The sequence below is a fragment of the Amycolatopsis sp. NPDC051716 genome (assembly GCF_040681595.1).
Classification (GTDB): Bacteria; Actinomycetota; Actinomycetes; order Mycobacteriales; family Pseudonocardiaceae; genus Amycolatopsis.
In genome coordinates, this window is sequence record NZ_JBFAZA010000022.1 from 36,029 (window position 1) to 125,322 (window position 89,294).

General features: G+C 71.0%; 89 protein-coding genes, 3 tRNA genes and 1 pseudogene. 55 read left to right on the forward strand and 38 right to left on the reverse strand.

Features of this window, described 5'->3' with window-relative positions:
• Positions 1 to 630 precede the first annotated feature (630 nt).
• Genes AB0M30_RS28275 through AB0M30_RS28285 form a run of 3 tightly spaced genes read left to right on the forward strand, consistent with a single transcriptional unit; the run spans position 631 to position 3,698 of the window.
• Positions 631 to 1,413, forward strand: a complete 783-nt coding sequence (locus AB0M30_RS28275) for an IclR family transcriptional regulator (protein ID WP_364589441.1) — start codon at positions 631 to 633, stop codon at positions 1,411 to 1,413.
• A gap of 26 nt (positions 1,414 to 1,439) precedes the next feature.
• The gene (locus tag AB0M30_RS28280) at positions 1,440 to 3,131 is read left to right on the forward strand and encodes a lactate permease LctP family transporter (protein ID WP_364589443.1); all 1,692 of its coding nucleotides are present in this window, start codon (positions 1,440 to 1,442) and stop codon (positions 3,129 to 3,131) included.
• Between the two features lie 9 nt (positions 3,132 to 3,140).
• Positions 3,141 to 3,698: an HD domain-containing protein gene (locus AB0M30_RS28285; protein ID WP_364589446.1), complete on the forward strand. Its 558-nt coding sequence runs from the start codon at positions 3,141 to 3,143 to the stop codon at positions 3,696 to 3,698.
• On the opposite strand, the gene AB0M30_RS28290 is transcribed toward AB0M30_RS28285, so the two are convergent.
• From AB0M30_RS28290 to AB0M30_RS28300, 3 genes are all read right to left on the reverse strand, one after another.
• Positions 3,688 to 4,953 (reverse strand): RNA polymerase sigma factor, encoded by a 1,266-nt coding sequence (locus tag AB0M30_RS28290; protein ID WP_364589449.1) that lies wholly within the window; start codon positions 4,951 to 4,953, stop codon positions 3,688 to 3,690. The genes AB0M30_RS28285 and AB0M30_RS28290 overlap by 11 nt on opposite strands.
• 64 nt (positions 4,954 to 5,017) lie before the next feature.
• Positions 5,018 to 5,368, reverse strand: coding sequence for a YciI family protein (locus AB0M30_RS28295; RefSeq protein WP_360164130.1), 351 nt, complete (start codon positions 5,366 to 5,368; stop codon positions 5,018 to 5,020).
• A gap of 4 nt (positions 5,369 to 5,372) precedes the next feature.
• The gene (locus tag AB0M30_RS28300; protein ID WP_364589453.1) at positions 5,373 to 5,798 is read right to left on the reverse strand and encodes a YciI family protein; all 426 of its coding nucleotides are present in this window, start codon (positions 5,796 to 5,798) and stop codon (positions 5,373 to 5,375) included.
• A 264-nt stretch (positions 5,799 to 6,062) separates the two neighbouring features.
• Between AB0M30_RS28300 and AB0M30_RS28305 the strand changes: the two genes are divergently transcribed.
• From AB0M30_RS28305 to AB0M30_RS28315, 3 genes are read left to right on the forward strand one after another with little or no spacing between them, the layout of a single operon-like run.
• Complete coding sequence (locus AB0M30_RS28305; RefSeq protein WP_364589456.1) at positions 6,063 to 6,242, forward strand: hypothetical protein; 180 nt, start codon at positions 6,063 to 6,065, stop codon at positions 6,240 to 6,242.
• 28 nt (positions 6,243 to 6,270) lie between these two features.
• Entirely contained in the window at positions 6,271 to 7,257 is a 987-nt protein-coding gene (locus AB0M30_RS28310) for a small ribosomal subunit Rsm22 family protein (RefSeq protein ID WP_364589459.1), read from the forward strand.
• Between the two features lie 21 nt (positions 7,258 to 7,278).
• Entirely contained in the window at positions 7,279 to 7,854 is a 576-nt protein-coding gene (locus AB0M30_RS28315; RefSeq protein ID WP_364589462.1) for a dihydrofolate reductase family protein, read from the forward strand.
• An 11-nt stretch (positions 7,855 to 7,865) separates the two neighbouring features.
• Here the strand turns inward: AB0M30_RS28315 and AB0M30_RS28320 are convergent, their stop codons facing one another.
• Complete coding sequence (locus tag AB0M30_RS28320) at positions 7,866 to 8,435, reverse strand: TetR/AcrR family transcriptional regulator (RefSeq protein ID WP_364589465.1); 570 nt, start codon at positions 8,433 to 8,435, stop codon at positions 7,866 to 7,868.
• Between the two features lie 116 nt (positions 8,436 to 8,551).
• Between AB0M30_RS28320 and AB0M30_RS28325 the strand changes: the two genes are divergently transcribed.
• Entirely contained in the window at positions 8,552 to 9,574 is a 1,023-nt protein-coding gene (locus AB0M30_RS28325) for an aldo/keto reductase (RefSeq protein WP_364589468.1), read from the forward strand.
• A 76-nt stretch (positions 9,575 to 9,650) separates the two neighbouring features.
• Here AB0M30_RS28325 and AB0M30_RS28330 read toward each other — a convergent pair whose 3' ends face one another.
• Positions 9,651 to 10,487, reverse strand: a complete 837-nt coding sequence (locus tag AB0M30_RS28330; RefSeq protein ID WP_364589470.1) for a maleylpyruvate isomerase family mycothiol-dependent enzyme — start codon at positions 10,485 to 10,487, stop codon at positions 9,651 to 9,653.
• A gap of 65 nt (positions 10,488 to 10,552) precedes the next feature.
• On the opposite strand from AB0M30_RS28330, the gene AB0M30_RS28335 reads away from it, so the two are divergent.
• Both AB0M30_RS28335 and AB0M30_RS28340 read left to right on the forward strand, forming a co-directional pair.
• Entirely contained in the window at positions 10,553 to 11,884 is a 1,332-nt protein-coding gene (locus tag AB0M30_RS28335; RefSeq protein WP_364589472.1) for a HAMP domain-containing sensor histidine kinase, read from the forward strand.
• Between the two features lie 56 nt (positions 11,885 to 11,940).
• A complete protein-coding gene (locus AB0M30_RS28340) occupies positions 11,941 to 13,266 on the forward strand; it encodes a DUF2079 domain-containing protein (RefSeq protein ID WP_364589474.1) in 1,326 nt (441 codons plus the stop codon).
• Between the two features lie 234 nt (positions 13,267 to 13,500).
• Here the strand turns inward: AB0M30_RS28340 and AB0M30_RS28345 are convergent, their stop codons facing one another.
• The gene (locus AB0M30_RS28345) at positions 13,501 to 16,047 is read right to left on the reverse strand and encodes a CHAT domain-containing tetratricopeptide repeat protein (RefSeq protein ID WP_364589477.1); all 2,547 of its coding nucleotides are present in this window, start codon (positions 16,045 to 16,047) and stop codon (positions 13,501 to 13,503) included.
• A gap of 96 nt (positions 16,048 to 16,143) precedes the next feature.
• Here AB0M30_RS28345 and AB0M30_RS28350 point away from each other — a divergent pair, with 96 nt between their 5' ends.
• Positions 16,144 to 16,425 carry a hypothetical protein gene (locus AB0M30_RS28350; RefSeq protein ID WP_364589480.1) on the forward strand — a complete coding sequence of 94 codons (282 nt, stop codon included), beginning with the start codon at positions 16,144 to 16,146 and terminating at the stop codon, positions 16,423 to 16,425.
• A 20-nt stretch (positions 16,426 to 16,445) separates the two neighbouring features.
• Here AB0M30_RS28350 and AB0M30_RS28355 read toward each other — a convergent pair whose 3' ends face one another.
• From AB0M30_RS28355 to AB0M30_RS28365, 3 genes are read right to left on the reverse strand one after another with little or no spacing between them, the layout of a single operon-like run.
• Positions 16,446 to 16,931, reverse strand: coding sequence for a hypothetical protein (locus AB0M30_RS28355; RefSeq protein ID WP_360164151.1), 486 nt, complete (start codon positions 16,929 to 16,931; stop codon positions 16,446 to 16,448).
• The gene (locus AB0M30_RS28360) at positions 16,928 to 17,503 is read right to left on the reverse strand and encodes a sigma-70 family RNA polymerase sigma factor (RefSeq protein ID WP_013230377.1); all 576 of its coding nucleotides are present in this window, start codon (positions 17,501 to 17,503) and stop codon (positions 16,928 to 16,930) included. The genes AB0M30_RS28355 and AB0M30_RS28360 overlap by 4 nt, the downstream gene beginning before the upstream one ends.
• A complete protein-coding gene (locus tag AB0M30_RS28365) occupies positions 17,500 to 19,128 on the reverse strand; it encodes a S8 family serine peptidase (RefSeq protein WP_364589483.1) in 1,629 nt (542 codons plus the stop codon). Before AB0M30_RS28365 ends, AB0M30_RS28360 begins: the two co-directional genes overlap by 4 nt.
• Positions 19,129 to 19,327: 199 nt before the next feature.
• Between AB0M30_RS28365 and AB0M30_RS28370 the strand changes: the two genes are divergently transcribed.
• Positions 19,328 to 22,429, forward strand: coding sequence for a SpvB/TcaC N-terminal domain-containing protein (locus AB0M30_RS28370; RefSeq protein ID WP_364589486.1), 3,102 nt, complete (start codon positions 19,328 to 19,330; stop codon positions 22,427 to 22,429).
• Here AB0M30_RS28370 and sigJ read toward each other — a convergent pair.
• Entirely contained in the window at positions 22,398 to 23,279 is an 882-nt protein-coding gene (sigJ, locus tag AB0M30_RS28375) for an RNA polymerase sigma factor SigJ (protein ID WP_364589489.1), read from the reverse strand. The two genes, AB0M30_RS28370 and sigJ, sit on opposite strands and share 32 nt — an antisense overlap.
• 143 nt (positions 23,280 to 23,422) lie before the next feature.
• Here sigJ and AB0M30_RS28380 point away from each other — a divergent pair, with 143 nt between their 5' ends.
• The 3 genes and pseudogenes from AB0M30_RS28380 to AB0M30_RS28390 all read left to right on the forward strand — a co-directional run bounded on the left by AB0M30_RS28380 (position 23,423) and on the right by AB0M30_RS28390 (position 27,032).
• Positions 23,423 to 23,821, forward strand: a complete 399-nt coding sequence (locus tag AB0M30_RS28380) for a carboxymuconolactone decarboxylase family protein (RefSeq protein ID WP_360164161.1) — start codon at positions 23,423 to 23,425, stop codon at positions 23,819 to 23,821.
• A gap of 83 nt (positions 23,822 to 23,904) precedes the next feature.
• A pseudogene (locus AB0M30_RS28385) lies at positions 23,905 to 24,047 on the forward strand (3-oxoacyl-ACP reductase); the annotation flags it as partial.
• A 174-nt stretch (positions 24,048 to 24,221) separates the two neighbouring features.
• The gene (locus AB0M30_RS28390) at positions 24,222 to 27,032 is read left to right on the forward strand and encodes an alpha-L-fucosidase (protein ID WP_364589492.1); all 2,811 of its coding nucleotides are present in this window, start codon (positions 24,222 to 24,224) and stop codon (positions 27,030 to 27,032) included.
• Here the strand turns inward: AB0M30_RS28390 and AB0M30_RS28395 are convergent.
• Complete coding sequence (locus tag AB0M30_RS28395) at positions 27,021 to 27,644, reverse strand: hypothetical protein (RefSeq protein WP_103343639.1); 624 nt, start codon at positions 27,642 to 27,644, stop codon at positions 27,021 to 27,023. The genes AB0M30_RS28390 and AB0M30_RS28395 overlap by 12 nt on opposite strands.
• A 77-nt stretch (positions 27,645 to 27,721) precedes the next feature.
• Here AB0M30_RS28395 and AB0M30_RS28400 point away from each other — a divergent pair, with 77 nt between their 5' ends.
• Entirely contained in the window at positions 27,722 to 28,885 is a 1,164-nt protein-coding gene (locus AB0M30_RS28400; protein WP_364589495.1) for a DUF2716 domain-containing protein, read from the forward strand.
• Here AB0M30_RS28400 and AB0M30_RS28405 read toward each other — a convergent pair.
• Positions 28,874 to 30,103: a peptidase S8 gene (locus AB0M30_RS28405; RefSeq protein ID WP_364589498.1), complete on the reverse strand. Its 1,230-nt coding sequence runs from the start codon at positions 30,101 to 30,103 to the stop codon at positions 28,874 to 28,876. The genes AB0M30_RS28400 and AB0M30_RS28405 overlap by 12 nt on opposite strands.
• 267 nt (positions 30,104 to 30,370) lie before the next feature.
• Between AB0M30_RS28405 and AB0M30_RS28410 the strand changes: the two genes are divergently transcribed.
• Positions 30,371 to 32,698 (forward strand): chitobiase/beta-hexosaminidase C-terminal domain-containing protein, encoded by a 2,328-nt coding sequence (locus AB0M30_RS28410; RefSeq protein ID WP_364589501.1) that lies wholly within the window; start codon positions 30,371 to 30,373, stop codon positions 32,696 to 32,698.
• A 57-nt stretch (positions 32,699 to 32,755) separates the two neighbouring features.
• Here the strand turns inward: AB0M30_RS28410 and AB0M30_RS28415 are convergent, their stop codons facing one another.
• Complete coding sequence (locus AB0M30_RS28415; protein WP_364589504.1) at positions 32,756 to 33,733, reverse strand: erythromycin esterase family protein; 978 nt, start codon at positions 33,731 to 33,733, stop codon at positions 32,756 to 32,758.
• 17 nt (positions 33,734 to 33,750) lie between these two features.
• On the opposite strand from AB0M30_RS28415, the gene AB0M30_RS28420 reads away from it, so the two are divergent.
• Entirely contained in the window at positions 33,751 to 34,452 is a 702-nt protein-coding gene (locus AB0M30_RS28420; protein ID WP_364589507.1) for a TioE family transcriptional regulator, read from the forward strand.
• Here the strand turns inward: AB0M30_RS28420 and AB0M30_RS28425 are convergent.
• Together AB0M30_RS28425 and AB0M30_RS28430 are read right to left on the reverse strand one after the other, a co-directional pair.
• Positions 34,441 to 35,283, reverse strand: a complete 843-nt coding sequence (locus AB0M30_RS28425) for an ion transporter (protein WP_364589510.1) — start codon at positions 35,281 to 35,283, stop codon at positions 34,441 to 34,443. The two genes, AB0M30_RS28420 and AB0M30_RS28425, sit on opposite strands and share 12 nt — an antisense overlap.
• 190 nt (positions 35,284 to 35,473) lie before the next feature.
• Positions 35,474 to 36,454 carry a hypothetical protein gene (locus AB0M30_RS28430; RefSeq protein ID WP_364589513.1) on the reverse strand — a complete coding sequence of 327 codons (981 nt, stop codon included), beginning with the start codon at positions 36,452 to 36,454 and terminating at the stop codon, positions 35,474 to 35,476.
• A 226-nt stretch (positions 36,455 to 36,680) separates the two neighbouring features.
• On the opposite strand from AB0M30_RS28430, the gene AB0M30_RS28435 reads away from it, so the two are divergent.
• Together AB0M30_RS28435 and AB0M30_RS28440 are read left to right on the forward strand one after the other, a co-directional pair.
• On the forward strand, positions 36,681 to 37,262 hold the full coding sequence (locus AB0M30_RS28435) for a helix-turn-helix transcriptional regulator (RefSeq protein ID WP_364589516.1): 582 nt from the start codon (positions 36,681 to 36,683) through the stop codon (positions 37,260 to 37,262).
• Positions 37,263 to 37,681: 419 nt separating this feature from the next.
• Complete coding sequence (locus AB0M30_RS28440; protein WP_364589518.1) at positions 37,682 to 37,846, forward strand: hypothetical protein; 165 nt, start codon at positions 37,682 to 37,684, stop codon at positions 37,844 to 37,846.
• A gap of 6 nt (positions 37,847 to 37,852) precedes the next feature.
• Here AB0M30_RS28440 and AB0M30_RS28445 read toward each other — a convergent pair whose 3' ends face one another.
• The 5 genes from AB0M30_RS28445 to AB0M30_RS28465 form a co-directional block, all read right to left on the reverse strand.
• The gene (locus AB0M30_RS28445; protein ID WP_364589521.1) at positions 37,853 to 38,476 is read right to left on the reverse strand and encodes a TetR/AcrR family transcriptional regulator; all 624 of its coding nucleotides are present in this window, start codon (positions 38,474 to 38,476) and stop codon (positions 37,853 to 37,855) included.
• Positions 38,477 to 38,490: 14 nt separating this feature from the next.
• Positions 38,491 to 39,936, reverse strand: a complete 1,446-nt coding sequence (locus tag AB0M30_RS28450; RefSeq protein ID WP_364589524.1) for an MFS transporter — start codon at positions 39,934 to 39,936, stop codon at positions 38,491 to 38,493.
• A 60-nt stretch (positions 39,937 to 39,996) separates the two neighbouring features.
• Positions 39,997 to 40,863, reverse strand: a complete 867-nt coding sequence (locus tag AB0M30_RS28455; RefSeq protein WP_364589527.1) for an alpha/beta hydrolase — start codon at positions 40,861 to 40,863, stop codon at positions 39,997 to 39,999.
• Between the two features lie 314 nt (positions 40,864 to 41,177).
• Positions 41,178 to 41,250, reverse strand: a tRNA-Arg gene (locus AB0M30_RS28460).
• A 52-nt stretch (positions 41,251 to 41,302) separates the two neighbouring features.
• Positions 41,303 to 41,371 (reverse strand) — tRNA-Trp (locus AB0M30_RS28465).
• Positions 41,372 to 41,784: 413 nt separating this feature from the next.
• On the opposite strand from AB0M30_RS28465, the gene AB0M30_RS28470 reads away from it, so the two are divergent.
• From AB0M30_RS28470 to AB0M30_RS28480, 3 genes are all read left to right on the forward strand, one after another.
• Positions 41,785 to 43,098 (forward strand): tachylectin-related carbohydrate-binding protein, encoded by a 1,314-nt coding sequence (locus AB0M30_RS28470; RefSeq protein ID WP_364589530.1) that lies wholly within the window; start codon positions 41,785 to 41,787, stop codon positions 43,096 to 43,098.
• A 66-nt stretch (positions 43,099 to 43,164) separates the two neighbouring features.
• A complete protein-coding gene (locus AB0M30_RS28475) occupies positions 43,165 to 44,490 on the forward strand; it encodes a tachylectin-related carbohydrate-binding protein (protein WP_364589533.1) in 1,326 nt (441 codons plus the stop codon).
• 280 nt (positions 44,491 to 44,770) lie between these two features.
• Positions 44,771 to 44,929, forward strand: coding sequence for a hypothetical protein (locus tag AB0M30_RS28480; protein WP_364589536.1), 159 nt, complete (start codon positions 44,771 to 44,773; stop codon positions 44,927 to 44,929).
• A gap of 2 nt (positions 44,930 to 44,931) precedes the next feature.
• Here the strand turns inward: AB0M30_RS28480 and AB0M30_RS28485 are convergent, their stop codons facing one another.
• On the reverse strand, positions 44,932 to 45,888 hold the full coding sequence (locus AB0M30_RS28485; protein ID WP_103343620.1) for a LuxR C-terminal-related transcriptional regulator: 957 nt from the start codon (positions 45,886 to 45,888) through the stop codon (positions 44,932 to 44,934).
• A gap of 295 nt (positions 45,889 to 46,183) precedes the next feature.
• Positions 46,184 to 46,423 carry a hypothetical protein gene (locus tag AB0M30_RS28490; RefSeq protein ID WP_364589539.1) on the reverse strand — a complete coding sequence of 80 codons (240 nt, stop codon included), beginning with the start codon at positions 46,421 to 46,423 and terminating at the stop codon, positions 46,184 to 46,186.
• A gap of 270 nt (positions 46,424 to 46,693) precedes the next feature.
• On the opposite strand from AB0M30_RS28490, the gene AB0M30_RS28495 reads away from it, so the two are divergent.
• From AB0M30_RS28495 to AB0M30_RS28530, 8 genes are all read left to right on the forward strand, one after another.
• Positions 46,694 to 47,086 (forward strand): hypothetical protein, encoded by a 393-nt coding sequence (locus tag AB0M30_RS28495; protein ID WP_364589542.1) that lies wholly within the window; start codon positions 46,694 to 46,696, stop codon positions 47,084 to 47,086.
• Positions 47,083 to 47,733, forward strand: a complete 651-nt coding sequence (locus AB0M30_RS28500; protein ID WP_364589545.1) for a hypothetical protein — start codon at positions 47,083 to 47,085, stop codon at positions 47,731 to 47,733. Before AB0M30_RS28495 ends, AB0M30_RS28500 begins: the two co-directional genes overlap by 4 nt.
• Positions 47,730 to 49,820 carry an FtsK/SpoIIIE domain-containing protein gene (locus tag AB0M30_RS28505; RefSeq protein WP_364589548.1) on the forward strand — a complete coding sequence of 697 codons (2,091 nt, stop codon included), beginning with the start codon at positions 47,730 to 47,732 and terminating at the stop codon, positions 49,818 to 49,820. The genes AB0M30_RS28500 and AB0M30_RS28505 overlap by 4 nt, the downstream gene beginning before the upstream one ends.
• A gap of 102 nt (positions 49,821 to 49,922) precedes the next feature.
• Complete coding sequence (locus tag AB0M30_RS28510; protein WP_364589551.1) at positions 49,923 to 50,132, forward strand: hypothetical protein; 210 nt, start codon at positions 49,923 to 49,925, stop codon at positions 50,130 to 50,132.
• A gap of 177 nt (positions 50,133 to 50,309) precedes the next feature.
• Positions 50,310 to 51,302, forward strand: coding sequence for a helix-turn-helix transcriptional regulator (locus AB0M30_RS28515; RefSeq protein ID WP_364589554.1), 993 nt, complete (start codon positions 50,310 to 50,312; stop codon positions 51,300 to 51,302).
• A 71-nt stretch (positions 51,303 to 51,373) separates the two neighbouring features.
• Complete coding sequence (locus AB0M30_RS28520; RefSeq protein ID WP_364589557.1) at positions 51,374 to 51,640, forward strand: hypothetical protein; 267 nt, start codon at positions 51,374 to 51,376, stop codon at positions 51,638 to 51,640.
• A gap of 136 nt (positions 51,641 to 51,776) precedes the next feature.
• Complete coding sequence (locus AB0M30_RS28525; RefSeq protein WP_364589559.1) at positions 51,777 to 52,028, forward strand: hypothetical protein; 252 nt, start codon at positions 51,777 to 51,779, stop codon at positions 52,026 to 52,028.
• Positions 52,029 to 52,502: 474 nt separating this feature from the next.
• Entirely contained in the window at positions 52,503 to 52,847 is a 345-nt protein-coding gene (locus AB0M30_RS28530) for a hypothetical protein (RefSeq protein WP_364589562.1), read from the forward strand.
• A gap of 13 nt (positions 52,848 to 52,860) precedes the next feature.
• Here AB0M30_RS28530 and AB0M30_RS28535 read toward each other — a convergent pair whose 3' ends face one another.
• The 11 genes from AB0M30_RS28535 to AB0M30_RS28585 all read right to left on the reverse strand — a co-directional run bounded on the left by AB0M30_RS28535 (position 52,861) and on the right by AB0M30_RS28585 (position 60,323).
• Complete coding sequence (locus AB0M30_RS28535; RefSeq protein ID WP_364589565.1) at positions 52,861 to 53,157, reverse strand: hypothetical protein; 297 nt, start codon at positions 53,155 to 53,157, stop codon at positions 52,861 to 52,863.
• Complete coding sequence (locus AB0M30_RS28540) at positions 53,157 to 55,949, reverse strand: phage tail tape measure protein (protein ID WP_364589567.1); 2,793 nt, start codon at positions 55,947 to 55,949, stop codon at positions 53,157 to 53,159. The genes AB0M30_RS28535 and AB0M30_RS28540 overlap by 1 nt, the downstream gene beginning before the upstream one ends.
• A gap of 119 nt (positions 55,950 to 56,068) precedes the next feature.
• Positions 56,069 to 56,332 carry a hypothetical protein gene (locus tag AB0M30_RS28545; protein ID WP_364589570.1) on the reverse strand — a complete coding sequence of 88 codons (264 nt, stop codon included), beginning with the start codon at positions 56,330 to 56,332 and terminating at the stop codon, positions 56,069 to 56,071.
• 99 nt (positions 56,333 to 56,431) lie between these two features.
• Positions 56,432 to 57,124, reverse strand: coding sequence for a hypothetical protein (locus AB0M30_RS28550; protein WP_364589572.1), 693 nt, complete (start codon positions 57,122 to 57,124; stop codon positions 56,432 to 56,434).
• Complete coding sequence (locus AB0M30_RS28555; RefSeq protein ID WP_364589575.1) at positions 57,121 to 57,807, reverse strand: hypothetical protein; 687 nt, start codon at positions 57,805 to 57,807, stop codon at positions 57,121 to 57,123. The genes AB0M30_RS28550 and AB0M30_RS28555 overlap by 4 nt, the downstream gene beginning before the upstream one ends.
• Positions 57,808 to 57,820: 13 nt before the next feature.
• Positions 57,821 to 58,258 carry a helix-turn-helix domain-containing protein gene (locus AB0M30_RS28560; RefSeq protein WP_364589578.1) on the reverse strand — a complete coding sequence of 146 codons (438 nt, stop codon included), beginning with the start codon at positions 58,256 to 58,258 and terminating at the stop codon, positions 57,821 to 57,823.
• Entirely contained in the window at positions 58,255 to 58,497 is a 243-nt protein-coding gene (locus AB0M30_RS28565) for a hypothetical protein (RefSeq protein ID WP_364589581.1), read from the reverse strand. Before AB0M30_RS28565 ends, AB0M30_RS28560 begins: the two co-directional genes overlap by 4 nt.
• A 117-nt stretch (positions 58,498 to 58,614) precedes the next feature.
• Positions 58,615 to 58,962, reverse strand: a complete 348-nt coding sequence (locus AB0M30_RS28570) for a hypothetical protein (RefSeq protein ID WP_364589584.1) — start codon at positions 58,960 to 58,962, stop codon at positions 58,615 to 58,617.
• Entirely contained in the window at positions 58,962 to 59,798 is an 837-nt protein-coding gene (locus AB0M30_RS28575; protein WP_364589587.1) for a helix-turn-helix domain-containing protein, read from the reverse strand. Before AB0M30_RS28575 ends, AB0M30_RS28570 begins: the two co-directional genes overlap by 1 nt.
• A gap of 4 nt (positions 59,799 to 59,802) precedes the next feature.
• Positions 59,803 to 60,072 carry a hypothetical protein gene (locus AB0M30_RS28580; protein WP_364589590.1) on the reverse strand — a complete coding sequence of 90 codons (270 nt, stop codon included), beginning with the start codon at positions 60,070 to 60,072 and terminating at the stop codon, positions 59,803 to 59,805.
• The gene (locus AB0M30_RS28585; RefSeq protein ID WP_364589593.1) at positions 60,069 to 60,323 is read right to left on the reverse strand and encodes a helix-turn-helix transcriptional regulator; all 255 of its coding nucleotides are present in this window, start codon (positions 60,321 to 60,323) and stop codon (positions 60,069 to 60,071) included. The genes AB0M30_RS28580 and AB0M30_RS28585 overlap by 4 nt, the downstream gene beginning before the upstream one ends.
• Positions 60,324 to 60,510: 187 nt before the next feature.
• On the opposite strand from AB0M30_RS28585, the gene AB0M30_RS28590 reads away from it, so the two are divergent.
• Positions 60,511 to 61,053, forward strand: a complete 543-nt coding sequence (locus AB0M30_RS28590) for a hypothetical protein (RefSeq protein ID WP_364589596.1) — start codon at positions 60,511 to 60,513, stop codon at positions 61,051 to 61,053.
• Positions 61,054 to 61,075: 22 nt separating this feature from the next.
• On the forward strand, positions 61,076 to 62,518 hold the full coding sequence (locus tag AB0M30_RS28595; RefSeq protein ID WP_364589599.1) for a tyrosine-type recombinase/integrase: 1,443 nt from the start codon (positions 61,076 to 61,078) through the stop codon (positions 62,516 to 62,518).
• A 112-nt stretch (positions 62,519 to 62,630) separates the two neighbouring features.
• Here the strand turns inward: AB0M30_RS28595 and AB0M30_RS28600 are convergent.
• Positions 62,631 to 62,706 (reverse strand) — tRNA-Thr (locus AB0M30_RS28600).
• Between the two features lie 180 nt (positions 62,707 to 62,886).
• Between AB0M30_RS28600 and AB0M30_RS28605 the strand changes: the two genes are divergently transcribed.
• From AB0M30_RS28605 to AB0M30_RS28630, 6 genes are all read left to right on the forward strand, one after another.
• Positions 62,887 to 64,392, forward strand: coding sequence for a threonine/serine exporter family protein (locus AB0M30_RS28605; protein ID WP_360164231.1), 1,506 nt, complete (start codon positions 62,887 to 62,889; stop codon positions 64,390 to 64,392).
• An 81-nt stretch (positions 64,393 to 64,473) separates the two neighbouring features.
• The gene (locus AB0M30_RS28610; RefSeq protein ID WP_364589602.1) at positions 64,474 to 65,916 is read left to right on the forward strand and encodes a trehalose-6-phosphate synthase; all 1,443 of its coding nucleotides are present in this window, start codon (positions 64,474 to 64,476) and stop codon (positions 65,914 to 65,916) included.
• Between the two features lie 34 nt (positions 65,917 to 65,950).
• Positions 65,951 to 68,485 (forward strand): trehalose-phosphatase, encoded by a 2,535-nt coding sequence (otsB, locus tag AB0M30_RS28615; protein WP_364589605.1) that lies wholly within the window; start codon positions 65,951 to 65,953, stop codon positions 68,483 to 68,485.
• Between the two features lie 87 nt (positions 68,486 to 68,572).
• Positions 68,573 to 69,100 (forward strand): hypothetical protein, encoded by a 528-nt coding sequence (locus AB0M30_RS28620; protein WP_364589608.1) that lies wholly within the window; start codon positions 68,573 to 68,575, stop codon positions 69,098 to 69,100.
• A gap of 238 nt (positions 69,101 to 69,338) precedes the next feature.
• On the forward strand, positions 69,339 to 69,917 hold the full coding sequence (locus AB0M30_RS28625; protein WP_364589611.1) for a helix-turn-helix domain-containing protein: 579 nt from the start codon (positions 69,339 to 69,341) through the stop codon (positions 69,915 to 69,917).
• Between the two features lie 47 nt (positions 69,918 to 69,964).
• Positions 69,965 to 71,239 carry an alpha/beta hydrolase gene (locus AB0M30_RS28630; protein WP_364589743.1) on the forward strand — a complete coding sequence of 425 codons (1,275 nt, stop codon included), beginning with the start codon at positions 69,965 to 69,967 and terminating at the stop codon, positions 71,237 to 71,239.
• A 210-nt stretch (positions 71,240 to 71,449) separates the two neighbouring features.
• Here AB0M30_RS28630 and AB0M30_RS28635 read toward each other — a convergent pair whose 3' ends face one another.
• Positions 71,450 to 72,124, reverse strand: coding sequence for a contact-dependent growth inhibition system immunity protein (locus AB0M30_RS28635; protein ID WP_364589614.1), 675 nt, complete (start codon positions 72,122 to 72,124; stop codon positions 71,450 to 71,452).
• Positions 72,125 to 72,184: 60 nt separating this feature from the next.
• Between AB0M30_RS28635 and AB0M30_RS28640 the strand changes: the two genes are divergently transcribed.
• Together AB0M30_RS28640 and AB0M30_RS28645 are read left to right on the forward strand one after the other, a co-directional pair.
• Positions 72,185 to 72,778 carry a sigma-70 family RNA polymerase sigma factor gene (locus AB0M30_RS28640; RefSeq protein WP_364589617.1) on the forward strand — a complete coding sequence of 198 codons (594 nt, stop codon included), beginning with the start codon at positions 72,185 to 72,187 and terminating at the stop codon, positions 72,776 to 72,778.
• A complete protein-coding gene (locus AB0M30_RS28645) occupies positions 72,771 to 73,829 on the forward strand; it encodes a CU044_5270 family protein (protein WP_364589620.1) in 1,059 nt (352 codons plus the stop codon). The genes AB0M30_RS28640 and AB0M30_RS28645 overlap by 8 nt, the downstream gene beginning before the upstream one ends.
• Here the strand turns inward: AB0M30_RS28645 and radA are convergent, their stop codons facing one another.
• Together radA and AB0M30_RS28655 are read right to left on the reverse strand one after the other, a co-directional pair.
• Positions 73,830 to 75,188, reverse strand: a complete 1,359-nt coding sequence (gene radA, locus AB0M30_RS28650) for a DNA repair protein RadA (protein ID WP_364589623.1) — start codon at positions 75,186 to 75,188, stop codon at positions 73,830 to 73,832. It abuts the gene before it with no gap.
• Positions 75,189 to 75,227: 39 nt separating this feature from the next.
• The gene (locus AB0M30_RS28655) at positions 75,228 to 75,917 is read right to left on the reverse strand and encodes a hypothetical protein (RefSeq protein WP_364589626.1); all 690 of its coding nucleotides are present in this window, start codon (positions 75,915 to 75,917) and stop codon (positions 75,228 to 75,230) included.
• Positions 75,918 to 76,203: 286 nt separating this feature from the next.
• Here AB0M30_RS28655 and AB0M30_RS28660 point away from each other — a divergent pair, with 286 nt between their 5' ends.
• From AB0M30_RS28660 to AB0M30_RS28730, 15 genes are all read left to right on the forward strand, one after another.
• Positions 76,204 to 76,695 (forward strand): CarD family transcriptional regulator, encoded by a 492-nt coding sequence (locus tag AB0M30_RS28660; protein WP_004559016.1) that lies wholly within the window; start codon positions 76,204 to 76,206, stop codon positions 76,693 to 76,695.
• A 56-nt stretch (positions 76,696 to 76,751) separates the two neighbouring features.
• Entirely contained in the window at positions 76,752 to 77,366 is a 615-nt protein-coding gene (locus tag AB0M30_RS28665; protein ID WP_364589629.1) for a 2-C-methyl-D-erythritol 4-phosphate cytidylyltransferase, read from the forward strand.
• Positions 77,363 to 77,830: a 2-C-methyl-D-erythritol 2,4-cyclodiphosphate synthase gene (gene ispF, locus AB0M30_RS28670; RefSeq protein WP_364589632.1), complete on the forward strand. Its 468-nt coding sequence runs from the start codon at positions 77,363 to 77,365 to the stop codon at positions 77,828 to 77,830. Before AB0M30_RS28665 ends, ispF begins: the two co-directional genes overlap by 4 nt.
• 347 nt (positions 77,831 to 78,177) lie before the next feature.
• A complete protein-coding gene (locus AB0M30_RS28675) occupies positions 78,178 to 78,573 on the forward strand; it encodes a PPOX class F420-dependent oxidoreductase (protein WP_364589635.1) in 396 nt (131 codons plus the stop codon).
• 10 nt (positions 78,574 to 78,583) lie between these two features.
• Positions 78,584 to 78,970, forward strand: a complete 387-nt coding sequence (locus tag AB0M30_RS28680) for a PPOX class F420-dependent oxidoreductase (RefSeq protein WP_364589638.1) — start codon at positions 78,584 to 78,586, stop codon at positions 78,968 to 78,970.
• A gap of 21 nt (positions 78,971 to 78,991) precedes the next feature.
• The gene (locus tag AB0M30_RS28685) at positions 78,992 to 79,678 is read left to right on the forward strand and encodes an HAD family hydrolase (RefSeq protein WP_364589641.1); all 687 of its coding nucleotides are present in this window, start codon (positions 78,992 to 78,994) and stop codon (positions 79,676 to 79,678) included.
• Positions 79,679 to 79,720: 42 nt separating this feature from the next.
• Positions 79,721 to 81,109, forward strand: a complete 1,389-nt coding sequence (cysS, locus tag AB0M30_RS28690) for a cysteine--tRNA ligase (protein ID WP_364589644.1) — start codon at positions 79,721 to 79,723, stop codon at positions 81,107 to 81,109.
• Positions 81,110 to 81,138: 29 nt separating this feature from the next.
• The gene (rlmB, locus tag AB0M30_RS28695; protein WP_013230407.1) at positions 81,139 to 82,095 is read left to right on the forward strand and encodes a 23S rRNA (guanosine(2251)-2'-O)-methyltransferase RlmB; all 957 of its coding nucleotides are present in this window, start codon (positions 81,139 to 81,141) and stop codon (positions 82,093 to 82,095) included.
• A gap of 52 nt (positions 82,096 to 82,147) precedes the next feature.
• Positions 82,148 to 83,581 carry an MBOAT family protein gene (locus AB0M30_RS28700; protein ID WP_364589646.1) on the forward strand — a complete coding sequence of 478 codons (1,434 nt, stop codon included), beginning with the start codon at positions 82,148 to 82,150 and terminating at the stop codon, positions 83,579 to 83,581.
• 68 nt (positions 83,582 to 83,649) lie between these two features.
• A complete protein-coding gene (locus AB0M30_RS28705; RefSeq protein ID WP_364589649.1) occupies positions 83,650 to 83,964 on the forward strand; it encodes a hypothetical protein in 315 nt (104 codons plus the stop codon).
• 81 nt (positions 83,965 to 84,045) lie between these two features.
• Entirely contained in the window at positions 84,046 to 84,651 is a 606-nt protein-coding gene (locus tag AB0M30_RS28710; RefSeq protein ID WP_364589652.1) for a histidine phosphatase family protein, read from the forward strand.
• 73 nt (positions 84,652 to 84,724) lie between these two features.
• Complete coding sequence (locus tag AB0M30_RS28715; protein WP_364589655.1) at positions 84,725 to 85,306, forward strand: transglutaminase family protein; 582 nt, start codon at positions 84,725 to 84,727, stop codon at positions 85,304 to 85,306.
• A 183-nt stretch (positions 85,307 to 85,489) separates the two neighbouring features.
• Positions 85,490 to 86,503, forward strand: a complete 1,014-nt coding sequence (locus tag AB0M30_RS28720) for a hypothetical protein (protein ID WP_285986922.1) — start codon at positions 85,490 to 85,492, stop codon at positions 86,501 to 86,503.
• A gap of 2 nt (positions 86,504 to 86,505) precedes the next feature.
• Positions 86,506 to 87,144 carry a hypothetical protein gene (locus tag AB0M30_RS28725; RefSeq protein WP_364589658.1) on the forward strand — a complete coding sequence of 213 codons (639 nt, stop codon included), beginning with the start codon at positions 86,506 to 86,508 and terminating at the stop codon, positions 87,142 to 87,144.
• A gap of 73 nt (positions 87,145 to 87,217) precedes the next feature.
• On the forward strand, positions 87,218 to 87,883 hold the full coding sequence (locus tag AB0M30_RS28730) for an HD domain-containing protein (RefSeq protein WP_364589661.1): 666 nt from the start codon (positions 87,218 to 87,220) through the stop codon (positions 87,881 to 87,883).
• Here AB0M30_RS28730 and AB0M30_RS28735 read toward each other — a convergent pair.
• Positions 87,880 to 88,530, reverse strand: coding sequence for a class II aldolase/adducin family protein (locus tag AB0M30_RS28735; protein ID WP_103343598.1), 651 nt, complete (start codon positions 88,528 to 88,530; stop codon positions 87,880 to 87,882). The two genes, AB0M30_RS28730 and AB0M30_RS28735, sit on opposite strands and share 4 nt — an antisense overlap.
• Positions 88,531 to 89,294: the final 764 nt, after the last annotated feature.

The following is an 89,294-nucleotide window of genomic DNA, read 5'->3' on the forward strand; positions in this document are numbered from 1 at the left end:
GCACCGCACCGCACCGCACCGCACCGCACCGCACCGCACCGCACCGCACCGCACCGCACCGCACCGCACCGCACCGCACCGCACCGCACCGCACCGCACCGAGGGGAGCATCCCTCGTCCGCGCCGGCGACCGCCAGCTCAATCGCGGGTACTTCCTCGCCGCGTTCGCGTCGCCATCCGGCCCGCGGACCGGTCCCGAGTGGATCCCGGCCTCGGGCGAACCTCGGCCACCCGGCAACGGCACCCGCCCGCCCGCCGCCATTTCGGACCAGCTCCCGCGGGGGCGCCCCCCGGGTCCAGCGTATCGACGCCGACCGACAAGAACGGCGAAAGAACGCGGCCCCGAGCCGGTTTGTCCACATTGCGTCTCGCCTGTTGATGCCCGTTCAACCATTCACACCTCTGAACAAAACGCCCCTCGAACCCGTCGAACGCGCCCGCTGACAGCCGCGCAACCGCCATAGGTAGGAAACTTAACCATCGGATGTTGAACCAATTAGCATCCACAACTACTCGCATTGTTGCGAGTCATTCCAAGATCTTCCCCAGATACATCGGAGGTGTTACCGTCCAAGCCCAGCCAGCGGAAAGGCGTACCGCTGAGCGGGAATCTGTCCAACGGAGGGCAACGTGGGACCGGAGCGCGGGCTTGAACAAAGCGGAACTCTCGAACGCGGGCTCGCCGTGCTGGAGCACGTCGGGCGGCACCAGGAGATTTCCACCAATGCGATCGCGCGGCAACTGGGGCTTTCCCGCAGCGCCGCCTACCGCATCGTCGGCACCCTGAAGAACCTCGAGTACCTCGAAGCCGACCAGGTCACCGGGCGGGTGCGGCTCGGCACCCGGCTCGTCGAACTCGGCGCGCGGGCGATGGCCGCGACCGATCTGCACCGGTGTGCGCCGCGGTACCTCGCGTCGCTCGCCGAACGGTCCGGCGAAACCACCTACCTCGCCGTCCCCGACAACGACACCATGGTCTACGTCGCCACCGAACGCAGTGCCAGCGCCGTCACCCTCGCGTGCCGGCTCGGGACGCGGCGGCCGCAGCACGCGACGTCGCTCGGGAAGGCCTGGCTCGCCGCGCTGCCCGAAGCCGACCGGCTCGACCGCATCCGGCGGATGAAGCTCGATTCCCTCACCCTCAAGACCATCATCGACCCGCACCGGCTGCTCGACGAGCTCGCGAAGACCAGCCGCCGCGGCTGGGCGATCGACGAGGTCGAGAACGAGCCGGACGTCGGCTGCGTCGCCGCCGCCGTGCGGGACCACTCGGGCCGGCCGATCGCCGCCATCAGCATCGCCGGGCCCGCTCCGCGCGTGCTGCGCCGCCTCGACGAACTCGGCGCCTCCGTGGCCGGGACCGCCGCCGCCCTGTCCCTGCGGCTCGGGTACGTCCGGAGCCGGCCGGCCTGAGCACCCACCCCGGCGAAGGAGCCGACGTGACCTGGATCCAGGACTACCAGCCGGCGGGCGGGCTGTGGGTTTCCGCGCTGCTCGCCGCGCTCCCGATCATCGTGCTGCTCGTTGCGCTCGGGGTGATCCGCTTCTCCGCGCACCTCTCCGCGGCGCTGGCGCTGGTCACCGCGCTCGGCGTCGCCCTGCTGCTCTACCGGATGCCCGCCGCGCTGGCGTTCGACTCCGCGGCGATGGGCGTGGTGTTCGGCGTGTGGTCGGTGGCCTGGATCGCCTTCCACGCCGTGTACTTCCACAACGTCACCGTCGCCACCGGCCGGTTCGACGCGATCAAGCGGGTGCTCGCCGGGTTCAGCGAGGACCGGCGGCTGCAGGCGCTGCTCATCGCGTTCAGCTTCGGCGCGCTGCTCGAAGGCGTCGCGGGCGGCGGGTCGCCGATCGCGATCACCGCGGCGATGATGGCCGCGCTCGGGTTCCCGCCGGTCAAGGCCGTCGTGCTGGCGCTGCTGGCGAACACCGCCCCGGTCGCGTTCGGCGGGCTGGGCAACCCGCTGATCGTGCTCGGCCGGCTGACCGCGCCGATCATGCACCTCAAACAGGACCAGGCGACCGAGCTGTTCTCGGCGGCGGTCGGCCGTCAGGTGCCGGTACTGGCGTTGATCATCCCCGCGTTCCTGGTCGTCGTCCTGGCCGGCTGGAAACGCATGCTCGAAGTGTGGCCGGCGGTGCTGACCGCCGGGCTCGCCTTCGCGGCCATGCAGTTCGTCGCGTCCAACTACATCAGCGCCAGCCTCGTCGACGTCCTCGCCGCGCTCACCGCGATGGCCGCGCTGTGGATCCTGACCCGGTTCTGGCAACCCGCGACGGTCTGGCGCTTCGACGGCGAGGAAGCCCCCGCGGCCGCCAAGAGCCTCGGCGCCGCCCAGGCCGAGCGCGGCGCGCTGTACGCGTGGATGCCCTACATCATCCTGATCCTGGCCATCTTCCTGTCGCGGATCGGCACGATCTTCAAGAATCTCCCGGTCTGGCTCGACCTGACCAAGCTCCTGCACAAGGCCGACTGGATCTTCGCCTGGCCGGGGCTGCACAACCACGTCGTCCAGCACCCGCCGATCACCGCGAAGAACGCGCCGTACGCGGCGACCCTGACCGTCGACTTCCTGTTCTCGCCGGGCACGGTCGCCCTGCTCGCGGCGGTGATCGCCGGGTTCGCGATGGGCGGCCGGCCGAAACTGCTGCTGACGACGTACCGGAAGACGCTGCACCAGATGCGCTGGGCGCTGGCGACGATCTTCATGATCCTGGCGATCGCGTTCGTGATGAACTACTCGGGCGCGACGCAGACGCTGGGCCTGGCCCTGGCGACGACCGGCGCGGTCTTCCCGTTGTTCTCGGCGTACATCGGCTGGCTGGGCGTGTTCCTCACCGGCTCGGACGCGTCGACGAACAGCCTGTTCGGCCCGATGCAGGTGATTTCGGCGCAGCAGCTGAACCTCAACCCGATCCTGGCCGGCGCGACGAACACCTCGGGCGGCGTGATGGGCAAGATGATCTCGCCGCAGAACCTGTCGATCGGCGCGACGGCGATCGGCCAGAGCGGCAAGGAGGGCTCGCTGCTGCGGCAGACGTTCCTCTGGTCGCTGCTGCTGACCGCGGTGGTCGGGGTGATTTCCCTGCTCCAGGCGACGATCCTGACGGCGATGATCCCGTCGCCCTAGGCTGGGCGGATGAGTGAGTCACTGGCGTCCTTCGGCTACGAGCTCGGGCTCTTGAAGCGCGTGCGGCGCTCGGGCTGGTGGCACGCGGGCGTCCGCGACCCGGAATCGGTCGGCGAGCACAGCCTGCGCGCGGCCCAGCTCGCGGCGCTGATCGCGGCGGAGGAAGGCGCGTCCCCGGAGCGAGCGGCGTTCCTGGCGCTGTGGCACGACACGCAGGAGACCCGCACGGGCGACCTGCCGCTGACGGCGAACGACTACCTGCGCAAGCCGCAGCCGCGGCAGATCACCGCCGACCAGACGGCCGCGCTGCCCGAGCGTTCGCGGGAGCTTGTCCGCGCGGCGGTCGACGAGTACGAGACGCGGGAATCGCCGGAAGCGTGGTGCGCCAAGGACGCGGACAAGCTGGAGATGCTGCTGCAGGCCCTGGAGTACCGGGACATCGGCGTGCGGCCGGTCGACGAATGGATCGAGTCGGCCCGGCAGGGCCTCAAGACGGAGACCGCCCGGAAGGTCGCGGCGGCGGCAATGACCCTGTCGCCGCTTTCGTGGCGGGGCGCTAGCGGCTGACGGTCTTCGCGCGGTTCAACAGCAGCTCCCGCTCCCGGGAGTTCTCGGTCATCTCCGCCGCCCGCCGGTACTCCTGCTCGGCTTCCTCGAACCGGCCGAGCTTCTCCAGCAGGTCGCCGCGGACGCTCGGCAGCAGGTGGTAATCCTTCAACGCCGCTTCCCCGGCGACGGCGTCGACGACCGCCAGACCCGCCTCGGGTCCGTACGCCATCGCCACCGCGACGCCGCGGTTCAGCTCGATCACCGGGGACGGCTGGAGCTTGCCGAGGCCTTCGTAGAGCGCCGCGATGCGGGCCCAGTCCGTCTCCTCGGCCGTCCGCGCCCGCGCGTGGCAGGCCGCGATCGCCGCCTGGGCGGAGTACGGGCCGTACGCGCCCTCGGCGATCTGCTCGGACAACGTCAGCGCCGCGAGGCCGTGCTGGATCAGGAAGCGGTCCCAGCGGGAGCGGTCCTGGTCCAGCAGGAGCACCGGTTCGCCGTTCGGGCCGGTCCGGGCCTTCGCGCGGGACGCCTGCAGCTCCATCAGCGCGACCAGGCCGTGGACCTCCGACTCGCCCGGCATCAGCCCGGCGAGCACGCGGCCGAGCCGCATCGCCTCTTCGCAGAGCGCCGGCCGCATCCAGTCGTCGCCCCGGGTGGCCGAGTAGCCCTCGTTGAACACGAGGTACAGGACTTCGAGCACGGACGAAAGCCGCGCGACGCGCTCGTCTCCTTCCGGCACCTCGAACGGCACCTTCGCCGCGGTGAGGGCCTTCTTGGCCCGGACGATCCGCTGGGCGATCGTCGATTCGCGGACCAGGAACGCGCGCGCGATCTCGTCGGTGGTGAGGCCGCCGACCATGCGCAGCGTCAACGCGACCCGCGCCTGCGTGTTCAGCACCGGGTGGCAGGCGACGAACAGCAGGCGCAGGACGTCGTCCTCGATGTGGTCGTCGAGCGCGGCGTCGAAGTCGGGCAGGACGCCGTCGCCGAGCCGCTGGTCGCGGCCGACTTCCTCGAGCTTCTCGGCGTACCGCTCGTTGCGGCGGAACTGGTCGACCGCGCGGCGCTTGGCGATGGTCATCAGCCACGCGCCGGGGTTGCGGGGGACGCCCGAGTCCGGCCACTGCTCCAGCGCCGCGACCAGCGCGTCCTGCGCCAGTTCTTCGGCGAGACCGACGTCACCGCGGGCCATCCGGGCCAAGCCCGCGATGAGCCGCGGCGACTCGATCCGCCAGACCGTTTCGACCGTTCTCCGGGCGTCCGCAACCGTCACCCGGCCATCAGACAGGGTGATCTTCCGCGGTGCAACCCACTACTCGCTGATCGGGCGGATCTCACTACTCGCTGATCGGGCGGATCTCCAGCACTCCTTCGCCAGGGCCGAGGTTCGGGACCTGCTTCATGAGCTCGACGATCTCGGCGAGGGACTCGCCCTTGAGCACCCAGAACCCCGCGATCAGCTCCTTCGTCTCGGCGAACGGGCCGTCGATGACCTTGGGCTCGGCGTCACCTTCGAACAGGACGCGCGAGCCGTCCGCGCTGGACGTGAGCCCTTCGGCGAGTTCGATCCGGCCCTCGGCGGCCAGCCGCTCGTTGAACTTCGTCATCTCGGTCAGCTCTTCGGCGCTGGGCTCGAACCCGGCCGCCTCCGATTCGGGGCTGGCCTTCACGATCACCAGGAACCGCACGGCGTCACGCCTGCCCGGCGGCCTGCGCCCGCAGCCGGCTTTCCATTTCGACGACTTCCGGCGTCATGTTCTCGAAGTCGGCTGCCTCGGCGACGCGGCGGATCTCGACCGCACCGGCGTGGCCGTCGGGGTTGGGCATCCGCTTGACCCACTCGATGCACTCTTCGCGGTCGCGGCACTGCAGGATCCAGAAGCCGCCGACGAGCTCCTTGGTCTCGGCGAACGGACCGTCGACGACCTTGGGCTCTTCGGTACCGGAGAAGACGACCCGCGCGCCCTGCGAACTCGGCGTGAGTCCTTCACCGGCGAGCAGCACTCCGGCCTTGACCAGCTCTTCGTTGAACTTCCCCATCTGCTCCAGCAGCTCGGCACTGGGGCCCTGGCCCGCCTCGGAGTCCTCGTTCGACTTGACGATCACCATGAACCGCATCGCGGTCTCCCTTCGTTCGCTTTGCCTACGCGTCGAACGGCCGGGCGCCGGATCGACAGCTTCCGAGAAAAAGTTTTGGCGCGGGAAAAGTAGCAGCTCAGGGCCGGGTCGGGGGGACAATCCGGACAGGGGCCGCCGGCCGTGCCGGTACGCTGCCGCCCTGCGGCAGAGCGGGGAGGGTGACGTGGCGGAGCGCGCACGGCACGGGAAGCGCCGGTACATCGTCCGCCTGCCGGGGGACCAGGGCGCAAGCTGAGCTTCCCGGTGTGGGACACCTCCCGGCGGCGGGTCCGGAGGCGCTACCCCCGCGCCCTCGAAATCCGGCGGGCCCCCGAAGACCGGCCGCGGCTGCGGCCCCGGTTGGCGCGGGCCGGCCGGCTGGTGCGGCAGGGGGCGGCGGCCGCGTGGCGCTGGACCCGCAACCGCGACGCCAAGCCCTGGTGAGGGGCGGGCCCCGGCTAATCTGCCCGTCGTGGCCGTACTCCCCGACGATCTCTCCTCCGCGCTCGACGACGAACTGGCCCGGCACCCGGTGGCCCGGCTGACCCAGGCCGTCGACCGGCTCAGCGCGCGCTACCGCCAAGGTGACGCGGCCACTTCGCCGATCCTCGGCTCCGAAGCCGACGTCGCCGCGTACGCGGGCTATCGCATGCCCGCCACCTACGCCGCCGTGCACGCTGTGCTCGCCGAAGCCGCGTTGCGCGCTCCCGGCTTCGAGCCGCGTACGCAGGTCGACGTCGGTGGGGGTACCGGGGCCGCCGTGTGGGCTGCCGCGGCCGTGTGGCCTTCACTCACCCGGTGCACCGTGCTCGAGCAGGTGGCCGGGGCCATCGGGCTCGGCAAGCGGCTCGCCTCGGGCGCCGGGCGGGCCGCCGTCCGGGATGCCGAGTGGCGGCGCGGGTTCGTCGATCCCGCCGCGCCGGCTCCGGAAGCCGACCTCGTCACGCTGTCCTATGTGCTCGGTGAGCTGCCGGAGGCCACCCGGGCCGACGTCGTGCGCTGGCTGGCCGCCAAGGCCGATACGGTCGCGCTGATCGAGCCCGGCACGCCAGCGGGTTACGAGCGGATCCGCGCCGCCCGCGCGCAGCTGATCGAACTCGGCCGGCACGTCGTCGCGCCGTGCCCGCACGATGCCGCCTGCCCGATCGTGCCCGGCAAGGACTGGTGCCACTTCGCCGCGCGGCTCCCCCGGTCGGGACTGCACCGGAAGCTCAAGGCGGGGACGCTCGGGTTCGAGGACGAGAAGTTCGCCTACGTCGTCGCGTCGCGGAGCCCGGCCGTGCCCGAGCGGCCCGACGCGCGGATCATCCGGCACCCGAAGAAGCACAAGGGCTGGGTGGCGCTCGACCTGTGCACGCCGGACGGCCTGAAGCCCGGCGTCGCCGTCTCGAAGAAGCAAGGCCCGCGGTACCGCGCGGCTCGGGACGCCGAGTGGGGCGACGGCTGGTCTTCCACCTGATCCCCTGGCAGGGTGACGGCCATGGGGAAAGTCATCGCGGAGATCAGCATGTCGGCGGACGGCATCGTGGCCGGGCCGGACACCAGCACCGAGCACCGCCTCGGCAAGGACGGCGACCTGCTGCACGGGTGGTTGTTCGAGGGCACGGACGCCGACGCCGAGGTCGGGCGCCGGTTGTTCGACGGCGCCGGCGCGTTCGTCGTGGGCCGCTCGATGTTCGACGTCGGCGTCGATCCCTGGGGTGACGACGGCACGTTCAAGAAGCCGGTCTTCGTCGTGACGAACCGGCCGCACGAGCCGGTCGTCAAGGGCCCGACGACGTTCACGTTCGTCACCGACGGCCTCGAAAGCACGCTGCGGCAAGCGAAAGCGGCTGCCGGCGACGACAACGTCATGCTGATGGGCGGCGGCACGACCCTGCGGCAGTTCCTGCTGGCCGGGCTGGTCGACGAGTTGCGGCTGCACGTCGTCCCGTTGCTGTTCGGCGCCGGCGTCCGGCTGTTCGACGCCGAGACCGGCCGGCACGTGCGGCTGGAACGCACCGCCGTGCACGAGACGCCGAACGCGACGCACCTGACCTTCCGCGTGCGGAACTAGCCCGCCGCCCGTCAGCCGGCGCGGTAGCGGAGGCCGTCGACGAGGACGGCGACCATGCGCCTGCCGTGCCCCGGCTCGCGGCCGGGTGCGGGCCCGCACAGCAACGCGATCGCGTACAGGAGGTCCTCGGCGCCGAGGTCGCCGCGGATCGCGCCGTCGGCGGCCGCCGCGTCGAGCAGGGCCGTGAGCGTGGGCCCCAGCCGCTCCATGAAGTAGCCGGGCAGCCCTTCGAACGCCGGATCGCCCGAGTGCAGGGCCGAGGCGAGCCCGCGTTTGGTCCCGAGGAGCTCGACGAACCGGTCGATCCAGAGCGAAAGCGCCCGCTCCGGCGGGTGGGCGGCGCTCAGCGCCGGGCCGGCGTCGGCGACGGCGTCGATCCCGGTCCGCACGACGGCCTTGACCAGGTCCGAGCGCTGCGGGAAGTGCCGGTACAGCGTGCCGACGCCGACTCCGGCGAGGTCGGTGATCTCCTTGGCCGGGGCATCCACGCCGGAGGTGTCGAAAACCGTCCGCGCCGCCTCGATCAAGGCCTCGACGTTGCGCTGGGCGTCGGCGCGCCGCCGTCGGGTCTCCTGGGCCACTTCGCCCCTCTCGGTTGCATAACCGGAAACCTTTTCCGTATAGTTCCGGAATAGGTTTCCACTTACGGCCAGCGTACGGCACCCGCGCCGGCCGGCACCTCGGCGGGAGAGAACCCATGCACTACCGCACCCTCGGCCGGACCGGGATCAAGGTCAGCCCGTACGCGCTCGGCGCGATGATGTTCGCGACGTCCTTCGGCAACCCCGACCCGGACGACTCCGCCCGCATGATCCACAAGGCACTGGACGCGGGCATCAACTTCATCGACACCGCCGACGCCTACGGCGACTCCGAAGAGGTCGTCGGCAAAGCGTTGCGGGGCCGCCGCGACGACGTCGTGCTCGCCACCAAGTTCGGCCGCCAGGTCGGCGACGACCCGCACCACCAAGGCGCGTCCCGGCGCTGGATCGCCACCGCCGTCGAGAACTCGCTGCGGCGCCTGCAGGTCGACCACATCGACCTCTACCAGCTGCACCGCACCGATCCCGCGACGGACGTCGAGGAAACGCTTTCCGCGCTGACCGACCTGCTTCGTGCCGGCAAGATCCGCGCGATCGGCACGTCCCAGAGCCTCGCCTCCGACATCGTCGAGGCCCAGTGGATCGCCGAACACCGCGGCCTGGCGCGGTTCCGCGCCGAGCAGGCGGCCTACTCCCTCCTCAACCGCGGTGTCGAGCGCGAGGTGCTGCCGCTGGCCCAGCGCTTCGGCATGGGCACGCTGATCTGGGGCCCGCTCGGCCAGGGCCTGCTCACCGGACGCGTCCGCAAGGGCGAGCGCAACGACCTGCGCCGGGCCCACCTGCTCAAGCACCTCAGCGACGAACGCCGGCTCGACGTCGTCGAGCAGCTCGTCCCGCTGGCCGCCGAAGCCGGCCTGCCGATGACCCACCTCGCGATGGCCTTCGTCATCGCCCACCCCGGCGTCACCAGCGCGCTGCTCGGTCCGCGGACCATGCCCCAGCTCGACGACCTGCTGGCCGGCGTCGAGGTCCGGCTCACCGACGACGTCCTCGACCGCATCGACGAAATCGTGCCGCCGGGCACCAACATCGGCGCGCTCGACCAGAACTACCAGCCGCCGGCCGTGCACAACCCGGGCCTGCGCCGCCGCCCGCTCGCGGAGCGCGCCGCAGCCTGAACGAATGTTGCGCAACCGGGTCAGTGGCCGAGCAAGGCCCGGCTCCGTCCACCAGCCCGGACTTACGCCTTGCTCGTCAGGGCATCCGGACCGTCCGCAGGAAGGCGGGCAGCAGCCACGGCCGCGGGCCGCCGATTCGCACGCCGCCGAGCAAAGCCGCGCGGAGGCGGGAAATCCGGCCGAACATCATCGGGACCAGCACCGCCGGGTCGAACCGCAGGCGGACGTCCGCGGTGCCGTCCGGTTCCTCGTAGCGCAGCTTTCCGTGCTGGAGCGCCAGCACCGCCGGTCTCGTGTACGCCGACCGGAACTCCACCGCGATGCGACGCGGCGACGGCTTCGCGTCGTCGAGGAGGTGGCCCATGTCGTTGCGGACCATGCCGAACAGGAACAGCTCCAGGAACAGCGCCTCGAGCCGCGCGGGGACGCGCCACGGCCGCCCGAGGGCGTGGGCGATGTCGAGGCCGTGGATCAGCATTTCGTTGACCAGGTGCGCGAGGACACCCGCCACCGGCACGCGGGAGCCACCCAGCCACCACACCGGCTTCTCCGGGTCGAGGTCCGCGCTGACCAGCAGCACCTCGGCGATGTCGGCGCGCAGCCGCGCGGCCAGCCGGACCGGGTCGCGCTCCGGGTAGAGCTCCAGCGCGAGCGCGTTCATCCGGGAGATCGTGTCGACGCTCGCCGCGTCGATCGGCTCTTCGAGACCCGGCAGCGGCAGCGGGCCGCCGTCGCCGCGGACCATCGCCGTGTACATCAGCGCGATCATCCCCACGTGCGACGCCGCTTCGGCGATCGACCACTCGCCGAGCGCTCGCTCGTGCGGGTCACCGACCCCGGTCAGCAGGTCCGCGAACCGGCCGCCGACCTCGGGCAAGGCCGCGCGCACCTGGTGCCACTGTTCGACCGTCACGGTTTCCGACGTTAACCCGCGGGCACACCGGCCCGAGTCTCCGAAGGTGCGGTTATCTTCGGGGCATGACCCGGCTCCTGCCCCGGTCGACCCGGTGGCGGGTCGCCCTCTTCGCCGCCCTCGCGTCGGCAGTCGTGCTCGGCCTCGGGTCGTACTGGTTCGTGCACACCCTGCAAAGCGGCCTCGAAAACAACGCCCGTGCCCGCGCGAGCGACAAGGTCGACACGCTGCTTGCGCTTCTGAACTCAGGGGTTACCCCGGCCGACGTGCCGACCCGGTACCCCAAGGGCGGCGGGTACATGATCAGCCTGCAGGCGGCCGACTGCTCGCTCGGCAGCACGAAGAAGTTCTCCGACGACCAATCGGTCCGGATCTACGGGCCGGACTGCGTCATCGTCCAGCCGTTCGGCCTCGACGACCAGCTGTACAGCACTGCGCGGACGAAGAACCGCCGCTACGCGGTCTTGTCCGCGGAGAAGCTCGACCCCGTCGGCCTCGAGACCGTGGCCAATGCGCAGCAGCTCCTCTGGGGCGCGGTGCCCGCGGCTTCGCTGCTCATCGGCGCCGTCGCCTGGTTCGCCGTCCGCCGGTCGCTGCGCGCGGTCGGCGCCATCCGCGCGGAGGTCGACGGCGTCCGCGCGCGGGACCTCGGCCGCCGGGTGCCGGTGCCCGACTCCGGCGACGAGATCACCGAACTCGCCGTCACGATGAACGAGATGCTGGCGCGGCTCGACCGGTCCGTGCAGCGGCAAAGCCAGTTCACCGCGGACGCGTCGCACGAGCTGCGCACGCCGCTGGCGTCGATGCGCACCCAGCTCGAGGTCCAGCTCGCCCACCCCGACCGGCTCGACTGGCGCCGCAGCTGCGAAAACGCCGTGCTGGACGTCTCGCGGATGGAGACGCTCACCGGCGACCTGCTGCTGCTCAGCAAATTGGACGCCGGCCAGCCGGCCGGGGTCACCCGGATCGCGCTGGCGGAGCTCGTCACCGGGCACGTCGCCGCGCGGCTCCCGCGTGACGGCGTCGAGGTGCGCACCGAAATCCACGCCGGCCCGGTGGTCCAGGGGCACCGGGGACGCCTGGAACGCGTGCTGCGCAACCTCGCCGACAACGCCGAGCGGCACGCGGCGAGCCGCGTGACGATCACGCTCACCGAGGCCGGCGGCCACGCGGTGCTGGCCGTCCGGGACGACGGCCCCGGCATCCCGGCCGAAGACCGCGAGCGCGTCTTCGACCGGTTCGTCCGCCTCGACGACGACCGTGCGCGCGAAGCCGACGGCGGCTCGGGGCTGGGGCTGGCGATCGCCGCGGAGATCGCGCGGACGCACGGCGGCACGCTGCGCGTCGCCGAGAGCACGTCCGGTGCCTGCCTGGAGCTGCGCCTGCCGCTGGCCTGAAGTCTTCTTCAGGCAGCTTCAGCGTCGGTTCAGCGTGGCCGCACGAGCATCCCGCCATGCTGATCGACTTCGCGCCGGCTCCGGCGCGCACCCGCGAACGCCGCGCGGTCCCCTACGTCGTCGCCGCGGTCGCTTTCGCCGGGTACGCCGCCTGGTCGCTGCAGCGGCTGCGGACGTTCGACGCGAGCGGCTTCGACCTGGGGATCTTCGAACAGGCGGTGCGGTCCTACGCGCACGGGCACTGGCCGGTCTCGGACCTGCTCGGCGCGGGTTACCCGACGCTGGGCGACCACTTCCACCCGATCCTGGCGCTGCTGGCGCCGTTCTACCTGCTGTGGCCGTCGCCGGGCTGCCTGCTGGTCGCGCAGGCGTTGCTGTTCGCGCTGTCCGCGGTGCCGGTGACGCGGTGCGCGAGCCGGCTGCTCGGCGTCCGCCGGGGTGCGCTCGCGGGCGTCGGGTACGTGCTGTCGTGGGGGCTGCTGTCGGCGGTGAACTTCGACTTCCACGAGGTCTGCTTCGCCGTCCCGATGCTGGCTTTCACCGCCGAGCACCTGTTGCACGAGCGGTGGCGGGCCGCGGTCTGGTGCGCGCTGCCGCTGGTGCTGGTCAAGGAGGACCTGCCGCTGACGCTCGCGGCCGTCGGCGTGGTGCTGGTGCTCAACCGGCAGCGGCGGCTCGGCTGGACGGTGCTCGTCTTCGGCGTCGTCACGTCGGCGCTGCTGTTCCTGGTCGTGCTGCCGGCGTTGAACCCGGGAGGCGCATACGCGCACGGCAGCGGCCTCGACCCGTTCGGCGGCGCGATCGTCAAGGTTTCGATGCTGCTGGCCCTGCTGGCGCCGACGGCCTTCGCGGCCCTGCGATCGCCGTTGCTCGTCCTGACGGTGCCGACGCTGCTGTGGCGGCTGGTCTCGGCGAACGACCGCTACTGGGGCACGGGCTACCACTACAGCGCGGTGCTGATGCCGATCGTGTTCATCGCCGGCGTGCACGGCGCCCGCCGGTTCGGCGGGTTCAAGCGGTACCTGCCGGTGTGCGCGGTGGTCGCCGGGCTGGCGTCGTCCGGCCTGCAAGCGGCCCATCTGACCGACGGCGTCTGGACGCCGGCGCAGCGGACCGGGATCGACGCGGTCCTGGCGCGGATCCCGGACGGCGCGACGGTGCTGGCGTCCAACCGGCTGGCACCGCGGCTGACGTCCCGCTGCACGGTGCTGTTCTTCGACGGCGTGACCGGCGCGCGGCCGGAGTGGGTGGCCGTCGCGCAGCCGGAACAGTCCTGGCCGACCACGCTGGCGTCGAAGGCCGCGGCGCTGACGGAACTGGAGGACACGGGGTACCGGCGCGTCGACGGAACGGACTCCGTCGTGCTGCTCCACCGTGAGTAGGGAACTCGCAGCGGTAACCGGCCAGTCGGGGGGCGTGCCGGCCGGTTACCGCCGCACCGAGGAAGAGGGAACCCTGCTTGAGGAATGACGCTTGGGTCCGCGCTTCACTCGATCGAGTGAAGCGTCGGGCCGGACTCAAGCGCCCCAATGTGGCCTTCGGTGCGTTGAACGCACCGAAGGGCCCCTTGGGTGCGTTCAACGCAACCAAGGCCACATTGGGGCGCTGGGGGCTGGTCAGCTGCGGCCGAAGCAGACGAACGGCATCAACGGCTCCGCCCGGGCCGCGTCCGCCAACGCCCGCGCCGGGGGCGTGCCCACCGCGAGTGCCTGGTGAAACGCCAGCATCACCCCGCCCGCCGTGCGGTCGTCGACGCGGGCCACGCTCGAGACCACCGTGCGGCTGCCGCCGTAGAGCAGCGCCGCCGTGAAGCCCAAGACCTCGTCGCCCGCGCGGACCACCGCCTGGCCGACGTCGCACGACGAGAGCACCACCTGCTCCGGTGCCGTCGCCAGCTGCTGGACGTCGTAGGCCATCAACGGCCCGTCGGCCAGGTTGAGCCGGGAAAACAGCACGTTCTCCTGCTCGTGGTGGCCGTGCGCGGCGAAGTGGGCCAGGCGGCAGCCGTCGAACGCCTTGAGCGTGGCCGCGACCGTCGCGTCCGGGCCGATCAGGACCTCGGCGTCCGGGTAGAGCGGCGCCAGCCGGGTCACCTCCGCCTCCGCGTGGGTCAGGTCGGAACCCGCGACGAGCAGCGGCGCTCCGGTCGCCCGGCCGGAGCGGGGGCCCGCGTCGAACCAGGCCGACGACGACGGCGTGACCGTCACCGGGCGGCCGTGCAGCGTCGGCAGCAGTCCCCACGGGATCGCCGAAAGCGCGCCGGTCGGCACGACGACGACGTCGAGGTCGCCGAGCCGGGACGCCAGCGGGGCCAGCAGGACCGCGTCCAGCGCGGTGACCTGCGTCCGCACCGACCGGCGGATGACCCGGTCCAGCTGCGGCGGCAGCTGGCGCCCGCACAACGCGTCGAGGTCGCTGTGCAGCCGCGCGACCGGCTCCGCCACGGCCGAAGCCGGGCCGAGCTCGACCAGCGCCACCCGGTGGTTCGCGAGCACCTGCGCGCACAACGCGCCGCGGTCGGCGAGGAAGCAGACCATCGCGCTGCCGGTCGCCGCGAGCTCGTCGCCGATCTCGCGCAGCTTCGCCTCGGCGTGGTCGGCGGCCACGCCCTCGGCCTGCCAGCCCTTGGCGCGGATCTCCCGTTCCAGCGCGGCACACCGCTTCACGGCCTGGGTGTCCGGCTTCCCGGCCAGCTCGCCCGCGCGGATCTGCATCGAGAGGAACCGCAGCTCGGCGACGGCGTCGACGATCTCGGGATGGGACGGCGGGCGCACCGGCCGGAACCGGAACGCCTGGGCGCGCGAGCGGTCGAGCCAGCGGAACACCACGCCCGGCGAGCGCTGGGCGAGCGCCGCGGCGAGCCCCGCATCGGCGAGTTCCTTGCCCAGCGACGTCGTCCCGGTCTGCAGGTCGACGCTGCCGAACCGGCTGCGGTGCCGCTGCAGCTGCGTCAACCCCGCCCGCGCGTTCGCGAACGTGATGCGCCGGTGGCCGGTCGCGGCCCCGAGTTCGGCGAGCGCCAGCCGCCGCACCAGGCGGTTCTCCAGCGGCGCGGTCCGGCGGTCGCGCGGGGCGATCCCGGCGCGGGCGCCGTCGAGATCGCCCAGTGCGATCCGGGCCCGGGCGGCCAGCAAGGCCGCGATCTCGGCGTCGTTGCGCAGGCCCAGCGCGGTGAGCCGGTCGGCCAGCGCGGTCGCCTCCGCACCGATGCGGGAGATCCGCCGCCCGGCCGCGAAGTCCGCGCGCAGCACCGTCAGCTGCGCCACCGCCGCCCAGGTTTCGTTGCCACGACGGCGAAACCGGCGTTCGGCCCGCCCGGCCCAGGCCCGCGCGGCCGCCGGATCGCCGCTCGCCAGCGCGGCCAGCGCCCTGGTCAGCTCCGCCTCGGCGTGTTCCTGGTTCATCCGCAGCCGCGGGAACTGCTCGAGCGCCGCGTCGAGTTCGGCGGCGGCTTCGTGGGGCAGCCCGGCGGCCAGCAGCGCCCGCGCCTTGTCGACGGCCAGCACCGGCAGCATCCCGACGCTCTGTTCGGCGTAGAAGCCGCTCGCCGCGTCGAAGTCGCGCAGGGCGCCCGGGATGTCGCCGGTGAGCACCCGCGCCTGGCCGCGGCCGTGCGCGGCTTTGGCGAAGATCCGGGCCAGGCCGTCTTCTTCGGGATGGCCGGCCCCGATCTGCTCGCATTGGTCGAGGTCGGCGAGCGCGAGCCGGACGCGCCCGGCGTACTGGTGCAGCATCGCGCGGTTGAGCAGCGTCCTGGCGAGCACGACGAACTCGCCGGCCTGCCGCAGCAGCGGGATGGCCTCGTCGAAGCACACCAGGGCTTCGTCCATCCGGCCGATCAGGATGAGCACGAGACCCCGTTGCTGGCGCAGGATCCCGCGCCCGGCGTCCGACACGAGGGTGTCGGCCTCGTCGAGCAGCGCGAGCCCGCGGGCGCTGTGGCCCAGCGCCGTTTCGACGGCCGCGTAGGTGCCCAGCACGCGTGTCGCGAGGTCGGGCCAGGCGGGCCACCCCGCCGGTGGTTCGGTGGCGGGCAGGCCGAGGAGCCGCGCGGCGGAGCGGATCAGGCGCCCGCCGACCACGGGCTGACCGTCGTTGGTCGCCGCGACCGCCCGCCGGTGCAGGTCGCGAACCCGGTCTTCGACCCTCGGCGACGCGACCACGGGCTGCCCTTTCGGCCGGGGAAGAACGCCCCGGATCGTACCTCCGAGTCAGAGGTATCAGGCAGCTCCCGGAGCCCGGGTCATTACGGTGGCTGGATGTCCTTTCCCGTGCCGACGGTCATCGAAGCGCTGCCGCGCCGGTACCGCGGGATCATCGTGGAGCTGCTCGGCGACCGCGCCCCGGACCTGCTGGCCGCGTTGCGGACGCAGGCGAAACCGACCCTCGCCCAGCAGGAAGGCGTGCTCGAGGTGCTGGTCGACGCCTTTGTCGACCACCTCGGCCCCTTTGACGAACCCACCCCGCGGGGCGCGCTCATCGACGACGCTCTCGGAGCGTTCCTCGAGCAGTGGCCCGCCGAGGACCTCACCGAGCGGTGATCCGGCCCCGCGGCTCGCGCTCAGAGTTCGATCGCCGGGGTGCTCACCGTCCTCGAGCGGCCGGCCGTGCGCACCAGGACCTGGACCATCCCGTGCGGCACGCCGCTGACCGCGAACCGGCCCTCCGCGTCCGACGTCGTCGTCAGCGGGCCCGAGCTCGCGCGGACCTCGATCGGGTGCTCGGCCGGTGGCGTCAACCAGCCGTCCAGGCGGATCGTGCCGCCCGGCTCGGGGCTGACGTTCACCATGATCGTCAGGCTTTCGCTGTCGAACGTGATGAGCCTGCCCTGTTCGGCGGCGCTGCGCGCATCCGCGAGCTGCGCCAGGTCGCGGATGCGCATCACCTCCAGGTCGACGTCCTCCAGCCGGATCGCGAAGCGGATCTGGTCCACCAGCGTGGCGGGCATCGGGTCGGCGTCTTCCCACAGCTCGCGCACGCCGGCCAGCAACCGGAGGTCGAGCTCGTCCAAGGGCTCGTTCGCGCCTGGTGGTTCGACGGTCGTCACAGCCAATCTCCTTCGCCGTTGGCGAGTAGCTGCTCGCGCAGGCGCGCGAGGCAACGTCCCCTGGTCGGGCCGATACTCCCCCTCGGCATACCCAGCCGGGCGCCGACTTCGGCGTAGTCCGGCCGGTGCACGAACGCCACGATCCGCAGCAGGCTGCGGCAGCGTTCGGGCAGGTTGTCGACCGCGCGCCACAACCGCACGCGCTGGTCCTCGCGCAGCACCCCCTCCTCGGGTGCCGGCGATGCTTCGGAAAGCCGCTCCGGAAGCTCCGGCAGCGGCCGCTCGATCTGGCGCTTTTCCCCCGTGCGCCAGGCCTCCCGCTTGGTGACGGTGATCAGCCAGCCGGTCAGCGCGACCGGCGAGCGGATCTCCGCGAACGAGCCGAGCAGCCGCAGCCACGTCGTCTGCACGACGTCGGCCGCGTGCTCGGCGTCCAGCCCCTGATCACGCGCCACCTGCCAGAGCAACGGCGTGAGCAGGGAAACCAGCTCGTCCAGCGCCGCGCGGTCGCCCTCCCGCGCGGCGTCGAACAGGGTCGCCACGCGAGCGTGGTCGGTCTTGGCCACGTTCACAGGGTGCCCAGCGCGGTCCAGGCGCGCTTGACGACGGTTTCGCGGTCGACCGTGGCCAGGTCCCCGGACTGCAGCAGGGCCTTGCCGAGCTCGGCGGCGGCCAGCGGCGCGGCGAACGACGTCCCGTCCCAGACCGCGAAGCCGGCGCTGTAGTCGTCGGGGTCGAAGGAGTTGCGGCCGAAGCCCGGCACCTCGTGGTCGGCGGTCGCGGTGCCGCGGACGTCGGTCGGGTAGGTGCTGACGACGCCGGCGCCGGTCGCCCAGGCACGCACCCACGGGCCTTCGTTGGAGAACAGCGCCTTGCTCGCGGTGACGTCGGGGTTGAGCGCCCCGACGCTGATCACCTGCGGGCCGCTGCCGCCGCCGAGCGGCTGGTCGGCGAAGGCCGCCGGGTAGAACCGGCGCGTGGTGGCGTCGTTGCCCGCCGCGGCGACGACGAGCACGCCGAGGCCCAGCAGCTCCGCGATGACCGCGCCGAACTGGCCGGTGTAGGCGATGTCCGCCGGGTTTTCCTCGTAGTAGCCCAGCGAGAGCGAGACGATGTCGACCATGTCCTCGGGCCGGTTGTCCGCCTGCGCGGCCCGGACGCGGTCGGCCAGCAGGTGCAGGGCGAGCAGCACGTCGGCTTCGTACGCGACGCCGTCGCTGTGCACCACGCGGATCGCGAGGGTGTCGGCTTCGGGGCAGGCCTGCCGGACGATGCCGGCGATGAACAGGCCGTGCCCGGTGTCGGTGTCGACGTCGCCGATCAGCGGCTGGCCGGTCGTCGGCGCGTCCCAGTAGTCCGAGAGCAGCTGGGTCGGCAACGTCGTGCCGGCAGCGAGCTCGGCCTGCAGGATCGCCGCCTGGATGCCCGGCGCGACGGCGAGCCCCGAGCCGGCGGCCGGCGGGCCGCTGCGGTCGGTCAGGCCGAACCACGGGTGCGGGCCGATGCCGGTGTCCAGCACCGCGATCACCGGCCGCCGTTGCTCGGCCTTCTCGCTGCGGTAGGGCGGCGCCGCGGCCAGCGTCACCGGGATCCGGTTAGCGCCGCGGGTGCGCCCGTAGGAGCTGCCCGCCCCGAACCCGCTCGTCTCCCACGGCGTGCCGCCGAGGCCGCTGGTCTCCCACGGCACCCCGCCGAACACCGGCGTGGTGAACAGCAGGTGCTCGGGCGCGATCGCGGCCGCGATCTTCGGGTCGAGCTCGGGCCGCTCGCCCGACGCGGCGGACCGCAGCAGCTGGAGCGCTTTCCAGCAGTCGACGACGACCGGGTCGGCGTCTTCGCGGACGCGCAGCAGGGCGCGGACGGGCAGTTCGTCGAGCTGCCGATACCGGGCCGCTTCCTTCGTATCGCCCCCGCCGGCCGGCTCGGCGTAGAGGCCGATGCGGGCGAGGACGCCGTTGATCGCGGCCAGCGTCTGCTGGTCGCGGAGGTACCGCTGCGGGATGAGGAACACGCCCGGCCGGTACACGGTGGTGCGCGGGGCCGGCTGCCCGGCCGCGACGACCGCCGTCGCCGGATCGAGCACGCGGGCGCCGTGCCGGTCCAGCAACTGCCTTGGCGGGGCCGGGAGCTCGTTGAGCGTGCTCGCGTCCTCCGTCGCTGCTTCCGTGGTCTCGTCTCGCAAGAACCTGACGACCATCGGGTCCACCCTCCTGCTGCCTCTGCCCCCGCCACTGATCACCAACGGCACCCGGGAAAGACCCGTGGGCCGCCACTGGGATACGACACCGACGTCACGAATGCATAACGGCCACGGCAAACGGGTGACGACGTATCTGGCGCCCCCGGCTCACCCACTTGGCCCTCCGGAAGTCACGGAAGCATGCGGGGAGATCACCATGGTTGTGCTCCGGCCGAGCACGCACGAAGCCGCCTTCACACCGGAACCGGCGACCGGTGGCGGCTGCTTCACGGTGCCGCTCGACCTGCCGCCCGGTCCCGGCGGCAGCGCACCCGCGCTCGCGCTTCGGTACGCGACCGGCGCACCGGACGGCCCGTTCGGCGGCGGGTTCACCCTGCCCCTGCCGCACGTCGGGCCGGCGGACGAGCACACGCCGCCCGGGGCGGCGGGCCGGCTCGTCCGCCGTGGCGACGGCTTCCTGCTCACCACCGAGGCGGGCCTGCGGCACTTCCTCGGGCCCGGCGACGGCGCCACCTGGTACCTCGACCGCACCGAGGACGCGTTCGGCACCACCGCGACGTTCGGCTGGGCGCACCACAGCGGCCAGGCCTACCTCACGCGCGTCTCCTACGGCCCGTACGAAGTGGAGTTCAGCTACGAGCCGCGGCCGGACGTGCTGCGCCGGGGCCGCGACGGCGCCCTCGTCACGACGGCCCTGCGGTGCGCGCGGATCGATCTGCGGGTGCCCGCTTCGACCCGGCCGCTCGTGCGGCGGTGGACCCTCGGCTACGACGCCGACGACGTCACCGGCGCGTCCCTGCTGACGTCGGTGGCGCTCACCGGCTTCGACACCCACGGCGCCGAAACCGCCGCGCCGGTCTTGCGGCTGGCCTACGCCTCCGTGGCGGCCCCGGCACCGCGGCGGGTCCGGCTGACCGCGCGAGTGCGGGCCGGCGGCGGGGTGTCCGTGCTGGACGCCGTGCCGTACCACTCCCTCGACGACCTGCCCCGCACCGGACGGCTGTGCGAGATCGACAACGGGATGGGGCTGCGGACCGCGATCGAGTACGCGACCGTCGCGTCGGTGCCGGTGGTCCGGCGGGTTTCGCTGCGCGAATCGGCCACCGGCCACGTGGGCGTGACGGAGTTCGAGTACCACGACAGCCGGCCGCCCGGCTTCGGCCGCGTGGTCCAGGACGACCTCGGCGACGAGTACGCGCCCACCCTGCGGACCGTGCGCTGGTTCGGCGACGAGGGTCTCCTGGACAAGGAGGAGACCTACGGCCTCGACGGCTCACCGGCGGCGGACCGGCCGTACCGCCGCGTCGAGCACCTCCGGCGTCCACAGTGGACACGGTCGGTGACGACGGTGTTCGAGCGCCGGGCGACCCCGGTTTCGGTCACCACGAAGGAGACGGCCTTCGACGCGGCCGGGAAACCGGCCCGGGAGGTGGAGACGACCGAACGGCCCGGCCGCGAGCCGGTCGTACGCGAGACGCGGACGAAGTACGCGGCCGACCCCGAACGCCGGTTCACCGCGCTCCCGGCGCGGGTCCGCGAGGTCGACGGCACCGGGAAAGTGCTGTCCGACAAGATCTTCCGGTACGACGAAGAGCCCGACGGCTTCGCCGGTTCCCACGGCTTCCGCACCGCGCGGGAGGAGCTGGTGCTCACCGACGCGCTCGTCGCCGACGTCTACGGCTCGCGCCCGCCGGACCTGCGGCACCACGGGTACCACCGCCGTCCCGGCGAGGAAGGCTGGTGGGTCACGACGTTCCACGGTCGGCTCGGCACCGTCGCCGGGCTGCGTACCACGACGACCGATCCGCTCGGCCACACCCGGGAGGTCCGGTATTCCGCCGACCACTGCTTCCCCGAGGTGACCACGGACCCGCTGGGGAACGTGACGATCACGCGCCACGACGTCCGCACCGCGCGGGCGTGCCGGGTGACCGATCCGGCGGGGGCGGTGACCACCTGGACGCACGACCCGCTGGGGCGGCCCGAAACGGTGGTGCGGCCGGGCGACTCGGCGGACCTGCCGACCGTCCGGTACCGCTACGACCACAGCGGGCCGGTGCGGGTGACCACCGAGCAGCGCGCGGTGTCCGGCGAGGCGGAGGTGCTGGTGACCGCCGAGCTGCGCGACGGCGCCGGGCGGCTGCTGGAGCGGCGGCACGCGGAACTGCTCGGCGACGTCGTCGACGAGCGCCACGAATACTGCGCGCGGGGCCTGGTGTGCCGCACGAGCCGGGCGTTCCGCGACGGCGATCCGCCGCCCCCGCCCACGGAGTTCCGGTACGACGCGCTGGGCCGCCCGCTGGGCGCGGACGCTCGTGACGACGCCCTCGAGAAGGGCAGCGCGCACGATCTGCTCGGGCGCGAACTGCGGGATGCGGACGGGGTGGTGCACGTCCGGGACGCGGCCAGGAACGTGGTCGAGTCGCGGACCGGCGACGGGCACACGGTGTTCCGGGTGCACGACGCGGCCGGCCGGGTGGTCGCGGTGCTGGTCGACGATCCGCGCGGCACCCCGGTGACCACCTTCACCCACCACGACGGCGGGCTGCCGGCGCCGCTCGGCGCGGGGCCGCACAGCTGCGGGCGCCTGGTGCGCGTCGCCGACGAATGCGGCGTGACCCACTTCGGCTACGACGCGCTCGGCCACGCGGCCGAGAAGCGCTGGCGCCCGGCGCACGTCGCCGTCGAGTACCGGCTGGACGTGGCGCACCGGGCCGACGGGCGGGTCGCGGAGGTGGTCTACCCCGACGCCGGCGACGGGCGGCTGACCGTCCACCACCAGTACGACGAGGTCGGCCGGCTGGTGAGCGTGCCCGGGTTCGTCGACGCCGTCGCCTACGACTTGAGCGGCCGCCGCACCGCGGTGCACTACGCGAACGGCGTCAGCGAGCACTTCGCCGGCGGGCAGCACGTGCTCACCGGCCCGGGTGGGCTGGTGCGCGACATCGGTTCCGGGGCGGCCCCGGAGACGCCGCCGGGCAGCGAAATCCGGGACGCGTTCGGCCGGCTGCGCGGGGTGCACGGCGACGACGGTGTCAACGCGCTCTACAGCTACGACCACACCGGCCGGCGGGTGCGCACCCTGGTCACCGACGGCACGCGCATCCACGAAGTCCTGTCCCCGGATGATCTGTACGCCATCGAAGACGGCGAGCTGGTGGTCGTGGTGGCGGGCGCGGTGCGGCAGTACGCGGACGGCAGGCGGCGGTACCTGCACTTCGACGACGCCGGCGAAATCGCCCTGGTGACCGACGAGCACGGCACGGTCAGTCCAGCACCGCCAGGTCCAGCCGGCTGAGGCGGTCCGGGTCGGCGAGGATGTCGATCTCGACGATCCGGCCGCCCGCGACCGTGAAGCCCAGCACCGAGAACGGCCGGCCCTCGCGCGTCGCGACCACGCCCGCCGCGCCGTTGACCAGCGCCCGGTGCACGACGCCGCCGCCGGCGCCGAGGCGCGAGAACGTCAGCGCCTGGTTCGCCACCGCCGCCGCGCCGCGGACCTCGGTCGAGCCGCCCCGCGCCGCGCCGCGGTCGGCGCGCAGCACGACGTCGGGATCCAGGACCGAGACGAGCGCGTCGAAGTCGCCGCCGCGGGCGGCCGCCAGGAAGGCGTCGACGACTTCGCGCTGGCGGGCGAGATCCGGGTCCGGCGCGACCGGGGCGCCCTGCACCCGCCGCCGCGCGCGGCTGGCCAGCTGCCGGGTCGCCGCCTCGGAACGGCCGACGACCGGGGCGATCTCCTCGAACGGCATCGCGAACATGTCCCGCAGCACGAACGCCAGCCGCTCGGCCGGGGTGAGCGTGTCGAGCACGACCAGCAGCGCGAGACCGACCGAGTCGGCCAGCAGCACCTCGTGCTCGGGGCCGTCGTCCTCGCGGCTGACGATCGGATCGGGCACCAGCGCTTCCCACGGCTCCTCGCGCCGGGCCTTGCGCGACCGCAGCATGTCGAGGCAGACCCGCCCGACGACGGTGGTCAGCCACCCGCCCAGGTTTTCGACGGCCGCCGTGTCGCTCCGGCTCAGCTTCAGCCACGACTCCTGGACGGCGTCCTCGGCCTCGCTCAGCGAACCCAGCATCCGGTAGGCGACGGACCGCAGGTGGCCGCGGTGCGTCTCGAAGCTGCGGGCCAGGAGCTCCTCGTTCACGGGTTCGTCCTTTCGCGGTGCGATCACCACCTTGACGAACGCGGGCGGAAGTTTGTGACAGGTCTCCCGTCGCGTTTGACCTGGAGCGCGCTCCAGCACCTAGCGTCGGTCGAGACAAGATCGCCGAGGAAAAGGAACCCGACATGACCGACGAGCGCTTCGAACGCGGCTTGAAGACCCTGACCGAGATCGACGGCGAGAGCGGGCAGCGGGTGATCGACGCGCTCGCCGACGTCGCCCCCGCGCTGGGCGAGGCCGTCGTCTCCTGGGGGTTCGGGGAGATCTACTCGCGGCCGGGGCTGGCACCGCGCGACCGCCAGCTGGTCACCCTCGGCATGCTCACCGCCCTCGGCGGCTGCGAGCCGCAGCTGGAAGTGCACGTCAACGCATCGCTCAACGTCGGCCTCACGCCGGCGGAGATCGTCGAGGCGCTCCTGCACTCCGCTGTCTACTGTGGATTCCCGAAGGCGCTGAACGCGACCTTCACGGCCAAGAAGGTGTTCGGCGAGCGCGGGCTGCTGCCGGTGACCGCGGAACGGTAGCCGACAGATCAGACCGATCCGACCGGCAAGTCTCGACATCCTCGTCGATCCCGCACGTATCATCGACACAGCCAGCATCGCCGCCATCCATAGCGGCAACCCGCGACGAGCTGGGTGAGGCGATCGCGGCGGCGGCCGCGACGACGACATGGTGGGTGTCGCCGTGTTCCTCGCCGGCCAGGCAGGCGCGTACCTGACGGGCACCGTCGTCCCGCTCGACGGGGGATCGCCACAACGGCGTGATGCGGAGCCCGGGAACATTGGTGTGCTGCCAGGTCCGCGATTGCTCTCACACTTACTAGCCGACAGATCAGACGATTGTGTGCCGATGAGCGGCATCTTCCCTTGACGTACGATATATCAGGAACTAATCATCGGATCTCTCGGACGAGGAGGTCCCTTGAGAATCCGACTGCTTGCCTGCCTCGCCGCCGCCGTCGCGCTGGTGGCGAGCCTGGTCAGTCCCGCGAACGCCGAGCTGTACCACCCGCGTCAGGACTGGCTGCGGGCCTCGACGGCCGGGCTGTTCCTGCACTGGGGCATGTTCACCGCGCCGCGGCACACCGACTGCGCCGCCTGGGAACGCGATGTCACCGACGGTGGCTGGACACCCGGCTACTGGATCGACGAGGCGAAGAAGCTGGGCGCGTCCTACGTCGTCCTCACCACCTTCCACAGCCGGCTGGGCTACGCGCGGCCGTGGCCGTCGAAGATCCCCGGCAGCTGCTCGACGCAGCGTGACTTCCTCGGCGAACTGATCGCCGCCGGCCAGGCCAAGGGTGTGCGGGTCATGCTCTACGTGACCGACGATCCGCAGTGGCACAACGAAACCGGGCACGAATCCCTCGATTCGGCCGCCTACTCGGCATACAAGGGCCACCAGGTCGACCTCACCACCCGGCCCGGCTTCGGCGAGTACTCCTACGACCTGTTCGACGAGGTGATGGACCGGTACTCGGGCCTCGCCGGGTTCTGGATCGACAACGACAACGAGTACTGGGAGCAGCACGGGCTCTACGAGCACATCCGCGAGAAGCGGCCGTCCTGGTTGCTGAGCAACAACAACGAAGACACGCCGATCATGGACACGGTCAGCAACGAGCAGAAGACCGGCATGACGCCGTCCTACGACTACCCGCAGGCGGTCTACACGCCGATGCCGCGGCTCACCGAGGCCGACTACAAGCTGCCGACCAACGGCGACTGGTGGTACAGCGGCGGCGACCAGGCCGTCGACTTCCGGCTCTCCACCGGCCGGTACATCACGAACGCGGGCTCGTCGATCAAGTCTCTGATGGCCGAAACCGCCATGCTGAACGGGAAGTTCCCGCCGCAGCAGGAGGCGTTCAACAACTTCATGGCGTCCTGGACCCAGCCCATCCGGGAGTCCCTCGAAGGCACCCAGGGCGGCGGGTACATGTACGGCGGCCTGCAGCCCGGCTTCTGGAACGACGGCGCCCACGGCGTGATCACCGTCAAGCCCGGCGCGCGGACGCAGTACGTGCACGTCGTCACGCGGCCGTCGACGAACCTGGTCCGGCTGCGGGACAACGGCTACCGCATCACCGGCGTGTCCGATCTGCGCACCGGGAAGCCGATGCGGTTCGCCCAATCCGGCGGTTATCTGTCCATTTTGGACATCCAGAACTGGGACACCTACGACACGGTGTTCAAAGTGGACACCGCCGGGCAGCAGTACTTCTACGACAAGAGCACGATCAAGGCGACCGCGTCGGCTTCCGCGGACGGGCACCCGGCGGCGAACCTCGTCGACGGCAGCTACCTGAACTACTGGGACGCGGGCGGCCAGTTGCCGGTATCGGTGACGCTGGACCTGGGCCGGAAGCGGTCGACGGCCTACCTGGCGGTGCACGAGCGCGAGTCGTCGCCGACCTCCGCGCGGGAGTCCTTCGGCCGCGCCGAGGACTCCGCGCGGATCAAGGACTACCGGATCCACGCCAGTGACGACGGGAAGACCTGGCGCACGGTGCGCACCGGCGCCCTGCCCAGCAACCGCGGCGTCCAGTTCATCGACGTCGGCGAAGTGCACGCGCGGTACCTGAAGCTCGAGGTGCTGAACACCTGGTCCGGGCCGCAGGCCAAGCCGTTCTACCGGCAGCTGGCGCTCGACGAGATCGACGTCGCCTACGGCTACCCCGACCCGCGCGGCGAGGTGCCGCTGGAAGCGGAGTCGTGGCGCAACGGCTTCGAGGGCCAGGCGACGCCGGTGTGGTGCGAGGCGTGCTCGGGCACGAACGCGGTGACCGGCCTCGACCGCGGCGCGGTCGTCTTCCGCGACGTCCAGGCCACCGGTCCGTCCCGGCTGCAGCTCGACACGACGGGACCGGGCACGCTCTCGGTGAGCGTCAACGGCGCGGCCCCGATCGCGGTGACCGCACCAGGCGCGATCCCGGTGCCGCTGACCGCGGGCGCCAACACGATCAAGGTCTCCGGGACGGCGGACCTCGACCGGATCGCGGTGGCGCCGATGCCGCCGGAGTCGTCCACGCCGAAGACGACGTTGACCGTGCAACCCGCCGGTGTGCAATGGGTTTCGCCCGGTCAGCAGTCGCTCCGGATCACCGCGTCGCTGCGGCTCGACGTCGACGACCCGATCGACCAGGTGTCGCTGGCCCCGGTCGTCCCGGCGGGCTGGACGGTGTCGGGCGATCCGGTGACGGCGTCCGCACTCGGGCTCGGCCAGGTGCTGAGCGGCTCGTGGACGGTGACCGCCCCGGCGGCCCAGGACGTGAGCATCCCGGTGACGGCGTCCTTCCGGACGCTCGGGCGCGCGAAGTCGGTGAGCAAACCGGTGCAGGTGAAGCCGCGGCCCGCGGACCGGGTGTTCATGCGGGAGGCGGAGGACTCGGCGAACGACATCGGCGACGCCGGCGTCACGAGCTGCTCGCCGTGCTCGGGCGGGCAGAAGGTGCGCAACATCGGCCCGGGAGCGGCGGTGACCTTCCCCGGCGTGACGGTCCCCGCGGCGGGCCAGTACACCTTGTCCCTGGACTTCACCGTCAACGGCGACCGGTCGTACTTCGTCTCGGTGAACGGTGGCGCGCCGGCCGAGGTGAAGGTCAGCGGCGCCGGGAACAACACCCCGTACACCACTTCGGTCCCGGTGTCGCTGACCGCGGGCGCCAATACGATCCGGATCGGCAACGACCGCGCCGGGGCTCCGGATCTGGACCGGATTTCACTGGGTTAGCTCCCGCAGCACCCGGGCCGCGTCGATGTCGACGGCGCGGCCCGGGTCCCCGCCCGCCGCACTCCACGCGACGGACACCCACAGCTCGGCGTAGTCGCCGCGGTCGATGCGCGGCAGCCGCCAGGTGAGCCGACCCCCGGTGCGCTCGACGGCGTCCCCGCCGACCAGCCGGGACCAGTACGGCGGCACGTGCTGCCCGGCCCGCGAACACCGGCGCAGCAGCTCGGCCCCCGGGCCGCCGACGCTCACCGCGGCGTCGGCGGTCTCAGCGGTGAAGGCGCTTTCCCAGATGCGGTCCTCGTGCGGCGCGCCGGCCAGCTCGGCGTGGACGACGAACTCGCCGACGTCCTCCCGGGCCAGCACCCGGAGGATGGTGGTTTCGCGGGTGATCCCGGGCAGCCCGGACGCGGTGGGCCCGGACACGACGTCGAGCCGCACGGAGCTGTGCCGCCACCGGCACAGCCGGGCACCGGACTCGAGGCCCCAGGTCAGTTCCGGTCTCGCGGGCACGTCCCAGCCGCCGACGCGGACGGCGAACCGCACGTCCCCGAGCGGGGTGACGACGTCGAGCGCCCGCGGGGCCGTCCGCGAAAGGACTTCGGTGTCCAGCATGCAGACATCCTTACCCCGCGCGCGGAGACGCGAAAATGCGCTGCGCGAACGTCACCCGACCGAGGATGATCAACGGCATGGAAGAAGCGTTGAGCGGCCGGCCGCAGCTCCCACCGGTGGGCGCGGTGGTCGACCGTGACGGCCCGGTGGTGCGAACCCACTACGGCACGCACGGCGAGGTGAGTCACGGGCCGCTGCCCGAGGGCGACCTCGAAGCGCTGGTGGCCCGGCAGGTCGATGCCTTCGCGCGCCGCAACGAGCCGGTGCTCTGGCCGGTCTACGGCGACGCCCGGCTCGCCGAGGCCCTGCTCGCCGCCGGCTTCGCGGCGGAGCCGGAGCGTGCCGTGCTCCGCTGTCCGATCGGGACGGACGCCACGGCACTCCCCCTGGTCGGCCACGACTGGACCGGGCACCAGCGCGTCGCGGAGCTGGCCGCGAAGACCGGCCCGCACCGCCGCCCGTTCTCGGAGTTCCTCGCCGACTCCGCCTACTTGGACCGGTCGGCCGCGGTCGTCCTCGACGGCGATCGCGCCGCCTGGCTGGAACGATCCGGGGAAGTCATGGCGGTCGGCGGGGTCACCGATCCCCGCCTCGCCGCCACGCTCGCCGCCCACGACTGGCGGCTCACCGGACCGCACCTGGGGATGCGGTTCCTGCTCGCGGAAGCCACCGGCGCCCTGCGGGACGCGTTCGAAGCCGCCGGGATGCGCGAGGTCACCACCGTCACCCGCTACCACCTGAGCTCGCCCGGCGAACCGGCGCGGACCCGGCCGGTTCGCCGGCTGTTCTCCGAGCCGGAGTACGACGACATCTGGTCCCGCTTCGAGGAGCGGTTCGCCTTCCGCCCCGACACGCGGGAGTTCCCCGGCATCACCGAACCCGCCGGCTCGGCGACCTGGCACGTCGGTGACCTCGACGACGCCCAGCTGGACGCGCTGTACGACATCGTCCACAAGGGACTTCGCGAGTCCGTCGAGCCCGGCGAGGAGCTGTACTGGCTCGACTGGCAGCACGTCGGCTACCGCTTCGACCCCGCCCGGGTCGGCGGCGCCGGACCGCACTGGCCCGGCGCCGTCTTCCCGGACGGCGATTACCACAGCTACCTGACGCGAGACCTCCGCCTGGGCACCTTCGGACACCCGTGGGAGGCGACGGTCTGCGTCTTCGGCGAGCTGCTCACGCGGATCGACGCCGAGCTGACCGCCGCGCTCGGCGAGCCGATCCGGCGCTCAGAACCCTGACGTGCCGTTCGGCGTGCCCAGCCCGGTCGGCCCGTCGTACCCGGCGCCCGCCGTGCAGAGGTAGCTCCCGCCGCAGCTGCCGTTCGAGCCCGACGTGACGTCGTAGAGCCCGCTGGTGTGCGCGTACGGGTACGACCCCGACGTCACCGAGTTGCCCGCCAGCGCGTACACGCTCGCGATCACCGGCGACGACAGGCTCGTGCCGCCGACCTGCACCCAGCCGTCCGCACCCTGGGCCAGGCCCAGCGACAGCAGGAAGTCACACCACGACGAGCTGCCGCAGCTGTTGTAGGTGTCGTAGACGCCGAGCCCGGTGGCCGGGTCCGCGACCGCCGAGACGTCCGCGACCGTCCTCTTCGCACACCCGGTGTCGTGCTGCCAGGACGGCTTCGCCTCCAGGGCCGAACACCCGCTGCCGCTGCCGCTCCACGCCGTTTCGGTCCAGCCGCGGGTGGTGGTGGCCGCCTTCTTCAGCGTGGTGCCGCCGACCGCCGTGACGTACGGCGACGAGGCCGGCCAGCTGACGCCGTACCCCGAGTCACCCGAGGACGCCGTGACCGCGATGCCCGGGTGGTTCAGGTGGGCGTCCGCGGCGAGGATCGTCGAGTCCTCGGCACCGCCGTAGCTGTTGGAGATCGCCACCACGCCGGGCGTCGCCGCGGCCGTGTCGACCGCCGTCATCAGCGGGTCGGTGTCCGGGGAGTTGGCTTCCACCAGCAGGATGTGGCAGTCCGGGCAGGTCGCCGACACCGCGTCGAGGTCGAGGCTGATCTCTTCGGCCCAGCCGTAGTCGGGCGCCGGCAGCGGGCTCGCCGCGCCGTTCTGGTTGACCTTCTTGAAGCAGCCGTTGGCCGTCGTGCACGGGGAAAGCCCGCGCGCGGACCGGAACTTGGCCAGGTCGGCTTCCGCGGTCGGCGCGTCCTGGGCGTCCACAATGGCCACGGTGCGGCCGTTCGCGTGCAGCCCGCCGAGGCTGTAGGCGGCCTGGATCTCGGCGGGTCCGTAGCCGACCGGGGTCGAGACGACCAGCGGGCCGTTGCCGTTCGGCGACCGGACCGCCTTGCCGAGGCAGTGCAGCTTGCCGGAGGTCGCGCAGCCGAAGTTCACGACTCCGCCGCTCTGCAGCGGCGCGGCTTCGGCGGTGGAAGTGGCCACCGTGACCGGGGCCGCGATCAGGGAGAGGACGACGAGGGACCGGAACAACCGTGGAGACGCCATGGCCTACTCCTCGGTAGGGGACGAGGTGGCAGCGGATCGTCGCATGTCACACGATCGAGGTCACCCGTCGGAAGATGGTTTCTCGGTTCAGTCATTCGCCCAGAGTGGCGGCAATCCGACGAAGAGTGACGAACCGCTTCACTCGTTTGCGTATTGGTCCAGACAAGTGTTATCTAAAAGTGATCGAAGCACCGCTGACCGGGAGCTACTTTGTTGCGACTGGCAACAAATTGCCTCGTGGATCCCCAACGGCGGAGGTGTCACGGCGTGAACCGGACCTTGGACAAGCTACGACGACGCGGCCCGGGGCTCGCGCTCGTCGCCTCGGCACTGCTGGTGGCGGCCGGGCTCACCGCCCCCGCCGCGCTCGCCGCGGACGACTACACGCAGAGCGTCACGCAGCCGAGCTCGACGCAGGCGCAGATCAACTTCACCCCGACGACTCCGGCGCTGTACGTGGACGTCCACTACACCGGCGTGCCCGGCGTCGGCCAGCAGAACGTCCGGATGACCAACGGCTCCGGCACCTGGCGGACCACCGTCAACGGCTTGAGCAGTGGAAACGTCCTCGACTACTGGTTCACCTACGAGAAGAACGGCCCGCAGTACGACACCCCGCACTTCAGCTACACCGTCGGCGGAGGCGGCACGACGACGGTCGCCGCGCCGACGTTCAGCCCGCCCGGCGGCACCTACTCGGCCGCCCAGACGGTGACGATCAGCAGCGCCACCGCGGGCGCCACCATCCGGTACACAGTGGACGGCTCGACGCCGACGGCGTCCTCGACCCTCTACAGCGGACCGATCAGCGTCCCGAATTCCCGCACGGTCAACGCGATCGCGCTCAAGTCCGGGTCGACGACCTCGCCGGTGTCGAGCGCTAGCTACACGATCGGCACCCAGGCCGGCTGCCCGACACAGTCCGACACCCCGAACTTCGGGCCGAACGTGCGGATCTTCGACCCGGGCATGTCCGCGGCGACGATCCAGGCGCAGCTGGACACCGACTTCAACAACCAGAAGGACACGCTGACCGCGCAGATGGCGGACCGGCGCGTGGCCCACCTGTTCAAGCCGGGCACGTACAACAACGTGCACGACAACGTCGGCTTCTACACCTCGGTGGCTGGCCTCGGCCAGAACCCCGGCGACGTGCTGATCAACGGCGACGTCACGGTCGACGCCTTCAACGCCTCCGACAACGGCGTCGCGCTGCAGAACTTCTGGCGCTCGGCGGAGAACATGGCGGTCAACCCCTCGGGCGGCAACGAGCGGTGGGCGGTCGCGCAGGCCGCGCCGTTCCGCCGGATGGACGTCCGCGGCGGGCTGCAGCTGTACCCGGCGAGCTACGGCTACGCCAGCGGCGGCTACATCGCCGACACGAAGGTGGCCGGCCAGGCCGCGTCGGTGTCGCAGCAGCAGTGGTACACCCGCGACTCGGCGCTCGGCAGCTGGAACGGCGGCGTGTGGAACATGGTCTTCTCCGGCACCAGCGGCGCGCCGGCGACCACGTTCCCGAACCCGCCGGAGACGACGCTCGCGACGACCCCGGTCTCCCGTGACGTCCCCTACCTCTACGTCGACGGCACCGGCAAGTACCGCGTGTTCCTGCCTTCCCTGCGCACCAACGCGTCCGGCCCGAGCTGGGCGAACGGCAGCACCCCGGGCACGTCGGCGCCGATGAGCCAGTTCTACGTCGTCAAGTCCGGTGACACGGCCTCGTCGATCAACAACGCGCTCGCCGCGGGCTGCAACCTGTTCTTCACGCCGGGCGTCTACCACCTCAACCAGACGCTCAACGTGACCAAGGCCGGCACGACGATCCTCGGCATCGGCTACCCGACGCTGGTGCCCGACAACGGCGTCAACGCCATGCAGGTGTCCGATGTGGACGGCGTCCGGCTCAAGGGCCTGCTCTTCGACGCGGGCACGACGAACTCGCAGGCGTTGCTCACGGTCGGCCAGTCCGGCTCGTCGGCTTCCCACGCTTCGAACCCGACGACGGTCCAGGACGTGTTCTTCCGGATCGGCGGCGCGCTCGCCGGCAAGGCCACGAACAGCCTGATCGTCAACAGCGCCAACACGATCATCGACCACATCTGGGCGTGGCGGGCCGACCACGGCAACGCGGGCACGGTCGGCTGGAACACGAACACCGCCGACACCGGGCTGGTGGTGAACGGGGCGAACGTGCTGGCCACCGGCCTGTTCGTCGAGCACTACCAGAAGTACCAGGTGATCTGGAACGGCCAGGGTGGGAAGACCATCTTCTTCCAGAACGAGATGCCCTACGACGTGCCGAACCAGGCGTCGTGGAACGCTCCCTCGGGTGTCGCCGGGTATGCCGCGTACAAGGTCGGGGCGAACGTGACGTCCCATGAGGCCTGGGGTCTCGGCAGCTACTGCTTCTTCGACACGAACCCGGCGGTGTCCAGCTACCACGCGTTCGAGGTGCCGAACAACAGCGGCGTCCGGTTCCACAGCCTGCTGACGGTGTCGCTCAACTACCGCGGCACGATCACGCACGTCATCAACGACACCGGCGGCGTCACGCCTTCGGGCACGGTGCCGGTCAACGTGGTGAACTACCCGTAACCCGGGTGAACGACGGCCCCCGCACCGGACCCGACCCGGTGCGGGGGCCGCCTTTTTTCAAGCGACGTGCAGGACCGCGCCGACGTTTTCGAGCAGTTCCCGGGTGAGCGGCGCGTACCGGTGGTCGGCGTCGTCCCGGGTGCGGCCGGCCGGGATTTCGGTGGTCAGCCTCCAGGTCGTCGTTTCGCGTTGCAGGCGGCCTTCGTAGGTGTCCGCGGCCGGCTCGCCGAGGCCGAGGGCTTCGCTGTGGCCGAGGCTGCCGGCGATGAAGGCGTACCGGTCGCCGAGCCGCGCCGCGACGATCGCCCCCGCGCCGGAGCCCAGGTGGGCGTTGTGCGCGAACACCAGGGTCCGGCCGGGCTGCGAACCGTGGATGTCCAGGAGGTTCCGGGCCATGATGACCGCCCGGGCGCGCGAGAGGCGGGCGATCCTGGTGTCCCGGTCGCCGGGCAGCGCCGACGCCGCGTGGTAGCGCAGCAGATCGAGCCCGGCGGTCGCGTGGATCCGCGCGCGGTTCCATTCGGCTTGTGACGTCGTCTCGACGCGGGCGTCGAGGGCCATGAGCAGGTCGTCCGCGATGACCCGCAGCTCGCGGGCCTCGGGTGACGCACCGGGCGACGCGGCCGGGTCGAGGATCGCTTCGGACCGGCTCCACCGTTCGTCGTCGCCGGTCAGCGACGCGATGTCGACGTCGAGGCCCAGGTGGTCGCGGGCGTGTTCGAGGTAGCGACGCGGGCTGGGCGCGCTGAACATCTCCGTCGGGGCGTCGAAGCCGTGGAAGGTCAGCGGTTCGCCGGCGGTCTCGTTGTACTCGCGCAGCCAGTCGAGCAGCCGCCGGTTGGCGGGCACTTCGCCGAAGTCGTGCGAGAACCCGCCGTCGAGCGCGGCGACGCGGTCGGTCTCCAGAGCGATCGCCCGGAAGCCGTGCTCGGCGAGCCGCGCGAACAGCTCGTTGCGGATCCGCGCGAAGGCCGGTTCGAAGTGCGTCGGCTCCCCGAACGCGAGCAGTTCGGCGGTGAAGTCCGTGATGTCCATGTGGTTGAATCGTATCCTTGAAGACCCGATTGAGACCGGCCGACCTCGCCCGCGAGCACGGCCTCTCCACGCAGGCGGTCCGCAACTACGAGCGCGACGGCTTCCTCCCGCCGGCCGCCCGCACGGCCAGCGGCTACCGGATCTACACCGAGGTCCACGCCTCGGCCCTGCGTGCGTTCCTGGCGCTGGTCTCGGCGTACGGCCACGCGACGGCCGGCGGGATCATGCACGCCGTCCACGACGACGACGTCGGCCGCGCGCTGACCCTCGTCGATCGCGGCCACGAGCTGCTGCTCCGCGACCGCGAAACCCTCAACACGGTCCGCAAGGCGATCGGGCACCTGACGACCGGTCCGGCCCCCGAGCCGGCCCCGGCCGGCTGGTCGATCGGCGAAGTCGCGCACCGCCTCGGCGTCACGGCGGCAACCGTGCGGGCGTGGGAACGCGCGGGCATCCTGGTGCCTTCGCGGAACCGCGCGACCGGCCACCGGCTCTACCAGGCGGCCGACATCCGGGACGCGGAACTGACCCACCTGCTCCGCCGCGGCGGCTACCCGCTGGCCCGCATCGCAACGGTGGTCGAGCAGGTCCGCACCGCGGGCGGCACGGAGCCGCTGGCCGAGGCGCTCGAAACCTGGCAAGACCGGCTGACCGCCCGCGGCCTGGCGATGCTCGACGCAGCCGGCCGGCTCAACGCGTACCTCGTGTCACGGTCGTGAGCCCGGATGCAGCCGGTCGTATTCGTGCGCGGCCGAACGCTGGGTTCGCACCGGCAGCGCTTTCTCCTCGTCCTCGTCGTCGACGTCGTTGAGCCCGAGCTGCACGGCCAGCCGGATCTGCTCGCGGTTCTCCCGGACCACGGCGGAGAAGAAGTCGTCGATCCGCGGGTCGAGGAGGACTTCGAGCAGCACCCGGAACGACGTGTCGACGCAGGCGCGCACGATCTCGTCGTGGAACGGCAGCCGCTTGAGCTTGCCGAGCTGCGGGTCCGCGGCGATCTTCTCGGCGATGATCGAGCGCAGCTCGTCCTTGTGCGCCCCGAGCGACTTGGCCAGGTTCTCCGGATAGTTGCCCGTTTCCAGCACCTTGACGACCTCGTCGAGCACCGCGATCGTCACCGGCTTCTTGATCGCCTTGACGATCGGCTCGGAGAGCTTGTCGACGAGCCGGTAGGTGAACTGCTCGCCGACGGCCCGGTCCGCGGCCCGCCCGATCCGCACGAGCAGCAGCACGACGCTGACGAACTTGTGCGCGGCCATGGCGGGGTGCGCGACCGGGATCATGGCGAACAGCTCGTACCAGTTGCGCACAAGGAACTTCCTGGCCCACCGCCGTTTCCGCCACCGCCACAGGAACTCGAGCAGGAAGATCCCGCAGATCCCGCAGTCGACGTAGAAGATGACGAGCCCGGCCTCGCGCGCGGGCGGGCTGAGCACCATGAACCCCAGCAACCCGACCGACCCGGCGGCGAGCACGAGCATGATCCAGTCGTCGGCACGCACGTTTCCGGGCAGCACCCCGCTGTTGAGCTCGGGTTCACTGGTGACCATGCCCGATGATGGCACGGACACCGCTGATCAGCCCGTTCGGACTTGGTACTAACTGTCGCCTTTTTGTCGTGTTCCGTCCCGGCTCGATACGGCATCGTGGACAGTGGCGGTCACGGCGAGGAGGAGCATGGGGCGCACACCGCACAGCCGGCTGTTCGCTCCGGCTCCCAGGGACGCGGCGGCTGGTGGCTCAAGAAGCGGGCTGCCAGCCCATGCCGTAGGACCTCGCGGGCCGCAGCTCGCGGAAACCGGTGTGCACTTCGCCCGCGTTGTCGAGGAAGAGCGGCTTGCGCGCGGCCAGCGGGTCCTGGGCGTCCTTCGAGAATTCACCGTCGATGCGCCAGACGCGCTGCGGTGGCCGCCGCCGGTCGAACCGGACGTTGAGGTCGAAGCTCTCGCACGGGAATTCCGGCGTGCAGCAGTAGAACGGCGAAGGCAGCTCGGCCACCCGGATGCGGAAGAAGAACTCGTGCTCGTCGCCGGCGTCCAGCGGCTGCGGCGGCCGCAGGCTGAAGGCGACCCGGGACGAGCTGACCATCCGCACGAAATGCACCTCGCCGCCGGCGACGACGTCGATGCCGAGCCCCGAGAGGTCCGGCTGGCCGGTGGTGCTGGCGGGCCGGGCGAGGGAGATCGCGTGTTCGACGTCGGCGAGCCCGGCGACGTGGCTGACCACCCGGCGGGTCTCGAAGACCTCGGCGGCCGCACCCGTCAAGGTCAGCCGGACCGCCAGGGCCGACGTGTGCCAAGGGCCGTCTTCGCTGGTGGCGGCGACCCCGTACGGCGACGGTGCCCCGTACGCGGCCTCGGCGATCAGGTAGATGACGTCGTCGGCGCGGCGCTGCATCGTGCGCACGTTCCGGTCGGCTCCCGTGCCCAGCAGTTCGAGGCGCTGGGTATAGCGCTCGTTCGCGCCGGTGCCGAAGCCCAGGACGATCCGCGCCGTCCGGCGGTGCGATTCGGGCAGCGTTTCGATCAACCGGCGAAGCGTTTCCACGACCTTGCCGCGCACCGTTCCCGGGGTGTCGTCTTCGTGCACACCGCACACTTCGCGCAACTGTTCGCCGACGAGCCCAGGCAGCGTCTTCGCTTGGATGCCCAGCCCTTTGCGGAGCAGTTTCAGCTCCACTGAGAGAGCGTTGATCTTCGCTTCGGCCGCCTCCTGAGCCAAGCCGTCACCTCCGTCTTGGTCGTTGCGGGGAAGTCTACTCACCTTCTCCGCACCGGACGACGCCGTCATCCGTTTCCGGCCGTTTCCGGAATACTCCGGCAACCAAGGAAGTCACCGCGGGAAACCGCGGTGACAGTGATCCGGAAAGGGGAACCTTCCCCCCGTTCGCCGATTACAGGATGATCGAGCCAGGCCGGACTTTGGAGTGGAATTGAAGCGTCGACGGATGTCGGACGGCATGTCGTTGACCGGACTCGCCGAGTCCGTCCATTTCACCAAGGGCTACCTCAGCAAAGCGGAGAACGGCAAGGTCCGCGCGAACCGGGACCTCCCCGTGGCCTGCGACCGGGCACTGGGTGCCGGCGGAGAACTGCTCGCCCTGATCCCGGAATCGGCATTCCCCGCGCGCCGCAGCGCCGGCGGCATCGCCGGGCTGCCCGACACCGGCCGGTACTTCGCCGGCCGCGAAACCGAACTCGAAGCGCTTTCCGCACTGCTCCTCGGCCGGCCGACGCCCGGGTCGGCGTGGTGCACGGGAGGGCGGGCGCCGGCAAGACGGCACTGGCCGTCGCCGCCGCCCGGCGGGTCGCGGACGCCTCCCCGGACGGCTGCCTCTTCCCGCCGGCCGGACCGGGGGCGCACCCGGAAGGTGGTGATCACGCTGCGCGGTATCGCGCTCGCTTCAGTGGTCTTGGGCCGGTTCGCCGACACTTCCGCGCCGGCTGGGACGAAGCCGCGCGCGGTTACCGGCGGGCGGCCGAAGTGGCCGACGACGCGGGAAGCGAGTGCGAGCGGGCCCGCGCGCTGACCGGCCGGAGGCGGAGCGGTGGTGGGCGGAGGCGGCCGCGTACCGGAACCGGCTTGCCTTCGCGGAATGACGGGCGGGTGGCCCGCCCGGGACACCGGAAACGGGTCAAAAGCAGGACACTTACCGGCCACGGCCGCCATCGCGGTAGCGAAGGCACCTCGCGCGGCGATCAACGGCGGGGAAGCCGAAACCGTGGTGAGGTCATCATGACTACGCATTGAGTTCCGCAGACGGGGCAGCAGCAGTACTCGGCCGGCGGTCCCTGTCACCGGCCGGGTTTCCCCGGAAAGCCTTGGCAGGCAACGGGAAACGGCTTTTCGCGCACCGCTTCCGGAGCGCACCATCAAAGCGAACCGGATTTCGCGGAGGCCGCGGAATCCATCGCCTCCCGTTCGCCGGGGAATTCCGAGGAGCCTGCCATGGTGGTCGTCTGTTCCGTTTCCGCCCTCGTCCGCACGGCCCTGGTCATCGTCCTGCTCGCGCTGGTCGCCGGGCTGGCGCTCGCCGGGCCTGCCGCGCCGGCGAGCACGCCCGGCTTCGGGCCGGCCGGGTCTCCCGCCACCGCGGAACCCGTCACGCACTGACGGCCGTCACGGCCCCAGGTGCTCCACCAGCCGGGCCAGCTGGTCGGCGTAGCGCCGGACGAACTCGGGCGAGTCCCCGTCGGTGCCGGTCAGTCCGTCGACCACGTGCGGCAACGTCACCGGGGCCATCGCGGCCGCCATCAGCAGCACCGTCAGGCACTCCGGGTCGACCCACTCCGGCAGGCGGCCCTCGGCCTTCAGCGCCGCGATCTGCGCCACCGACCCCGCCAGGCGCTGCGTGCGCGGCGTGTGGTCCGGGTCGGTGTCCGGGCCCTCGTACTCCAGGCCCGACCACGCCAGCAGCCGGACGCCGTCGCGGCTCGCCAGCGCCTCCAGCGCCATCCGGCGCACCTGTTCGGACAGTGGCAGGTCCGGGGCCATCAGCTCGCTCTGCCGCTCCCCCCACTCCTCCGACATCGCACGGTACAGGCCTTCTTTGCCGTCGAAGTAGTACGAGATCAGCTGCTGGTTCACCCCGGCCCGCGCCGCGATCGCCGCGATCCGCGCTCCGGCGTAGCCCTTCGCCGCGAACTCCGCGCCCGCCGCCTCCAGGATCAGCCGGCGGGTGCGCTCCGGATCCCGTTGGCGTTCCTGGGGCTTCGGCGAACGGCGGGGCTTCGACGCGGTCACGCCGCGACTATACGTCAACCAACCGCTTGACTCTGTGGAACGGACAGGTGAGGCAGCGCGGCCGTCAGGGCGAGGGCGAGTACCAGCACGCCGGCGCTGACCGCGAGCGCGCCCGCCGTCGCGGAGGCGGATCCGCTGTCCAGGCGGGCGAAGAAGACCGTGCCGGACAAAGCGATCCCGGTCGCCGTGCCGAGCTGGACGGTGGTGTTCACGACGCCGGACGCCGCCCCGGCCCGTTCGGGCCGGATCCCCGCCATCGAGGCGGCGAACAGCGAGTTCAGCGCCGCACCCATGCCCAGCCCGACGGCGATCACGGGCACCAGCAGGGCCCATCCGCTCAGCGCGGAGTCCTGCCGCGCCACCAGGACCGCGAGCAGCACCAGCCCGGCCAGCAGCACCGCGACCCCGCCGGCGGTGAACGCCCGGCCGAACTTCGGGGCCAGGCGCATGGCCAGGACGTTGCCCGCGACGATGCCGAGCGTCGACGGCGCGAACGTCAAAGCCGCTTCCCACGGCGTGAACCCGAGCCCGAGCTGCAGGTGCAACGTCAGGACGAAGAAGACGCCGACTCCGGTGTTGACGCAGAGCAGGACGGCCTGGCTGCCGGCGACATGGCGCAGCAGGTCCGGCGGGAGCAGCGGTTCGCCACCGCGGCGGAACTGGAGCCGCTGGTGCCAAGCGAACACGCCGAACAGCGGGATCGCGGCCACCGGCAGCACGATCGACCACACCGGCCAGCCCAGTTCGCGCCCCTGCACCAGCGGGTAGAACACCGCGAACAACGCGGCGGTCAGCAGCGCCAGCCCGACGGGGTCCATGCGGTGCCGGCGGAACCCCGGCCGGCCCGGCATGGTGACCAGGGCCCCGGCCAGCGCGAGCACGCCGAGGGGCAGGTTCACCAGGAAGATCGCCCGCCAGCCGGTCCCGAACAGATCGGCCTCCGTCAGCGCGCCGCCCAGCAGCGGCCCGGCGAGCCCGCCGACCGGGAACGCGGCCGCGTACCAGGTCATCGCCTTCGGCCGCTCCCGCTCGTCGAACTCCGCGTGCACGAACGACAGGACCTGCGGCACCATCAGCCCGGACCCGACGCCCTGCACCACGCGCGCGGCGATCAGCACGCCGACGTGCCCGGCGAGACCGGCGCCGAGCGAGGCGGCGGTGAACACGAGCATGCCCGCCACGAACAGCTTCTTCGGCCCGTGGCGATCGCCCAGCCGCCCTCCGGTGATCAGCGTGAGCGCGAACCCCAGCGCGTACCCGGCCGAGATCCACTGCAGCGCGGCATCGCCGGTGCCGAGCTCCCGCCGGATGGTCGGCAGCGCCACCGCGACGATCTGGTTGTCGATCATGTCCACCAGCACCGCGAGCACCGCGACCGCCAGTGCCCACCACCTGAGCGCGTACTTCTCCACGACGTACCTCTCCCCAGCGACGACCTTGACGCAGCCATCGTCAACCACACGCACGACTCTGTCAACTAAACGTTTGATTGAGTCCTGCGGGCGTTGGGTAGAGGCGGGTCAGCCCTCGAGCACCTCCCGCAGCTTCTTGGCGAAGGCCTCGGGCTGGCCGGCGTAGCCGAACTCGCCGCCCAGGAAACCGCCGTGGTGACTGGGGAACTCGGTCGCCTCCTGACCCAGCAGCTCGGCCGTCCCGACCCCCGCGCGCCCGGTGAAGACCTCGCGGGATTCCTCGCCGACGGCGACGACGATCCGCGTCGGCGCCGCGGCCAGCGCCTCGGCGTCGAGCCGGTAGGTGGTCACCCCGAGGGTCCGGTCGGTCAGCAGCGGGTCGTCGCGGCGGCCGTCGTCTTCGACCGGCAGCCCGAACTGCGCCGGGTCCGCCGGTGGCAGCGCGAAGTAGGCGTCGGTGAACTCGCCCTGCCACGAGGTCATCACCATGAACTCCGCCATCCCGGCGCCGAACCCCTTGGCCTGGTAGGCATCCCGGATCGCCTGGCCGGCCCGCCCGGCCGCGGCGGCGTCGGGCAACGACCCGATGAGCGGTGGCTCGTGGGCGACCAGGGTGCGGACGTCGCCGGGGTGGGCGGTGACGAGCGCGAGCGCGGTGACCGCGCCGCCACTGCTCCCGAACAGCTCGACGGCGCCGGCCCCCAAAGCCCGGATGACGGCGTGGACGTCTTCGGCCTGGACGGCGGGCACGTGGTCCTCTCGCCCGTCCTTGCGGACGCTGCGCCCGAGCCCACGCGGGTCGTAGGTGACCACGGTGCGGTCGGCGAAGTGCGACGCCAAGGAGCCGAACCCTTCGGCGGTCATCGGCTGCCCGATCATGAGCAGCGGTGGCCGCGGGCTCTCGGCGGGCGCCGGGCCGTGGACGTCGTAGACGATGTCGGCTTCCGGTGTTTCCAGCGTGTGCGTGGTGGTCATGGGTTCCTCCCCGGTCGGTTCTCCTCGGGAGACTAGGCCGGGGCACCGACAGTTTTGCCCGGGCCGAGTCGCGCGCCGTGGTGTCGATCCACGTCGGCGGGGCTTATGAGGCCCCGCTGGTTGCCGAACCGCGCGCGTGAGTGGCCGACCGGACTCGCACCGGCTTCGCCCGGGGCCACAGCCCGGGGCCTCGTCTCCTTCGGCATCGGCCACGGTGGAAGACGTGGGTGTCGAACCCACCGAGGCGATCGTGCAAGGATCACCCGCGCTCCGGCGCGTCTCCCGATCGGCGCGTCCGGGGACGCACCGCCGAGAGCCCCCGGCAGGAGTCGAACCTGCGACCTGCGGCTTCGGAAGCCGCTGCTCTGTCCACTGAGCCACGGGGGCGCACTCGCGTCGCCCGCACTGGTTGCGGCCGAGACGAGCGCAGAAAAAACGGCACCGGCGGAAGGAGTCGAACCCTCGGGTCGCGGTTTTGGGGACCGCGCCGCTTCCGAAGCACGTCGATAAAAGAATTGCGAACACACGAAAAGAGAAAGCCGCCCGAATCGGTTTCCCGATGGGCGGCTCCCGAGTCATGACGAGGACTACGTCATGACGAGGAGCCAGGAAGGCCATGCCACCGAAGGTGGCGGGCCACCGGCGCACACGCGGCAGCCGCGGTGTGCCGCGCCTCTCGCGTCCACATGTGCGTCATGATCACTCCCGAGTTTTCGTTCCGGTGGAACCATCCTCCGGCACCCGGCCCCGTGCGGTCAACGCATTTAAGACCGCGCACCCACCCCCGGGTGTCCGCATGCGGACAGTGGCCGGATTCGCTCATGCGCCGCCACCGAAACCTCTCCTAAGCTCTGCCTCGTCGAGCCGCTTACCCGGGGCCGCAGCCGACACCAATCTTCCATTCGACGAGGGGTTTTTCCCATGTTCAAAAACAGAGTGCGCGCCGCGGTGCTGGCGTTCTCGGTGCTGCTGAGCGGCCTCACCACGGCCACGCTGACCGCCGCTCCCGCCTCCGCCGCGGCGTCGTGCACCGGCGGGGTGTCGGTCTACGGCGTACTGCCCGACGGCAAGCTCACCTACACCACGATCGACCCGGACAGCGGCAACATCACGCACGTCGTCGTCTCCTCCAAGTCGCTCGGGTTCTCCCCGAAAGCGCTGGCCACGCTCAACTTCAACACGCTGCTCGTCACCTCGGCGGCCGGTGTCCTCTACCGCGTCGACATCGTCACCAACAGCGGCAGCCTGACCTTCGACGACCCGATCGACGTCCAGCACGGCTGGACCCACAACCTGCTGTCCTACGACGGACACGGCCACCTCTACGGCACGACTTCCGGCGGTTCACTGCTGCAGTACCTGGTTTCCGCGCCCAAGCCGGGCGCGAACCAGATCGGGCAGCGTCGCGAAATCGGCAGCGGCGGGTTCGCCCTCAAGACGCTCGCCACGGCCGGGGACGACCGGCTCATCGCGACCGCGTCCGACGGTCAGCTGATCAGCTACGCGGTTTCGCAGACCGGCACCACCTACACCCGTGCCCAGCTCGACGACGCCGGCTGGCAGAGCTTCGAAAACCTCGTGTCCCCCGGCGGCGGCCTGTACTACGGCAAGAACCCCGACGGCGCCATGTACTGGTACGAGGACGACGACCCGGCCGACGGGTCCGGCGCGGACATCGCCTACCACCTGGACGACCCGGTCGCCTCGCGCGGCTGGACGCAGTACCTGCTCTCGGCCGACCCGGCTGGCTGCAGCAGCACCACCCCGGTCAAGCCGCTGCGCTCGAAGATCGCCACCCTCGCCACCGGCGAGGTCGGCACCACCGAGGCGAACTGCGACAAGTACAACGACGGCTGCAACCACGGCGCGAACGACTGGTGCGCGATGTTCGCCACCTGGACCTGGGCGGCGGCCGGCGTGGCGAACGTGCCGCGCGGCACGTGGGTCGCCCGCGGCCTCGGCGAGTGGGGTGTCGAGCACGGCCTGTTCAAGTCCCGGACCGGCAGCTCGCACGGCAGCCCGAAGATCGGTGACTGGGTGATCTACGGCCCGCCGAACGGCACCACGGGCGGGCACGTCGACGTGATCACCGCGGTGCACCCCGACGGCACGCTCACCGTCGTCGGCGGCAACGTCAGCGACAAGGTGACGCGCCGGGTGATCGACCCCGACACCGCGCGTTCCGGCCTGCAGGAGCAGCTGATCTCCGGCTACGTCTCCCCGCCCGGCGCCTGATCCTTCTCCCTTCCGCGCGGTGCCGCGGCCCCGAGCCGCGGCACCGCCCCACCACCTGGAGTCCTCATGCGCACCACCACGAGATCGATCGCCGCGGGCCTCGCCGCGCTGTCCATCCTGACCGCGGGCGCGACCGCCGCGAGCGCCACCACCGAATCCGACGCCATGGCCGTCCGGATGGAGCAGCTCGCCGCCTACGCGACCGCGGCCTGCGTCCCCGGCGGCCCGACCGCGGCCGACACCGCCTCGGCCGCCCGGCTCAACAGCGTCCTGACCGGCACGCTGAAAGGGCACATGACGCCCTACCGGGTCTCCTGCGCCCGGGCCGTCATCGACGCGGTGCAGGCGCGCGGGCTGGACGAGCGCGCGGCCGTCATCGCGATCACCACCACGATCGTCGAATCCCTGCTCGAAAACATCAGCGAACGGGTCGACCACACCAGCCTCGGACTGTTCCAGCAGCTCGACTCGTGGGGCACCGAGTCGCAGCGGCTCAACCCGGCGTGGGCCACCAACGCGTTCCTGGACGTGATGCAGGACTTCTACCCGAACGGCAGCTGGCGCACCGCGCCGATCGGCGACGTCTGCCAGCGGGTCCAGCGCTCCGCCTACCCCGAGCGCTACCAGCCGCAGGCCGCGGACGCGCAGCGCATCGTCGACGAGCTGAGCAGCCCGGCCGCGACCACGGTGTCGGTCTACGGCGCGCTGTCCGACGGACGGCTGACCTACAGCACGATCAACTCGCAGACCGGCGACCGCACCAAGACCCTCGTCTCGGCCGACAACCTCGGGTTCACGCCGAAGGCGCTGGCCACGTTGAACTTCAACACCGTGCTCGTGACCTCCCCCGCCGGCGTGCTCTACCGCGTCGACGTCATCACGAACAACAACTCGCTGCAGCTCGGCACCCCCGTCGCGCTCGGCGGCGGCTGGACCCACGACATGCTGACCTACGACGGCCACGGCCACCTCTACGGCATCGCCGGCAGCACCCTGATGTCCTACGTGGTCTCCCGGCCCAAGCCCGCGAGCAATCAGATCGGCCAGCGGGCGGTGATCGGCACCGGGTTCACCATGCGCACCATCGCCGCCACCGGCGACGACTGGCTCATCGGCATCAGCACCACCGGCGTCCTGCGCTCGTACCACATCGCGGCCGATTACACCTGGACCGGCAAGACGCTGGCGGAGCGGTGGAGCACGTTCGACCAGATCGTCTCGCCCGGCTACGGCCTGTACTACGGCCAGACCCGCGACGGCGCGCTGTACCGCTACCACGACCACAACCCGTTCGACCTCGACGGCTCGGACATCCAGGGGTTCGGCACCGATCCGGTCGACACCCAGGGCTGGACGCAGACGCTGCTGTCGGCCCAGCCGTTCGGCGCCTAGCCCGGCGCCCGGCGTCCGGTATGGGAGACAAAGCGGCCGAACGCTGGTGGGGCGAGCCGGGTGGCGGTCCTCGGCCGGTTCCGCAGGGCTGGTGGCCCGAACCGGACAGCCTGCACTGGGTGCGGGGGCCGGAGCCGGGCGAGGAACGGCCGAGCCGCCGCCCGGAGGCGCCGGGCTCCGCGTGACCGGATCCGGACAGTGGCCGGACTTGCTCTCCCGGCGTAAGACATCGCCACCTAACTTGTCACACATCAGAGATTGCTTTCGCGGGGAGGACGACATGATCAAGCGAGTGCTGACCGGGCTGGCCGCGGGGATCGCGGCGACGATCGCGTTCGGGGCGCTGGCCGCACCGGAGGCGGCAGCCATCCAGGATCCCAACACCAAGTGCGTCTGGATCTGGACCCAGGGCGGGGGCGCCTGCAAGAAGCTCGAGTAGACCTAGTCGAGCCAGCCCAGCCGGGTGGCCGCGTGCACCGCGGCCACCCGGTTGTCGGCTTGCAGGGCGTCGAGCAGGCCTTGGACGTGGCGGCGCACGGTCCGCTCGCTGACGTCGAGGTGCCGCGCGATGGCCCCGTCGGTCATCCCGGTGGCCAGCAGGTCGAGCACCTTGGCCTGGGTCGGCGTCAGCCCGTGGCGCTGCTGCCCGCCGCCGTCGCCGATCGGCACGGCCTGGGTCCACACGAGTTCGAACAGCATCCGCAGCGCGGCCACGATGGTCGGGCTGCGCACGAAGACCGCACCCGCCATCCCGCTGGGATCGAGCGGCATCAGCGCCGAGTGGTGGTCGGCGATCACCATCTTCATCGGCAGCTCGGGCGCCACCCGCATGTTCCAGCCGGCGGCGATGCTGGCCTCGACGACGCCCTTCGCGCCCTCGAACTCCAGCGCGGCGCGCTCGTAGACGTTGCGCAGCCGCACACCGCGTTCGGTCACCGCGTCGGGGAGGGCCATCGCCGTGTTCGCGTCGGGTTTGCGCTTGAAGTGCCGCGTGGTGAAGGTGAGGAACTCCTCCTTCGCGGACAGGCACAGTTCGAGGGAGAGGGCCCCGATCCGCTGCGGGTCGGACAGCACCTCGACGGCGGCGTCGCTCCCGCCGCCGTAGGCCGCCCGGTAGACGGTCTGGAGCACGTCCAGCTGCTGACGCGCCGCGAGGATCTGCCGCTGCTGCTCGACCAGCCGCTGCTGCGCGCCGAGAATGGCGTGATCGACCGCCCGCACCGGTTCCATCGGCGCCAGCACCGGGTCATCGCGGTAGTCCCGGCGGACGAACCCCCGGTCGACCAGCTCCTGCATCTCGGGAGTGGTGGCCCGCGGATCGTCCAGCGGCACCGGCCCGGACCGCACCATGGCGTCGTAAAGCGCTCCCGCTTCGGTCGACAGCAGCCCTTCCAGCATCCCCGCACCCCCGCCGCTCTTCCCGGCTCAGACTAGTCCATTCGGCGGTCTTCAGAGGGGGAGCACGCGGCGGCTCGCACGAACGCGACCGCGCGCCGGCTTGTTCTTCGGAGCCGCCAAGGGGGCTCGAACCCCTGACCTTCTGTTTACAAGTTCGGCAAGCGCACTGCCGGGCATTGCCGGACACGGTTGCGCACTGCCGCTGAGCTGCACACGGGCTCGGCGGCAGTGTCGCGTGCTGCCGGACGGGAGCGGCGGTTTCCGACGACTTCGGCACCGAACACGGCACCGAAGCTCACGCGCTCGTCGCCTTCGGGGGCCGGCCACCCTTGCGCGCCCGGCGCTCGGCGAGCTCGGCCTCTGCCTCGGCGAGCAGCGCGCGATCGACGTCGTCGCCGTGCTCCTCGACCGTGCTCCGGATGTGGGCGTTGAGGTCCTCGGCGCGCGTCACGCCGAGGCGCTGGCAGACGTTGTCGTATGCCGTCCACAGCGGCTCCGGTACCCGGAATTGCCGCGGCTTGGTGGTGTCGGCCATGCGCCCCTCCCTGTCGTAGCTACACGGATCTTCGCACGGGAGCCGGGACGGCACGCGCAGCCATTCGAGTGAAACCGTGTAGATACAGAGTTCCATGATTGTGTAGCGACAGGGTTTTAGCTACCGTGTAGCTACGGGGTTCCGAGAGAACCTGAGGATCGGGTTTCTGATGGGTGCAGCCGCCGGAAAACCCAGTTCACACGCAAGGCGGCTCCCGCCCGGTGTCTTCAGCGCCAGCCGGGAGCCTTGATCAGACCGGAGATCTGACCCATGAGCGACCCTATCGACATCGAGCGCTTCCTCGCCGAGCTGGCCGACGAGGACCTGGTCGCAGCCGAGCTGCAGACCCTCACCGACGACGAGCTGCAGACCCTCACGAACGACGAAGGTATCGCCGTACGGGAAGCCCGCGAGCGCACCATCGACGCCTTGATCCAGGCCGTCGCCGGCACCCCCGCCGCTGCGATCCGCGAGACGCTGAACACGGTCCTCGCGCAGTCCCTGGCCGCCGAGAACAAGGCCACCTACGCCCTGGAGCTCGACGAAGTCACGCGCCAGCTCCGCGAATACGACGACGCCCAGCCCCGACCGACCGACGACATCGACGGGCTGGGCTTCGACGAGATCGTGCAGCGGCTCCGCGACCTGGACCGCGACCAGTGAACAACGACACTGCCGTCCTCGAGCGGGTACGCCAGGTGGTCGCGGAAGCCGCGACGGCTGGCGTGCCCGTGCCCGGCCGCAAGGCCCTCGCCCAGCAGCTCGACACCAGTGAGCACCAGGTGCGGAAGGCGCAGGCCGCTCTGCAGCGGGAGCAGCACGCCGACCAGGCGCCCGAAGAGCCGCGCCCCCAGCCGACGCCGGAGCCCGCAGCGCAGCCGCCCGCGGGCCAGCCGGGTGGTGGCCTGCTCGTCGCGTGGGCTGGGTTCCTGTTCGGATCGATCACCTCGGTTGCGGCGAACGTCCTCGCCGCCCGAATCGCGCCCGCCGGATCCGGCCCGGACTGGACGCCGTCGACGGTCGCGCAGCTCGGCGCCGCGGTGTGGCCGCTGGCGCTGCTGCTCGCCGTCGAGGCGCTCTCCCGCGTCCGGTGGCCGTCCGGCGCCCTGTGGCGCCTGGCGCGCTACGGGGGCGCCGGTACGGTCGCCCTCGGCTCTGGAGTGATCTCCTATGGCCACATCCACGCCGTGCTCAGCTCGTGGCGCTACGACGGGCTGGCGGCCGGCGTCGGCCCGCTGGTGATCGACGGGCTGATGGTGATCTCCGGGTTCGCCATGCTGGCGAAGTCCACACAGGACGGACGCCGATGAGCGACGAACCCAACGACCTCGTCAAGGCCCAGACTCGCGAGCCGGTCGACGTCGGGCCGGTCCTCGACGCCGAGCTGGTCGACGACGAGCCGACCACGGTCACCAGCACCGCCCACGTGCCGCCCGCGCCCGCCACCGACGACCTTCCCGGCCTGCTCCGGGCTCGGCGGGCGACGATGCGGCCGATCTTCCCGGCGTGGCTTCGGGACCGCGACGAGGCCGTCAAGGTGGCGCACTGGGCCGCCGGGTACGCGGGGCACGTTGCCGCGTACCACGCGGTCCGGGTGCCGCTCTACCTGCTGAAGCTCGCCGGTTGGACACCCCGCGGCTTGTGGATCACAGGCGCGGCAGGCGCGCGGTGGACGTTCGATCTCGAGGCGCGGCCGCTCCGGCACGCCGCGGTGCTGCAGCGCGACGCGGAGACGTACCTGAAGCTGGCGCGAGAGCGTCGCCAGCGGGTGCGCACACGGCTGCTGGTGGCCGTCCTGGCGACGATCGGGGCCGGGCTGGTGTACCTGCTCGCCTGGCCGCTGCTGCCGCCCCTGGCGACCCTGGCGGCCGGGCTGGTGGCCCTGGTGACCTTCGGGCTCCTCGGTGCGCCACCGGACCGCCCGGTCCTCACTCACGCCGTGATCGTGGACCGCTACACCCGCCTCACGCCGGACATGGTGGAGCGGGCGCTGGCGGCCCTCGGGATCGCCGCGCTCAACCCGAAGACCGGACGGGCGACCTTCGCCGCCCCGATCCAGCGCGACGGCCCCGGCTGGCGCGCCGAGGTCGATCTCCCGTACGGCGTGACCGCCGCGGACGTCGGCGAGCGCCGCGACCGTCTGGCGTCCGGGCTCCGCCGGCCGCTCGGCTGTGTCTGGCCGGAGCCCGCGACCGACGAGCACCCCGGGCGGCTCGTGCTGTGGGTCGGCGACGTCGCGATGTCCAAGGCCAAGCCCGCGCCGTGGCCGCTGCTCAAGGGCGGTGAGATCGACCTGTTCAAGCCGGTGCCGTTCATGGTCGACCAGCGCGGTCGCCCGGTCGGTGTGGACCTCGTGTTCACGAACGTCCTCATCGGAGCGATGCCGCGGATGGGCAAGACGTTCACCGTGCGCGAACTGGTCCTCGCTGCGGCACTGGACCCGCACGTCCTGCTCCGGCTGTTCGAGCTGAAGGGCACCGGCGACCTCGGCATGTGCGAGCGCGTCGCGCACCGATACGCCTCCGGTGCCGGAGCGGATGCCCTGGAGATGACCATGGCGAGCCTGCGCGAGGTGTACGCCGACCTCGAGACACGCTCGAAGACCATCACCCGGATCGCCAAGGAGACGCCGGCGCGCTGCCCCGAGAACAAGGTCACCCCGGAGTTGTCCCGTGAGGGGCGGCTCGGCCTCGGCCTCGAATTCCTGGTGATCGACGAGTGCCAAGAGCTCTTCTCCAGCAAGGAGCACCGCGACGAGGCCGAGCGGCTCGCCGAGGGGATAATCAAGCGCGGCCCGGCGATGGGCGTGATCCTCGTACTGGCCACCCAGCGGCCTGACGCGAAGTCACTGCCCAAGTCCGTGTCCGACAACATCGGCATCCGGTTCTGCCTGCGGGTGATGGGGCAGGAACCGAACGACATGGTGCTGGGGACCTCGTCGTACAAGAACGGCATCCGGGCCTCGACGTTCACCGCGCGGGACAAGGGCATCGGCTACCTCGTCGGCGCGTTCGACGACCCGCTGATCGGTCGCACGTACTACCTCGACGGCCCGGCCGCGGACCGCGTCATCGATCGGGCGTACGCGCTGCGCGAGGCGGCCGGCACCCTGACCGGTCACGCGGCGGGTGAGCCGGTGCTGGTGGTCGACGTCGCCGCGGACGTCCGGGCGATCTTCGGCGCGGGCGACGAGAAGCTGTGGACGACGACCATCCTCGAGCGGCTGGCCGCGCTGCGCCCGCAGGTCTACGCCGGGTGGTCGCCTGAGCAGCTGGCCGCCGCGCTCCGCCCGTTCGAGGTCCGCTCGCAACAGGTCTGGGGCACCGCCTCGGACGGCAAGGGAGCCAACCGGCAGGGCTACCTCCTCGCCGAGATCGCTAGGGGCGGGACGTCCTAGACCTAGGGCCCTCCCTAGGCCGTGATCACCCCTCCTGACCAGGCAACTAGGCCCTAGGGCCGGTTGCTCCCGAACATCCCCGAATCCCCGCATGGAGGCGGAATGTCGACGCTCGTTCTCGTGGTCCTAGGTGCCCTGGTGCTGTACGCCGTGGCGTGCTGGTGGTGGCCGTACACCTCGTGCGGGAAGTGCCGCGGGATGGGTCGGTTCCGGTCGCCGTCCGGCCGCTCGTGGCGCCCGTGCGGCCGGTGCGGCGGCAGCGGCACCCGGTTGCGGTTCGGCCGGTGGTTGTGGAACGCCTTCGGCGGCTGACCCTCGGATCATGGATCCGATGCACGCCCGAACATCGCAGGTCAGTGACGTATCGGTGCCGTGACGGTGCCGCTCGGTACCCTTGACGCTGTACCTCTTCGCGGAGGACCGCCCCCGGGTAGCCGGCCAGCTCCCGGGGGCACGCGGAGAGGTTGAACACTCCGCGAATGAGGTCCGATGGTCGAGTCCTTCGGCGACGCCCTGCGCCGCCTGCGTGACGCTGCTGGCCTTTCCCAGCGGCAGTTCGCGCCACGCGTGCCGATCTCCCAGTCAGCGCTGTCCCGGTACGAGTCCGGGCTGCAGCGCCCCGACGAGCGCACCACCGCCCGGCTCGATGAGCTGCTCGGCGCCGGCGGGTTGCTGCTCGAGCTGCGCCCTGCGCTCGACGTCGGCCCGCTGACGGCCGACGAGCGCGACCGCATCGCCTACTCGGTGCGGTTCCCTGGGCGGATCGACGAGGCCGCGATCACCGCCCTGGCCGATAGTCTCGCGGCTCAGCGACGGCTCGACGATGTCCTCGGCCCCGCACCCCTGATCCCCGCGTCCCTCGCGCAGACCGAGATGGTCACCGACCTCCTCAAGGAGGTGAACGGGCCGCTCCGGCAGCAGCTGGCGTCCGTCGCATCCGAGCACGTCCAGTTCGCCGGCTGGCTGCACGCCGAGGCGCGCCGCGACGTCCAGGCTGTCCGCCTGCTCGAGCAGGCCGAGGAGCTGGCCGACGAGGCTGAGGACGGGACGCTCGCCGCACAGGCCCTGAACTTCCGCGGCTACCTCGCCCGGCAACAAGGGCGGCCGCGGGCGATGATCCGCGGGTTCCTCACGGCGTATCACACGCCGGGTGCGCACATCGCGCAGCGGATCGGCGACGCGATCCAGGCTGCGCAGGGCTACGCGAAGATCGGCGTACGGGACGAGGCGCTCCGCCTCCTGGACACGGCCGACGGGATGATCGACGAGGCCGGGCGCGACGCGCCTCCCGCGACGGCGTACTGGCTCACCCCGACGTTTCACCGGCTCAATTCGGGGCTCGCGCATCTGGCGCTCGGCGACAACGACGTGGCCGTCGACCATCTGCACACCGGGCTCGACAACCTGCCGGAGGACCAGCAAGGCGCCGAGTGGACGAACGAGTACCGCGACGGGCTGGATCAGGCCAGGGCCGCCAGCTGAGGGCGATGCGCATACCGATGCGCATCGCCCAACGTCTTCACCAGCGACAACCGCGGGTCGATGCTCAAGGCATGGCGCAAGCAGGCCGAACACGCGGCTGGGACGACGAGCTGCACGTCCGGGCGGAGACAACGACCGGGCAGCCGATTGACGTGGTCATGGGTATCACCCGGGACCCGCGGCACGCGGGCCGGAAGGTCGTCGCGTTCGCCGCCGCCGACGGGCCGAGTGTGGTTTTGCGTATCGACGGTGACGTCTCCAACGGCCCCGAGTTCGTCGAGAAGATCCGCCGGACCCTGGCCGAGCTGATGAACGTCGAGCGGCGAGGCGGCGTGTGATGGCCGCCGACACCGCCAGCGCCAACACGGAGCCGGAGAAGCCGCCGCGGCCGGTCAGCGAAGCGACCGACGACGAGCTTGAAGAGGCGCGCCGCGACGTCGATCGGCTCTGGCCGAGGCAGAATAAGTGGCCCCGATGAACGCCTTGATCTACATCGACTTGGACAGCGTTCACCCGGTGATAGACGGGGTGTGGCACCGGGCGTCGCCGACGTCGATGCCGGACCCGGGTGACCGCATCACGATGTTGTGCGGCGCCGCCGCAGTCGCCGAGTACGAGCGCCTCGAGCGGCGCCGCGAGCACGGCACGCCGACGATGTGTCCGCGGTGCGACGTCGTCTACCGGCAGCAGAAGGGCATCCCGCCGCCGCGGATGCGGCCTTCCTAGGCAGCCTGGCCGCCGCGTCGGCCCCGAGCGGGGCGGCGGCCAGGTCTCCATTTCGCGGACCCAGTCAACTAGCGGCAGGAACTGGGTGATCGCAGAACGGCCGCCATCCCCCCAGGCGGCCACCCTGCCGGGGCCTGGTGCTGACAGGTCCCGGCAGGCCACCGCACCGCCCGCCGTCCCGTCCCCGGGCTCCAGTCCACCGGGGCGGCGGGCGGCCTCGAACCGCGCCCATCTCGGTTGGGTGCGGAGCCGGGCCTCCTCCTCTCCGAGGGGGCCCGGCGCCACCAACGGAAGGAACGCAGATGCAGATCTGCCCGACACTGCGCGTGTGGCGGACCTGGGACGAGGACGACGCCGTGCTCACCGACCCGAAGGGCACCGACGACGACTGACGACGCAGAACGAGCGGCCGTAACAACCACACCGCGGGCAGCGACTCCAGGGCTCGCACCCGCACCGTCTCGAGGGGAACCGATGCCGAAACGCCTCAGCGCCACCCTGTTCGCCGTGGTCGCCGCCAGCTGCGTGGTCAGCAGCTGCAGCAGCGCGCCGCCGGATCCGAAGGCCGAGTGGACCACAGCGATGCAAGCGGCCGGTTTCGTGCCGAACGCGCCGCACACGTACGACGAGATGTTCGAGTCGGCGAAGCAGTTCTGCGGAGCCGGCTCGGCGCTGGCGATCACCGGCCTGGCCCGCACCGCGCTGGCACCGGAGCAGGCCGACACGATGGCGATGCCGGCGCGAGGGAAGAACCCGGACCAGGCGGCGACGGCGTACGGCGACGCGACATGGAAGTGGGCGTGCGGCCACACCCAGTAGGGCGCTGCTGCGGTCAGCCAGCCTGCAGGCGACTGTTCTCCTCGACGACGCTGGCCAGCCACGTGGCGGCGGCGACCGGCTCGGACTCACGCCACCGGGTGTAGTTGATCTCCGCCAGCCGCGCGAGCGTCGTGAAGAGCAGAGCGTGCCGGAGGGAGCTGACCATCGGGTCGGATGGGCTGATCAACTCCCAGTACACCCGACCGACCAGCTCGCCGAACTTGTGGTCGTCGAGTTCCGCGCTGGCGGTCATCAGCATGACGGCCTGCGCCTTGACGTACCCCGCGTCCGCGTCGGTGATCCCGGTCATCACCGACCTCCCGTCGCCAGGCCCAGCGCGAGGCCGTTCGTGGGGTTACGAGCGGCACGCTGCAGGGCGAGCCGCTGAATCAGGTCCCCGAGCTCCCGCTCGGCGACGACAGAGCCCTCGACGGTGACGTTGATGATGGTGGGCGCGCCCCCGCTGGCCGACCCGGAGCCAGAGAACGCGTTGTCCGCCATCGAGATCGATCCGGTGAGGGCGGTGTTGCCAATGCCGGTGGTGAACCCGTCGAGGTAGCTCTGCACCTGCCGGCCGCCGTTCACCAGGCCTTCGTGGAGGCCATCCATGATTGCGAGACCGTGCGGCACCAAGAGCTGCCGGTCGTAGTCGATCGGGCCCTTGTGGTCGGCGATCCAGCCGCCGATGCCGGACACGAACGAGGTCACCGAGTTCCAGGCCGACTTGAGGCCGTTGAGGAAGCCGTTGATGATCGCGCGGCCCGCGCCGAGCAGCAGCCCGCCGAGGTCGCCGAGGGCGGACAGGACCCGGCCGGGGATGCCGCGAACGAACGCGACGGCGTCATTGAAGCGATCGACGACCGCGTCGCGCATCCGCCCGAACCAGTCGGAGACCTGGCCGGGGACCTCGGCGAGCCGGTGAATGAAGCCGATCACGTCGTTGATCCGGCCCTGCACCCAGTTGCGGATATCGGTCAGCCGATCCGAGCACCATTTCCAAATCTGGTTCCACAGGTCAACCCAGAACTGAATGAAATCGGTCCAGCGCTGAACGATCCAGTTGATTACGGTGTTGAACAAACTTACGGCGAAATTGCGGATATCGGTGATCCGGTCGGACACCCACTTCCACACCGCGTTCCAGATCCCGGCCCACCAGCCCGCGAACCCGTCCCAAACGCCCTTCGCCCAGCCGATGAATCCATTCCAGACGGACGTCAGCCACGCCGACACCTTGTCCCAGTTTTTGACCAGCAAAACAATCGCGGCGACGAGCGCCATGATCCCTACAACTATCCAGACGGCAGGGTTGGCCAGCAGTGCGACCGTGAAGTCCCAGACCGCGAGAGTCGCCGCAGCGAGGCCGAGCACGAGCATCCCGCCGAGCACGATCGCTACGCCGGTCGCCGCGTCCTTGTGCTCGGCGAGAAACTTCGTCACGTCCCCGATCACCCCGGCGATCTTCGACGCGACCGGCAGCAGCCTTTCGCCGATCTCGATGGCCATCGCACCGAGCCCGTCCTTGGCCTGACTCACCTTCTGGTTGAACGTGCTTTGGATCTCGCCCCAGCCCTTGACGTGATCACCGGCTTCCTTGGCCGCGCCGGCGACAGTGCCCACGGCGTCGTGTGTGGTCTGCGCGTTGTCGCCGGTCAGCATGAGAGCGACGTTCAGGCCGGTTGAGTCGCCGGTCGCCTTCGCCAGCGCAGCGCCGTAAGACTGCATGACCTGCGCGCCGGTCATCTGCTTGTTGCCGATGGCGTGCGTGGACGCGGCGAGGGTGGCGAAAGCCGCGGCCTGGTGCGCAGCGATCGGGTTCATCCCCTGTGCAGCCTTGGAGTAGCCCTTCTGCGTGACGGTGCCCTCGATCAGCTTCGTGCCGAGGTCCTGGACGTCCTTCGGCAAGTTCTTCAGCGCCGTCCCGAGGTCGAGGATGACCTTCTGCGAGTCGGACCCCAACGACGATTTGATCTTGTCGGCGATCATCTGGAGGGTGCCGGAGATGCCGGAACTCCTCATCTTGTCGCCGAGGTCCTGCGCGTTGATCCCGAGCAGCGCGAGTTCCTTGCTCTGCACCTGGGTCGGGTTCTGCATGTGCCGGATCACGTCGGTGAGGTTCTGGGCGCTCTGCTGCGCGCTCATGCCGTGCACGGTCATGCTGGCGAGCGACCCGAGGATGTCGTCGAGGGACACGTGCGCCGCCGACGCGACCGGCAGCACGGCGGACAGCGACGCAGCCAGCTCCTCGAAGTTGGTCTTGCCCGCGCCGGTCGCGGCGACCAGCTTGGACGTGACGTCCGCCGCGTCCTGGCCCTTCAGGTGGTAGTCCTGCAGCACGCTGGTCACGGCGTCGGCGACGGTCTTCAAGCTCGCGTTCTCGGTCTTGGCGCCCTCCGCTGCGGCGCGCAGGACCTGCAGGCCCTCGGCGCCGTGCCGGCCACCGGACTCGATGGTGTACATCGCGGCGGACAGCTGCTCGGCGGAGTAGCCGACCTCCCCGGCCATGCCGAGGATCCCCTGCCGCACCTTGTCGAGGTTGGCTTCGGTCTCTCCGGCGGAGGTCACCAGGCGTGTCGTCGAGGCCTCGAAGTCGCCGGCCATCTTCACGGTTGCGACGCCCACGACGGCCGCGCCGGCGCCCACGAGCATCATGCGCTTCGCGCCCGCTGCGACGGTCGCGCCGAACCCTGTCGACGTGGCAGCGACCTCGTCCATCTTGGCGCCCATGGCCTCGGTCGACGCGACCGCGCGCGCCTCGGCGGCCTCCATGTCGAGGGTCATCTTCTGCGTGGCCGCGGCCATCCTGGTCGAGTCGACGTACCACTGCTCGGCGGTGCGGTCGGCCTGTGCAGAGAGGGCCTGCATCGATCGCTGAACCTGTTCGTGCGACCGCGTGATCTTCGCCGCCTGCGCCTCAGCGGCCGAGGCGGCTTCGGTGGTCCCGGCGACCGCCGCGTCCAGCCCAGCCGTGGCCGTCCGGCCCGCGGCCGCGGTCTCGCCCGCCATGGCGGTCGTGGCTGCACCGAACGACTCGACCCCGGCGATCGCCTCGGTCACGTTCGCGATGAGCGTCAGCGCGACGGGCGGGAGCAAGTCGGCCACAGTGCATCCTCCTCACGTCTGATGTTCACTCCGATGGGAGCGATATTTCTGCAGGTCAACTGCGGTTAGTGGCCTTGTCGGTGCCGCCGTCTGTCTGTCCTCTTCGGACAGACAGACGGTCAGCCGGGGGCGGTGCTGCCTGCGGTCTTGAGCACGGCGACGATCGCCGTCGCCAGGGTCTGCTCGGTGCCGGGCGCGACTGCGCAGAACACCCTCCCCGCGTTCACGGTCAGGTAGAGGTCGCCGGTCGCCGATGCCAACGCGGTCCGCTGCGCGGCGTTCAACGTGCTGTTCAGGTAGGTGCTGACCGCTGCAGCGACGGCGGCCACCCCGGAGGCAGTGATCTTGTCGCCGAGGGTCGTCACGACGAGTCGGCCGGCCACGGACTCGACCTGGAACCGGGAACCTGTCGCTGCCGGGCTGGAGTGGACAACGGGGTCTTTCGCCATGGTCAGGGCTGCTCTCTGCTCGATGGACCCTGCTCAGCGGACCAGATGGCGGGCGGCCTCGGACAGCGCGGCAAGGGTGTCGACCACGCCGTCCCTGCCGCGCCGAGCCGCTGCGAGGATGTTCGCGTCGGCAGCCTCGATCCGGCTCCGGACGCCGGTGCTGAAGACGGGCGAGTCGTAGATCGCCTGGCCGGCAGACCAGGTCACGCCCTGTACCGGGTCCTGCAACGGTGTCTCACCGAAGCGCAGGGACAGCTGCCGCTCGGCGGACAGCAGGGTCGACAACCGGAGTTCGTCCCGGTCCGCGGCAGCGACGCGGTCGACCGCGGTGCGGGCGGCCGCGACGAAGGTGTTGACGAGCCGCGTGAGCTGGCCGGCGAGAGCCTCGGCACGCTGCTGCGCGGCGGGGGTCTCCTCGGCGATGGCCGCGCGTACGGCGGCCAGCTCGGCCCGCGCGTCGGCTTCGGCGATCTCTGCCTCTGCGGCCGCGATGTGGCTCCGCACGGTGACGCTGGCGGATTCGATGTCCCGCTGTTCGTCGAGCAGGCGGCGGCGTTCGGCGCTCTGGTCGGGGGTGAAGTCGCCGCGGTCGACGGCTGCGGTGAAGTCGGCGCTCAGCTGGCCGAGTTCGCGCTCGACGCCTTCCCGCTGGGCCTGCAGCGCGGCGAGCTGCTGGCGGCGGCGAGCGAGGCGGTCCTGCGGGGCCTCGATGTCTGTGAGGGTCATTGTCCGTCCCTTTCGGCCTGTTCGGCGAGGTCGCGGTAGCCGCGAGCGGCTTGAGGGTCATCGACGGCGGCAGCGAGCTGGCGGTAGCGCTCAGCCGCGCCGGAGGACGGCGCGCGGCTCTTGAACAACATCACCGGAGCGCCGGAGTCAGCGGCTGCCAGACCTGCGGCCCGTTGACGCGTGACGGCGTCGATCTCCTTGCTCAGCGCCTCCATGCGGGCCTGAGCGGGTGCCGTGGCGGCCTCGACCTGCCGGCGGATGGACGCGGCGAGCCTGGTGCGTGCCGGGCCCGGTTTCGTCAGCTTGCGGACCTGCCTGGTGACTCGCGTGCTGAGCGCCGCCTCGGCGATGATCCGGTCCGTGTCGCTCGGCCGCGCGGCGCTGCTCGTCTGCTGCTCGGCGAGGGCGTAGTAGCCCCGGCGCAGCACCGGGTCGGACGTCGCGGCGGCCTTCGCCCGGATGTCCGCGGCCTCGTCCGGTGCCTCGCGCAGGACCTGGCAGGACAGGTGCAGGGTGGCGCGTGCCGCGGTGGGGTCGCTGTGCGAGAGGCCGGAGGCCTTGAGTCGCTCGGACGCGACGCAGCGGGCGGTCGCTTCGAGGACGGTCAGGTCGCCGAGGACGTCGGGCGGGATGTCGGCGGCGGTGTCGTGGTAGATCGCGGGGATCTCGCCGATGGTGGCCATTGCGGGCCGCCTTTCATGCGCTCAGGCGCGGAACCCACGTCGCAACGTCTGCTGCGTTGATCTCCCACGCCGCGCCTCTACCGGTCGTCCGCCGCGCCGTGAGGCGCCCTTGGCGGGCCAGTCTTCGCACGTACTCGGGTGTCACTTGCAACCTCTGCGCTGCCTCTTCGGTGGTGATCCACTCGGTGTCTGTTGGCGCCGAGGATGGCCCGGAGGCGGCTTTCCGGAACCCGTTTGTTCCGCTGTCTGCGGAACTCCGCAGGTCAGCGATGAGTTTGCGATGTTCCGCGACGTAGCCCTCGGCGGCCCGGCGGGCCTCGCGCTGAAGTTCGGCGGCCCGGGCTTCGCGGGGGAAGGCGCGCGCGTACGAGGCGAGCGCTGAGGCCACGATAAAGGCGTCGCGGCCGGTGAAGATCACCGAGCCCTCGGCGCCGGTGACGTGGACGCTCACGGCTCGAGCTCGGCGGCGGCGAGCAGCTGCGCACGGAGGATCTCCCGCGCCTGGTCGGTGCCGTGGCACTGGACCAGGACGTCGCGCGTGGTGGCGCCGAGGGCGTCGACGAGGTCCCACACGGCGCCGGCGGCCTGGACTTCGTTCAGGGCGTGCCGCATGGCCTCGGCATCGCGGTCGAGGACGGCGATCAGGTACCGGGCGGCCCACCGGTCGCCGCGGTCAACGTCGCTGGGCACGGCGCACCTTCTGATTGAGTGTCCGATGGCGACACCAACGGCGCAGGTCAAGGGCGGTTCGGTGCAGGTTCGGGGCCAGCCGAATGACGTCCACAATGGACGGTCGGCGGCGGGCGATCACGCCGCACCCTTTGGCGACCGAGGCTCACGGTCGTCGCCCGGGTTCTCCTGGGTTTCAGATTCCGATGGGTCGAATCCGGCCGGGCGCTGGATGAGGCTCTGGGGGAACCAGCGGACGCCGTGCCGGTTGAGGACGGCGCGGACGGCCTTGGAGCCTGCGCGGGCGACTTCGGGGTCGGGGCGACGTGTCCGCGGCTTGGGCGTGAGACGAGGGCGGCAGACGAGGCAGGGGACGGCCGGGTTGCTGTCGCGGTCGACCCAGCCGCCGTCGCACTCGTGGACGTCGTCGGTGCTGGTGTCGTCGTCGGGTTCGAGTCGTTCGCCGTAGCGGTCGTGTCGGGTCATCAGGCGCTCCTTGCTGGCGTGTGGCCAGCTCGGCACTGGCCACAGGTGGCGGACTGGCGCGTGTCTGGTCGAAGGAAGCGGCCGGCGGGGGTGCCGTGCTCGCACTCCATGCGTCGGTCGCGGCGGGCCTGCTCGAGCTGGTCGGCGATCTGCTCGCGGACGGCGGCGCTGCGGAGCGCGGTGAGCCGGTCGGCGAGATCACCCTTCGCGGCGAGCGTGCTCACGTACCCGATGAGCGACGAGGTGGCTTCGCCCTTGAGTTCTTCGAGGAGCCCCTTGATCTCGTCCTCGGTGGCGTCTGGGCAAGCTCTGGCGACGATGACGTCGGCACGCGCGCGGGAGGAGGTTTCTTCCTGATTCTTCAGGGATTCTTCGGGGGAACTGGAGTTCACCCCGCGTGACCCTGTAGTTCCCCCCGTACGACCTTTCACGACATGTCGTGAAGTTCCGGGGGGAACCTGACGACCTGTCGTGGAGTCCACCCCGTGCGGCCTGTAATTGGGCATCACGAGCTCGTAGACGACAGGTCGGCGGTCGGCGCGAAGCACGCTCGCCGCGCCCTGATCCTCGGCGACTTTGATCAGGCCCTTCTCGACGAGCGCGGCAAGATCCTTCTTGACCTGACGCACGGTCTTGCGGGTGTAGCGGGCGAGGGTGCCCTGGCTCGGAAAGGTGATCTTTCCGCCGTCGGGCACGTGGCGGGCAAGCCCGATCAACGTCGCGACAAGCGATGCCGGCACGTCAGGTGCGCGGTCAAGCACCCAGACCACAGCCTGGATGTTCAACCACGGCGAAGCGGCCTCGTCGCTGTCTTCCGACCGGGATTTTGCAGTCATCGGGTCAGGCCGCCCCGGGTTCCCCGCGCAGCGGCCGGACGGCGGCGAACGGCGCGGGCTGCTGCTCAAGTCCGAGTGCACGGAGGACGTCGGCGGTCGGGGTGACGTACCGGCGACCGAGCTTGAGCACCCGAAAACCGAGGTCTTCCCCGCCGCGCAGGGCCTCGTACGCCCGCGTCTTCCCACACCCATGGACGGCGCGCACGGCGTCCACGGCGTCCATGCGGACGCCGAGGGCGCGGATGCGCTCTTCAGTCCAGACGTCCTCGCTCACGCCGCATCACCTGCGATCGAGGTCTGGAGTTCTTTCAGCTCCACGAGCACGCGGTGATAGGCCAAGAGGTTGCGACCTCGAGGCTGACGATCACCCCGTTCCCACCGGAACACGGCGGTCTGGCCAACCTCGCACTTGCGTGCGATCAGCTCACAACTCAGCCCTGCAGACTCGCGCAAGGAGCGCGCTTCTCCTGACTCGATCATTCTCCGGACTCGCATCGCGACGTCCAGCGGTGCCTTAGCTGCCATGTCGGTATGACATGCACAATGGCATTGCCATGTCACGTCCGTACGTCTAGCGTGTTCGGTGTCAGGCAGATGAGACGTTGGGAGTGATGTGGGAGAGACATTGAAGTCTCAGGCTTTGTCACGGCAGTGCCAAAGACCGTACCTTTCTGACATGCCTATGCCCCCGAAGAACGCACAGTCGGTGACCGTGAACCACGTCGAACCGGTGCCTGCGCAGATGCCGGTTCGGCTCCGTGCAGACGCAGCAATCCCCGGCATGTTCACGGCCTATGGGGTGACGGCCGATGGACTCGACTTCGCCGCCGTGGTGCAGACACGCCCCGGCGACCGGCCCAAGATCACCGACTTGCGAGTTCTGTCCAGCGATGGCAGCCCGATCACGACCACTCGACTTCGCGGGGTGCTCGTGGACCAGTTGCTGTCCGCGGCGATCGACGCCGCGAAGAAGCCGGCGACCGAGGTTCCGGAGCTGGGCTCGGGCTACTACCAGGTAGAGGGGGAGCCTGCGAATCAGGCATGGCACAGCCTGCCGCCCGGTTATCGACGTCCGGGCACCGACGATCGCGCACGCAAGGCCGCGGAAATCTACGTGTCTGCGGTAAGCGGGGGAAGCAAGGCGCCGGCCCTCGGCGTAGCGACCGAGATGCAGGTCTCCCGAGCGCAGGCAGCCCGGTATATCCGGCGAGCCCGGGAGCTTGGCCTTATTGCACCTCTGCCCAAGAAGGGCTGAGCCCAAAGTGGAGGAGAACTAGATGGCGGCGAGACGGACTGAGCCGGGACTGTTCCGGCGGTGCGGGTGCACGGAGGTCGTGCGGGATGCAGCCGGCGAGCCGGTGCTCACGGCGCGCGGGAAGGCGAAGCGCCGCGAGCTCGGCGCGGCGTGCCCGCGGCTGGCGTCCGACAGCAAGCACGGCACGTGGGGCTTCCAGATCGACGTCGCGCCGGTGTCCGGCTCGGGGAAAGAGCGGCAGCGGATCCGGCGGACCGGGTTCAAGACGAAGACCGAGGCGAAGGCGGCCCGGGTCGCGATCGAGGGCAAGGGCGACAAGGCGTCGACCCGGCGCGTGGCGAACGACCGGATCACGGTCGGCGAGTGGCTCGACCGCTGGATCGCGGGGCGCCGGAACATCCGCCGCGCCACCCGCGTGAGCTACCAGGGCCACATCGACAATTACCTCAAGCCGCACCTCGGGGCGATCAAGCTGCGTGACCTCGGCAGCCACCAGATCTCCGCGATGTTCACGGCCATCGAGGAGCGCAACGCCGAGATCCGCGAGTCGCTCAAGCTGCACCCGCGTGGCCACCGCGGCGAGTGGATCGGCGCCGAGCAGCGGGCCGCCGGCGTGACGCGGGAGCGACGTCGGGTGATGGGGCCAGCGTCGATGCAGCGGCTTCGCGCCACGCTGCGGAAGTCACTGAACGACGCGATCAAGGAAGACCCGAGCCGGTTCGGCGGGGTGAATCCGGCGAAGCTGGTCGAACTGGCCTCGGGTAGCTCCCCGAAACCGAAGCTGTGGACAGTGGAAACGGAGAAGCGGTGGCGGGAAACCGGCAAAGTGCCGGTGTCGACGATGGTGTGGCGACCGGAGCAGTGCGGCCTGTTCCTCGACACAGCGGAGGGCGATCCGCTCTACAACCTGTTCGAGCTGGCCAGCCGATCCGGGATGCGCCGCGGCGAGCTGTGCGGCCTGCGCTGGATCGATGTCGACCTCGATGCGAAGCGGCTGTCCGTGACGGTGCAGCTCTACGCCGACGGCAAGGAGGGCCCGACGAAGTCTGACGCTGGCGAGCGCTCGGTGCCGCTCGACGACGGTCTGGTCGCCATGCTCAAGGCGCACCGGACGCAGCAGCGCAAGAACAGGCTCGCGTGGGGTGAGGCATGGGTCGACTCGGGGCGCGTCTTCACGCTCGAGAACGGTGACCACCTGCGCCCCGACAGTGTCTCGCAGCGGTTCCGGGCGATCGCCCGGTCTGTCGGTCTTCCGCCAGTCCGACTGCACGCGATGCGGTCCGGCGCGGCGTCGATGGCGCTGGCGGCCGGCGTGCCGATGAAAACGGTGAGCGAGATGCTCGGCCACGCGAGCGAGGCGATCACGAGCCGCGTCTACACCGCGGTGGGCGACGAGCTGAAGCGTGAGGCCATGGTCGCGATCGGCGGCCTGATCCCGCGGCGGACGGGCACCGAGTCGTCGTGATCCCCGGCATGGCACCGAATTGGCACCGATCGGCCCTTTCCGAGGACGCCTGGGCGGTGCACTGCGGTGCCCGGATACAGCGAAACCCCCTGCTCAGAGGGGGTCTCGGTTGTGGAGCCGCCAAGGGGGCTCGAACCCCTGACCTTCTGTTTACAAGACAGATGCTCTACCAGCTGAGCTATAGCGGCCTGGCGCCGAGGCGCCGGACACAGTGTACCGAGCCGCCGCCCATGATCCGTTCGGGAGGCGAGATCCGCAGGTCCAGGCGACCATGGACCAACGTGGTGGACGCCACTCCATGATCCGTGCAACGGTCGGCGGGTAGCCGTCGATGGTCATCGAGGAACGAGCGAGGAGGTGGATGGATCATGAAGATCAGCGAGCGCACCAACGGGGGCCGGGCGACCAGATGGCCGCTCCTCGAACCACCCGAGCAAGCCCAGCGGCCCCGCGCGCACCGGCCCAACCTCCTCAAGCGCCGTCCGTGGCACGTCCTCGAAGCGCCGACCGGCGAGCTGCCCGCCGTCGACGCCGACGAGGCCATGGGCCCGCAGCTGCCCGACGAGGCCACCGTCAACTTCGTCCTCGACCTCTCCCTGCGCATCGGCGAGGTGCAGATGGCCAGCGGCGCGGGCGCGTCGGACGTCACCGCGACGATCATCGCCATCGCCGGGGCGCTCGGGCTGCCGCACTGCGAGGTCGACGTCATCTTCACGTCGATCACCGTGACCTGCCACCGCGGCACCGATCTGACGCCGATCACCGCGCTGCGCGTCGTGCGGAGCCGGAGCCTCGACTACACGCGGCTGACCGAGACCGAGAAGCTCGTCCGCAAGATCGTGCGCGGGCACATGGGTGCCGAGCAGGCGCAGACCGAGCTGGAGCGGATCACCTCCGCGCCGCACCCGTACCCGCGCTGGGTCGCGACGCTGTCGTGGGGCGGCGTCGCCGCGTTCGTGACCATCCTGCTCGGCGGCGGGTTCGACATCGCGCTCGTCGCCTTCGCCATCAGCGGCGTCATCGACCGGGTCGGCCGGGTGGTGAACCGCTACGGGCTGCCGTTCTTCTTCCAGCAGGTGATCGGCGGCCTGGTCGCGACGCTGTCGGCCATGGTCATCGTCAGCAGCAACGTCCTGACCACCGACAAGCCGACGCTGGTCGTCGCGGCGGCGGTCACCGTGCTGCTGTCCGGGCTGTCCACCGTCTCGGCCGTGCAGGACGCCATCACCGGCTACAACGTCACCGCCGCGGGCCGCACCATGGAGACCGCGCTGATGTCGGCCGGCCTGATCGCCGGGGTCGTGCTCGCCCTGCGGATCGCCGTCATGCTCGGCCTGCCGCGCACGCCGCTGCCCGAGGTGACCGGGTCGACGCCGCAGCAGCTGCCGCTCGTCGTGCTCGGCGGGGCCGGCGCGGCCGCCTGCTTCGCGCTCGCGAGCTACGCCAAGATGCGCGCCATGCTGGTCGCGGCGGCCGCGGGCGGCATCGGCGCCGCCGTCTACGGCGCCCTCATGCTGGCCCAGCTGGACGGCGTCAGCTCGTCCGCGGTGGCCGCGACGCTGGTCGGGTTCTGCGGTGGCGTGCTCGCCCGGCGACTCGGCGTCACCCCGCTCGTGGTGGCCGTGTCCGGGATCACTCCCCTGCTTCCGGGCCTGTCGACCTACCGTGGTCTGTACCAAATCGGGGTCGAGCCGAGCGGCAACATCTCGACGCTCATGACGGCCGTCGCAATCGGGCTTGCGCTGGCCGCGGGCGTGGTACTCGGGGAATGGCTGGCCCAGCCGGTGCGCACCGGACTGGGCCGGCTCGAGCGGCGGTTCGCCGGACCACGCATGGCTGGTCCGCTCGAACCGACCGAACGAAGCTTGGAGTAACACAGCGGTCACCGGCTGTTCATCGCTCACGCGATAGGGTTTCACTCTGGGGCCGCGACCCAGACGCGAGGAGCAGGCGACGTGAGTGACCAGAAGGAGAACTCGAACCAGGCCGATTTCGTCGTGGTGGCGAACCGGCTACCGGTGGACCTCGAACGCACCTCCGAGGGCGAACGCCGGTGGACGGCCAGCCCGGGCGGGCTGGTGTCGGCGCTCGAGCCGTTCCTGCGGTCGAGGAAGGGCGCCTGGGTGGGCTGGCCGGGCGTGCCCGACGTCGACGTCGACGAGTTCGACGACGACGGCCTGGTGCTGCACCCGGTTTCGTTGAGCGCCGACGAAGTCCGCGACTACTACGAAGGTTTCTCCAACGCGACGCTCTGGCCGCTCTACCACGACGTCGTCGAGCGCCCGGTGTTCGACCGCGCGTGGTGGAACAGCTACGTCAAGGTGAACCGCCGGTTCGCCCAGGCCAGCGCCGAGGTCGCCGCCCCCGGCGCGACCGTGTGGATCCAGGACTACCAGCTCCAGCTGGTGCCGGCCATGCTGCGCGAGCTCAGACCGGACCTGCGCATCGGCTTCTTCCTGCACATCCCGTTCCCGCCGGTCGAGCTGTTCATGCAGATGCCGTGGCGCGCCGCGATCATCCGCGGCCTCACCGGCGCGGACCTGGTCGGCTTCCACCGTCCCGGCGGCGCGCAGAACTTCCTCTGGCTGTGCCGCCAGCTGATCGGCCTCGAGTCGACGCGCGGTGCGGTCGGCGTCCGGTCGCGGCCGGGCACCATGCAGGTCGGCGACCGGACCGTCCGGGTCGGTGCCTTCCCGATCTCCATCGACGCCGCCGGGCTCGACCAGCTGTCCCGCACCAAGGGCGTCCAGGAGCGGGCCGCGCAGCTGCGGCGCGACCTCGGCAACCCCAAGACGGTCCTGCTGGGCGTCGACCGGCTCGACTACACCAAGGGCATCGACCTGCGGCTGCAGGCGCTGCACGAGCTGCTGCACGAGGGCCGCCTGCAGCCGGACGACGTCACGTTCGTCCAGCTCGCCACCCCGAGCCGGGAGCGCGTCGAGCACTACCAGCGGATGCGCGGCGAGATCGAGCAGATGGTCGGCCGGATCAACGGCGAGTTCTCCCGGGTCGGCCACCCGGTCGTGCACTACCTGCACCAGTCCGTGGACCGCACCGAGCTGGCCGGTTTCTTCTCCGCCGCCGACGTCATGGTGGTGACGCCGCTGCGCGACGGCATGAACCTGGTGTGCAAGGAGTACGTCGCCACGCGGCACGATCTGGGCGGGGCGCTGGTGCTGTCCGAGTTCGCGGGTGCGGCCGCGGAGCTCTCTAGCGCATTCCTCGTGAACCCCCACGATCTGGACGGGGTGAAGGACGCGCTAGTGGCTGCCATTACGCTCGACCCGGCAGAGGGCCGTCGCCGGATGCGCGCCATGCGTCGCCAGGTCCTCACGCACGATGTCGATCGTTGGGCGCGCTCGTTCCTCCAAGCGTTGGGTGCCGAAGGAGTCGACTGACAGTCCGCACCCATGCACGAGCTCCTGAGGAGGAGTGTTGACTGCCGAGGCCCTGCCCGCCGAGCTACGGCGCGCGATCGTCCAGATCGCCCGTACTCCGCGTCTGCTGGTCGCCTGCGACTACGACGGCACGCTGGCACCCATCACGCTCAACCCGGACGAGGCACGCCCGTTGCCCGAGTCCGTCGGGGCCCTCCGATCGCTCGCCGGCCTGCACGAGACCACCACGGCGGTCATCTCCGGCCGCGCGCTGCGTGACCTGGCCACGCTCTCCCGGCTGCCGGCCGAGGTGAACCTCGTCGGCAGCCACGGCTCGGAGTTCGACATCGGCTTCATCCACGCCCTCGACGAGAAGGCGCGGGAGCTGCACCGGCGGCTGGAGACCGAGCTCGAACAGCTCGTGCTGGACGTCCCCGGCGTGTCGCTGGAGGTCAAGCCGGCGAGCATCGCGGTGCACGTCCGCCGCGCCGAGCACGAGGCGGGCCGCCGTGTGCTCGCGGACGTCCACTCCGGACCGTCCACGTGGGAGGGCGTGTCGACCACCGACGGCAAGGAGGTGGTCGAGCTGGCGGTCGTCCAAACGGACAAAGGCCACGCACTGGACATCCTCCGCCACCAGGTGGGTGCCACGGCCGCGATCTTCCTCGGCGACGACGTCACCGACGAGAAGGCCTTCGCCCGCCTGTCCGGCCCGGACCTGGGGATCAAGGTCGGCGACGGGGAGACCCTCGCCGCGTTCCGGGTGCCCGACACCGTGGACGTCGCACTGGTCCTCGGCTTCCTCCTCGAGGAGCGCCGCAACTGGCTGTACGGCGAGTCGGCCCCGCCGATCGAGCGGCTGTCGCTGCTGGCCAACGAGCGCTCGGTCGCGCTGCTGACGCCGGACGCCAAGCTGACCTGGCTGTGCCACCCCGGGCCGGACGCGCCCGCGGTGTTCGCCGACCTGCTCGGCGGCGAGGGTGCCGGCCACTTCTCCATCAAGCCGCACCGCAACGGCCTCCCGCTCGGCCAGCGCTACCTGCCGAACACGATGACGGTCGAGACGCGCTGGTCGCGCCTGCTCGTCACCGACTACCTCGAGCCGGAGAGCGCGCCGCACCGGACGGACCTCGTGCGCGTGATCTCGGGCGAAGCGGCGGCGAGCGTCAAGTTCGCGCCGCGGCCCGAGTTCGGCGGCGTGCCGGTGAAGCTCGAGGTCACCGAGGGCGGCGTCCGGGTGCTCGGCACGTCGGAGCCGTTCGTGCTGTACTCGCCGGGCGTCGAGTGGACCATCACCTCCGACGGCCTGCACGACACCGCGTCCGCGCTGGTCCAGCCGACGCCGACCCGGCCGGTCGTGCTGGAGCTGCGCTGCGGCACCACCGACCTCGGCCCGCACGAACTGTCCGAAGTGGAACGCCGGGACCGCGCGGGCCGCTACTGGAGCGAGTGGACGTCGAAGCTGCAGCTGCCCAAGGTGCAGACCGACCTGGTGCTGCGCTCGGCGCTGACGCTGCGCGGCCTGGTCAACACCGACACCGGCGGCGTGCTGGCGGCGGCGACGTCGTCGCTGCCGGAGGAGATCGGCGGCGTCCGCAACTGGGACTACCGCTACTGCTGGATCCGCGACGCCGCGATGACCGTGCGGGAGCTCGTGCACCTGGGCTCGATCGAGGAGGCCGAGGGCTACCTGCGGTGGCTGCACGGCGTGCTCGCCACGCTGGCCGGCCCGGAGCGGCTGCACCCGCTGTACACCCTCGCCGGCAGCGTCATCGGCGCCGAAGCGGTCATCGAATCCCTGCCCGGTTATGCCGGCTCCCGCCCGGTCCGCGTCGGCAACCTGGCGAACCACCAGGTGCAGCTGGACGTCTTCGGCCCGGTCGTCGAGCTCGTGCAGACGCTCGCGGCGGCGCGCCACGAGCTGCGCGACGAGGACTGGCAGATGGTGCGCGCGATGGCGGAAGCCGTGACGCGGCGCTGGAACGAGCCGGACCACGGGATCTGGGAGGAGCGGCACGTGCCGCGCCACCGGGTCTACTCGCGGGTCATGTGCTGGGTGACCATCGACCGAGCGATCAAGCTGGGCGAGCAGTACGGCCGGGAGATCCCGGGCAACTGGCACGGCCTGCGCGAGGAGATCAAGCACGACGTCCTCACGCACGGCTGGAACGACGAGGTCCAGGCGTTCACCACGGCCTACGACGGCACGGACCTCGACGCGGCCTCGCTGTTCGTCGGGCTCACCGGGCTGATCGACCCGGCCGACGAGCGCTTCCAGCAGACGGTGACCGCGATCGAGGCGGAGCTGCGCAGTGGGTCCACTGTGTACCGTTACCGCCGCGACGACGGCCTGCCGGGCGGCGAGGGCGGCTTCCACATCTGCGCGGCGTGGCTGATCGAGGCGTACCTGCTCACCGGGCGGCGCACCGAGGCGCAGGAGCTGTTCGACCAGATCGTCGCGGCGGCCGGCCCGACCGGCCTGCTCCCGGAGCAGTACGACCCGATCGCGGAACGGTCGCTGGGCAACCACCCGCAGGCCTATTCCCACATCGGGCTCATCCGGTGCGCCAACTTGCTGGCGGCCAGTTAGCCCTTTCGGTCCGAAAGCCCCTGAAGGCCACCATGACGGCACCCAGTGCCCTTATGGTGGCCTTCAGTGCGTTCTGGAGGTGAGCCGGTGCAGGGGACGTTCGGCCAGGTCGAGTTCGTGCCGCTGCCGCCCCGCTTCGCCGACCGGGTGCGCTGGGGGTCGGTGGTCGTCGGCTGCTCGATGATCGCCGGCATGGTGCTGCTGTTCGGGCTGACGACGTACCTGCAGGGCATCGTGCACGGCCACGCGTTCCCGGACACGCTGCTCGGCAAGGCCGCCACGGCGCTGCCGCCGCTGGGCGTGCTGGCGATCGCGGTGCTGGTGCTGACCTGCCGCCGCTGCCTGCGCGGCGACTACCTCGTGGTGGCCAGCGCCGAGGCGACCCGCGGCGCGCTGCTGCTCACCTACGTCCTGACGCTGGTGCTGATCTTCGGCGCCTTCGCGGTGCCGATCGTCTTCCGGGTGTGGCGCGACACCCCGGAACTGCGCGCACCGGACCTGCTGACGACGTTCTCGACGCTCGCCTTCGCCACCATGGGGTTCCTGGGCGGGATGCTCTACCTGCGGCCGTCCGTGCAGACGCTCAGGAAGTACAGCGACCACCCGATCTGGTAAGTCCACTGTAGACAAACCCGCTCCCTCGCCCGGACCTCCCGGGCACCCCACCCGTCCTCCACCGGGTCCGGCGACGGGTTCGAACGTCGCGAATGACTCATTCGGGACCTCTGAGGTCCCGAATGAGTCATTCGCGGCACCGGGGACTTTGCCGATGTCCGGCCTTCCCAGACCCCCGCCCGCCCGAAGTTGCAGAGATTTCTTTGCACAATCTTCTCTGCACGGCTATCTTGGTGCCATGACCAGCGCTCCACCACCGGAAGAGCTCGATCCGGACGCCCTCAAGGCCGTCACCCACCCGCTGCGCCGCCGGATCCTCGGCGTGTTGTCGGCCGGCCCGGCGACCGCCACGAAACTCGCCCAAGCCCTGGGCGAGAACACCGGCGCGACCAGCTACCACCTGCGGGAGCTGGCTCGCTTCGGGTTCGTCGAGGACGTCCCGGAGCTCGCGCGGGGCAAGGAACGGTGGTGGCGGACGCGGCGGCGGGACATCCGCTGGCCGCGCCGCAGTGAGCAGAGCGCCGAATCCCGGATGCTGTTCGACGACATGCAGCGGCAGGGGTTCGAGGACGACCTCGAAAAGCTCAACCGGTTCGCGGAACGGCGCGAGGAGCTGCCCGGCGGCTGGCCGGACGCGCTGCTCTTCGCGCGCGGCGGCACGTGGCTCACCGAAGAGGAGCTGCAGCAGTTCTGGCAGGACTACATGGAGCTGTTCCGCCGGTACTGGCGGACCGAAGGCGACTTGCCAGCCGACCGGTCACCGGAAGCGCGGCGCGTGCTCGTGCGCTGGCTCGCGTTCCCGGATCCAGGGGAATGACATGACACAGGGGGATTTCCATGCGAAAAGCGGTTCTACTGGCCGGGGTGATCCTGGCGGTCACGGCGCTGGCGCCACCGGCGTCGGCGGCGTCCGTGGCCAACGACGACGTGACGTTCACGAACGGCGGAGTGACCTTGCACGGCACCGTCGTCGCACCACCCGGCGGGACGAAACTACCGGGCCTGGTGATGGTCCACGGCTCGGGGGCACACAGCCGGGAGGACTACCGCGAACAGGCGGAAGCCTTTGCGCGGCAAGGCATCGCGACACTCATCTACGACAAGCGCACCGAAGGCTATTCGCAGTTCGAACGCTCGTACTCGACCCTCGCGGACGACGCACTGGCCGCGGTTTCGGTGCTGCGCAAGCGATCCGACGTCGATCCGGCACGGGTCGGCGTCTGGGGGCTGAGCGAGGGAGGCTGGGTGGCACCGCTGGCGGCTTCGCGTTCGTCGGACGTCGCCTTCGTCGTGACGCTGGGCGCGAACGGCGTCGAGCCGTCGCGGCAGCAGGCGTGGGCGGTCGAGAACCAGTTGCGGCGGCTGGGAATGGACGGCTCGATCGTGCGGATGGCGTCGTCGACGATGTTTCGTCAGCTCGCCGGCGCCGGGGTGTTCCCGGAAGCGCACTACGACCCGGTGCGGGTGCTGACGAGCCTGCAGCAGCCGGTGCTCGGGTTGTGGGGCGCGAAGGACATCCTTACCCCACCCGGTGAAGCGGTCCGGATCTTCCGGGAATCGGTGGCACACCACACGTTGCGGGTCTTCCCGGACGCGCAGCACCAGCTGCGCCGGACCACTGACGGCTTCGACAAGCTGCCCGGGTACGCACCCGGCTACCTCGAACTGGTGGGCAGCTGGGTGAACCACCCGCCCGCGGTCTCCAGCGCCGACGCGCCACCCGCGCAGGACCGGCCGAGCATCGCCGTGACGCCGCTCGCCTGGTACGAGCCGACGTGGCTGCAGCTCGCCGTGCTGGTGTTCCTGCTGGTGGCGTTCGCCTGGTACCCGCTGTTCCGCCGCGGTCCCGCGGCGCGGCCGGCCCGCTGGCTGTCGGCGACCGGGCTGCTCGCCGTGCTGGGCTTCCTGGCCGTCGACGTGCTGATCCAGCTGTCGATGGGCAAGGGCCTGGGCCCGGTCGTCGCCGGCCGCCCGCTGCCGTGGCTGGCGCTGCAGTTGCTGTCGCTGGGCGCGGTGGCCGCCACCATCGGCACAGCGGTGGCGTGGTGGCGCAACCGCGGCCGCCGGCTCGGCGTCCTCCTGGCCGGCGGCGTGGTGTTCATCCCGTGGGCGATCTACTGGGGCCTGCTGGGGATCTAGCGCTGTTCCCGGAGGTGGACGGGTCCGGGCCCCGAGCGCCCCAATGTGGCCTTGGTTGCGTTCAACGCACCCAAGGCGGCCTTCGGTGCGTTCAACGCACCGAAGGCCACATTGGGGCGCTCTTCCCGGACGTCAAACAACTTGCGACGCGCGACACTAGTGCTGTTCCCGGAGGTGGACTGCTGTTCCCGGAGGTGGACGGGTCCGGGGTCACCGGGGTTCGGCCAGGTGGTCCCGGACCGTCCGCAGCCAGTCGAGGCAGGTGCTGCCGCGTCCGGCGGGGTCGAACATCGCCCGGCCTTCGACCAGCCAGATCCGGTGCGCGACAACCTCGTCCATGCCGGCGGCGAAGAGCGCGTCCAGCTCGGCCACGACGGCCTCGGCCTCGTCTTCGAGGTACATGTCGATCAGCTCGAGCGGCGTCTTGGCGACGTAGGCGAACTCCTGGTGGAACCACCCGGCGAGGTCGGCGACCGCGGCGAACGACGGCGTCGCGTCGACCGCCAGCGAGCTGGTCCGGGCCTGCACCTGCCGCGCGAAGTGCCGCCGCGCGGCTCGGTCCAGCCGGATCAGTCCGGACATGGCGCTCTCCGACTCGGCCAGCTCCGGGTAGGCGAGGACCAGCTCGTACCCCTCGCCCCGGCCGGCTCGCCACCCTGCCGGCACGGCGCTGTCGAGGATCTCGAAGACGCTCGTCGCGTACCACCCGGGGTACCGCTTGTCGTCCTGGACCAGGAGCGCCGGTCCCGTCTCGAACAGCGCCAGCCCGTACACCGCGTACTCGCGGCCACGGGTCAGCCCGAACGGGATCGTCCCGACGGAGACCGTGCCGTAGCCGGGCGCCGCGCCCCGCCCACCGGACTCCGCCACGCACCGGACGATCATCGGTCCCCTCTCCGCTAACTTCGCCGTGAACGCTATCGGCGCCTGCGGGCAACTGGGGGCATGCAGGTGATCCACGAGGGTTCGGAGCGCTGGGGGCCCGACCGCCCGGACCTGGGCGGACCCGAGCCCGGGCCGGCGTTCGGGCGGCTCTTCGACGCCCATGCCGCACAGCTGCGGCGGTACCTCGCGCGCCGCGTCGGGGCGGAACCGGCGAACGATCTCGTCGCCGAGACCTTCCTGGTCGCGTTGCGGCGGCGCGAGACCTACCGGCCCGAGCTGGGCACCGCCCGGTCGTGGCTCTACGGCATCGCCACCAACCTGCTGCGCCACCACGTGCGGTCCGAACTGCGCGGGCTGCAGGCCACCGCCCGGCTCGCCCGGACCGGCGAAGTCAGTCACGCCAACCACGACGGCCGCGTCGCCGAGCAGGTGGACGCCCAGGTGCGGGCCGCGCAGCTGGCCGGCGCGCTGGCCCGGCTCAACCCGGCCGACCGCGACACGCTGCTGCTCGTGTCGTGGGCCGGGCTGGAGCCGGGCGAGGTCGCCGAGGCCCTCGGGATACCGCCCGGTACGGTCCGGTCGCGGTTGCACCGGATCAGACGCTGGCTCAGGACGAACGCCCCGGCCCAAGAGGAGGTGCAGGACCTTGCGTGAAGACAACGTCCGGAAGATCTGGTCCGAAACCGAACTCGACGCGGCACTGGTGGACCTGAACAGCGACGTCGACCCCGGCGACGGGCTCGCCTTCGCCCGCGCGACCCTGCTCGCGGCGGCCGGGGGCGAGGAAGCGCCACCCGCCGGGCCGCGCCGGACCGGGGCGTGGCGGTGGCTCGCGGTGGCCGCGGCCGTCGTCACCCTGGTCGGCGGGCTCGGCGTCGCCGCCGCCGTGTGGACGCCGGACCCGCAGGAGACGGCCCGGCCCGCCGCCGAGCTCCCCGACCTCGACCGCCCGCTCGCGCCCGGCGAGTTCCACTACACGGAGATGCGCGACTGGGTGACGCAGACCAGCAACGGGTTCATGACCAAGGCCCAGCGCCGGATCGAGCTCTGGATCCCGGCCGATCCCACCGGCGTGTGGCACCGGCGCACGACGCTGACGGGCCGCTGGGCGGACGGCACGACCCCCGAACCGCTCCCCGGCCCCGTCGACGAGTACGGCCCGCACGGGATGTTCGCCACTCAGCACTACCTGAACTGGCTGACCCCCGACGCGGCGTTCGTGGCCTCGCTGGTCCCCGACCGGCAAAGGCTGCTTCAGCGGCTGGCCTCCGACACCCTCGACGTCGACGACTCCCGCAAGGGCCGGCCGCACTCGGCCACGGAGGCGCTCGGCATGGTCCGGGGCGTGCTGGAAACCGGCCTCCTCCGGCCGGACGTCCGGCTCGCGTTGCGCGACGCGCTCGCGAACTTCCCGGGCATCTTCGTCGTGCCCCACTGGACGCTGCCGGACCAGCGGCAGGCCACCGTCTACGTCGCCAAGGACACCGGCCTGCGGCTGTTCCTCGACCCGGCGACGGCGCACCTGCTGGCCGCGGACAGCGCGCCGACCCCGGCGGCGATCCGCAACAAGGAGCTACCGCTGAACCAGCCACCGAGCAGCGTGCCCCCGCCGAACCCCACGACGACCCGGTTCCCCCTCGCCCCGAACCGGCCCGATGCCCCGGACACGCAGTACTCCTACGCCATCACGCGGACCTCGGGGTGATCAGCGCGCGTGCCCGGCCGCGTTCAGCGCGTCCGCGACGTTCGCCACCTCCAGGACCCGGATCCCGGCGGGCGGCTTACCCGAGTCCGGCGGGACCAGCGCGTGCGTGAACCCGAGCCGGGCCGCCTCCGCCAGGCGGCGGCCCACGCTCGGCACGCGCCGGATCTCCCCGGCCAGCCCGACCTCGCCCACCGAGACGAGCCGCGGCGAAAGGGCGACGTCTTCGAAACTCGACGTCAGCGCCAGCACCAGCGCCAGGTCGATGCCCGGTTCGGTGATCTTCATGCCGCCGACCGTGGCCGCGTAGACGTCCTTGTCGCCGAGCTTCAGCCCGCCACGCTTCTCCAGCACCGCCAGGACCATCGCCACCCGCGCGGAGTCGAGGCCGCTGACCGCGCGCCGCGGCTGGGGCGCCGCCGTGGCCGACACCAGCGCCTGGACCTCGCCCAGCATCGGCCGCTTGCCCTCCAGCGAGACCGTGATCGCCGTGCCGGACACCGGCTCGGCCGTGTGGCTCATGAACAGCCCCGACGGGTCCGGCACCCCGACGATGCCTTCTTCCTGCAGCTCGAAGCAGCCGATCTCGTCGGCCGCGCCGAACCGGTTCTTGATGCCGCGGACCATCCGCAAGGTCGAGTGCTTGTCGCCCTCGAACTGCAGCACGACGTCCACCAGGTGCTCCAGCACGCGGGGGCCGGCCACCGAGCCGTCCTTCGTGACGTGCCCCACCAGCACCACCGGCAGCCCGCGCTCCTTGGCCAGCGCGACCAGCCCGGACGTCACCGCGCGGACCTGCGTCACGCCGCCGGGTGAGCCGTCGACCTGCGGGGACGCCATGGTCTGGACGGAGTCGACGATCAGCACCCCGGGTTTGACGTCGTCGACGTGCCCGAGGATGGCCGAAAGGTCGCTCTCGGCGGCCAGGTACATCCGGTCGTGGACGTTGCCCGTTCGCTCGGCGCGCAACCGGACCTGGCCCGCGGACTCCTCGCCGGTGACGTAGAGGGACCGGTCGACCGTCTTCGCCCACTGGTAGGCGACTTCGAGCAGCAGGGTCGACTTGCCGACGCCCGGCTCACCCGCGAGCAGCACCACCGCGCCGGGCACCAGGCCGCCGCCGAGCACCCGGTCGAGCTCCGGGACACCGGTGCGCCGGGCTCGCGCCGCTTCGACGTCGACCTCGCCGATCGGCCGCGCGGGCGCGCTCGGCGCCCCGGCCGCGACGCGCTGGATCGCCGGCTTGACCGGTGCCCCGCGTTCCTCGAGCGAGCCCCACTCCTGGCACTCCGGACACCGGCCCAGCCACTTGGCCGCTTCGTACCCGCAGCTCGCGCAGCGGTAGGTGGTCCCCTTCTTCACCCCGTGAGGCTATCGGCGACCACCGACAAAACCGGGGACCTACTCCTTGGCGTGCGCCGGCGCCGCGACCGGCAGCTCGACGGTGACCGGTCCGGCGTTCTGGAAGACGAAGGTGACCTTGATGACCTGGCCCGGCCAGAGCGGCTGCTTCAGCGGGGGCAGCGTCACCTTGGCCTGGCCGACCTTCTCCGGCGCGGTCGGCGTCGCGGCCGGGCCGGACGACGGGACCTCGGAGGTGGCCGTGGCGGTGAGGCTGCCCGGGCTGTTGGAGGCCGAGCTGCTGCCGGTCGGCGTGCCACTGGACGTCGGAGCGCTCGACGACGACGGCGCGGCCGAGGACGTGGGCTGCGCTTCGTTCGTGGACTCGACGGCGTCGTCCGGGCCGATCACGAGCGAGTGCATCGCGACGACGGTCTTGGACCCCTCGATGGTGGCCTGGGCGCCGTCTTCGGTGGTCACCGAGACGAGCGAGTCGTCCTGCTGGCCGCCGTTGACGATCGTCAGGGTCAGCGCCGGGGTCGCGCCGGCCGGGTAGCCCGGGCCCGACTTCGGGTACTGGACCGCGGCGTTGCGCAGGTCGATGGTCTTGACCTGGGCGTGCGTGCCGTTGACGGCGGGCTGCTGCGAGTCGGTCTGGGTGATCTGGCCGGCCCCGCACCCGGCGAGCGCGAGCGCGGCACCGAGCGCCAGCACGCCCGCACCGAGCACGCGACGATTCTGCAGCCTCACGTCGCAGTCCTTCCCTTTTCACGGCCTCGTCGCCCCGAAGACTAGCCGGGGTCGATCTCCGCCGCGGAACGGGTGTGGGTTGCCAGGACGCGGCGACCAAGATCAACCGTCCACAAAGGAATTTCCGGCCTGTGACGAAACGCTTCCCCGCTACCTGCGTGAGCACGGGGGTCCGACGTTTGTCAACCCCCGGCCAGGCCGCTGACCTGCGAGGACGAGTCCGGCCCGCTAGGTGGGCACTGGCGGCTCGTGCTAGGATGGAGTCAGCGAAAGGGGCAGAGGACACATGGTTTTCAAGGTCGGAGAGACCGTCGTCTACCCGCACCACGGTGCCGCACTCATCGAAGCCATCGAGACCCGCGTGATCAAGGGCGAGGAAAAGAAGTACCTCGTCCTCAAGGTCGCGCAAGGGGATCTCACGGTTCGCGTGCCCGCAGACAACGCCGAAATCGTCGGCGTCCGCGATGTCGTCGGGCAAGAAGGACTGGACAAGGTCTTCGACGTTCTGCGTGCTCCGCACACCGAAGAGCCCACCAACTGGTCTCGTCGGTACAAGGCCAACCTCGAGAAGCTCGCCTCCGGCGATGTGAACAAGGTGGCCGAAGTGGTGCGCGACCTCTGGCGGCGAGAGAAGGACCGCGGACTTTCAGCCGGTGAGAAGCGCATGCTGGCGAAGGCGCGGCAAATTCTGGTCAGCGAGCTCGCGCTCGCGGAGGGCACCGACGAGGACAAGGCTGAGGTCCTCCTCGACGAAGTTCTGGAAACCGCGACGGTCTGAGCCCAGGCAGGCATCCCGCTCGACGGGCGGGTGGGTGCCTCTACGATCGCGTACCGATGAACGTCGTCGCGATCGTGACCGTCGCACACCATGCCTCCGACGGGGAGTCCGCTCTCACGCCGGTCCATGGTGATGCGCTACTCACGCACACCGTGCGGGGGCTGCTCGACGTGCCGGAGATCGATCTGGTGCTGGTGGCGGCCCCCCAGCGGTGTGCTTCGTCGTTTTCCGAGGCCGTTCGCGGCCTCGCCTGCCGGGTCGTCCCCGGCTCGCTCCGGGAGGCCTTCGCCGCCGTCGAGCCCGAACTCACCCTTGGTTCCGTTGTACTCCTCCACGACGCCCTGCGAGCCTTCACGCCTGCGCAAACGGTGCGTGACGTCATCAGCGCGGTCCGTGGCGGCGCACCCGTCGTGGTCCCGGTGCTGCCGATGGCCGACACGGTGAAGGTGACCGACACGGCATCGCTGATCGTCGGCACGCAAGACCGGACGCGGCTGCGCACGGTCCAGACACCGGTCGGGTACGCGTTCACGGCGTTCCGGCCGGACCTCGTGCCCGCCGACGCGGCGACGGTCCCCGGCCACCCGGACGCGATGCGCGTCACCAGCGAGTTCGAACTGTCCCTGGCCGAGGCGATCGCGGCGGCACCGAAGAACGAGGAGACGCTGTGAGGATCGGCAACGGGGTCGACGTCCACCCGATCGAACCGGGCCGCGAGTGCTGGATGGCGGGCCTGTCGTGGCCGGACGCGGACGGCTGCGCGGGCCACTCCGACGGCGACGTCGCAGCTCACGCGCTGTGCGACGCCCTGCTGTCGGCCGCAGGGCTCGGCGACCTGGGCGCGGTGTTCGGCACGGGCGACCCCCGGATGGACGGCGCGCACGGCACCGACATGCTGGCCGAGGTCCGGGGTCTGATCGAGGCGGCGGGCTGGCGGGTGGGGAACGCCACGGTCCAGATCGTGGGCAACGCCCCCCGGGTGGGGAAGCGGCGCGAAGAGGCACAGAAGGTGCTGTCGGAGGCGGCGGGCGGCCCGGTGAGCGTGTCCGGAACCACATCCGACGGCCTGGGCCTGACCGGCCGCGGCGAGGGCATAGCGGCCTTCGCGACAGCGTTGCTCCTCGCGGCGGAGTAGGCGAGGGCGCACCTCAGCGGCGGGTTGCGCACCTCCAGGGCCGACGCGTAGACAACCCGGCGCCGACCGAATGTGAACTTTGCCGCTTTTTGCGGGCCTTGAACGCACGCCGACGACGTAACCGGCACCCCCACCCAGACCTCCCCACCACCCCGATCCAAAGCCAGCACGCGGACGGTGGTGCCGGGTCAAGGCACGCTTTCCCGCCTTGACGCGGTACTACCGTCCGTAGTCACAATCGGGCTTCGGGGTGATGGGCAATAAGCACTGCTTCGGCAGTGGTGGGCCAACGAGCGCTCCTCCCGCAGTGGCGGAATAGCCCCCCACCCAAGCCGGTTCGCCGTGATATGCCCCTCACCCTCCCGGACCCCGTCCGCGCCCTGGTCAACGGCCGGAACTTCGCCACCGTCGCCACCATCGACCCGGACGGCGGACCCCAGACCTCCGTCGTCTGGGTCGGCCTCGACGACGGAGACCTCGTCTTCAGCGCGACCGAGGACCGCCGAAAAGTCCGCAACCTGCGGCGAGACCCCCGCATCGGCATCTCGATCACCGACGCCGAGAACCCCTACCGGCACACCCAGCTGCGCGGCACGGTCACGATCACCCCCGACCCAAGCAAAGCCCTCCCGAAGACGCTGAGCCACAAGTACCTCGCCCAGGACCCGCCACCAGAGGGCGCCGACGTCCAGCGGGTGATCGTCCGCCTGAAAGCCGAGAAGATCGCCGGCAACGTGAAATAGGGTCCAGACCATGTTCAACGAAGCCACCAAGGCCCTGCTCGACGGCCGCAACTACCCGGTCGTGGCCACCACCAACGCCGACGGCTCGCCGCAGAGCTCCGTCGTCTGGGCGCGCCGCGACGGCGACACCGTGGTCTTCGTGACCGTCCAGGGCCGGCGCAAGGAACGCAACATCCGCCGCGACCCGCGGGTGTCGCTCTCCGTCTTCGACCTGGCGGACCCGGAGAACTACGTCGAGATCCGCGGCCGCGCCGAGGTCACCGTCGAGGGCGGCCGCGAGCTGAACGACGAGCTGGCCCGCAAGTACCTCGGCACGGACTTCCCGCCCGAGCCGGCCGGCGTCGTGCGCGTGCTCGTGCGCGTTGTTCCCGAACACATCACAGGGCATTCGGCCTGATGATCCCGATAGGCTGAACCCATGACGATCAGGGCGGTGTTGTTCGACTTCTCCGGCACGCTCTTCCGGCTCGAGCAGGACGAGACCTGGCTCACCGAACTGACGAACCGCGACGGCGAGCCGCTCGACATCGAGGCGCAGGCCGAGCTGATGCGCCGGATGACCGCCCCGGTCGGGCAGGTCGTCGAGCTCGACGCCGAGCACGTGCACGCCTGGCACCACCGGGACCGCGACCCCGCGCTGCACCGGAAGGTGTACCTCGAGGTGCTCAAGAAGTCCGGCGTCCCGCACGCCGACCAGGCGCGGGCGCTCTACGACCGGCTCATCGATCCCAGCCAGTGGACGCCGTACCCGGACACCGAAGCCGCGCTGAAGGCGGCCGCCGAGCGGGGGCTGAAGGTCGGCGTGCTGAGCAACATCGCCTTCGACATCCGGCCCGCGTTCACCGCCCGCGGGTGGGACGCCTACGTCGACGAGTTCGTGCTGTCCTTCGAGGTCGGCGCGATCAAGCCCGAGCTGGAGATCTTCCGCAAGGCCGTCGAGTCCCTCGGCGTGCCGGCCACCGAGACGCTGATGGTCGGCGACAGCGAGGAGGCCGACGGCGGCGCCCGCGCCCTGGGCTGCGAGTTCGCGCTGGTCGACCCGCTGCCGACGGCCGAACGGCCGGACGCCCTGCTCACGGCGTTGCGCACCCACGGCGTCGGCTGACCGGCTGCGACGCCGCTCACGCCCACCCCGTACCCTTTCAGGGTGGCCCTTCACCTTTTCGACACAGCGACCCGGAGCGTACGGGAGTTCCACCCCGTCCGTAGCGGAACGGCGTCGATCTACGTGTGTGGTGCCACCGTGCAGGGCGTTCCGCACATCGGGCACGTCCGCGGCGTCCTGAACTACGACGTCCTGCGCCGCTGGCTCGTCCACAGTGGACTGGACGTGCTGCTGGTCCGCAACGTCACGGACATCGACGACAAGATCCTGACCAAGGCCGCCGAGAACGAGCGGCCCTGGTGGGAGTGGGGCGCGACGCACGAACGCGCCTTCGAAGAGGCGTACGAGCAGCTGGGCTGCCTGCCGCCGTCGATCAACCCGCGCGCGACCGGGCACGTCACCCAGATGGTCGAGCTGATGAACCGCCTCATCGAGAGCGGCCACGGCTACGTCGCGGACGGCGACGTCTACTTCTCGGTGAAGTCGTTCGACGACTACGGCAAGCTCTCCGGCCAGGTCCTGGAGGACGTCCAGCAGGGCGAGACGCCGACCCGCGGCAAGCGCGACCCGCGCGACTTCACGATGTGGAAGAGCGCGAAGCCGGGCGAGCCGTCGTGGCCGACGCCGTGGGGGAACGGCCGGCCGGGCTGGCACCTCGAGTGCTCGGCGATGGCGACGGCGTACCTCGGCGCGGAGTTCGACATCCACGGCGGCGGCATCGACCTGGTCTTCCCGCACCACGAGAACGAGCGCGCCCAGTCCAACGCGGCGGGCGACGCGTTCGCGCGGTTCTGGCTGCACAACGCCTGGGTGACCATGTCGGGCGAGAAGATGTCGAAGTCGCTCGGCAACACCGTGTCGATCCCCGCGATGCTGGACCGCTACCGGGCCCCGGAGCTGCGGTACTACCTGGTGCAGCCGCACTACCGGTCGACCATCGAGTACTCCGACACCGCGGTCTCCGAGGCCGCGCAGGGCTACCGGCGGATCGAGACGTTCCTGCGTCGCGCCGCGCAGTCGGGCGACGTGCCGGTCGGCACGATCCCCGAGGCGTTCGCGAACGCGCTCGACGACGACCTCGCCACCCCGCAGGCGTTCGCCGTGGTCCACACCACGGTGCGGGACGGTAACGCCGCCCTCGACGCGGGCGACACCTCAACGGCACTCGAACTCGCCGCGGCCGTCCGCGCGATGACCGACGTGCTCGGCCTCGACCCGCTGTCCGCGCGCTGGTCCGAGGCGGGCGGTTCCGAAACGCCCACCAAAGAAGCGCTGTCCCGGATCGTCGAAGGGCTGCTGGCCGAGCGCCAGCAGGCCCGGGCCGAGAAGGACTTCGCTCGCGCGGACGCCGCCCGTGACCGCCTCCAGCAGGCGGGCATCGTGGTGGAGGACACCCCCAACGGTCCTCAGTGGACTGTGAAGTCCGACTGAACCGGCTTTCTACGCAAGGAACTTTCACCATGGCAGGCAACTCGCGGCGCCAAGGCGCGATCCGCAAGACGGGCACCAAGAAGGGTGCCGTCGTCGGCTCGGGCGGTCAGCGCCGCAAGGCCCTCGAAGGCAAGGGCCCGACCCCGAAGGCGGAGGACCGTCCCGGGCACAAGGCCTACCGGTCGGCCAACGCCGCGACGAAGCGCGACCAGGCGCGGCAGAAGAAGGCCGACAAGCCGGAGCTGATCGCCGGGCGCAACCCGGTGGTCGAGGCGCTGCGCGCGGGCGTCCCGGCGACGGCGTTGTACGTCGCGCTGAACATCGAGATCGACGACCGCGTGAACGACGCCGTCCGGCTGGCCGGCGACAAGGGCATCTCGATCCTGGAGATCCCGCGCGAGGAGCTGGACCGCAAGACCAACCGGGCCGTGCACCAGGGCCTGGGCCTGCAGGTCCCGCCGTTCGAGTACGCGCACCCGGACGACCTGATGGCGGCGGCGCGCAACTCGGGCGAGGTCCCGCTGTTCGTCGCGCTCGACGGCGTCACCGACCCCCGCAACCTGGGCGCGGTGATCCGCTCGGCGGCCGCGTTCGGCGCGCACGGCGTGCTGCTCCCGGAGCGGCGCAGCGCGGGCATGACGGCGGTGGCGTGGCGGACGAGCGCGGGCACGGCGGCGAAGCTGCCGATCGCGGTGGCGACGAACCTGACGCGGCAGCTCAAGGCGTGGGCGAACGACGGCCTGATGCTGGTGGGCCTGGACGCCGACGGTTCGGTGGACATCGACGAGCTCGAGCTGGCGGCCGACCCGCTGGTCATCGTGCTCGGCTCGGAGGGCCGCGGGCTGTCCCGCCTGGTGCGGGAAACGTGCGACGCGACGGTGTCGATCCCGATGGCCGCGGGCGTCGAATCCCTCAACGCCTCGGTGGCGGCGGGGGTCCTGCTCGCGGAGGTGGCGCGCCGTCGTCGTCTCGCCGGGCGGGTCTGACACGACCACCCAGCCGGGTTAAGGTCACCGTCGGATAGACCGAGGGGACCCGATGTCGTTCGTTTCGCCGCTCTTCTTGTGGTACTTCATGCCGGCGGTGCTCATCGCCGTGCTGGTGTGCCCGCAGCGCTGGCGAAACGGCATCATCGCGGTCGCCAGCCTGCTGTTCTACACGATCGGCGCCGGCGGGTTCGTGTTCCTGCTGCTCGGCTGCATGGTCGTCAACTTCCTGGCGGGGCCGCTGCTGGCCCCGAGCCCCTGGGACGTCCACGGCGTCCGGAGGCGCCGGATCCTCATCGCGGTGGTGTCGTTCGACGTCGCGGTGCTGCTGATCTGGAAGTACGCGGGCTTCGCGACCCAGCAGATCGCGGCGGTGGCCCACTGGTTCGGCGGCAGCGTGCCGGTGGCGAGCCTGGTGGTCCCGATCGGCATCTCGTTCTTCACGTTCCACCACATTTCGTACGTGGTCGACATCTACCGCGGCGAGCGTCCGGCCCTGCGCAACCCGGTGTCGTTCGCGGCGTACATCGCGATGTTCCCGCAGCTGGTGGCGGGCCCGATCGTGCGCTACCGGGAGATCGCCGACCAGCTCCCGCAGCTGCGCTCGCACCGCCTGGACGACATCGCGGCGGGCTTCCCCCGGTTCGCGCTGGGCCTGTGCAAGAAGACGATCATCGCGGACTCACTGAGCCCGCTGGTGGACGCGTGTTTCAAGGTCCCCTCGGACCAGATGACGTTCTCCACGGCCTGGCTGGGCGCGATCGGCTACACCCTCCAGCTGTTCTTCGACTTCTCGGGCTATTCGGACATGGCCATCGGCCTCGGCCGCATGCTGGGCTTCCGGCTGCCGGAGAACTTCGCGAGGCCGTATTCCTCGGTGACGATCACGGAGTTCTGGCGCCGCTGGCACATGAGCTTGAGCCGCTGGTTCCGCGACTACGTGTACATCCCCCTGGGCGGCAACCGCCACGGAGCGGCCAAGACGTATCGCAACCTCTGCATAGTGTTCGTCCTGACGGGCTTCTGGCACGGAGCCCAGTGGACGTTCCTGGTGTGGGGCTGTTACCACGGCGCACTCCTGGTGATCGAGCGCCGCTTCGGCCTGGACTTGGACCCATCGACACCGTGGAAGCGCTACCTCCGCAGGGCCCTGACGATGTTGCTGGTGGTGATCGGCTGGGTGTTCTTCAGGTCCCCGGACCTGGGCCACGCACTGTCGATGCTCGGCCACATGCTGATCCCCGACTTCGACGGCCTGGGAGCAGGGGTGCAGCAGGCATTCACGAACCAGCGCCTGGTGTTGCTCCTGGCGGCACTGGCCGTGTTCGCACTCCCGGCTCACCCGGTGACGGGCCCCCTGCTGGAGTCGAGCCGAAGCCGCCCGGCAACGGCCCTGCGCATCGGAGTAATGACGGCAGGCCTGCTGTACGCGGCAATTTTGATCGCAACAGGAACATTCAGCCCATTCTTGTATTACCAGTTCTAAAAACCACAAGCCGAAAGCCCCGAGAAGTGACGACCGAGCTGTCCAAGACCCCAGGCGTAATCCCGTACGTGGACAACCACAACGGCCCCCGCCGCCTCCTGACCGTAGAAATCCCCCACCTGGGCCACACGGTCCGCGCCTACGCACCGATAGCAAGCATCGACGGCCGCCAGTACATCGTCTCCTGGGGTTCGGTCTCCTTCGAGATCCCCGCCGACCGCAACGTCCACGTGAGCGTCCACCTCCAGACGAACAGCGGCCGCGACTACACGATCACCCCGTTCGCGTCGATCGTCCTGTCACCGCACCCAGCCCCGATGCGCCTGGTCGCCCAGTTCGCTCCCAGCCAAGGCCCCGAAGGCGCGCTCGTCCCCCTCGCCTGAGGAAGGCACCAGGGGCTCGCTCATCCGTTCAGTATCCCCAACCCGCTCACCCGAACGGCCCAAGCGTGAAATCCTGACCCGGTGCTGACCACGCGGTACCTCTTCCTCACCCGTCACGGTGAAGCGGGACCGGACGGAACGCTCACCGAAGCGGGCCGGCGCCAAGCCGTCCTGCTCGGACGCCGTCTCCGCGACGTCCCGGTCACCTCGATCCACCACGGCCCCCTGCCGCGGGCCGCACAGACCGCCCACCTCGTCGCCGCCCAGCTCCCGGACGTTCCCCTCCACGTCGAGAAAGCGGCCGGCGACTTCGTCCCGTACACGCCGAAGCGCGAGGAACTCCCGGAAACCTCCGGCGATCTCCTGCTCGCCTTCACCCGCCAATTCCCGCCCGCCGACGAAGAACTGGCCGCCGACGCCGAACGCCGGTTCAGCGGTCCCGTGCCGGGAAGCGAGCCGAGGTACGAAGTCCTCGTCACGCACAACTTCCTCGCCGGCTGGCTCATCCGCGCGGCCCAGGACGCACCGCCGTGGCGCTGGCTCACCCTCACCCACGCCAACGCCGGCCTGACCGTCATCCGGTACTCCCCAGGACGGCCCGCCGCGCTGCTGACCTACAACGACCTGAGCCACCTCCCCGCCGAACTGCGCTGGACCGGCTTCCCACCCGACTTCTACGTTCCGTAATCGGCAACCGCGAAGCGTGTCCGCCCCGGAAAACGGCTCTCGCCCGAATGGCCGAACGTGTCAGGATGCGTGGATGAACCCGGTTCCGGCGCCCACTTCCGGTCGGCTCGGCGACTACCTCGCCGCCGACGCCGTCGTCGACCACGAGCACCCGTCGATCCGCGCGCTCGCCGACTCTCTGCGCGCCGGCGGCGACGATCCCGCCGAAGCCGCCAGGACCGCCTTCCTCTTCGTGCGGGACGAGGTCGAGCACGTCATCGACGCCGGCGATCCGCGGGTCACCTGGCGGGCGTCGGACGTCCTGCGCGAGCGCGTCGGGATCTGCTACGCGAAGGCGCACCTGCTCGCCGCTTTGCTGCGGGCGCAAGGGATCCCGGCCGGCTTCTGCTACCAGGAGCTCTCCGCGCTGCACGGGCTCAATGCCGTTTACCTGCACGGCAAGTGGTCCCGGCTCGACGCCCGCGGCAACCGCACGGGTGCCGGCGGCGAGTTTTCGCTCGACGAAGAAAAACTGGCCTGGCCGGTCGACCTCGCCGGCGGTGAACGCGACCACCCGGAGATCCACCCGGCGCCCGCCCCGGTGGTGGTGGATTACCTGATGACCACCGAACCGGGCCCCGGCTGGTACGAAAAGGGGCTCCCGCACACGCTTTGATCATGGTTTTCCCTATTTTTCGGAAAACCGGCCGACTCGGTGAATTATTGCCGAGAGTGACGTCTGTCCGTCAGCCCTGTCCCCCGAACTTCTTATTTCGCACACCTCGGTAGGCGCGTAAAGTGACTCCCCGCGCTCGAACAGACACTTTACGCATACGTCCGTTCGGGTGGTTCGAGGGAGGTGAAGCACGTGGCCGCGGCTGGCGGACGCCTCCGCCGTACCCCACTGCAAGAGATCTTCTGGACCAGGACGAGCCTGCTCCTCACGGTGCTGGTCGTGGTCGCCGGCCTGAGCTTGTGGATCGCCGGCCTGATGGACCCCGGCACCGGGAAGAACCTGGTGACGTCGCTGGGCACCGGCACCCTGATCTCCGCGATCGTCGGGTTCGGCCAGACACTGATCACCGCCAGCGCGTCGCAGAAGGCACTCGTCACCCCGGTGATCGAGGAAAGCCGGCGCGCGCTGGAGGACCTGAGCGCCGAATACCGCGCGCTGAACAAGGAGTTCTTCCCCACCGACGTCTTCGAGGCGACGACCGATCCCGACCCCGCGTTCAACCGCGCGCTGATGGCCGACCTCGACGCGACCCGGCAGTACTTCTTCCGCGGTTTCTCCGGGCGGCACGCGGCCGCCCGGCTGTTGCTTTCCCGCACCGAACGGGAACTGCGGGCCGTCATCGCCGATCCGCGCGACGCGAGCTCGATCAGCGGGCGCGCCCGGTACCTGCTGCGGCGTGAAGCGGCCGACGTCGACTACGAACGGATCCAGACCCGGCTCGACGAAGAGATCCGGATCGGGCTCGTCGGCCTCTTCCTGGCGCGCAGCCGCTGCGCGTCGGTCGACATCACCGTGGTCGCCGACCCGCCGCTGGACCGGCTCGAGATGTTCGACGACAGCGTGTGGGTGTCGCTCTACAGCGACGTGCGCGGCGCCACCAAGCTGTACCCGCGGTCCCTGCGGTTCACCGAAGGTTCCTTCCTCTACAACATGGAACGCGCCGAATTCGTGCGCGTCTCGCAGTCCCGGACCGGCCGCCACTTCCGCATCACGTCCGCGACGACGCGGACGGATTTCCTGGCGCTGTTCGAAAAGATCACCGGATCCCCGTTGTCCGAGGAGCAGTTCCGCGAGCTGGAGGGCAAGTTCCACGCCTTCCGCGCGGAGTTCTCCGCAGTCGCCGAGCTAGGGAGCTGACCTTGCTCACCCGCCTGTCCCCCCTTTCCGAACTGGCCACGCGCCTGCGCACGGCCAGGTTCCCGCTCGCCGCGGACTGGCACGCGGTCGACGGCTGGTTCCGGCCGTGGGCCGCCCAGGCCGGGCTGCGGGAAGAGCTGCGCACGCAGCTCCGCGCGCTGTCCGCCGCGCAGGCCACCAAGGTCCTGCGCTCGTCCCGGGAAACGACCACCCACTTCGCCTGGTGCCTGCTCGATTCGCCGACCGACCCGTTTTCCTTCTGGCTGCACGAATACAAGGCGCAGCAGGACTGGCGGGAGGGGTACGCGGATTCGGTGCACAACCACCGGTACCACTTCTGCACCACGATCCTCCGTGGTGACTACCTGCACGAAAGGTACGAGACGACGATCGACGCCGGCACCGGGCTGATCACGTCCGCGCGGTTGCGCCGCCGGACGCGGTGCCTGGCCGGTGCGTGTGCCACCATGCTGGCCGACGAATTCCACCGGATCCCGGAAGCGGCCACCGGAACGATGACTTTCCTCGTCAAATCACGCCCGGTGAGCAGTTTCAGCTTGTCTTTCGATCCGGCCGGCGGAATCGGTCATCGTCACGTTCCGGTAGAGGTCCGATTGGGGGAATTGGCCGACCGCATCTAGCTACACACCGGCGTCAGCGGCGCTTACCATTACTCCACCCGTCTGAACACCACGGCCGGGATGGGAGAGGTGTATGCGCACGCAGGAAAGCACGATCGACAATGTGGTCGTCGGCGCCGTCGTCGGTGCCGTTGAAAGAAGGGTCCACCGGCTCTGCCGGGAGTACGCCGATCGGCTGCCGTTCCACGGGTGGCACCACGTGAATTTCGTCCGCACGAAGGCGGCCGGTTTCGCCCGGCACAACGGTGCCGACGCGGCGGTGGTGGAAGTGGCCGCGCTGGTGCACGACGTCAACTACCTGGTGCTCCGGAACTCGCCCGCCGCGGCGGGCCGGAGCCTGCGGCGGGAAATCCTCGTCGAATGCGGCGTTCCGGCGCGGATCGCGCGGTGGATCGACGAGATCGTCGACGAAGCGGAAATGGCCACGCGCGGCCGCGACATTTCGCTGGAAGCGCAGGCGCTGAGCGACGCGGACACGTTGTTCAAGGCGTTGCCGGTGACGCCGGTGGTGCTGGCGCACCGGTACCTGCGCGAGAACGGGCTGAGCCTGCGCGAGCTGGCGGACAAGATCGTCGGCGAGCAGTGCGACGTCCACGACGAGGGGTATTACTTCTACAACCCGGAGGCGGCGGCCACGTACTCCCGCTGGGCGACGGCGAACCTCCAGCTGTGGCGGTGCATCAAGGAGGCGGTGGACGACCCGACGGTGGCGGAGCTGCTGGACGCGGTCGCTTCTTAGCCCTGCCCGTAGCCCCGCAGCCGTTCGACAACGTTGGCGACCTCGGGCGGCGGCAGCAGGCTGGGCCGGCCGGCGCTCTGCGCGAGCAGCCACACGCGGCAGGCCCATTCGAGCTGCTGGGCGCGGTGGTAGGCGGCCTCGAGGCCGTCGCCGTAGGTGAGGGTGCCGTGGTTGGCCAGCAGGCAGCCACGGCGCCCTTCGAGCGCCTCCAGCACGGCGGCCGCGAGCTCCGGCGTGCCGTAGGTGGCGTAGCGCGCGACGCGCACCGAGGGACCGATAGTGGCGATGATGTAGTGGATCGGCGGAACCTCACGCACGAGCGTCGAGACGGCGGTGGCGTGCGGCGAGTGCGTGTGCACGACGGCGGTGACGGGCTCACTGTCCGGATCACGAACGTCCCAGTACACGGACAGGTGCATCGGCAGTTCACTGGTCGGCTTGAGCGAGCCATCGACAACCTGCCCCCCAAGATCGACGACGGCGATGTCGCCGGGAGTCAGGCTGGAGTAGGCAACCCCGGTGGGCGTGACGGCGACGAGATCACCGGCCCGCAGCGAGACGTTCCCGGAGGTACCGACAACCAGGCCATCACCGACCATCCGGCGCGCATAGGCACACACGGCGGCCCGCTCGGTCTCGAGGATCATGCGCAGGTCCCGTCTAGTGGGTGATCAGCAACTGAGCTGAACACTGCCAGCCACCCACAAGCTTCGGCCACCTCCCCGGACGGGGGATTTATTCGCTTTGCCGGGCCGGGCCGCTTCGGCGCCGGGGCGGTTACCCGCCGGGCCAGATCGGGCAGGGCAGGGCCAGGTTGGGTCGGGCAGGGGCAGGGCCAGGCCCAGGTCGGACCGGGTCGGACAGGGCCGGGCAGGGCCGGGCAGGGCCAGATCGGGCCAGGCCGGGCCGGGCCAGATCGGGCTAGGTCGGGTCGGGTCGGGCCAGGTCGGGTTGGGTCGAGTTGGGTCAGGCCGGGCCGGGCCGGGCCCGGCCGGGTCAGGTCAGGCCGGGCCAGGTCAGGCCGGGCCAGGTCAGGCCGGGCCAGGTCAGGCCGGGCGAGGTTGGGTTGGGTTGGGTCAGGTCGGGCGAGGTTGGGTTGGGTCGGGTCGGGTCGGGTCGGGTCGGGTCGGCAGAGGATCACGGGGCCGCAGGCCGCGGTTCGCCCGCCGCAGTCCGCGCGGCCGCAGGCCGCAGTCCGCCCGCCGCGGTCCGCGGTCCGCGCGGCCGCAGGCCGCAGTCCGCCCGCCGCAGGCCGCGGTCCGCCCGAAACCGGCACGCCGCGCACGACCGGCACCCCACCCAGACCTCCCCCGCCACCCCGATCCGAAGCCAAAACACGGACGGTGGTGGGGGGGGGCAGGACTCCAGGGGCGCCCGACACACCACCCACCCCCCCAAGGAAAAAAAGAAG

What these genes read in the sequence shown, in the direction of transcription:
- AB0M30_RS28285 (WP_364589446.1), top strand. Translation starts at nt 3,141, where the DNA reads ATGAGTGAGTCACTGGCGTCCTTCGGCTACGAGCTCGGGCTCTTGAAG.
- AB0M30_RS28300 (WP_364589453.1), bottom strand. Translation starts at nt 5,798, where the DNA reads ATGCGGTTCATGGTGATCGTCAAGTCGAACGAGGACTCCGAGGCGGGC.
- AB0M30_RS28315 (WP_364589462.1), top strand. Translation starts at nt 7,279, where the DNA reads ATGGGGAAAGTCATCGCGGAGATCAGCATGTCGGCGGACGGCATCGTG.
- AB0M30_RS28325 (WP_364589468.1), top strand. Translation starts at nt 8,552, where the DNA reads ATGCACTACCGCACCCTCGGCCGGACCGGGATCAAGGTCAGCCCGTAC.
- AB0M30_RS28335 (WP_364589472.1), top strand. Translation starts at nt 10,553, where the DNA reads ATGACCCGGCTCCTGCCCCGGTCGACCCGGTGGCGGGTCGCCCTCTTC.
- AB0M30_RS28340 (WP_364589474.1), top strand. Translation starts at nt 11,941, where the DNA reads ATGCTGATCGACTTCGCGCCGGCTCCGGCGCGCACCCGCGAACGCCGC.
- AB0M30_RS28350 (WP_364589480.1), top strand. Translation starts at nt 16,144, where the DNA reads ATGTCCTTTCCCGTGCCGACGGTCATCGAAGCGCTGCCGCGCCGGTAC.
- AB0M30_RS28365 (WP_364589483.1), bottom strand. Translation starts at nt 19,128, where the DNA reads ATGGTCGTCAGGTTCTTGCGAGACGAGACCACGGAAGCAGCGACGGAG.
- AB0M30_RS28370 (WP_364589486.1), top strand. Translation starts at nt 19,328, where the DNA reads ATGGTTGTGCTCCGGCCGAGCACGCACGAAGCCGCCTTCACACCGGAA.
- AB0M30_RS28380 (WP_360164161.1), top strand. Translation starts at nt 23,423, where the DNA reads ATGACCGACGAGCGCTTCGAACGCGGCTTGAAGACCCTGACCGAGATC.
- AB0M30_RS28395 (WP_103343639.1), bottom strand. Translation starts at nt 27,644, where the DNA reads ATGCTGGACACCGAAGTCCTTTCGCGGACGGCCCCGCGGGCGCTCGAC.
- AB0M30_RS28400 (WP_364589495.1), top strand. Translation starts at nt 27,722, where the DNA reads ATGGAAGAAGCGTTGAGCGGCCGGCCGCAGCTCCCACCGGTGGGCGCG.
- AB0M30_RS28405 (WP_364589498.1), bottom strand. Translation starts at nt 30,103, where the DNA reads ATGGCGTCTCCACGGTTGTTCCGGTCCCTCGTCGTCCTCTCCCTGATC.
- AB0M30_RS28415 (WP_364589504.1), bottom strand. Translation starts at nt 33,733, where the DNA reads ATGGACATCACGGACTTCACCGCCGAACTGCTCGCGTTCGGGGAGCCG.
- AB0M30_RS28425 (WP_364589510.1), bottom strand. Translation starts at nt 35,283, where the DNA reads ATGGTCACCAGTGAACCCGAGCTCAACAGCGGGGTGCTGCCCGGAAAC.
- AB0M30_RS28435 (WP_364589516.1), top strand. Translation starts at nt 36,681, where the DNA reads ATGTCGGACGGCATGTCGTTGACCGGACTCGCCGAGTCCGTCCATTTC.
- AB0M30_RS28440 (WP_364589518.1), top strand. Translation starts at nt 37,682, where the DNA reads ATGGTGGTCGTCTGTTCCGTTTCCGCCCTCGTCCGCACGGCCCTGGTC.
- AB0M30_RS28455 (WP_364589527.1), bottom strand. Translation starts at nt 40,863, where the DNA reads ATGACCACCACGCACACGCTGGAAACACCGGAAGCCGACATCGTCTAC.
- AB0M30_RS28470 (WP_364589530.1), top strand. Translation starts at nt 41,785, where the DNA reads ATGTTCAAAAACAGAGTGCGCGCCGCGGTGCTGGCGTTCTCGGTGCTG.
- AB0M30_RS28475 (WP_364589533.1), top strand. Translation starts at nt 43,165, where the DNA reads ATGCGCACCACCACGAGATCGATCGCCGCGGGCCTCGCCGCGCTGTCC.
- AB0M30_RS28480 (WP_364589536.1), top strand. Translation starts at nt 44,771, where the DNA reads ATGATCAAGCGAGTGCTGACCGGGCTGGCCGCGGGGATCGCGGCGACG.
- AB0M30_RS28485 (WP_103343620.1), bottom strand. Translation starts at nt 45,888, where the DNA reads ATGCTGGAAGGGCTGCTGTCGACCGAAGCGGGAGCGCTTTACGACGCC.
- AB0M30_RS28490 (WP_364589539.1), bottom strand. Translation starts at nt 46,423, where the DNA reads ATGGCCGACACCACCAAGCCGCGGCAATTCCGGGTACCGGAGCCGCTG.
- AB0M30_RS28495 (WP_364589542.1), top strand. Translation starts at nt 46,694, where the DNA reads ATGAGCGACCCTATCGACATCGAGCGCTTCCTCGCCGAGCTGGCCGAC.
- AB0M30_RS28505 (WP_364589548.1), top strand. Translation starts at nt 47,730, where the DNA reads ATGAGCGACGAACCCAACGACCTCGTCAAGGCCCAGACTCGCGAGCCG.
- AB0M30_RS28510 (WP_364589551.1), top strand. Translation starts at nt 49,923, where the DNA reads ATGTCGACGCTCGTTCTCGTGGTCCTAGGTGCCCTGGTGCTGTACGCC.
- AB0M30_RS28515 (WP_364589554.1), top strand. Translation starts at nt 50,310, where the DNA reads ATGGTCGAGTCCTTCGGCGACGCCCTGCGCCGCCTGCGTGACGCTGCT.
- AB0M30_RS28520 (WP_364589557.1), top strand. Translation starts at nt 51,374, where the DNA reads ATGGCGCAAGCAGGCCGAACACGCGGCTGGGACGACGAGCTGCACGTC.
- AB0M30_RS28525 (WP_364589559.1), top strand. Translation starts at nt 51,777, where the DNA reads ATGAACGCCTTGATCTACATCGACTTGGACAGCGTTCACCCGGTGATA.
- AB0M30_RS28530 (WP_364589562.1), top strand. Translation starts at nt 52,503, where the DNA reads ATGCCGAAACGCCTCAGCGCCACCCTGTTCGCCGTGGTCGCCGCCAGC.
- AB0M30_RS28535 (WP_364589565.1), bottom strand. Translation starts at nt 53,157, where the DNA reads ATGACCGGGATCACCGACGCGGACGCGGGGTACGTCAAGGCGCAGGCC.
- AB0M30_RS28550 (WP_364589572.1), bottom strand. Translation starts at nt 57,124, where the DNA reads ATGACCCTCACAGACATCGAGGCCCCGCAGGACCGCCTCGCTCGCCGC.
- AB0M30_RS28555 (WP_364589575.1), bottom strand. Translation starts at nt 57,807, where the DNA reads ATGGCCACCATCGGCGAGATCCCCGCGATCTACCACGACACCGCCGCC.
- AB0M30_RS28570 (WP_364589584.1), bottom strand. Translation starts at nt 58,962, where the DNA reads ATGACCCGACACGACCGCTACGGCGAACGACTCGAACCCGACGACGAC.
- AB0M30_RS28575 (WP_364589587.1), bottom strand. Translation starts at nt 59,798, where the DNA reads ATGACTGCAAAATCCCGGTCGGAAGACAGCGACGAGGCCGCTTCGCCG.
- AB0M30_RS28585 (WP_364589593.1), bottom strand. Translation starts at nt 60,323, where the DNA reads ATGGCAGCTAAGGCACCGCTGGACGTCGCGATGCGAGTCCGGAGAATG.
- AB0M30_RS28595 (WP_364589599.1), top strand. Translation starts at nt 61,076, where the DNA reads ATGGCGGCGAGACGGACTGAGCCGGGACTGTTCCGGCGGTGCGGGTGC.
- AB0M30_RS28605 (WP_360164231.1), top strand. Translation starts at nt 62,887, where the DNA reads ATGAAGATCAGCGAGCGCACCAACGGGGGCCGGGCGACCAGATGGCCG.
- AB0M30_RS28625 (WP_364589611.1), top strand. Translation starts at nt 69,339, where the DNA reads ATGACCAGCGCTCCACCACCGGAAGAGCTCGATCCGGACGCCCTCAAG.
- AB0M30_RS28635 (WP_364589614.1), bottom strand. Translation starts at nt 72,124, where the DNA reads ATGATCGTCCGGTGCGTGGCGGAGTCCGGTGGGCGGGGCGCGGCGCCC.
- AB0M30_RS28640 (WP_364589617.1), top strand. Translation starts at nt 72,185, where the DNA reads ATGCAGGTGATCCACGAGGGTTCGGAGCGCTGGGGGCCCGACCGCCCG.
- AB0M30_RS28660 (WP_004559016.1), top strand. Translation starts at nt 76,204, where the DNA reads ATGGTTTTCAAGGTCGGAGAGACCGTCGTCTACCCGCACCACGGTGCC.
- AB0M30_RS28665 (WP_364589629.1), top strand. Translation starts at nt 76,752, where the DNA reads ATGAACGTCGTCGCGATCGTGACCGTCGCACACCATGCCTCCGACGGG.
- AB0M30_RS28675 (WP_364589635.1), top strand. Translation starts at nt 78,178, where the DNA reads ATGCCCCTCACCCTCCCGGACCCCGTCCGCGCCCTGGTCAACGGCCGG.
- AB0M30_RS28680 (WP_364589638.1), top strand. Translation starts at nt 78,584, where the DNA reads ATGTTCAACGAAGCCACCAAGGCCCTGCTCGACGGCCGCAACTACCCG.
- AB0M30_RS28685 (WP_364589641.1), top strand. Translation starts at nt 78,992, where the DNA reads ATGACGATCAGGGCGGTGTTGTTCGACTTCTCCGGCACGCTCTTCCGG.
- rlmB (WP_013230407.1), top strand. Translation starts at nt 81,139, where the DNA reads ATGGCAGGCAACTCGCGGCGCCAAGGCGCGATCCGCAAGACGGGCACC.
- AB0M30_RS28700 (WP_364589646.1), top strand. Translation starts at nt 82,148, where the DNA reads ATGTCGTTCGTTTCGCCGCTCTTCTTGTGGTACTTCATGCCGGCGGTG.
- AB0M30_RS28715 (WP_364589655.1), top strand. Translation starts at nt 84,725, where the DNA reads ATGAACCCGGTTCCGGCGCCCACTTCCGGTCGGCTCGGCGACTACCTC.
- AB0M30_RS28730 (WP_364589661.1), top strand. Translation starts at nt 87,218, where the DNA reads ATGCGCACGCAGGAAAGCACGATCGACAATGTGGTCGTCGGCGCCGTC.
- AB0M30_RS28735 (WP_103343598.1), bottom strand. Translation starts at nt 88,530, where the DNA reads ATGATCCTCGAGACCGAGCGGGCCGCCGTGTGTGCCTATGCGCGCCGG.